The organism is Veillonella rogosae JCM 15642 (assembly GCF_002959775.1).
In the GTDB taxonomy this organism is placed as follows: Bacteria; Bacillota; Negativicutes; order Veillonellales; family Veillonellaceae; genus Veillonella; species Veillonella rogosae.
In genome coordinates this window covers 1-101,566 of the sequence record NZ_PPCX01000015.1, presented here as the reverse complement: position 1 = coordinate 101,566, position 101,566 = coordinate 1, and the positions used below count along the sequence as shown (strand labels likewise).

The 101,566-nt window shown below is 36.4% G+C and carries 85 protein-coding genes, 1 pseudogene and 1 riboswitch; of the genes and pseudogenes, 68 read left to right on the top strand and 18 right to left on the bottom strand.

The window, feature by feature from the left end; translation table 11 throughout:
- Positions 1–455 (top strand): IS200/IS605 family transposase (gene tnpA / locus VRHSUH09_RS10340; RefSeq protein ID WP_105082127.1); only part of this gene is annotated, 455 nt, incomplete at its 5' end.
- Positions 456–606: 151 nt separating this feature from the next.
- Here the strand turns inward: tnpA and VRHSUH09_RS10335 are convergent.
- Positions 607–2,100, bottom strand: coding sequence for a DASS family sodium-coupled anion symporter (locus tag VRHSUH09_RS10335; RefSeq protein WP_105082124.1), 1,494 nt, complete (start codon positions 2,098–2,100; stop codon positions 607–609).
- 486 nt (positions 2,101–2,586) lie between these two features.
- Here VRHSUH09_RS10335 and infC point away from each other — a divergent pair, with 486 nt between their 5' ends.
- From infC to VRHSUH09_RS10310, 5 genes are all read left to right on the top strand, one after another.
- Positions 2,587–3,105, top strand: coding sequence for a translation initiation factor IF-3 (gene infC / locus VRHSUH09_RS10330; protein ID WP_005386139.1), 519 nt, complete (start codon positions 2,587–2,589; stop codon positions 3,103–3,105).
- A 21-nt stretch (positions 3,106–3,126) separates the two neighbouring features.
- Positions 3,127–3,324 carry a 50S ribosomal protein L35 gene (gene rpmI / locus VRHSUH09_RS10325; RefSeq protein ID WP_004696338.1) on the top strand — a complete coding sequence of 66 codons (198 nt, stop codon included), beginning with the start codon at positions 3,127–3,129 and terminating at the stop codon, positions 3,322–3,324.
- Between the two features lie 46 nt (positions 3,325–3,370).
- Positions 3,371–3,721, top strand: coding sequence for a 50S ribosomal protein L20 (gene rplT, locus VRHSUH09_RS10320; RefSeq protein ID WP_004696335.1), 351 nt, complete (start codon positions 3,371–3,373; stop codon positions 3,719–3,721).
- Between the two features lie 60 nt (positions 3,722–3,781).
- A complete protein-coding gene (locus VRHSUH09_RS10315) occupies positions 3,782–4,270 on the top strand; it encodes a hypothetical protein (RefSeq protein WP_105082126.1) in 489 nt (162 codons plus the stop codon).
- 147 nt (positions 4,271–4,417) lie between these two features.
- Positions 4,418–5,059, top strand: coding sequence for a polysaccharide deacetylase family protein (locus tag VRHSUH09_RS10310; protein ID WP_054748384.1), 642 nt, complete (start codon positions 4,418–4,420; stop codon positions 5,057–5,059).
- A 122-nt stretch (positions 5,060–5,181) separates the two neighbouring features.
- Here the strand turns inward: VRHSUH09_RS10310 and VRHSUH09_RS10450 are convergent, their stop codons facing one another.
- Positions 5,182–5,418: a hypothetical protein gene (locus tag VRHSUH09_RS10450; RefSeq protein WP_155810143.1), complete on the bottom strand. Its 237-nt coding sequence runs from the start codon at positions 5,416–5,418 to the stop codon at positions 5,182–5,184.
- 111 nt (positions 5,419–5,529) lie between these two features.
- Between VRHSUH09_RS10450 and VRHSUH09_RS10300 the strand changes: the two genes are divergently transcribed.
- The 6 genes from VRHSUH09_RS10300 to VRHSUH09_RS10275 all read left to right on the top strand — a co-directional run bounded on the left by VRHSUH09_RS10300 (position 5,530) and on the right by VRHSUH09_RS10275 (position 15,440).
- On the top strand, positions 5,530–6,867 hold the full coding sequence (locus tag VRHSUH09_RS10300; protein ID WP_105082122.1) for a hypothetical protein: 1,338 nt from the start codon (positions 5,530–5,532) through the stop codon (positions 6,865–6,867).
- A 245-nt stretch (positions 6,868–7,112) separates the two neighbouring features.
- Positions 7,113–7,955, top strand: a complete 843-nt coding sequence (locus VRHSUH09_RS10295) for a BRO family protein (protein WP_054748383.1) — start codon at positions 7,113–7,115, stop codon at positions 7,953–7,955.
- 369 nt (positions 7,956–8,324) lie between these two features.
- Entirely contained in the window at positions 8,325–10,226 is a 1,902-nt protein-coding gene (locus tag VRHSUH09_RS10290; protein WP_105082121.1) for an Eco57I restriction-modification methylase domain-containing protein, read from the top strand.
- Positions 10,226–13,489 carry a DEAD/DEAH box helicase family protein gene (locus tag VRHSUH09_RS10285; RefSeq protein ID WP_105082120.1) on the top strand — a complete coding sequence of 1,088 codons (3,264 nt, stop codon included), beginning with the start codon at positions 10,226–10,228 and terminating at the stop codon, positions 13,487–13,489. The genes VRHSUH09_RS10290 and VRHSUH09_RS10285 overlap by 1 nt, the downstream gene beginning before the upstream one ends.
- Before the next feature lie 253 nt (positions 13,490–13,742).
- On the top strand, positions 13,743–14,936 hold the full coding sequence (locus VRHSUH09_RS10280) for a hypothetical protein (RefSeq protein WP_105082119.1): 1,194 nt from the start codon (positions 13,743–13,745) through the stop codon (positions 14,934–14,936).
- A gap of 57 nt (positions 14,937–14,993) precedes the next feature.
- Complete coding sequence (locus VRHSUH09_RS10275) at positions 14,994–15,440, top strand: hypothetical protein (RefSeq protein ID WP_054748377.1); 447 nt, start codon at positions 14,994–14,996, stop codon at positions 15,438–15,440.
- Between the two features lie 430 nt (positions 15,441–15,870).
- Here the strand turns inward: VRHSUH09_RS10275 and VRHSUH09_RS10715 are convergent, their stop codons facing one another.
- Entirely contained in the window at positions 15,871–15,921 is a 51-nt protein-coding gene (locus VRHSUH09_RS10715; RefSeq protein WP_353511575.1) for a hypothetical protein, read from the bottom strand.
- A gap of 307 nt (positions 15,922–16,228) precedes the next feature.
- Between VRHSUH09_RS10715 and VRHSUH09_RS10270 the strand changes: the two genes are divergently transcribed.
- The 3 genes and pseudogenes from VRHSUH09_RS10270 to VRHSUH09_RS10260 form a co-directional block, all read left to right on the top strand.
- The gene (locus tag VRHSUH09_RS10270) at positions 16,229–18,094 is read left to right on the top strand and encodes an AAA family ATPase (protein WP_105082118.1); all 1,866 of its coding nucleotides are present in this window, start codon (positions 16,229–16,231) and stop codon (positions 18,092–18,094) included.
- A gap of 1 nt (position 18,095) precedes the next feature.
- On the top strand, positions 18,096–19,358 hold the full coding sequence (locus tag VRHSUH09_RS10265) for an LlaJI family restriction endonuclease (RefSeq protein ID WP_054748373.1): 1,263 nt from the start codon (positions 18,096–18,098) through the stop codon (positions 19,356–19,358).
- Between the two features lie 66 nt (positions 19,359–19,424).
- Positions 19,425–20,294, top strand: a pseudogene (locus VRHSUH09_RS10260) (IS30 family transposase); the annotation flags it as partial.
- 270 nt (positions 20,295–20,564) lie between these two features.
- Here VRHSUH09_RS10260 and VRHSUH09_RS10710 read toward each other — a convergent pair.
- Positions 20,565–20,615 (bottom strand): hypothetical protein, encoded by a 51-nt coding sequence (locus VRHSUH09_RS10710; RefSeq protein WP_353511575.1) that lies wholly within the window; start codon positions 20,613–20,615, stop codon positions 20,565–20,567.
- Between the two features lie 249 nt (positions 20,616–20,864).
- Between VRHSUH09_RS10710 and VRHSUH09_RS10255 the strand changes: the two genes are divergently transcribed.
- Positions 20,865–22,082, top strand: coding sequence for a hypothetical protein (locus VRHSUH09_RS10255; protein ID WP_105082117.1), 1,218 nt, complete (start codon positions 20,865–20,867; stop codon positions 22,080–22,082).
- A 197-nt stretch (positions 22,083–22,279) separates the two neighbouring features.
- On the opposite strand, the gene VRHSUH09_RS10725 is transcribed toward VRHSUH09_RS10255, so the two are convergent.
- From VRHSUH09_RS10725 to VRHSUH09_RS10720, 3 genes are all read right to left on the bottom strand, one after another.
- The gene (locus tag VRHSUH09_RS10725; protein WP_276329525.1) at positions 22,280–22,414 is read right to left on the bottom strand and encodes a hypothetical protein; all 135 of its coding nucleotides are present in this window, start codon (positions 22,412–22,414) and stop codon (positions 22,280–22,282) included.
- A gap of 120 nt (positions 22,415–22,534) precedes the next feature.
- Positions 22,535–23,755: an L-lactate MFS transporter gene (locus VRHSUH09_RS10250; RefSeq protein ID WP_105082116.1), complete on the bottom strand. Its 1,221-nt coding sequence runs from the start codon at positions 23,753–23,755 to the stop codon at positions 22,535–22,537.
- Positions 23,756–23,842: 87 nt separating this feature from the next.
- Positions 23,843–23,930, bottom strand: a riboswitch (ZMP/ZTP riboswitch).
- Between the two features lie 259 nt (positions 23,931–24,189).
- A complete protein-coding gene (locus VRHSUH09_RS10720) occupies positions 24,190–24,324 on the bottom strand; it encodes a hypothetical protein (RefSeq protein WP_009351704.1) in 135 nt (44 codons plus the stop codon).
- 168 nt (positions 24,325–24,492) lie between these two features.
- On the opposite strand from VRHSUH09_RS10720, the gene VRHSUH09_RS10245 reads away from it, so the two are divergent.
- A complete protein-coding gene (locus VRHSUH09_RS10245) occupies positions 24,493–25,782 on the top strand; it encodes a hypothetical protein (RefSeq protein WP_105082115.1) in 1,290 nt (429 codons plus the stop codon).
- Between the two features lie 242 nt (positions 25,783–26,024).
- Here the strand turns inward: VRHSUH09_RS10245 and VRHSUH09_RS10695 are convergent, their stop codons facing one another.
- Positions 26,025–26,075: a hypothetical protein gene (locus tag VRHSUH09_RS10695; protein WP_353511575.1), complete on the bottom strand. Its 51-nt coding sequence runs from the start codon at positions 26,073–26,075 to the stop codon at positions 26,025–26,027.
- 252 nt (positions 26,076–26,327) lie between these two features.
- On the opposite strand from VRHSUH09_RS10695, the gene VRHSUH09_RS10240 reads away from it, so the two are divergent.
- Positions 26,328–26,924 carry a hypothetical protein gene (locus VRHSUH09_RS10240; protein ID WP_105082114.1) on the top strand — a complete coding sequence of 199 codons (597 nt, stop codon included), beginning with the start codon at positions 26,328–26,330 and terminating at the stop codon, positions 26,922–26,924.
- A 120-nt stretch (positions 26,925–27,044) separates the two neighbouring features.
- Here the strand turns inward: VRHSUH09_RS10240 and VRHSUH09_RS10235 are convergent, their stop codons facing one another.
- The 4 genes from VRHSUH09_RS10235 to VRHSUH09_RS10220 form a co-directional block, all read right to left on the bottom strand.
- Positions 27,045–28,277 (bottom strand): threonine/serine exporter family protein, encoded by a 1,233-nt coding sequence (locus VRHSUH09_RS10235; RefSeq protein WP_105082113.1) that lies wholly within the window; start codon positions 28,275–28,277, stop codon positions 27,045–27,047.
- A gap of 14 nt (positions 28,278–28,291) precedes the next feature.
- The gene (locus tag VRHSUH09_RS10230) at positions 28,292–29,695 is read right to left on the bottom strand and encodes a YkvI family membrane protein (RefSeq protein ID WP_105082112.1); all 1,404 of its coding nucleotides are present in this window, start codon (positions 29,693–29,695) and stop codon (positions 28,292–28,294) included.
- Positions 29,696–29,942: 247 nt separating this feature from the next.
- A complete protein-coding gene (locus VRHSUH09_RS10225; RefSeq protein ID WP_105082111.1) occupies positions 29,943–30,554 on the bottom strand; it encodes an acetate uptake transporter in 612 nt (203 codons plus the stop codon).
- A 341-nt stretch (positions 30,555–30,895) separates the two neighbouring features.
- Entirely contained in the window at positions 30,896–31,555 is a 660-nt protein-coding gene (locus VRHSUH09_RS10220; RefSeq protein WP_105082110.1) for an HAD family hydrolase, read from the bottom strand.
- A 135-nt stretch (positions 31,556–31,690) separates the two neighbouring features.
- On the opposite strand from VRHSUH09_RS10220, the gene VRHSUH09_RS10215 reads away from it, so the two are divergent.
- The gene (locus VRHSUH09_RS10215) at positions 31,691–32,521 is read left to right on the top strand and encodes a hypothetical protein (protein WP_105082109.1); all 831 of its coding nucleotides are present in this window, start codon (positions 31,691–31,693) and stop codon (positions 32,519–32,521) included.
- Positions 32,522–32,570: 49 nt separating this feature from the next.
- Here the strand turns inward: VRHSUH09_RS10215 and VRHSUH09_RS10210 are convergent, their stop codons facing one another.
- A complete protein-coding gene (locus tag VRHSUH09_RS10210) occupies positions 32,571–33,302 on the bottom strand; it encodes a gamma-glutamyl-gamma-aminobutyrate hydrolase family protein (protein WP_009351763.1) in 732 nt (243 codons plus the stop codon).
- A 255-nt stretch (positions 33,303–33,557) separates the two neighbouring features.
- Here VRHSUH09_RS10210 and VRHSUH09_RS10205 point away from each other — a divergent pair, with 255 nt between their 5' ends.
- Positions 33,558–34,595, top strand: a complete 1,038-nt coding sequence (locus VRHSUH09_RS10205) for an AEC family transporter (RefSeq protein WP_105082108.1) — start codon at positions 33,558–33,560, stop codon at positions 34,593–34,595.
- A 176-nt stretch (positions 34,596–34,771) separates the two neighbouring features.
- Here the strand turns inward: VRHSUH09_RS10205 and VRHSUH09_RS10200 are convergent, their stop codons facing one another.
- From VRHSUH09_RS10200 to VRHSUH09_RS10190, 3 genes are all read right to left on the bottom strand, one after another.
- Positions 34,772–36,328 carry a putative polysaccharide biosynthesis protein gene (locus tag VRHSUH09_RS10200; protein ID WP_009351762.1) on the bottom strand — a complete coding sequence of 519 codons (1,557 nt, stop codon included), beginning with the start codon at positions 36,326–36,328 and terminating at the stop codon, positions 34,772–34,774.
- A 3-nt stretch (positions 36,329–36,331) separates the two neighbouring features.
- Complete coding sequence (gene fba / locus VRHSUH09_RS10195; protein WP_009351719.1) at positions 36,332–37,261, bottom strand: class II fructose-1,6-bisphosphate aldolase; 930 nt, start codon at positions 37,259–37,261, stop codon at positions 36,332–36,334.
- Positions 37,262–37,501: 240 nt separating this feature from the next.
- Entirely contained in the window at positions 37,502–38,458 is a 957-nt protein-coding gene (locus VRHSUH09_RS10190) for an RluA family pseudouridine synthase (protein WP_105082107.1), read from the bottom strand.
- A 174-nt stretch (positions 38,459–38,632) separates the two neighbouring features.
- On the opposite strand from VRHSUH09_RS10190, the gene VRHSUH09_RS10185 reads away from it, so the two are divergent.
- From VRHSUH09_RS10185 to VRHSUH09_RS10125, 13 genes are all read left to right on the top strand, one after another.
- Complete coding sequence (locus tag VRHSUH09_RS10185; protein ID WP_105082106.1) at positions 38,633–40,234, top strand: WG repeat-containing protein; 1,602 nt, start codon at positions 38,633–38,635, stop codon at positions 40,232–40,234.
- Positions 40,235–40,391: 157 nt separating this feature from the next.
- Positions 40,392–41,108 (top strand): hypothetical protein, encoded by a 717-nt coding sequence (locus VRHSUH09_RS10180; protein ID WP_060924179.1) that lies wholly within the window; start codon positions 40,392–40,394, stop codon positions 41,106–41,108.
- A gap of 314 nt (positions 41,109–41,422) precedes the next feature.
- Complete coding sequence (locus tag VRHSUH09_RS10175; RefSeq protein WP_004696277.1) at positions 41,423–41,917, top strand: YajQ family cyclic di-GMP-binding protein; 495 nt, start codon at positions 41,423–41,425, stop codon at positions 41,915–41,917.
- Positions 41,918–41,988: 71 nt separating this feature from the next.
- Positions 41,989–43,107, top strand: a complete 1,119-nt coding sequence (gene cbiD / locus VRHSUH09_RS10170) for a cobalt-precorrin-5B (C(1))-methyltransferase CbiD (RefSeq protein WP_054748362.1) — start codon at positions 41,989–41,991, stop codon at positions 43,105–43,107.
- Complete coding sequence (gene cbiE / locus VRHSUH09_RS10165; RefSeq protein ID WP_054748360.1) at positions 43,083–43,709, top strand: precorrin-6y C5,15-methyltransferase (decarboxylating) subunit CbiE; 627 nt, start codon at positions 43,083–43,085, stop codon at positions 43,707–43,709. The genes cbiD and cbiE overlap by 25 nt, the downstream gene beginning before the upstream one ends.
- Positions 43,706–44,293 (top strand): precorrin-6Y C5,15-methyltransferase (decarboxylating) subunit CbiT, encoded by a 588-nt coding sequence (cbiT, locus tag VRHSUH09_RS10160; RefSeq protein WP_054748358.1) that lies wholly within the window; start codon positions 43,706–43,708, stop codon positions 44,291–44,293. Before cbiE ends, cbiT begins: the two co-directional genes overlap by 4 nt.
- A 1-nt stretch (position 44,294) precedes the next feature.
- Entirely contained in the window at positions 44,295–45,056 is a 762-nt protein-coding gene (gene cobM, locus VRHSUH09_RS10155) for a precorrin-4 C(11)-methyltransferase (protein ID WP_105082105.1), read from the top strand.
- Positions 45,057–45,060: 4 nt separating this feature from the next.
- Positions 45,061–46,206: a cobalt-precorrin 5A hydrolase gene (locus VRHSUH09_RS10150; protein ID WP_167386495.1), complete on the top strand. Its 1,146-nt coding sequence runs from the start codon at positions 45,061–45,063 to the stop codon at positions 46,204–46,206.
- Between the two features lie 29 nt (positions 46,207–46,235).
- The gene (gene cobJ / locus VRHSUH09_RS10145) at positions 46,236–46,925 is read left to right on the top strand and encodes a precorrin-3B C(17)-methyltransferase (RefSeq protein ID WP_054748354.1); all 690 of its coding nucleotides are present in this window, start codon (positions 46,236–46,238) and stop codon (positions 46,923–46,925) included.
- Entirely contained in the window at positions 46,922–47,710 is a 789-nt protein-coding gene (gene cobK, locus VRHSUH09_RS10140) for a precorrin-6A reductase (RefSeq protein WP_105082103.1), read from the top strand. Before cobJ ends, cobK begins: the two co-directional genes overlap by 4 nt.
- The gene (locus VRHSUH09_RS10135; RefSeq protein WP_105082102.1) at positions 47,697–48,362 is read left to right on the top strand and encodes a precorrin-8X methylmutase; all 666 of its coding nucleotides are present in this window, start codon (positions 47,697–47,699) and stop codon (positions 48,360–48,362) included. The genes cobK and VRHSUH09_RS10135 overlap by 14 nt, the downstream gene beginning before the upstream one ends.
- 239 nt (positions 48,363–48,601) lie before the next feature.
- Entirely contained in the window at positions 48,602–49,597 is a 996-nt protein-coding gene (locus tag VRHSUH09_RS10130; protein WP_009351759.1) for a FecCD family ABC transporter permease, read from the top strand.
- On the top strand, positions 49,597–50,379 hold the full coding sequence (locus VRHSUH09_RS10125) for an ABC transporter ATP-binding protein (protein ID WP_054748350.1): 783 nt from the start codon (positions 49,597–49,599) through the stop codon (positions 50,377–50,379). The genes VRHSUH09_RS10130 and VRHSUH09_RS10125 overlap by 1 nt, the downstream gene beginning before the upstream one ends.
- A 68-nt stretch (positions 50,380–50,447) precedes the next feature.
- Here the strand turns inward: VRHSUH09_RS10125 and VRHSUH09_RS10120 are convergent, their stop codons facing one another.
- A complete protein-coding gene (locus VRHSUH09_RS10120) occupies positions 50,448–51,389 on the bottom strand; it encodes an ABC transporter substrate-binding protein (RefSeq protein WP_054748348.1) in 942 nt (313 codons plus the stop codon).
- Between the two features lie 50 nt (positions 51,390–51,439).
- Positions 51,440–52,429: a sirohydrochlorin cobaltochelatase gene (locus VRHSUH09_RS10115; protein WP_009351724.1), complete on the bottom strand. Its 990-nt coding sequence runs from the start codon at positions 52,427–52,429 to the stop codon at positions 51,440–51,442.
- Positions 52,430–53,019: 590 nt separating this feature from the next.
- Between VRHSUH09_RS10115 and VRHSUH09_RS10110 the strand changes: the two genes are divergently transcribed.
- The 35 genes from VRHSUH09_RS10110 to VRHSUH09_RS09940 form a co-directional block, all read left to right on the top strand.
- Positions 53,020–54,885: a ShlB/FhaC/HecB family hemolysin secretion/activation protein gene (locus tag VRHSUH09_RS10110; protein ID WP_105082101.1), complete on the top strand. Its 1,866-nt coding sequence runs from the start codon at positions 53,020–53,022 to the stop codon at positions 54,883–54,885.
- A gap of 36 nt (positions 54,886–54,921) precedes the next feature.
- The gene (locus VRHSUH09_RS10580) at positions 54,922–55,164 is read left to right on the top strand and encodes a hypothetical protein (RefSeq protein ID WP_245876024.1); all 243 of its coding nucleotides are present in this window, start codon (positions 54,922–54,924) and stop codon (positions 55,162–55,164) included.
- A 9-nt stretch (positions 55,165–55,173) separates the two neighbouring features.
- Entirely contained in the window at positions 55,174–62,010 is a 6,837-nt protein-coding gene (locus tag VRHSUH09_RS10105; protein WP_276329526.1) for a hemagglutinin repeat-containing protein, read from the top strand.
- A complete protein-coding gene (locus VRHSUH09_RS10100) occupies positions 61,922–62,941 on the top strand; it encodes a DUF805 domain-containing protein (RefSeq protein WP_105082100.1) in 1,020 nt (339 codons plus the stop codon). The genes VRHSUH09_RS10105 and VRHSUH09_RS10100 overlap by 89 nt, the downstream gene beginning before the upstream one ends.
- Before the next feature lie 69 nt (positions 62,942–63,010).
- Positions 63,011–63,433 carry a DUF805 domain-containing protein gene (locus VRHSUH09_RS10095; RefSeq protein WP_245876022.1) on the top strand — a complete coding sequence of 141 codons (423 nt, stop codon included), beginning with the start codon at positions 63,011–63,013 and terminating at the stop codon, positions 63,431–63,433.
- Between the two features lie 595 nt (positions 63,434–64,028).
- Complete coding sequence (locus tag VRHSUH09_RS10085) at positions 64,029–64,910, top strand: sirohydrochlorin cobaltochelatase (RefSeq protein ID WP_105082099.1); 882 nt, start codon at positions 64,029–64,031, stop codon at positions 64,908–64,910.
- A 204-nt stretch (positions 64,911–65,114) separates the two neighbouring features.
- Positions 65,115–65,969 (top strand): sirohydrochlorin cobaltochelatase, encoded by an 855-nt coding sequence (locus VRHSUH09_RS10080; RefSeq protein WP_105082098.1) that lies wholly within the window; start codon positions 65,115–65,117, stop codon positions 65,967–65,969.
- Between the two features lie 86 nt (positions 65,970–66,055).
- Complete coding sequence (cobI, locus tag VRHSUH09_RS10075; protein WP_054748673.1) at positions 66,056–66,763, top strand: precorrin-2 C(20)-methyltransferase; 708 nt, start codon at positions 66,056–66,058, stop codon at positions 66,761–66,763.
- A gap of 29 nt (positions 66,764–66,792) precedes the next feature.
- Positions 66,793–68,172 (top strand): cobyrinic acid a,c-diamide synthase CobB, encoded by a 1,380-nt coding sequence (locus VRHSUH09_RS10070; RefSeq protein ID WP_105082097.1) that lies wholly within the window; start codon positions 66,793–66,795, stop codon positions 68,170–68,172.
- Between the two features lie 2 nt (positions 68,173–68,174).
- A complete protein-coding gene (gene cobO, locus VRHSUH09_RS10065) occupies positions 68,175–68,717 on the top strand; it encodes a cob(I)yrinic acid a,c-diamide adenosyltransferase (RefSeq protein ID WP_054748675.1) in 543 nt (180 codons plus the stop codon).
- A 222-nt stretch (positions 68,718–68,939) separates the two neighbouring features.
- On the top strand, positions 68,940–69,329 hold the full coding sequence (locus VRHSUH09_RS10060; protein ID WP_054748677.1) for a class II SORL domain-containing protein: 390 nt from the start codon (positions 68,940–68,942) through the stop codon (positions 69,327–69,329).
- 190 nt (positions 69,330–69,519) lie between these two features.
- Positions 69,520–70,749, top strand: a complete 1,230-nt coding sequence (locus VRHSUH09_RS10055) for an aspartate kinase (protein ID WP_105082096.1) — start codon at positions 69,520–69,522, stop codon at positions 70,747–70,749.
- Between the two features lie 7 nt (positions 70,750–70,756).
- Positions 70,757–71,074: a hypothetical protein gene (locus VRHSUH09_RS10050; RefSeq protein ID WP_054748679.1), complete on the top strand. Its 318-nt coding sequence runs from the start codon at positions 70,757–70,759 to the stop codon at positions 71,072–71,074.
- 138 nt (positions 71,075–71,212) lie between these two features.
- Positions 71,213–74,122 carry an insulinase family protein gene (locus VRHSUH09_RS10045; protein WP_105082095.1) on the top strand — a complete coding sequence of 970 codons (2,910 nt, stop codon included), beginning with the start codon at positions 71,213–71,215 and terminating at the stop codon, positions 74,120–74,122.
- A gap of 79 nt (positions 74,123–74,201) precedes the next feature.
- The gene (gene gluQRS, locus VRHSUH09_RS10040; protein WP_105082094.1) at positions 74,202–75,170 is read left to right on the top strand and encodes a tRNA glutamyl-Q(34) synthetase GluQRS; all 969 of its coding nucleotides are present in this window, start codon (positions 74,202–74,204) and stop codon (positions 75,168–75,170) included.
- Between the two features lie 138 nt (positions 75,171–75,308).
- Positions 75,309–75,683 (top strand): CoA-binding protein, encoded by a 375-nt coding sequence (locus VRHSUH09_RS10035; protein WP_054748681.1) that lies wholly within the window; start codon positions 75,309–75,311, stop codon positions 75,681–75,683.
- Positions 75,684–75,692: 9 nt separating this feature from the next.
- Positions 75,693–76,013: a thioredoxin gene (trxA, locus tag VRHSUH09_RS10030; protein WP_009351711.1), complete on the top strand. Its 321-nt coding sequence runs from the start codon at positions 75,693–75,695 to the stop codon at positions 76,011–76,013.
- A 373-nt stretch (positions 76,014–76,386) separates the two neighbouring features.
- Positions 76,387–84,813 (top strand): ESPR-type extended signal peptide-containing protein, encoded by an 8,427-nt coding sequence (locus tag VRHSUH09_RS10025; protein ID WP_105082093.1) that lies wholly within the window; start codon positions 76,387–76,389, stop codon positions 84,811–84,813.
- Positions 84,814–85,197: 384 nt separating this feature from the next.
- Positions 85,198–85,629 carry a division/cell wall cluster transcriptional repressor MraZ gene (gene mraZ / locus VRHSUH09_RS10020; RefSeq protein WP_009351750.1) on the top strand — a complete coding sequence of 144 codons (432 nt, stop codon included), beginning with the start codon at positions 85,198–85,200 and terminating at the stop codon, positions 85,627–85,629.
- A 9-nt stretch (positions 85,630–85,638) separates the two neighbouring features.
- The gene (rsmH, locus tag VRHSUH09_RS10015) at positions 85,639–86,571 is read left to right on the top strand and encodes a 16S rRNA (cytosine(1402)-N(4))-methyltransferase RsmH (protein ID WP_105082092.1); all 933 of its coding nucleotides are present in this window, start codon (positions 85,639–85,641) and stop codon (positions 86,569–86,571) included.
- Between the two features lie 21 nt (positions 86,572–86,592).
- On the top strand, positions 86,593–86,997 hold the full coding sequence (ftsL, locus tag VRHSUH09_RS10010) for a cell division protein FtsL (RefSeq protein ID WP_054748650.1): 405 nt from the start codon (positions 86,593–86,595) through the stop codon (positions 86,995–86,997).
- 55 nt (positions 86,998–87,052) lie between these two features.
- Positions 87,053–88,537 carry a UDP-N-acetylmuramoyl-L-alanyl-D-glutamate--2,6-diaminopimelate ligase gene (locus tag VRHSUH09_RS10005; RefSeq protein WP_105082091.1) on the top strand — a complete coding sequence of 495 codons (1,485 nt, stop codon included), beginning with the start codon at positions 87,053–87,055 and terminating at the stop codon, positions 88,535–88,537.
- Position 88,538: 1 nt separating this feature from the next.
- Positions 88,539–89,897 (top strand): UDP-N-acetylmuramoyl-tripeptide--D-alanyl-D-alanine ligase, encoded by a 1,359-nt coding sequence (locus VRHSUH09_RS10000; protein WP_105082090.1) that lies wholly within the window; start codon positions 88,539–88,541, stop codon positions 89,895–89,897.
- Positions 89,898–89,955: 58 nt separating this feature from the next.
- Entirely contained in the window at positions 89,956–90,942 is a 987-nt protein-coding gene (gene mraY / locus VRHSUH09_RS09995) for a phospho-N-acetylmuramoyl-pentapeptide-transferase (protein WP_105082089.1), read from the top strand.
- 83 nt (positions 90,943–91,025) lie between these two features.
- On the top strand, positions 91,026–92,396 hold the full coding sequence (murD, locus tag VRHSUH09_RS09990) for a UDP-N-acetylmuramoyl-L-alanine--D-glutamate ligase (RefSeq protein WP_105082088.1): 1,371 nt from the start codon (positions 91,026–91,028) through the stop codon (positions 92,394–92,396).
- On the top strand, positions 92,396–93,505 hold the full coding sequence (gene murG / locus VRHSUH09_RS09985; protein WP_105082087.1) for an undecaprenyldiphospho-muramoylpentapeptide beta-N-acetylglucosaminyltransferase: 1,110 nt from the start codon (positions 92,396–92,398) through the stop codon (positions 93,503–93,505). Before murD ends, murG begins: the two co-directional genes overlap by 1 nt.
- A gap of 14 nt (positions 93,506–93,519) precedes the next feature.
- Complete coding sequence (gene murC / locus VRHSUH09_RS09980; RefSeq protein WP_105082086.1) at positions 93,520–94,902, top strand: UDP-N-acetylmuramate--L-alanine ligase; 1,383 nt, start codon at positions 93,520–93,522, stop codon at positions 94,900–94,902.
- A complete protein-coding gene (locus tag VRHSUH09_RS09975; protein ID WP_009351744.1) occupies positions 94,899–95,831 on the top strand; it encodes a D-alanine--D-alanine ligase family protein in 933 nt (310 codons plus the stop codon). Before murC ends, VRHSUH09_RS09975 begins: the two co-directional genes overlap by 4 nt.
- Before the next feature lie 28 nt (positions 95,832–95,859).
- Entirely contained in the window at positions 95,860–96,741 is an 882-nt protein-coding gene (locus tag VRHSUH09_RS09970) for a cell division protein FtsQ/DivIB (protein WP_105082085.1), read from the top strand.
- The gene (locus VRHSUH09_RS09965) at positions 96,742–97,437 is read left to right on the top strand and encodes a DUF881 domain-containing protein (RefSeq protein ID WP_105082084.1); all 696 of its coding nucleotides are present in this window, start codon (positions 96,742–96,744) and stop codon (positions 97,435–97,437) included.
- Positions 97,434–97,778, top strand: a complete 345-nt coding sequence (locus VRHSUH09_RS09960) for a small basic family protein (RefSeq protein WP_105082083.1) — start codon at positions 97,434–97,436, stop codon at positions 97,776–97,778. Before VRHSUH09_RS09965 ends, VRHSUH09_RS09960 begins: the two co-directional genes overlap by 4 nt.
- 138 nt (positions 97,779–97,916) lie before the next feature.
- Positions 97,917–98,957 (top strand): cell division protein FtsZ, encoded by a 1,041-nt coding sequence (ftsZ, locus tag VRHSUH09_RS09955; RefSeq protein ID WP_054748656.1) that lies wholly within the window; start codon positions 97,917–97,919, stop codon positions 98,955–98,957.
- A gap of 80 nt (positions 98,958–99,037) precedes the next feature.
- Positions 99,038–99,607: a porin family protein gene (locus VRHSUH09_RS09950; RefSeq protein ID WP_054748658.1), complete on the top strand. Its 570-nt coding sequence runs from the start codon at positions 99,038–99,040 to the stop codon at positions 99,605–99,607.
- Between the two features lie 253 nt (positions 99,608–99,860).
- Positions 99,861–101,108, top strand: coding sequence for an aminotransferase class I/II-fold pyridoxal phosphate-dependent enzyme (locus VRHSUH09_RS09945; RefSeq protein WP_105082082.1), 1,248 nt, complete (start codon positions 99,861–99,863; stop codon positions 101,106–101,108).
- A 270-nt stretch (positions 101,109–101,378) separates the two neighbouring features.
- The coding region (locus VRHSUH09_RS09940) for a transposase-like zinc-binding domain-containing protein (protein ID WP_420856582.1) at positions 101,379–101,566 on the top strand (188 nt) is incomplete at its 3' end.

Sequence of the window (101,566 nt, the reverse complement as noted above, 5' to 3'; positions counted from 1 at the left end):
CAAAGACACAGAGCCTTGCGCACACAAAATGGTTATGCAAATACCACATAGTATTTACACCTAAGTATAGACGTAAAGTTATATATAATCAATACAGAAATAGTTTACGTGAAATACTGAGACGTTTATGTGAATATAAGGGCGTCAAGATTATAGAGGGGGAGCTTATGGCAGATCATGTGCATATGCTAGTGTTAATTCCACCTAAAATATCAGTTTCATCTTTTATGGGATATCTAAAGGGTAAAAGTGCGCTAATGATGTTCGATAAATACGCAAACTTAAAGTATAAATTTGGAAATAGACACTTTTGGTCCGAGGGATATTATGTAAGTACAGTAGGATTAAATGAAGCTACCGTAAAAAAATATATACGTGAGCAAGAGTTACATGACCAAATGAAAGATAAACTTAGTGTAAAAGAATATGAGGACCCTTTTAAGGGTAGCAAGTAATACATATCCCCTTTAAGGGGAGCGTTACGAGTCAATGGCTATGCGGCTTGAACGTAGTGAAAGCCAGCGCCTTTAGACGCTGGCCTAGTACTACGGGCTTATAGCCCGTGAGCAAACCACCCGTTTTACGGGTGGTTCTGATTTATTGATGTTAAGCAATTCCAATCCAGTGCCAGTATGTTAGGGCAAATACGAGCATCATAACATAGCCAATAATAGTCAATGGAATGCCTGTAGTCATAAATGTTTTTACGTCGAATGTGTCTGTACCGTAAGCCACCATACCTTGTGGTGAGTTTACTGGTAATACAAGACCGAAGCAGATCGCATATTGCATAAGCATGGTTACGCCGATTGGGTTAAGACCTTCTGCGTTATGTCCTACTACGATGGATATAACGATAGGAATCATAGCAGAGGAGAGGGCTGTAGCAGATGCAAATCCTAGGTGAATGACAATGAGGAAGGCCGCCATTACAGCAATTAAGATAAATACACTAGCACTTTCAAGTGAGAATGCATTTACGAATACTTGAGCAAGCCAAGTGGCTGCCTTTGTTTTCAGTAATACAGAGCCAAGGCCGATACCAGCACCAAACATAACGATGGAACCCCAGTCGATGTTTGGCTGTGCAAATTTCCAGTCCATAATACCAATTTTAGGGAAGAAGAACAATGCGATAGCCACGATTGTTGTAGTTGTTGTGTCGATAGAATGGAGCTTACCACCGGTAGCCCACAATGCAAGTAGTCCAATCGAGATACATAATAGTTTCTTTTCATCAGTGCTCATAGGACCGATTTCTTGGCGCATTTTAGTGAGTTGTACATCACCACCTACAAGTTCTTTGAACTCCGGCTTAATTAATGCTTGAGTTAAGAAGTAGGCAATGATAACCATAACAATAGAGAATGGAGCCGCTGCGGTAAGCCAATCTATCCAGCTAATAGATGTATTCATCTGAGTTTGTATAAAGCCTACAGCCACAAGATTTTGTGCGGCCGCCGTTTGAATCATAATATTCCAGAACGTATCGGCCTGTACGGCGCCTACCATGAGTAGAGCTGCTACACGGCTTTTACGTTCAATACCCAAATTTTCAACAATACCGATGATAATCGGTGCTAAGCAAGCAATACGAGCCGTTGCACTTGGTACGAAGAAGGCGAGGATAAGTCCTGTAATAATAACACCTAAATAAATACGGCTTACCTTAGTACCAACGCTAGACAATACTAACATGGCAATACGACGATCGAGACCTGTTTTGCGCATAGCTACAGAGATAAACATGGCAGCGCCTACAAGAATCATAGCCGGTGAAGAGTAACCAGAAATGATAAGCTTTAATGCATTAGCGGTACCCATAGCCTTGGCAGGTGCTTCGGGATTCGGTGAAAACCCTAACAGTAGCGCCGTAAGTGCTGTAATCATAGTAGCACTCACTGGATAGGAAACGGCTGAGGTCATCCATAAGATGATGGCAAAAGCGAGCACACCGATCATACGATGACCACCGGTAGATAATGTTTCCGGTGTAGGCAATAATAAAATACCACCTAGAACAATGAAGGATAAAATAAGTCCAATATTTTGAGCAGTTGTACGCGCCTTTTGTGGAGGGGCAGTAGTTGTTACACTCATAATAAAACTCCTTTCAATTTGTGTAATACCTATTACTGTATAATAATAAATAAGGTGAACTATATAAGCTAAACTATCCTATAAAGTATACTATTCTATAAAGTACACTATCCTATAATATACGCTATTCTATAAAGTACACTATATAAGATAGATTATTCTATAACTATTATTGTATCGTATTTTCTATAGAATTAGCTGTATAATTTATAAGAATATTGTATACATAAAGAGCGAGAGGTGTCAGTAAGTATACCTATATACAGAACTTATAATGTCTGTTATACTATAAGAGTTGTAATAGTAAATTCATTGTTAAAAGCTCAATATTTTTTATTGACTTTCACCATTCGATTTGTTATTATAATTAAGTAATTTATGAAGCAGAGGCCATCCGCCACTCACCTAATACCAAGAAGTATGAGGTTAATATAGAGAACTCTATTCGGATGGTGTTTGCCGTCCGTTTTTTTTATTCTCTTGGAGGTGAACGCTATTAGCAAGGATACACCACGCATTAATGAAGAGATTCGTGCTCGTGAACTTCGTGTCGTAGGTCCTGAAAACGAACAAATCGGCATTATGTCTGGCCGTGAGGCGTTGGCATTGGCTGAAGAAAAGCATCTTGATCTTGTGGAAATTGCACCTAACGCTAAACCACCAGTAGCTCGCATTATGAACTATGGTAAATATCGTTATGAACAACAAAAACGCGAGAAAGAAGCGAAGAAGAAACAAAAAATCGTAACTTTAAAAGAAGTTAAGTTACGTCCACATATTGAAGACCATGACTTTTACGTAAAAATGAAAAACGCATCCAAATTCTTGGGTGAAGGTAACAAAGTAAAAGTAACTATCATGTTCCGCGGTCGTGAACTTTCACATCCAGAACTAGGCATGGCAGTGTTGACACGTTTCGCTGAAGAACTCAAAGAAACAGCGTCTATTGAAAAAGCAGCTAAATTAGAAGGTCGTAACATGACCATGATTTTAGTAAGTAAATAATGTTTTGGGAGGATTATAATTATGCCAAAAATTAAAACTCGTCGTGCAGCGGCTAAACGTTTCGCAGTAACTGGTACTGGTGAATTCAAGCGTGCAAAAGCTTTCAAAAGCCACATTCTTGAGAAAAAATCTCCAGCTCGTAAACGTAATTTGCGTAAAGCTACATTGGTTGCAAAAGCTGACCACAAACGCGTAGCTAAATGCTTACCATACGCTTAATCGTTAACTATTAGATCGATACATCGTAATTTAGGAGGAATATACAATGGCAAGAGTGAAAAAAGGCGTTACAGCTCATGCACGTCATAAAAAGATTTTAAAATTAGCTAAAGGTTACCGCGGCACACGTTCCCGTTTGTTCAAAAAAGCTAATGAAACAGTAATGAAAGCGTTGTACTACGCTCGTCGTGACCGTCGTGCGAAAAAACGCGAATTCCGTCAATTGTGGATCGCTCGTATCAACGCAGCGGCTCGCATCAATGGCACAACTTACAGCCGTTTCATCGCTGGTCTAGCTAAAGCAGGCGTTGAAGTTAACCGTAAAATGTTGGCTGACTTGGCAGTTAACGATGCAGCAGCATTCGCTAAACTTGTTGAAGTAGCTAAAAACGCTTAATAGCATAACAATACAGACTAAGGACTCTCTTTGGAGGGTCCTTTTTTGTATGGTGAAAGTATGAAATACACGATTCGCTTTGGTAGCGCCAAGATGCTCTATGAAATGCCCTATGTAAATAAAGAAGGCACTTTTACGTTAGAGCGAGCAGGTACTTATGGCCTATGGCTTAGTGGAAAAATGTTTACAAAGGCGCCTATTGGCGAATTTGGTTTTAACTTAGTTGATGAAAAAACGGGAAGTACAATTCCTTTATTTCTATCTATTATGCGCGCCCGAGTTAATGGCATTACTCACTCTAGAATGGAATTATATACCTTTGATGCGGGTCCAGGTACCTATAAATTATCTATCACAAAAGATCCCTTTGTATTAGATGTAGTTATGAAAAAAGTAGGGGATAAGGTGATTAAAGATGCTATTGATTATAATCAATTTACTATACAAATCTATACACATATTTCCTTTGTTTTAAGGTTTATATCAATTTGGATGATTGCACTTGGACTTATTATTGCTGTATTAGGCGGAGTTCTTCCTAACATTTAGTGTGAAATAGTAGATAGTTTTGGCTATTTTATATAATGAATAAATTATGAGAAAAGTGAAATAGTAAAAGAGGAGTTTTATCGTAGCTTGTAGAACTAACACAGTAATAAACCTATTTAAAGGTGTTAGTTAAAAGGAGACAGTATTATGGGAATCTTTAAAAAGCTATGTATGACCTCTATGTTAGGTGTTATGTTAACTGTACCAACGTATGCAACTGTTGTTACAGGTAGTCAATCAGACGCAAATTTAGATTTAAAGTATCCTTTAGTTTATACAGACCATGCTTATGCTCAAAGAGTCATTAATACCGATATTGCCAATTATGTACTCAAAGCAAAGGATATGTATTACAACCAACATATTTATCAAGTTTCTCAAAACTATAAGGTTACCTATGAGGATAGTCAAGTTGTTTCAATCCTACTAACGACCTATTATTACTACGCCGGAGCTGCTCATGGTATGTATAATACAAGAGGTCTTGTATATAATAAAGTAACAGGTCAACGCATCCCATTATATAACTATGTAAAAATAGCGAATGCAGCACAATTAGATAATGGCTTACGAGCCCATGTATTAAGCTATTATACAGGTAATCACACAAAGAGCTATATTCCAAGTGGATGGAGTGTAAAATATGTAACCGATAACTATTGCTTACGCGGTAAGGGGAACATTGATCTAGTTTACCAACCATATGAATTAGGACCATATGCAGCCGGTAATACCTATATTGGTTTTACACCAAAGGCCATTGAATACTTTAACAGAATGAACTCCTGATAAATGCATGTTGCCATATTGAGCCTAACTGTATTTTGATGAATTAAATAGTGTTCTTGTAATATACGACAAAAGCCTATAGTACATGTTTAGTACTATAGGCTTTTAGTATACTTACTAAATTATCTTCTATATCCGCCGCATCCTCTAAAATTTGAGTTTGGACCACAATAATTTTGGTTGTTATTGTTGGATGTTGCATAGTTAGTATTGTTCGTATTGTTATCGGAGTTGTATTGTGTGTTAGTGTTGCAATTGTACTGAGAGTTATTGCATACATAATCGTAAGCAAATCCAGTAGATACAACAGCGGTTACGGCTAAAGCAGTCATGATGAGTATACGTTTTGTAAATTTCATAGTAATTACCTCCTTGTTCCTATATTTATATTATACTACTATGAGTCAAATGAAATATGATATTCTATATATATAATATTGGGGAGACATTATGTGAAAGGATGAGAGTTTATGATGAAACGTGCGTTAATGGCTGCACTATGTTTTAGTTTTGTGACATTAGGTAGCCAAGCAATTGATATTAATATACCAGGTGCAGATCCGACGGTATCTAAGGATTCGTATCAGAACTATCGTAAGACTGATGCAGATGCACGGCAGATGGAACGGAATGTTGAAACGGATATAAAAACATATATGCCAAAACAAGTAGTAGGTAATGGTGAATTAGATTTAAATGATGTCATTTATTCTAATCGTGAGTTGAACCATGCATTGGATTTTTCTTCATCTGTATTTATTTTGAAAGAGGATGGGGCCAATATAAAATTCACTATGCCCTACTCGAGTCGATATGGCAATACTGAAAAAATTGAAGATGGTACATCTATTTTCAGAAATGCAATGATTATGAGCCCTAATGGCGTAATTGGTTATGAGTTGCGTCATCAACCAGCAGGAAATAATTGGGAAGATAGTAAGATTCCTTATAGCAAGCTGACTATTGATGATATGAAAGCTATTGCAGAGAAAACAGCCGGCGTATTTCGTGGTGATGATCATTCATTATATGCTGGTAAATTTACGTATCCTACGGTTGAAAAAGCAACATGGGATGTAACGTATGCTAAGGATGTACCAATGGTAGGAAGCCTTAATTTTACGATGAAAAATACACCGACAATTTCGTATCATGTGGGTTATAATTTTATGCCTAGAAAACAGTTTAGTGTGTTAAAAGCACAAGGTGTTGATAAGGCTCAAGATATGATAATGTCACCGTTGGTAAATTATGTATTACCATCCATTGAACCAGCGAAGGATATTCTTTCAAAAAGTAAAGCTTTAAAAATTAATGATTTTACATTCTTAACGCTAAAAACAAGTAAAATGATTCGGGAGGATAAAAATAATTCGTATATGTATGTATACGATAGCGATCAGTATAGAGAAGGTATCATGGTGATGCCTGTTGAGGATGAAGATATACAACATCCAGAGAAGATTTTCCCGAAAGCCGTACGCAGTATTATCTTAAATGACAAGTACTCGAAACGACAACCGATCCAATTTGCTACCGTTTGGAATGATGCCATGCCATCCGTATATATGCAAATTAAGCGTCCTAAAACAACAATATATATGTTAATATCACATGATAAACAATACGTATACAATCACTTTATTATGACCTATAATACTAGCTCTTTGGTCGAAAAAGATTTGCGAGATATTGTGCAATATATAGATACTAATAACAATAAGGACTACTATAACACATTCCAAAGTGGGCTTGGGGCTAAGATGCCAAACGATATGGCGACGGTTGATATTAAGAATACGAAATAATAGACAATGTAAGGAAAGCTAAAAATACCCTGTGAAGTAACTCGCACAATAGGTTAGCTTTTCATGTAACTATAGGCTCTCTGTTGCAAGGTATATGCCTTACGATAGAGGGCTTTTTGTGTGTGGTAAAGGTTATAACAAACTATATATTTTTAGAAAATATCTTTATTTCTTATGGTAAAAGTCGTATACTATAGATAATAATATAGAACATATATTTGTATTTAAAGAGAGGAGGAAGATGTATGAGTGATGATATAAAGATGTTTGAAGGTAGTCAAATTCGTTCGGTTTGGGATAACGAAAGAGAGGAGTGGTATTTTAGTGTAGTCGATGTTATAGGTTCTCTGACTGAAAGCAATAATCCACGTGATTATTGGTATCGAGTGAAAAAACGTATGTCAGAAGAAGAACGAAGTGAGTTGTCGACATTTTGTCGACAACTGAAACTTAAGTCGACAGATGGTAAGTCATATAAGACTGATGTAGCTGATATGCAAGGTATTTTTCGTATCATACAATCTGTTCCATCGCCTAAGGCAGAACCTTTTAAAATGTGGTTAGCAGAGGTTGGTAAAGAACGTATTGATGAAATCATTGATCCGGAACTCACGATTGATAGAGCTTTAGAATCATATGCTCGTAAGGGATATAGCCGAGAATGGATTAACCAACGATTACAGGCTATTCAAGTGCGTAAAGAACTTACAGATACATGGCAAGATCATGGTGTTAAGGGTAGCAATGAATATGCTATCTTAACCAATGAAATTTCAAAAGCTTGGTCCGGAATGACTACTCGAGAGTATAAGGATTTTAAAGGCCTTAAAAAGGAAAACCTGAGAGATAATATGTCTACTACGGAGCTTATTTTAAATATGTTGGCAGAAACAGCAACTAAAGATATTGCAGAAGCTAAAAATCCACAAGGATTAGAGGAAAATAAACAGGTTGCTCAAGATGGCGGTTCTATCGCTGGTGATGCGCGTAAATCTATTGAATCTAGAACAGGTAAACCTGTTATTACATCTAAAAATGCTATTGATTTAGGACGATTAATTACTGACGTGGTGAAACCTGATAGATGAACGACTTGAACGAATGAAATGAAAACGTAATTGTAGGGTATCTAAAGGTAATTTGAAAATATCTATTCAAAATGTTTTATATGCTTTAGAGCAATATGGATTTCCGAAATTGAAGAATCCGAAAAGTAGTATTACATTTAATATATATTGATAGAGTAGATTGTAAAAAATCAATGCCACATCATATCGAGGTGTTTTTGTCTCATATGATGTGGTATTTTATTTATATAATACATATGATGTTGTATGTGATGATTATTATTACTTATTTAGTGCATTATAATTCTATAAAGTAGGGTGTACTTTAAAATTTAGATGAATAATTATATAATGATTACAAATGTATTATTAATTTGAAATGAGGCTTATATGCAATTATTAACAGTGGATATTAGTGAAGAAGGGATTGCTAATGATTCTGGAACGCTGTTGACAATTTTACTAAAAGATCGAACAACAAATAAAAATATTGTATGGGCTTCTCCTTCTTATGAAGGTATGGGGAAGCCTTTTTGTGCTGACCAGCCTATTAAAAAAAATCTAATTATAGGTTCTTATGATTCCATTATTCAACCACGTGTTGAAAAGAATAAACGAAATCAAGAATTACGTACTCGTAAACGTGGTGAAGTATTTACCCCACCTTGGCTTGTTGATAAGCAGGTATCTATTGTAATGAATGAAATCGGGGATATTTCTTTTGAAAGCTTTATTGCTTTACGTTGGTTAGAGCTTGCCTGCGGTGAGTCACCATATATTGTAACTCGTTATGATTCTGTTTCTGGTGATATTATTCCTGTTGATAAGCGTGCTGGTTTTTTAGACCGGAAATTGCAAAGAATAGCGGAAGAAGGAACTACGGAGAAAGAGTTTATTAAATGGTCTAAAATAGCTTATGAATCAAGTTATGGCTATGAGTTGCAAGGTGATTCATTACTATTAGCTCGTGAAAACCTATTATTATCATTCTGTGAACATTATGATTATAAATTTGGTAAATTACCAACTATGAAGGTAATTAAACAAATAGCAACTATTATCTCTTATAATATATTCCAAATGAATGGTTTAACTAAACAAACTCCATATTCGGATAACTTAACGGAAAGTGTTCAGCTTAATTTATTTGATGAAGTAAACAATCAAGAGGAGAAGGGGGATAAGTTTACATTAGTCAAGGATTGGCAAAATAAAGTGTTAGTATCTATGGATGCAATTTCCAAGGGAGATGAAATTATGAAATTTGATGTTGTAATTGGGAATCCGCCGTATCAAGAAGAGGCACAAGGTACAAGTACAAAAGATATGCCCATTTATCATAAATTTATTGATTCTGCAATTGAAGTGGGGGAGAAAGCTTGTTTAATTACTCCTGCAAGATTTTTATTTAATGCAGGAGGGACACCTAAAAAATGGAATAGAGAGATTCTTAAAAATCCACATGTTAAAGTTCCTTATTATGAACAAAATAGTGATAAGGTATTTCCTAATACAGATATAAAAGGTGGAATAGCCATAACCATATTTGATAAACATAAAGATTATGGTGCAATAGAAACATTTACATCGTTTGAAGAGTTAAATTCTATTATGAAGAAGGTTAATGTAGCGTCAGAACTATCATTAGCTGAAATTGTAACGAATCGTGGCGCATATAGGTATTCAGATTTAATTTATAATGATTATCCTGATGCTATGAAACGAGTTTCAGATAGACGTTTGGCCTCCAATGCGTTTATAAAATTACGAGAGCTATTTTATAATCATATACCTAATGATGGTAATGAATATATTAAGATATTAGGTAGATTTGATAATGAACGAGTATATAAATGGTTCCGTAAAGACTATATAAATAATCCTATTAATTTAGAGAAGTATAAGATAATTATACCTAAGGCGAATGGTAGTGGTGCCATAGGTGAAGTTTTATCTACGCCCCTAATTGGGGAACCTTTAATCGGGGAACCTCTGATTGGGTATACAGAAACATTTATTGCTATTGGGGCTTTTATAACAGAATTTGAAGCTAAAGCTTGTTTAAAGTATATTAAAGGTAAATTTTCACGTGCGATGTTAGGAATTTTAAAAATTACACAAGATAATACTAAAGAGACATGGCGTAAAGTTCCAATTCAAGATTTTACACCTAGTTCAGATATTGATTGGTCTGAGTCCATTGAAGATATAGATCAACAGTTGTACAAGAAATATAATCTTTCACAAGATGAAATAGATTTTATTGAATCCAAAGTGAGGGCTATGGACTAATGGGGACAGAGATAAAAACAGGGAAGGTTATTGAACCTAAAATCTATGCATATACTACACCGCAAGTTACCACTAATGATGGATGGATTAAGATTGGGTACACGGAACGGGATGTGGAGACTCGAATTCGTGAGCAAACTCATACGGCAGCAATTGAAACAGAACTTTTATGGAATTATTTAGCTGAATATGTAGAAGGACCAGATAAAGGTCTAAATTTTAAAGATCATGATTTTCATAGCTTCTTAAAGTTCCATGATATCGAACGTAGACCGAAAACGGAGTGGTTTTATTTTAATGGTACGCCGGAGAAATCAGAAGGTTTATTTAACAAGTTTATTCATCATGATGTATCAGGTTATCAATCAGGAAAAAGTAATGAATACACATTACGTCAGGAGCAAGACGAAGCTGTTACAAAAACATTGGCTTATTTCAATAGTCATGAAAACAGTGAATTCCTATGGAACGCAAAACCTCGGTTTGGTAAAACATTATCAGCCTATGATTTACTTAAACGATTAGGTGTAACAAATGTTTTAGTGCTTACTAATCGTCCAGCTGTTGCTAATTCATGGTATGACGATTTTGATCAATTTATTGCGGGAACTACAGAATATAAATTTGTTAGCAGTACCGATTCTTTAAAAGACAGACCATCTATGAGCCGAGAACAATTTATTGAATATCTTAGTGAACATGATGAGGCAAAACAAATTGCTTTTATTAGCTTACAAGATTTAAAAGGGTCTAAATATTTTGGTGGCGAATACGATAAGTTAAAATGGGTGGCCGATTTACATTGGGATTTAGTTATCATAGATGAAGCTCACGAAGCGGTGGATACACGTAAATCCGATTTTGCATTTAGCAATATACATAGACGTTGGACCCTTTATTTGTCGGGTACACCATTTAAATCAATCGCCAAAGGTCAATTTAGTGATGAACAGATTTATAATTGGTCATATGCAGATGAACAACAAGCCAAGAAAAATTGGGATAGCACGTGTGAAAGTGAGAATCCATACGAAGTATTACCTCAATTAAATATGTTTACCTATCAAATGTCTAAGATGGTTTTAGATGTCATTAATGATGGTGTAACTGTTGATGGTGAAAACTATGACTATGCATTTGATTTGAATGAGTTCTTTGCTACTAATGAGAGTGGTGAATTTGTTCATAAAGAAGCAGTTGTTGCGTGGCTTGATACTTTAACACATAATGAAAAATATCCATTCTCTACAAAAGATTTACGCAATGAATTAAAGCATACATTTTGGATTTTAGATCGTGTAAGTTCAGCTAAAGCTCTTAAGAAATTATTAGAAAATCATCCTACATTTGAAAATTATGGGATTGTATTGGCTGTAGGCTCAGGAAATGCTTATGAATCAGGAGATGAAGGAACAGAAAACCTTAGATCTTTAGCTGCGGTTCGGAAGGCTATTGCTGAGAATGAAAAAACGATTACACTTTCTGTTGGTCAATTGACTACAGGTGTAACTGTTCCTGAGTGGACTGGTGTTATTATGCTATGTAATATGAAGTCACCAGCCCAGTATATGCAGGCTGCTTTTAGGGCACAAAATCCATATTCATGGACAGAAAAAGGTAAACACTATAGAAAAGAACGGGCTTATGTATTTGATTTTGCACCAGAACGTACACTGATTATTTATGATAAGTTTGCTAATGATTTATCTATGGCGACTGCTAATGGCCATGGTACGACTGATGAAAGAAAAGAGAATATCGGTGAATTATTAAACTTCTTCCCTGTTATAGCTGAGGACTCATCAGGTCGAATGGTAGAGATTGATGCGGCTCAGGTAATGACAATTCCGAAACAAATTAAAGCTCAAGAAGTTGTTAAACGTGGTTTTATGTCAAATCTTTTATTCGATAATATTGCTGGTATTTTTAGAGCAACTCAAACTGTTTTAGACATTCTAAGTGAGTTGCCTGAAGCATCTCAAGGTAAAGTTGTTATGGGAAATGATGACATAGATATTGTTGATGTTGATTTAGACGATGATGATAATCCAATTGTTCCAGACGAAATCGTTATTAATAAACAAGAGGCTTTATTTGGAGATAAATTAAGAAGTTCAATTATAAATATTGAAAATACGATACGTAATGAAGATTTAAAACCGACATTGGAGGATATGCTAGCTCGTGTGACTGCACCTGTTATTACACCAATTGTTCAGGAAATGCAAGAAACGTATGGTCTTAAAAATCGAGCAGCACAACGAATTGAAAAAGATATTAAAGATGCAATTAAGACGGTAGCTGAAGAAAATGATAAGGCACAAAATGTAGCCATAGCCCATAAAGAAGCTGAATATAAAGAAAAAATTGAAGCTGCTAAATCAGAAGAGGAAAAGCTAGCTATTGAAACCGAACGAGAAGAAGTAATTAGTGCCGTAAAAGTAGAATATAAAGATAAGTTTACAAAAGATATTAGTACAACATTACAGGAATTGCCAAAACAGCTTATTAAACAGCAGGAAGTAGAAGCTCTACAAAACCGAATGAATAGTGATGAAGAAAAAATTCGTGGTCATCTACGGGGCTTTGCTAGAACAATCCCGAGTTTCCTTATGGCCTATGGTGATGAGCAGCTTACACTAGATAATTTTGATACCTATGTAGATGAAGATGTCTTCCATGAAGTTACTGGAATCACTTTAGATCAATTTAGATATCTACGTGATGGTGGAGATGGTTTTAATGGCCATTTATTTGATGCGCCGACATTTAATGAAGCGATACTTGAATTTTTACGTAAAAAAACAGAACTTGCTAATTACTTTGAAGATAATAAAGAAGATATCTTTGACTACATTCCACCACAACAAACAAATCAAATTTTTACACCTAAAAAAGTAGTAAAACGGATGGTTGATGAATTAGAAAAAGAAAATCCTAATATTTTTGATGATCCAACTAAAACCTATATTGATTTATATATGAAGTCTGGATTGTATATCGCGGAATTAGTTAAACGATTATATAACAATGAATCTATGAGAAAACAATTCCCAGATGATGCGGCAAGGCTGAAGCATATTCTTGAAAACCAAGTTTATGGATTTGCACCATCTGCTATTATCTATCGTATTGCTACAAACTTTATCTTTGGACCAATTGGGGATAATGTAAGTACAAAGAATTTTGTGCAAGAAGATACAACACCTTATGCTAAAGTGGGGAAGATGCAGGCGTTGATTGATAGTTACTTTGATAAGTGATGTAATAAAAAAATATATTGATTAAGTAAGTATAAAATTTACTCTATCAGTCTAGTTTTTATATAATATGAATTTATTAATTCCTAAATTGAAATATGTAAAGTATCTTTTGTATAAGGAAAAGAAGAATATCTAAAGTATTTTTATAAAAAGAGAGCTTAGTTTTCTATAAATATTAATATGTTAATTAAATAAATTATATTAAAGTCATTATTATATCGTTTGTGTTGTTAGTAAATAAAAGGAGAATATTATGTCTTGGGATGATGAAAATTATGAAATTGATACTTCGGAAGCGGATAGAATATTAGATTGGGAGGAAGAGGAACGTGAGAAAAAGCAAGTTTATTATGGAGGGGTAGCGGTTTTAGAGAAAATTTTTTCTATTAACGATATCAAGATTCAGTCATTAGATAAGAATCTTAATAAATTGTTTTCAGCTCACCATCTTAATAGTAATAAGATTATAGAATCTATAATTGAAAGGTATCGAACAAAAATTTCAGTTATATTAACAGATTTTCTTGATACAAAAATTCAGGTTTTCCCTGATAAAGAACACTTATTATATCCTAAAACTTTATTTAGTATATGTATGGATGAATACCAAAGTAAAGGGTATGATGGATCTAAAGTTTTATTTCAGAATCTAATAGAATTTTCTCGTTTATATATGGTGCATTTTAAACGACAATATAGTGTTATCCAAAGTATGATTAGTGAAATCATATTAGATTCTAATTCTCCATTTTATAAATCTGATTCATATCGCTCTCCTACTCTACAAAAAATTTTTAAGTTAAATATTTGCTATTGTATATATAAAATTCTTATAGCTGTTTCTACTATTACATCCCCATTGAGTGAGAACACTCTAAAATATTGTCATACAGACGAATATTACTATATGGATATTCCAGTTAACCTTGATTTCAGGAATGTACCTTTTAATAATAATAAACGAATTCGATTAAGTTTTATTGGCAAAAATCGACGATTTCGTATTTCCCAAACAGAATATAAAACTGAGAAAAAAATTAGATATAAAAATGTCGTAGAATATGAAGCAAGCACCATTACGGAGGCATTTAAAATCTATTTTACTGATCAGCATCTTGATTTGGAGAAACAGATTGTTCTTCCAATGATAGAATTAATTGAAAATGATAATAAAAATATATTTAGCATGATGAGAAATTTACAAGGTAAAGTGAAAACTGATTATAATCAAGACTTCATATTAAATCCTTTATTTTTGCCATTAAGTATAAGTTTTACTAGAGCAATTTGGACTAGATTTGTAACTGAATATAGGAATAATTTATATACTAATATAGATAGTAATATCAACATAAATATTACTACATCACTTAGTGGGAGAAGCATACTTTATAATGATGATTTAAGAACTCTACTATGTACGAATAAGTATACTTTGAGTCTTTAATAGTCATATAAAAGTATAGTGTTGTATTTAGTAGGGATTTATTTAGGAGATAATCTTATGATAGGATTTATAATTTTTATCATACTCATATATTTCGGTTATAGATTTATAAGTAATTGTTTTAAAACAGTTCAAAATAATAGTAATGATATATATGAAATAAATAATGAAGGAGAGTCATCATCAAATGATGATTCTACGATTCCAAAGAATCAAGAAGCTATTTCTTTAAAAGATTCCAATTACAATGATTGCTGTCTAGGTATTGGGATAGATTATAGAGAGCGATTCCAAAAGTATTTTGATGAATATCAAGATGACTTAAATGAAAATATAGATATTTCTACATTATCTGTATATAGTTACTATGAGGATTACATAGATATTCAACAGGGAATGGAGGAAGCAATTAAAGCTGAAGAAGATTATCAAAATAAATATAATTTATATAAAGAGTTAAGTAGTGATTTTATAATTGATGAAGCTGATGATATGACATATTAGAATTTTCAATAAGACTTAGTTCGAAGCTTTATAATAGTAGATATAGTTGATATTATAAAAATCTCTTCTGTCAATTTTTACTTATTTAATTTGAATATGTAGATTATATGTAGTTTGTAATCACTTAGATTTAATATCTACTTAATATGGGATAAGTATAAATGTTATTTATTACTGTTAATCAGGAAAAGATTAGCCTTTAATAATTTATTAGGTATGAATTATTTTTCATTATACGCAGAATTGGGAAAGAAGACTTATGTGATTCCTTTCCCTATTTAGATATGATATAATTTATATCATAGTGAGGCATAAATGGTTTCGACGCCAGACTTCGCTTCTAAAGTAAATATTTGAAGAAATGGTCTGACTTCTATGTCGGGCCTTTTTTCATGCCACGATTAGAAAGCTAGCTTTTGCTAGATGTCAATCACTTTGCTGCCATGATAATGGTCGCTACAAGTATGCCAAAGGAAATCATGAGCGATAACACTTTGAATGTACTCATATTGATCACCGCCAATCTCTAGAAGATTAGTAAAGGTTGGAGTAATTTAGTGGGATTAAGCTCAATATAGTGTTAGTAATAATAAAAGTAAAAATATGAAAGGTTCCTAATTGTCATTAATTTGTCTATTAGGACCTTTTCTATTTTCAGTGCTAGATAGTTACATTTTTGTAATTCATGAAATGTTCATAATTTAATTTATCTATGATAAAATATAAGTAATATAGCTAGATTATGAGATTTGGTATACTTCTTTTATTGGAAAAATGTGGGGGATAATATGGGGTATATTGATAATTTAACAACAGAGGAAAGAGTTTCTTATTTAATAAAACCTATTTTAGAGGTACTTAGTCAATCGAGTAGTTCATTAACGACAGCAGAATTACGCTCTCAAATAATTAAGATGGATCCATATATTGCTGAATATGCTGAAGCTGTATATACTTCAGAGAAAACAGGAATCCCTTATAAGGATTTTACTAAAAGATTTAGTCTTGCAATTAAAGAGCTAGAAGTTTTAGGTATTTTAAGTCGTGAGGGTAAAGGTCAAAATAGTAGTATTTTATTAACACCAAAAGGTCAAGAGCTAGATATATCAACATTAAATGTGGAAAAAGAAATTAGGGCTAAAGCGCAAGTTTATTGGAAAGCGAGACGAAAAAAGATGACTAAGAAAAAAACAAAGTCAGCTAATGTAGCAAAAAATGAAAAGAGATTGTTATGGAGAGCAACTGCAAACTTTAAAGAATCTGGTTTCTCTTGGTATCAACTTGAAGTTGGTGATATTGTTACATACAACTATGCAACTGAAAAGAACATAGAAATTGGAAGATTTGGCTTAGGATATAATAAAGATTCTGGAGAGGGATCTAATAAACCTGCGGGTTCCATAGTTTGTGTTTTTCAAATTGTTGATTATTTGATGTTACCTGATTCACAAACTAATAAAGCTGTGTTACGTTGTGTTCATAAATTTGATAACCCAATAAGTCTTTCTGAGATTAATAGTTGGTTTAATGATGGAAGTTCATTAAATCTTCAAGGTGGGCTTGCCTCAATTTCAGATACTCAAGCAGATATTATTATTAATAAATTTGAAAGTATTATACCTAAATTATCACCCTTTATAAAAAGTAGTAAAATATTTTTACCAATAGATCAAAGAGAACACCCACTAGAAAGAGAACACCCACTAGAAAGAGAACACCCACTACAAAGAGAACACCCACTACAGATAATGTTGTATGGTGCACCTGGTACTGGCAAAAGTTATAGGATAAGCTCTTTAATAAGAGAAAGTTATCCTAGCTACAATGAATATGATGATAACCCTTATGTTTTCCGTACTACTATTTATCGTGATTACTCTTACTTTGATTTTGTAGGTAATATTATGCCTGTAACAAAAGATGGGAAAATATCTTATGAATTTGTACCAGGAATTTTTACAACTGCTCTATTTGCTGCGTTAAGAAATCAAGATAGTGGTATAGATGTATATCTTATTTTAGAGGAAATGTCTCGTGGGGATATTGCTAGTATTTTTGGTGATATATTCCAGCTATTGGATCGGGATGATACTGGTAAAAGCATGTATGGTATTAACAATAAGTCTATTTATGAATACCTTATTTTGAATGGTGTTTTAAAGGCTGGATATAAGATTATTATTCCATCGAATTTACATATTATCGGTACAGTTAATACAAGTGATCAAAATGTTAATGTTATTGATACTGCGTTTAAACGAAGATTCGACTTTGAATATGTCGGAGTTGAACCTATTAAGTCAAATAATGGGTATGTCAATAATTTTAGTATTAATTTTACAAGTGACAATCAGTATGAGTGGGTAAAACTATATCAAGCAATCAATCATGTTATCATAAATGATTTAGGATTAGCAGAAGACAAACAGCTCGGTCCTTTCTTCTTAAAGGATAAAGATAATGATAACTTAAATAGAAAGCAAGTTGCCAATAAATTATTACATTATTTATGGCAGGATGTAGAGCGTGTTTCGTATACTAGTGGAAGCCTTTTTGCTGATGGTATAACATCTTTTAGTCAATTATATTATGCATTTGAAAAGCAAGAGAATATTTTAAGTAAATCTGTAATCGAGCAATACGGGAAGTTATGATATGGAAAAGGATGTATTGGACTATCACTTTGAAATTATTAATGATGGTGATAATTTGACAGAGTCTTTTTGTAATGATTGGGATATTTATTCATATTGTGATCGATATAATGAGAGGTTGACCTGCTCGTTTGTAGGGATGGTAGTGAAAGAAGGTAATATTCTACTATCCTTTCCTAAGCACTATAATGTTGGTAAAGTCACTTCACGAGATGAGAAGTTATGGATATTACAATCGATGAAAGACATATTACATATTATAGAGCAAGATAGACAATTGTATGGAGTTGAGCCTGGACAATTAACTGACACGATTCCTGTAGATTCATATCATCATATTCTTAGATATTATTTAGAGCTTGGATTATATCATCGTCAAATAAGGGATACCTCTAAAGGTTATAAAGGGCACATCAATTGGAATCAAACAATTAATTCAATTCGTCCTTTATTAAGTGATGGAAATTTTATATATTCTCAATTTATAGTTAACTGTGAATATGATGAGGCAATTTTTATTACTGAATGTATGGATTATGTGTTATATGACTTTTATAATTCCTTTCAATCTTTATTAGATGATATTCATCCTTATAAGCGTCAATTTTATAATCCTATTTTTGACGAGTACCATTTTTGTATCTCTAAATTACAAACATTAGTTGGTCGTTTTTTCAAGGATCATGAACGATTGTTATTGAATTCCTTGATAACATACTTTCAATGGAAAAGTAATCGTAGTAAGTCCTCTAAGTTTTTAACTCTGTATTTTGAATGGTTCTGGGAGCGTATGGTAAACGCCTATCTATCTAGTCATCTCCAAATTATGGGACATGATTATAAAATTACTAAGGAGCTACAACCTACCAAGCTAAATATAATAAAACCAGATAACATGGATATCGAGCAACGTAAAAAAGGTGAACGTAGTCGATTTTCAATACAGTTTGATCATTACTTAAACATCATAACTAATAGAAGACAACAATTAATCTTATTATTCGATTCTAAGTATTTTTCAAATGATGTGAATGCATTTAATTATAAGCAAGCATTTTATTACTATTACTTGCGTGGTAAATATAAAGATGCCATTATTAGAAATGCTTTAATCATACCTACATCCGGTGAAAGTGAAACTGTAGTACACGTTGATAGACAACACATTGATGGTCTATATATTCGTGAGGAATATATAAATCTTAAGGATGTAATTGACTATTATAATTCGATGCTTAATTGTAGAATGAAATTGAATACATAAAAAATCCATAGTGAACCTTGTGTTATGATTTAGGTGTCTAATCAAAATATAACCGAGGTAATCACTATGGACTACAATAATCATAACACGACATTACGCATAAACAAACACTTAAACTTCGAAGAACGATTTTATTTAGAAAAGAGAATCGTTCTAGGAGATAGTATTGCTGCAATTTCACATTCACTGGGCCGTTCTAGAACAACTATTTATACAGAATTAAAACGTGGTACTGTAATTCAAATTCGACAAGGTAAATCTCAACTTGTATATTTAGCTGATTCTGGACAAGCAACATACGAAAGACAACGTGTTGGCTCCTTTAATACCATGAGAATTGGTGCTATAGAATCTTTTATAAATTGGATTGAAAGCAAGACTCTAGCTGATCATTGGTCATTTGATGCTGCTGTTGGATATGCTAAACATAAGGGTTTATTTATGCGTAATGAAATGGTTTGTACTAAAATTTTATATAACTATCTTCACAAAGGTGTATTAGGTATAAAAGCAATTGATTTACCATTGGTAGTACGGCGTTCCCAACGAAAATCTATTTCTAGAAAACATAAGCGAGAACTTGGTAAATCCATAGAACTTCGCGATCCTAATATTGAAACGCGCGAGGAATTCGGACATTGGGAATTAGACACCGTCCGTGGAACAAAAGATAAGACAGACCATGTTTTAGTCTCTTTACTTGAGCGTAAAAGCAGATTGTATGTGGCTTTACGGTGTCCCTCAGCACGAGCTACTGATGTAAAAGAAACACTGCATGCATGGTTAAATACGTTTAAAGATGTTAATCTAGCTTGCTTATGTAAAACAATAACTGCAGATAACGGTTTAGAGTTTTCAGAGATATCTAATTTAGAAAATGAAACCTTGTCTATTTATTTTGCTCGACCTTATTCTGCTTGGGAACGTGGATCAAGCTTCTAAATTATAGAACGCCCTTGGAAGTCTTTCTTGAAGAAGTAGAATTAGATTAAATCGGTATTTATTACTTACAAACTAAAACAAGGAAAGAAACCATTAGATTTCTTTCCTTGTTTTAATATGATATAATTTATATCAAAGTGAGGCATAAATGGTTTCGACGCCAGACTTCGCTTCTAAAGTAAAAATTTGAAGAAACGGTCTGACTTCTATGTCTGACCTTTTTTCATGCCCCAATTAGAAAGCTAGCTTTTAGCTAGAGGTCAATCATTTTGCTGCCATGATAATGGTTGCTACAAGTATGCCAAAGGAAATCATTAACGATAACACTTTGAATGTACTCATATTCATCACCGCCAATCCTCGAGTTGATTAGCAAAGGCTGGACCCATTTAGAGGCCTCAAGTTTAATATAGTGTTGTCAATAATAAAAGTAAATAGATTAGAGGTTCCTAATAGTCACCTAGGTGAGCAATAGGAACCTTTTTCGTTTTGTAATCGTATTCATAATTGTGTTCTTATTATGTTACAATACAGTTAAAATTACTATTTTGTGGAGAGAGGTATATGTTAAAACGATTATTATTAAGTGCTATTGTATTGAGCGCTATTAGTGTTTCTAGTTATGCTGTTGATGTGAATATTCCCGGTGCAGATCCGAGTATTTCGCGTGATGCATATGTACAGGCGGTATATACGACTGATAAAATTGAGTCTACATATGATGAGAGATTAAAAAAGAAGGCAGATTCATTTTCCGCTTATTCTAAAGAGCGTTTTAATCAAGAGTTTGGTGTTGTTGTAGATGACGATGCAGTAGAAGCCTTAAAGAATGAGATTTATACTATTGAACGCCGTAAGTTTGATGGTAACACAGTAGTGAATTTACATAATAAAAAGGGTGGTCTATCAGTAACATTACCATTTAGTGCAGTACAAAAAGAGGCATTAAGTGATTTTCCGGATGCAACGGCAGGTTATTTATTTCAGTCCCCAATGATTGTTACTGCTATTATTGAAAATAAAATGCCATATTCTCCTGATAAAACAGATATGGTTTTTAAATATGATGGTCTTAGTAAAAGTTACTGGAGAAAAATAACTCTTACTGGTGCTGTAGATATGGACATTACTGCTTTAAATTTTGAGTTGAGTAAGCATCCTAAGCAAGCATATAATGTTATTCTGTATCCTCGTGTAACGGAGAGTGTCACATCAAATGATATTAATACAATAATGGCTAATTATGTATTGCCTTCAATTCATTCTCTTCGAGATTTAGATGACTATAGCAGAGTAGAAAACTATAAGAAATATTCTTTTAGAGTTCCTAAAACAGCCGTTGAAGAAAATAACCCTAATGTTAAAATAGATGGTGTAACTTTCACAGTTGATAAAGATATAAGGCAACAAATTTTGATTGACCCTGCAAATAATTTGGGAAAGGGTATATTTAGTTCATTTGACGAAATTGATCTGTTACATAAACTAGATAATAAGACTGCTGAGTTCTTTGGATTTCCTGGATCCCAAAAGATTACCAAAGGTAGTCATTCCTTTGTTTGGAATGATGGTATGCCAGGTTTATTACTAGATCTTGAATTAGATAATCGACAGGGTATATTGATGTTTACTACTTATGATGACAGTTTTAAGTACCAAAATTCAATCCAATATCCCTTAGATAATAGTACATATACTAAGGCGCAGTTACGAAAATTAATTACAGATGCAACATTATCTGACACTGGTAATATGTATCAAGAGGATATTTGGTTTATCTAATCCTTATTTTTTATAAATAAAATAGGGAAAGAAATCATACGATTTCTTTCCCTGTTTAGATATGATATAATTTATATCATAGTGAGGCATAAATGGTTTCGACGCCAGACTTCGCTTCTAGAATTTAATGTTGAAGAAACGGTCTGACTTCTATGTCGGGCCTTTTTTCATGCCCCAATTAGAAAGCTAGCTTTCAGCTAGAGGTCAATCACTTTGCTGCCATGATAATGGTCGCCACAAGTATGCCAAAGGAAATCATCAGCGATAACACTTTGAATGTACTCATATTGATCACCGCCAATCTCTAGAAGATTAGCAAAGGCTGGACCCATTTAGAGGCCTCAAGTTCAATATAATGTTATGAATAATAAAAGTAAATGGATTAGAGGTTCCTAATAGTCACCTAGGTGACCAATAGGAACCTTTTTCGTTTTGTAATTAGTTCGGGGGCTTTAACAGTATCTTTTATGCAGACCTCGTTTGCCGTATATTTTTAAGATTATAGCAATAATTGTATTTAATACAAATAGAAGAGCAAAGCATACTAAGGCTGTAGTATAGCCATATCCTGCTTCGTGAAAGTATGACACGAGCATAGGACCAACTATACCAGCTAATCCCCAAGCCGTCAGAATGCGGCCATGAATAGTGGAGAGTTGGCGTATTCCATAGAGGTCTGCAAGATATGCTGGCATACAGGCGAATCCGCCGCCATAGCAGGTGATAATGAGAAGAATTAAAACTTGGAATGTTAGAGCATTATTGGTTTCGGCAAGTACGTAGAATGCGATGATTTGTAGAATAAAGAATAGTATGTAAGTTTGTGCTCGGCCAATGTAGTCGGAGATAGTAGACCACGCAATGCGACCTCCACCATTGAAGATACCGATGATACCAACTAGTGATGCAGCTGCTGCAGGTGTCATACCAATAGTTTCTTGTGCCATAGGGGACGCTAAGGATAGAAGACCTATACCACAAGTAATATTAATAAAGAAAATCCACCAAAGGGCACCAAATTGCCAAGTTTTCATAGCATCATTGGCTAGCATACCATGGTTGTGAACGTACATAGTGGATTTATCTTTCGTAGTTCGTGGTGGTTGTTTTGGTTGAGGTGCTTTCAAATAGAGCGAAGAGGCACCCATAATCACTAGATAGATTACTCCGAGGATAATGAAGTTATTTACTAATCCAACTTGAGCTACGAGGAATTGCATAAGCGGGCCCGCAATGAGTGAAGCAAATCCAAAACCCATAATGGCTAATCCGGTGGCAAATCCTGGGCGATTTGGAAAGTATTTTACGAGCGTAGACACTGGTGTTATATAACCAATACCTAGTCCAATACCACCGATGATACCATAGAAGAGATAGAGTAAGGTGAGATTATGTATGCTAAGTGCATAGGCTGTACCTAGTAGGCCTGCCACCCAGAATAACATTGAAAGAAGTCCGCTTTTCTTGGGACCTATTTTTTCTGCAAAAGATCCTAAAAAGCCTGCAGATAATCCAAGCATCAGGATAGCTAAGGAGAAGGTCCATGTTGTTTGAGACATAGTAAATCCCATATCTGCCATAATAGGTCGTGTGAGCACGCTCCATGCGTACACGCTACCGATAGATATATGTAGACCAATGGCTGCTAGAGCAATAAGCCAGCGATTTCTCATAAGAAAACTCCTTTCATATAGGTGAGATGATTAAAACTTTGTACAGTATTATTTGCTACAAGAAAATAAAAAAAGACCGCCTGAACAAAAGCTTGCCCAGACGGTCGGCGATCACACGATGTGTGCTACTGTGCATGTAGTCAATTCTACGTATCCGTCAGCCCAGTAGTGATATATTAATAATATATCACTTGATACTATATCTTGTCGATGATATAAGTCACTCTGTTATAACAACTGTAAGGTTTATAAACTAAATAGGGAAGGAAATTGTCTAATTCCCTTCCCTATTTAGATATGATATAATTTATATCAAAGTGAGGCATAAATGGTTTGGTCGCCAGACTTCGCTTCTAAAGTTTTAAAATTGAAGAAACGGTCTGACTTCTATGTCGGGCCTTTTTTCATACCACGATTAGAAAGCTAACTTTTAGCTAGAGGTCAATCACTTTGCTGCCATGATAATGGTCGCTACAAGTATGCCAAAGGAAATCATCAATGATAATACTTTGAATGTACTCATATTGATCACCGCCAATCTCTAGAAGATTAGCAAAGGCTGGACCCATTTAGAGGCCTCAACTTCAATATAGATGTGTAAATAATAAAAGTAAATAGATGAGAGGTTCCTAATAGTCACCTATGTGACCAATAGGAACCTTTTTTGTTATTATTTTATTACTATATGAGTATGTTACAATATACAAAATATAGTTAGTGCTTATTGAGGAGAAATTATGTTTAGAAAATCTTTGTTATTGGGCTTTTTAATTGCTGTCCTGTGTTTGAGTGGGTGTGGTAATGCCCAAGAGTTACCAGGCTATAATCCGAAAGTTGTGGGCAATGAAATGTATAAGAATGATTTAATGGATAAGATTCTTAACGAAAGAATCTATAAGGCTATAAGTGCTGGTGGTGATCGTGAAGAAGCGGAGATACTCTTTCGTCTTAATGAAATGACTGCTGACCAACGTAGAAATCTAAATTATTCTATATCGAGGGCTCAATATAATGCTGTAACAGAGGTACATATGCATACTGCAGAAGGGGGGCTGTCTTATACGTTGCCATTTACAGCTTTTAGAGGTGGCACGCAAATGGTTCCACTTCCTGGCATAGCTGGAACTGATGGCTCTCTCTATAGATTTAACCATCCTTTTATTTATACAAGTTTATCTATGGAATCTCGTCCCTATGAAGAAAGTGCACAGTATTTGGGCAAGCCTTATAATACATTGACGCAAAATGATGTACGCTCTGCGTTGAAAGAAAAATGGACAAATATGCAGCAAGATCAATATGATGTATCCAGTATTGATGGTAGTACTTTCAAAAGAGACAATATTATAAATGGACGTTGGAGTACTATGAAAACAAAGGAGACACCTAGTTTTGTGGCCAATGACATTTCTTTTGCTTTGCCGAACGAACCTAATACACAATATGTTATTACTTTATTGGTTAGAGAAGATGGTGAACGGGGAATTGGTAAGCGAGGCATTGAGGATATTATAGCCAATTATCTTGTGCCAACCATTTCTCCATTAGCTCGTTTAAATGAGTCTAGTCATTTTGAAAGTTATAATGACTATTCGTATAGGGTTTTGAATAATGCAGTAGAGGAGAGCACCGGTTCGGATAATATAAAGGTGTATAAAACATCAGGTGGTATTACACAGACTATTAGCGTGCACCCATACGAACATAAAGGTCCGATTTGGGCCAATATGGCAGATATTCTAAGGATTACACAAGCACAGTTAAGACTGAAGCCCAATATGCGTCATGGCAGCCATAAGTATATATGGAATGATGGTGCTCCTGGTGTGTTCATAGTGTTTGAGTATGAAGATGGCACTGGTGAATTACATTTTAGTACTCAAGATGCTCATAATCTGTATATTCATACAATTGATTATAATCGTGCTACAAGTGATTATAATATTGGTTTACTTCATACCATTATTTCCGATGCTAAAATTGCAAATTTAGGAAATACTTATAAAGGTGAAGTGGATTATTTATAATAAAATAGAAGAGTCTAATGAGAATATATATACCTAATCGGCGTAGAATGATAACAGGGAAAGAAATCCTTGGATTCCTTTCCCTGTTTAGATATGATATAATTTATATCAAAGTGAGGCATAAATGGTTTCGGCGCCAGACTTCGCTTCTAGTAATTTAAAATTGAAGAAACGGTCTGACTCTCAATGTCGGGCCTTTTTTCATGCCACGATTAGAAAGCTAGCCTTCAGCTAGAGGTCAATCACTTTGCTGCCATGATAATGGTCGCTACAAGTATCCCAAAGGAGATCATTAACGATAACACTTTAAATGTACTCATATTGATCACCGCCAATCTCTAGAAGATTAGCAAAGGCTGGACCCATTTAGAGGCCTCAATTTCAATATAGTGCCGTTAATTATAAAAGTAAATAGATTAGAGGTTCCTAATAGTCACCTAGGTGACCAATAGGAACCTCTTTCGTTTTGTAACTATTATAATGGAATAGATTAATTATGTTACAATACAAATAAGATAATAGTTTTTAGGGAGAGGGAGCCTCATATGAAACGTTGTATCACATTACTAAGCTTAGGTTTGTGTTTAGCCGTACCGATGCTTTCACAAGCTAGCGATATAAAACCTGTTATGCATGTTACGAATGTACATAATGGTCAGTATGATGCGGCATTAGATGCTATTACAGATACAAAGTTTTATGGGCCGTATCAATTCCGAGTATTAAAGGATGCTATCGAAACGCAGGGTGAAACAAAGGACATTGATGGTAGGGTGTTTAGAACCTCTGATGGGGTATTTATGCATGTAAAGGCTAGATTGATTGATAATGGTAGTGTATCCTTAGATAAAAAGGTTAAAAGAATTGTTGAAGATAGAACGATTCCAGAACCTACCGTAAAGATGGTATTGCCTATTAAGCATGATGTAATAGAGGTCAATAATGATGGTGTGCGTAGTTTGCTAGCCGAATTTATGTATGGCTGGCCATTACATAATAGGACGGATATGGTATTAGTTACAGATTATGAAGATACTCGTTACTATTATAATTTGCAGTTTTATAGAGACAAGCTACCTGAAGGTGTTCGCATTGAGCAGTTGCGCCAAATGATTATGGATGCGCAGTTCAGTTATAAATAAGTGATATCTAATTAGCACAATATAGTTATAAATAAAAGAGGTTCCTAATAGTCATAGTAGTGACTTATAGGAACCTCTTTTATAATGCTTTAATTTACATGAATTTGATATAAGGTTATATTACTTATAAGTATATTTTTTGATTTGTGGTGGTTTTATATGTTTTACAATTACGATAGATATAGCAATTGTAAAAGCTATCAAAAAGGATTCTTTTGCGAAGCTAATGGCAATAGTTTCTTGTCCCATTAGCATATAATAAATGGATCGATAAAAGCTGAGCCCTGGTAGTAAAGGGAATAAGCTAGTCATTAGGAAAACTATAGCAGGGCATTTCCGTTTAACAGCCAATATTCTTGATGCTATGGCGATGATAAAACCACTGATGAATATGGAGAGCATAACATTAGACTGTAGTGAAGATAATGTTAAGAACAAGAACCATGAGATGAATCCTAATATTGTACAATCGATAAAATGTTGTTTAGCTACACGGAATAAGATTGCAAATGCTGTCGTACCAATACCAGCCATTATACTACGCATAAACATAGAGGTTAAGGAATTAGTATCTAAATTAGAGGTATAAAGAGGAATCATTTGTGTGTTGAAGAGTAGTGATTGTACTACTGCGACCCCTACAGCCATGGAAATACAGGTAAGTAACGCACCCATCATAAGGGTTATTCCTGTATTATAGTTATTCTGGCTATACTCTCTAATAGCATTGACGAAAGGAACTCCGGGAACAATGTCAATCATGGCTCCTAGTAATATAACTGATAGGTTGGAGCCTAATTCAAAGTGGATAAAGAGATTACCCAATAAGGCTATTAGAATACTACCTAAAATGGTGATTAATACATCTGAGTTAAGTATTCTTTTAATCGTGCACATATAGACGCCTAATATTAAGCCTATAATACCGGCAATTATAGAGTCTGTTATAGAACTACCAATTGCATAGCTAAAGCCCGAAGCTCCTAACGTATAAGCTACTAATCTCCAAAAAAAAGAATAGTCTGGCATGGTATCAATTTGATTAAGTTCACTTTCAATCTCCTCAATAGTAATATTTTTTTGTGTGACACGTCGGGAGAGAGCATTAACAGATTCAATTTTACTGAGGTTAATATCGACTTCAGGAACGTTACAAATACGAGTAATTTCAGTTCCATCAGCTTTCTTAGCAGTTGCAAAAATACCTCTATTGGATACGTAAGCTTCTAAATCTTTAAAATTCATAGCTCGTGCTATGTAGTTCATAGTATCCTCTGTACGACTGATTTCAGCACCACTACTAAGAAGTATTTTTCCAGCTTTTAATATAATTTCTAATTCTACACTGGTCATTATTTCCTCGTTATTCATTTTACTTTATTGTTATTTATATGAGACTTTTTGATAGGTCTACCTTTAGAAGATTCAGTTGATTTTGATTCTTCCTGTTGTTCTTGTAGAATATTGATATTTTGATGTATAACTTCTTCGTCTACTGAGAGATGCTCTTCCACATAGTCTTTTAAGTCTTGAACTGTTTCCGTATTTGAAAGTATCTCTTTTGCTACATCATGAATATCTTCTTTTAGAGCTTTTGTATCTGCTTGACTAATATCACCTAATGTGTGGAATAGTTCACGTTCTTCTTCTGATAGTATTTTGTGAGGACTATGTTTTTTTAGTGATAAATGGATCATCTTTCTTCGGAAGAGTTTTTCCATAATGATATCTTTACGATCGCGGAGCCAGCCATAAATAAGAATAATTAGGAGTAATAGTCCCATATAACCGAGAATTGGGTAGAGGATACTAATCAAATCTTTAAAACCAAAGAAACTACATATATATCCTATGATTACTACAGAAATAATAACAATTCTCATTCTTTTCGTACTGCCGTTGGCAAAACGTCTAGCAATAGAATAAAAAAGAGAGAATGCTGTATTAAAAATAAGTGAAAAGACTGTGATTGCATATATATATGCTAGCCAAGGATGAATTTGATTGGCAATAGCAAGAATCGGCAAATCTGCATCTTTTACTGTATCTAGATTTGCATAAATAGAGATAGCTGCTATAAAAACAACTAATCCGACTAATAGGCCGCCACGAGTGCCACCTTTTTCAGCTATACCAATACGAACAACAGAACCACCTAAAATAAAGGCCATAGAAACAGCTGTCATAGCACATAGAGAATAATAATTAATGACAGAAAACCATACATTGCTTGTGGCTGGTTTGATTGTGTGGGCTATAGTATCTAACGCAGCCCAATCATGACTTTTACCAATAAAAGAGTAACCTGTAATGATGAATATCATTACAATCATGATAGGTGTAAAAACACCTAGAACACTGGTAATTTTATCAAAGTCCATAAATGATACGGTTATGATTAAAAGTGAGCAAATTAATCCGCCAACCCAAAAAGGAAGTCCAAATTGTTGTTCTAAGTTTGATCCTGCACCGGCTATCATAACGAAGCCCATAATAAAGCTACCAGCGATTAGTACAAAATCAAGTATTCTTGTAATAATAGGATGGGAAATCTGTGTAAAAACTTCTTCATGATTGTCTGCACGATAGTAGCTCCCCAAAGAAAGCATGATTTTACCAAATGCGGCATTTAATAGACCTAGTAATAGAACACCAATAAGACCTATTTGGCCAAAACTTATAAAATATTGTAGAAGATCTTGTCCACTCGAGAGTCCTGCACCTACAATAACACCTATGTAGGCAAATGCAATTTTCCATGATTGTTGCATTACATATTTCTCCTTCCAAATACATAACTTAATAATCTAATATTATATCATACTAATGATTCAATTGATGGAAATCTTACTGCCAATCTCTATAAAGTTAGCTAAGAATGGAGCCATTTATAGGCCTCAATTTTAATATAGCGATGTGGAACGTAAAAGTAAATAATTTAGAGGTCCCTAATAGTCACCTAGGTGACCAATAGGAACCTCTTTTATCGTGCAAGTCATTTATATGGTTATTGAACTATTATAGAATGCTTTTACCCATAGGGAATACAGTTTTACCAAATACTTTGTTAACAAGAACGGCACCGGAACCGTAGAAGCCCAATAGGGAGATGAATAATTCAGACCATGCTGCAAGAGCGAAGAAGCCTGTTTTGCCGCCTAGGAAGAGGTCTGTTGCTAGACCTAAGAATAGGAAGCAGATTAAGAACATGATAGCAAATACAACTTTGTTTGTTTTTAAAGATGCAATTGTACCAAAGATAGAGAAGATTAAGAAGCCTACAAAAGCGAATGCCAATTGTGTTACATCAAAACCTTTTTGAATTTCAGGACCGAAGGAGCCCATTTGGATCAACCAAACGCCAGCCATAGCAGACCAGAACAAACCGTAAGCACCGAATACAACAGAGCCGAATGGATTGTTTTTCTTGAAATCAAAATAACTTGCCATTAATTGGGCGATAGAACCTAATAAAACTGCCCAAGGGATAATAACAGATGTTGTAGGACCAGACCAGCCTACGCGGGACGTGGATACTACAAAACATACTACAGCGAGACCAAGTAGACCAAGACCGGTAGGATCAGCTACATTTTCGCTCATTTCAACTTTTCTTACTTCGTTTTCCATTTGTTCCTCATTTCTCCGTGGGGGACAACTAACTACAACTATACAGTAAAATAGTCACATGATTTTATGCTGTCATCTCCTGTTCAATACACTAACTATTGAATTGACGGCGTGTCCATGTGAAAGTACTGCCTCATAAATGTAACATATATCACATTTTTAAGGCAATAGATAGAAGCTAGTAACCATGCGTAAATAGTATAACGTGAAAAATGAAATAAAATAGAGAAAATAAAAGGAAAATCCCGATAAATAGGAAATGATATAAATTAATTCCCATATTATTACGGTTTTACGTTATAAATGCTTTAATTCATATGAATTTGTTATAGGTTGACGTACTATTTGTTTAACTCTTCAATAATAGTAATAATATCTTCTGCTTTACGGGCGATGTGTTTAACACCAAGCTCATGAAGTAAGGATTCCTCTCTAAAGCCCCATGTAACACCAATGCAAAGTAAGCCAGAGTTTTCTGCTGTTGCTACGTCTACTTCAGAATCACCTATATAGATGGATTCTTCAGGAGTAGAGTTTAACTCTTTTAATGCTTGGAGTACCATATCTGGAGCAGGTTTACGTTGTAAGCCCGGTCTTTCACCGATAGCAACAGGTAAGCGATCGCCAAAGTATTCTTTATTTAGGGGCGTAACACCTTCTTGTATTTTATTGGACACAATAGCTATTTTATATCCTTTTTCACGTAATAGGTCTAGCATGTCTAGAATACCATCATAGGGTGCAGTTGTATCTTTTAAATGCTCTCCATAGTAGGCTTTAAACTCATCGATATATGATTCTAAATCGCTATCTGCCACAGTACTTGGTAAGCAATGACGCATTAAATAAGCTACTGCATTGCCGAGTTTTGCTTTCACCTCAGCCATAGAGCGCTCAGGGAAATTATGTTTACGCAGTACATAGTTCACGGAATTATATAAATCTGTAGATGTATCGAGCAATGTGCCGTCACAATCGAAAACGATGGTTGTATATTTCATGGTAACCTCCAATTGGAATCTATATGTATTTAATTATATGATGAACAGCTAGAAAAACAAAGGATAAAGCTTATTATATGATGGATTTGTGATACAATAATAACAGTAACTATTACCATACATAGGAGGCGTAGTATGACTGAAATACAAGCTCTTTTATTGATAAAATCTATTCTTGAATCCGCAGATATTCACGGCATTGAAAATATTCTAGCCGAAGATTGCGAATACATGTCCACTGGTCGGGGCATTATTGGTCGCAATCGCAATGAAACGATTGAATTCTTGTCATCTATGGCTGAGTCCATCAAGGCAGACAATGTGCCTGTTACGTGCAAGGTCATGTATATTACCGATGTGTACGAGGAGGATGCGCTATTCCATGAGGGGCGTCATGGTTTGACTGTTTCTTATGAAAGCGGCGATAATTACGTGTACATGATTTTCGTAGATGTCAACGATGAGGGCCTAGTAGACCGCATCGTTTCTAGTCAGGAAAATTATAGTATTGAGTATGATGATCTTCGCTTTGGCGCTGATGAAAGTGAGTATGCTTTTATTACGCCGCCAACGACTGTGAAAGATTGGCTTGCAGCCTTAAGTATGTGGCTTGAAACGGCGAATGTAGATGTAGATGATTTCTATCAATATATCGATGAAGATACTCGTGTAGTATTCCAAAAGGGCGATGCTGAATCTATAACCCTTGAAAGTGGCCTCGATGTAGAGGATTATTTTGATCAGCTTATGAACCAACACTTTGATGCGGTGCCTCATATCATCCGTGATGAAGAGGATGGACTCATTTTGACATATGGTCCAATGAGCCTCATAGCTACACTTAATGAAGAGGGAGCGCTAGCTCTTATCAGTATCTATATTGATACACGAGATGAAGACGAAGCTTCCGATGATGTAGGCTATATTGAAGAAGACCTTTCTGAGGATTATAACGAAGAGATATAACACAACAAAAGCTCCACGCCTAAGGTGTGGAGCTTTGCTATTATTTTCTTTAGTTTTTTTGAGCCGCTGCAATGAATGCATCAAATAAACGTGTTGCACTTTGATCTTTTGGTGTCATCATTTCAGGGTGGAACTGAGTAGCTACCATCCAAGGGTAGGAGGAATCTTCTAAGCCCTCTACAGTGCCGTCTTTAGCGCGAGCTACAACTTGTAAGCCCTTACCAACTGTTTTTACACTTTGATGGTGGTGAGAGTTTGTAACCCAAGTAGAACGACCAATTGCACTAGCAAGATTGGTTTCGAATTCAATATCAACTGTATGCGTACCTAATTCAGGCGTTTGATTTTGAGCATGTTTTATTGTACAAGTTTCGTCGTAGCTTAAATCTTGATACAAGGAGCCGCCACGGTATACATTTAATACTTGCATGCCGCGACAAATACCAAAGATAGGAATTTGTCTTTCTTCAGCAGCTTTCAACAAAGCAAAATCAAAATGATCACGTTCAGGCCATACTTCGCCCAATTTTTGTAATGGTTCTTCACCATAGTGTAGTGGGTACACATCATGACCGCCAGATAATAGTAGACCATCGAGATGAGCTACTGTATCTTGAATAATTTCAAGATTTGTTGTGAAAGGAATAATAATAGGAATGCCACCAGCTTCTTCAATAGAGCGAGTGTAATCAAGGTTTACATAGGAGCGTGGAAGGTCTACATCAGAACCAGCGCTACCTAGTAAGATACTACCAGAGATACCGATATATGGTTTTTTCATACTATCACCTCATGTACGAACTATATTGTATATTTACTCTTTAAGTATAAATGATTTTTTGAATAATTTATACTATTAATTTATTGAATTATAAAGATTTTATGGTTAATACTATGTACCGTTATTATAGGGTAGTTATTCTGTATGGATATACAATAAGTGAATAGCAAGGTGAGTCTATTATTAGAACGGTTTTCTAAAATCGATGAAAACATGTTATGATAGACTACGAATCAACTGTTCGGGAGGTTTATTATGGTTTTTCTCACATCCTTGCAGAGTATCATACCGATAGTGCTACTCATTTCGTTAGGATATTTCTTAAAAGGGCGGGGCATGTTTAACCCGACCTTCAGTAGTAATTTATCGCGCTTTATCATGTCCGTCATTTTGCCGGCTGGCGTCTTTGTTTCTGTATTACATCACCTACATATGTCTGACCTATGGGATTTACGATATGGCATGTTAGTAGTTATGCTAACCTATGTAATTGCCTATATCGTTGCTTTCATCATGATGAAACTGTTGAAAGTACCTAAAGGGCGGCGCGGTATTTTTATCAATATGGTGGTGAATGATAACTGCTTATTTATAGGTTTACCTGTGCAGATAGCACTCTTTGGACCTGAAGCGTTACCCTATTTCTTACTCTATTATATTGGTAATACCATATCTGTATGGCTCGTAGGGGTATTTTTAATTGAATTAGATCCGCTGCCAACTGTGGAAAATGGCTTAGCTAATGATGAGTGGCATCAAGTTGGGAGTAGCTCCTCAGTTCAGTCCACTACAGCTCAAAAGCCTAAGTTTGATTGGAAGAAGTTATTACCACCGCCATTATTAGGTTTCTTTACAGCCTTAATCTTTTTATTCTTTGAAATTCCGTTGGCCCCAATTTTACATAATACACTGAATTATTTAGGTGATATGGTAACCCCATTATCTTTGATTTATATTGGTATTGTCCTTCATGATGCAGGCTTAAAGAGCATGAGCCTCAATAAAGATTCTATCGGTGGTATCGTAGGTCGTTTTGTGATTTCACCCATCATTATGTTCTGTGTGATTATGGCCTTACAATATGGAGCAGGTATAGTACTAGAGCCAATTGCTATTATTACATTTGTAGTGCAATCGGCTGGTCCCGTCATTGCGGTATTGCCAATCGTAGCTAACGAAGCAAAATCCGATTTGCCCTTTGCTACAGGCCTTGTCATGATTAGTACCATATTATTTGTGGTAGTAATACCAATTATTATGGAAATCCTTACTATGTTAGGAATAACGGCATAAAATAAGGAGAAGGTTAATTTCCTTCTCCTTATTTTTATGGTACAATGTATCCATAAGCAGGGCATAAATGGTTGGTAGCCAGCTCTCGCTTCTCGAAAATGTATTTAAAAAATAGGTTCCTAATAGTCACATGGGTGACTATTAGGAACCTATTTCATTTTGTAAGTATATACAGCTTATCTAAAGAATCTACCCACAAGTGGCATGCTAGCACCGTCGTTTTTATCAAGGCCTTTTAGGAGAACCATAATAATTACGTACAATACTAAGCCTTCGATACCTGTAAGTAAGAAGTTAGCCCACATAGGTAGTGTAGTAGAGAGAGCTTGGTAGCTCATATAGATGAGCACGCCCATGATACCTGCACTAACCACGTTTTTCCAAAGGATGGAGAAGTCGAGGAAGTAGCCTGTATATTTTTTGATATAAATCAAGTTGAGTAAGGCTGCAAAGCCGATATCTGCTACAGTTGCCCACGCAGCACCACCGATGCCAAGTTCTGGAATTGCCGTTAAGTTCCAGTTTAAGATTACCTTGATAATGATGGCAATGGCCATGTTTACCACTGGAATTCTAGGTTTTCCTAGGCCTTGTAAGATGCCAGTCGTTACTTGATGAATGCCGAGGAAGAAGATGGCAAAGGCCACGATTTGTGTTGCCATTTCAGCCTTAGGCGCATTATAGATCAAGGTAACTGTTGGCGCTGCCAATACATAGAGCATAACCGTGAACGGTACAGTACCCATAAAGGATAGGCGCATAGCACCGGCCGTACGGTCGTAGATACCTTCATGATCACGCTTAGCGAAGGCATGAGAGATAGATGGTACAATGCTTGTTGCAAGGGCTGCCGTAATAATGGTAGCCAAGTTAATAAGCGGTACCGCCATACCTGTTAAGTAACCAAATAGTTCCGTTGCTTCATTGAGTGAGAAGCCTGCCACCAATAAACGACGTGGTACGATGATCAAATCAAGGTTAGCCGTCAATGGCAACATAATACTTGCTAAGGAGATTGGTAAGGCAAGCCAGATGAGGCGCGATAAAACCTCTTTAGTAGATTCTCGTTCACCTTCAAAGCTTTCACCTGTAGTAGGCGCCTTAGGCAATTTATAGTAATAATATAACAAGACTAGGAAGGCACCAAAGGCACCGATACCTGCACCTAAACTCGCACCGCCGGCTGCCTCAGGCAAACCGTATGGTAACAAGATAGCTGCCGCACCTAGCATCACCACAACCCGTAATATTTGCTCTACAATTTGGCTCATCGCCGTTGGTGTCATCATTTCGTAACCTTGGATGTAACCGCGGAAGCAGGATATCCAAGTAACAAAGAAGATGGCTGGAGCTAGCGCAATAAGGGAGTAGTAGGCACGACTTTCCTGAATGATACCACTTGAGATGAGCCAATCGGCGCCAAAGAACATGGCAAGACTGGCTATTAGACCTGTAATGGTGAGCATTGTAAAGGAAATGTTAAATACTCGTTTAGCCCCCGTGTAGTCGTTGAGAGCTAACCGCTCTGCCGTCAAAATAGAGATGGCAATTGGCACACCTGCGCTTGAAACTTGTAATAGCAATAAATAAATTGGGAAGGCCATCTGATAGATACCGATACCTTCACCGCCTAAAATACGGGATAGTAGAATCCAGTTAATACTACCGATGGCTTTCACCACAAAGCCGGCTATGGTGAGGATTAATGTTCCTTTTAAAAATCCGCTAGCCATAGATTATAGAGTGTTGGAAGAACCTAACACGTTTTTAATTTTGTGAGCTACCATGCCTTTAATAGCATCACGAGCAGGTCCTAAGTATTTACGAGGGTCAAACTCAGATGGGTTTTGAGCCAAGTATTCACGTACAGATGCAGTCATAGCAAGACGAAGGTCTGTATCGATGTTGATTTTACATACGGACATTTGAGCTGCTTGACGAAGCATTGCTTCAGGTACACCTTGTGCACCAGGGATGTTGCCACCGAATTCGTTACATTTAGCTACGAATTCAGGCAATACGGAGGAAGCGCCGTGCAATACGATTGGGAAGTTAGGCAATAATTCGCCCACTTTTTTCAAACGATCGAAGTCAAGGTAAGGGTCGCCTTTGAATTTGTAAGCGCCGTGGCTAGTACCGATAGCGATTGCTAAGGAGTCTACGCCTGTAAGGTGAACGAATTCAGCAGCTTGTTCTGGATCAGTGAAGCGTGCATCCGCATCAGATACATTTACATCGTCTTCAACACCAGCCAAACGGCCCAATTCTGCTTCTACTACTACGCCGTGAGCGTGTGCATATTCAACAACTTGTTTTGTAATGCGTACGTTTTCGTCGAAGTCATGGTGAGAAGCGTCGATCATTACGGAAGTGAAACCGCCGTCTACGCAGTCTTTACAAATTTCGAAGGAATCGCCGTGGTCAAGGTGAAGCGCGATTGGTAAATTGCTGTCTTCAAGAGCTGCTTCCACAAGTTTAACAAGGTAAATATGTTTCGCATATTTACGAGCGCCCGCAGATACTTGCAAGATAAGAGGGGATTGTTCCTCTTTAGCAGCGTCTACGATACCTTGTACGATTTCCATGTTGTTTACGTTGAAAGCGCCGATAGCGTAGCCACCTTCGTAGGCTTTTTTAAACATTTCTGTAGTAGTAACTAATGGCATGTTGTCCTCCTTGGCCCTTAGGCCTGTCATATCTGTTATTAATACTGTGACTGCAGTATTTTGAGCAACTAAAAACTAGATGAAATACTAGTGTTATTGCAATCATATATCAATCAAATTAAGTATATCAAGAAACACTATAAAGGGCCAATATTTTTTGTATAACTTATGCATAAAAAAAGCCTCTGTTTAATGACCCACGTGGGTAAATTTTGAGTGATTGGTTGATTGTTTTATGAATTACTGTATTAGATCTTTCATATCCTGTGGCATGTCCGCACTTAGCTCGAGCCATTTATTTGTCATTGGATGGTGAAAGCTAACTCGCGCTGCGTGTAGTGCTTGGCGCTGGATATAATCTAAATGGCCCCCATATAAGTCATCGCCCGCAAGGGGATAGCCCAATTGAGATACATGAACTCGAATCTGATGGGTGCGCCCTGTGTGTAATAAGCATTGCAGGTGAGTGAAGTGCGTCTCACAATTCCTATCAGCCATATTGTTACTACCGATAATAGTATTACTATCGATAATAGGACTTTTATCAACTATAGGTCTAGTATTATGGCTAATAACGGTTATATCGGTGCGAGCAGGCTTTCCTTCATTAGTACAATAGCGCTCAATGATACTACCTGGTTTACGCCCTATAGGCCAATTAATGGTTAAAGGTACAGCGGGAAGTTTTCCCTCAACGATAGCATCGTAAGATTTATGGAAGTGTGTATGCTTTTTATCAAATGCATGTTGCACTACTGAAGTCTTAGCGATGATGACAATACCAGATGTATCTTTATCTAATCGGTGTACCGGATGGAAATCATAATGCTGATGAGTTTCTTGATAGTAATATAGCACTCCGTTAGCTAGTGTATGATCTCGCACGGTCGAGGTGGGATGCATAAGAACACCAGCCGCTTTGTTAATGACCAAGATGTGCTCGTCTTCATAGACGATATCTAAATCCATAGGACTGAGGCTGAATTCCTGTTCTGGCGTTAACTTCATGACAAGATGATCTCCACCGTGAACTAGAGTATTCCAAGTGGCGGGCTCATCATTAACGATTATGATGCCCTCGTTTCGTAGACGCCGCCTCATGCGCTGAGAAATATGTTGTTGTTTTATAATATGATTCATAGACTGTGTATGTACATCAGAATCTACAATCAAGTCGATTATCGTTGCTGTTTTCATAGCTTTTATTATATCAAATAAATGGTAAATGAAGAATTTTTCATCCTTTGTTGTCTTTTGGAAGGTCTGTATAGTATAATTTATGTTAATAAATTTTATATATTTTTTAATATATGGCTTTGGTATAGTTATTATTGTTTTGTACCTGAGTTTAATTTGTAAAAGGAGAGGTTTATGAATCTTAACAAGAAATCCTTATTAGTCGCTTGTGTGTTGGCGGCTATGTCTACAACAGCTTTTGCAGCCACAGAATCTACAAGTAGTACTACCGTAACAAACCATGATACACCAACATCTACTAGTACTCGAGTTACACGTGAACAACATTCCACATCTACGTCTTCTGCAACGGTTTCTAGTACGGAAAAAACTTCTACTAAATCTAGCGGTGCATCTGTATCTGTAGGCCTTGGGCGGTTAGGTGATTATGTAGCGGCACCGATTATTAGTCCTCAGCAAAAAGCTCCAGAAGCTATCAAAGCATTACAAAATGTAGTAGCAAATGATGGTTATATTAAGCTTGGCCAATTGGCTATGGTTAAACAAAGTGGTAAATGGGGGTTAGTTGGTACTGATGGTAAAGTATTACTTGAGGCACAATTTAAAGAAATGGAATCTAGCATTTCCGCGGACGGTACATTCTTTGTAAGAAGAAAAAAAGAATTAGAACATATTAAAGGTGATGGTACAGCGGTAGCGGCGAATAGTGAAGAAGCGTATCAACACTATAAGACTGATAAATATACACGTAAAGCTATAGCTGATGCTGCTCTTGATGGCAATGTTCAAAAGGATAATACTGAGTATGCAAGTAGCTCCTATACTTCTTTCTCTGTAAAAAGCAAATGGGGCTTTAATGATGCGTCTGGGAAAACTGTAATCGAACCTCAATTTAAAGAGGTTTATACTGGATTTAGCGAAGATCGTGCATTTGTTAAAAATGCAAAAGGTAAAACAGTTGCTATTGATGGTAGTGGTAATACAGTTTTCGAAGCACCTACAAATGATATCGATCCATATAAGAACGGTTTAGCAGAATATAGACGCCATATTAGTAAGTTTAACTTCGGTGGTTTACTTGGCTTGGCAGTCGGTATTGGTTTAAGTAATCATGGTGGGTTTTACTATGGTGATGCATGGAATCCAGTTTACGATGGTGTAAAACGTGGTTATCTTGACCGTAATGGCAACATTGTAATTGACAGTAAAAATGATGCGGTATGGCCAATGACAGAGCATGGTACTTTAGTTAAAAATGAAGGCAAACTTGGCTTCATGAATCGTCAAGGCCAATACGTGATTCAGCCTGGTAACTATGATGCTGGTATAATGGATTATTCCAGCAGCTTAATTGTGCTAAAAAACAAAGATAATGAAAAGTCTGGTGTCTTTAATGTGGTAACAGGAAAACAAGTCGTTCCATTTGTATTTGATTCTATTGATTTTGTTAGTCCTACACGTATGTCTGTTGTAAAAGGTGAAAATAGACAGTTAATTGATATGAATAGTGGACAAGTTGTATTCACTACATTAAAAGATATGTCTATTGATGTCTTTGGTGGTCAATATGCATGGGTACATAAAGGTTCTGCTGAATATCAATTAATCGATGAAACTGGTAAGGTTTTATTCCGTGATAAGGATAAAACTATCAGTCAAGCAGCTATGTTTAGACATGGTTATGCACCAGTAAAATCTAAAGGTAAATGGGGCGTAATGAATACAAATGGTGAATGGATTGTTCAACCAATCTATGATGAAGTTAATGTGCTGTAAATGTTATTTATTTAATATTTTTTATAAAATATACATTAATCTCTATAATTTTAAGACTTGTATTTTGCTGTAACAAGAAGTTCATTAAAAATTCATAATGTGCTATACTAAACACGTAATGTATAGTTATATGTTTTTATTTGTTTTGGGGGTACATATGAAATCTTCTAAAGCTCTTTTGAAACTTCTTGCTGTAGGCTGTATTAGTTTAGGCTGCTTAATGCCGACTGTTGTTCATGGAGAAAGTGTAGTAGAACAACCTAAGACTGATAGTGCTCTTGTAAAAACGGAAATGCCATCTGGTGTTAATCGAATTCAACTTTTAAAAAGTGATGAAATGTCTACAAGTGTACGTACAAGCTCAATTGCTAATGGTCATGCTTATATTCCTAAGGATACTAAGATTGAATTAGAATTAATTACTCCAATTAGCTCTAGAAGAAGTAAAGAAGGAAATACATTTAGATTAAAAACACTGGAAAATCTTCTTATCAATGATGTTGTGGTAATACCAGTTAATCAAGAAGTATTAGGTACGATTACTAAATCTAGAAAAAATGGTATGTTTGGACGTAAGGGACGATTAGAATTTAGCATTAATGAAATTAAGACTATTAATGGTGTATCTGTTCCTCTAGATGCTCAAATAAAAGGTAAAGGTCATTCTGACAATGGTGCAGTTGCGGTTGCTGCGGCTGTTAGCTTAGTAGGTGGTCTCTTCATGAAGGGGACTAATATTTACTATGAACCAGGTCAAAAATTTGTTGCTGTTGTAGCGGCTGATACAGATCTAAATACAACTGTTGAAGATTTGCCAAATGCAATGAATCCAAGTAAACCATCTGGTCAAAATATTGTGTTACCTACACGATAATCTGTAATTTTTATAATTACTATATTTATTAATAAATACCCAGTAGTGATATATGATATATATTGCTGCTGGGTATATTCTTTTATATTAGCTTATTAAGACTTTTAAATATCATTAGTTTTGTCGTAATTTTATTGTACTAATAGTTATAATTGAAAATATCGATTTACCTAGAAAATAAGCCTGTTATAAGGTATAATTATAGAGATATATTCCGATTTGGTGTAGTTTTACACTTTCACTTGGAATATGAGGATGATGAAAGTAATGCTATGAACCCCATGCCCAACGGGTTCAGGTGTAGGAGGTATAAAATGGCTAAAGATTGTTCCTTTGACGTTGTGTCCGAAGTGGATATGCAGGAAGTAGATAATGCGGTAAACCAAGCGAAAAAAGAGATTGGTACGCGCTATGATTTCCGTGGCTCCAAAGCAGAAATCAGTCTTGAAGGCGACACTATCAAAATCATCGGTGATGATGAATATAAATTGAATGCCATTATCGATGTTTTAAAAGGCAAAATGGTTAAACGTAACGTAGCGATTAAAAATCTTGACTATGGCAAAGTTGAACCAGCTGCTGGTGCTACAGTTCGCCAAATCATTACTATTAAAAAAGGCATTACAAAAGAAAATGCTAAAGAAGTAGTAAAAGCAATTAAAAACATGAAAATTAAGGTACAAGCATCTATCCAAGAGGATCAAGTGCGTGTATCTGGTAAGGATAAAGATGATTTGCAAGCAGTAATCCAAATGTTAAAACAATTGGATATCCCTGTAGAATTGCAATTCGTTAACTTCCGTTCCTAATAACATATGTCCATAAGATAGAGTTAGTTTGATTCATGGGAGTTGCTAACCCTATCGGTGTAGGAGGCCTTATGAAAGTAGAGGACATGAAGGGTGGCTATACCACAGGTTCATGTGCTACGGCAGGTATGAAAGCTGGTTTATTGGCCCTCTTAGATAAGAACATCGTGGATCAAGTGGTCATTGAAAATCCTCAAGGTCAGTATATTGAGGTACCTATCAAACAGGTAGAGGTCATATCCGATACAGAGGCTAAGGTGACCGTTATGAAAGACGGCGGCGACGATCCTGATGTAACCCATGGCAATGATGTGGAAACGACGGTGACTCTTGATGATACTGGTGAACTACGATTCCGAGCGGGCTTTGGCGTTGGGACGGTAACGAAACCGGGCCTTGCGATGCCGCCAGGAGAACCGGCTATCAATCCAGGGCCTAGGGCGATGATGAACATCGTCTTTGAAGAGTATTGTGTACATGGCCAAGGTGTAACAGTAACGGTGAGCGTACCAAATGGTATGGTATTAGCCAAGAAAACGTTAAATCATACCCTGGGTATCGAAGGTGGTATTTCCATTATCGGTACTACGGGTATCGTTAAACCTATGAGTGAAGAAGGGTTCAAGAACTCGTTAGTACCTCAGCTAAAGGTTATGAAAGCTAATGGTTGTGAAACGGCTGTTCTCGTGCCAGGCCGTATCGGTCAGGATCTGGCGGAACAAGTACTTGGTATACATAAGAACCAAATGGCAGAAACGAGCAACTTTATTGGCTTTATGCTTGAAAAGGCAGTACAAATTGGCTTCAAGCGTATTTTGATTATCGGTCATATTGGTAAGCTAATAAAACTTGCTAGTGGTAGTTTCCATACCCACAATCGCATGAGTGATGGTCGCATGGAAAGTATCGTAGCCTATGCCGCTTTAGAAGGGGCATCCCAAGCGGTGTGTGAAGAGCTATTTAATTGCCAAACAACAGAGTCTACGTTCCCTATTTTGGAACGCGAAGGACTGACTGGGGTGTACCAACGTGTGGTAGATCGTGCATCGTTACGTAGTGAGCGATACATTGCTAATGAAGCAGAGGTAGGTATCATTATTACCACCTTAAAGGGCGAGATTTTGGCAATGGATAAGCATGCTAAAGAGATAGGAGAGCTTGAACAATGGCACATACCTTGTATATCGTAGGCATTGGTCCGGGTAATCCTGATTATGTGGTGCCTAGAGGCCTTAATTTAATTAAACATGCCACAGTATTGGTAGGTAGTGAACGTTCTTTAGAGGACTTTCAAGAGCCTGGCCAAATTACATATCCTGTAACGGGTAAGCTTAGCTTACTGGCTGAGCAAATTGAGCATGAACTCAATAGCCATGATGTTGTAGTTATGGTAAGCGGTGATACAGGCTACTACAGCTTGTTACCGTATTTGAAAAAGAAATTTACTGCTAACCCTATTGAGGTTGTGCCTGGCATTAGTTCTATGACCTTTGCTTTCGCACGACTTAATGAGGTCTGGCATGATGCGGATTTAATGAGCTTTCACGGTCGCCAACCGGCACCGGAGAAACTCGTATATGAAGCAGGTAAAAAGATGGGGTTCTTGACGGATCCAGAATATAATCCAGCGCATATTGCGCGTATTTTAATAGATGCAGGCTGGCCAAAAGAAACGAGAGCAGCAGCCCTTGAACGCTTGAGCTATGATGATGAAAAAATCGTAGACTCTACGTTAGAGGTATTAACTGAGCTTGAAGGCTTTGGTCATTCTGTAATGGTGGTACTAGGATGAGACATTTTTTCGGAATTCCTGATGAGGAATTTATCCGCGGTGACGTGCCGATGACGAAATGCGAGATTCGCAAAGCCGTTATGAACGAGGCACGCATCGAGGAGGATAGCATCGTTCTTGACGTAGGTGCTGGTACGGGCTCTATCTCCATTGAAGCAGCCTTGGCAGCTCCTAAAGGTCATGTATATGCGATTGAGCGCTTTGATAAAGGCATCGACCTTATCAATGAAAATATGAAGAAATTCAATGTAAATAATATGACTGTTATCAAGTCCAAAGCTCCTGAAGGCATGGAAGAATTGCCTGAGCTTGATGCGGTTATCATCGGCGGTAGTGCTGGTGGTATGACAGGCATCATGGATGAGGCACAACGTCTATTAAAAATTGGTGGCCGTCTAGTTGTAACTGCTGTAACAATGGAAACTGGCTACACAATTCTTAAAGAGTTGAAAGGTCGTCCTTTCACCTATGAAGGTTACCAAATGTCTATCAGCCGTTACCGCAAGGCTGGTCCATATCATTTGTTAGATCCTTTGAGCCCAATTTTCATTGTATCTGCAACGCGTATCGCAGAAGGAGAGTAATATGGTTGATGTACATATCGTAGGCGCAGGCCCTGGGGATCCTGAGTTAATCACTCGCAAAGGGTATCGTTTAGTGCAAGAGGCAGACGTTGTTATATACGCTGGCTCCTTGGTAAACCCTGCTATTTTAGAGGCTTGTAAACCAGGCTGTGAAATCTATAACAGTGCTACCATGAACCTTGATGAGGTATTGGCTGTTATGAAAGCTTCTGTTGAGGCTGGTAAAAGTGTAGTTCGCCTTCATACAGGTGACCCTGCTATTTACGGTGCTATTCAAGAGCAAATGGATGCACTAGCTGGCATGGGCATTTCTTATGAAGTTGTGCCAGGTGTAAGCTCTTTCCTTGCTACAGCAGCGGCATTAAAACAAGAATACACATTACCTAATGTGTCCCAAACAGTTATCATTACACGCATGGAAGGCCGTACACCGATGCCTCCAAAGGAAAAATTGCGCATGTTAGCAGCTCATGAAGCAACAATGTGTATTTTCCTTAGCGTTCAAATGTTAGATAAGGTTGTAGCTGAACTCATCGAGGGAGGTTATGACAAAACGACTCCAGTGGCAATCGTGGTAAAAGCTTCTTGGCCAGACCAACGCATTATCCGTGGCACATTGGAAACCATTGCGGATATCGTAGCGAAAGAAGGCGTATTGCGCCAAGCTATGATTGTAGTAAGCCATGTATTAGATAGCGAATACGAATTATCTAAACTCTACGACAAAGGCTTTGCTCATATGTACCGCAGTGCTAAGGACTAGTATGATGAAAGAACTAGAAACTGTTGCATCTACGACTGGAGCTAAGAAGAATAGAACGGCTATTCTCTCTGTATCTGAACGAGGTGCAAAGCTAGGTCAACGCATCAAGTCTTTGGTGGCACCCCATGCGGATTGCTTTGAAAAGGAAAACCGTCCCTCTGGTGGTGAGGCTATTTATTTTGATTCCCTGAAAAACCATATTGGACAGGTTTTCAAGGATTACGACCAAGTACTTTGTATTATGGCACTCGGTATCGTAGTGCGTATGATTGCACCGTATATTGAGCATAAATCCAAAGATCCTGCTGTAGTCGTAATGGACGAAGTAGGACACCATGTGATTAGCTTATTGTCTGGGCACCTTGGGGGCGCCAACGAATGGACGCAGTCCATTTCGCTGGCCATCGATGCGGACCCCGTCATTACAACCGCAACGGATGTAAACGGATTGCCAGCGCCTGACGTGTTGGCGCGCCACGAGCATCTGTTGGTCGACGATTTTCAAACCTTAATCAATGTGAACTCTGCCATCGTTGGAGGAGAGCGAGTTGATTATTATATCGATGCTAGCTTACCGAATGCAGAGCATTTAGAACAAGCTGCGAAAGCTCATATTGGTGAGCATGGTATGGTTCATGTTGTTTCTCTAGAGGAACTTGCCTCCATTCCATGTAAAAATGAAAGCACTGAAGAAGGTTCTTCTCGCGTAGTTATTACAGACAAAGTAATTGCGGAGTATGGTCATCAATTGATTTTGCGCCCTCGTACCTATACGATGGGCATTGGCTGTCGTCGAGATACGCCAAAGGAATTAATTCTTGATGCTATACAACAGTCGCTAGCAACACATAAGCTTTCACCAAAGAGCCTTGTAACGGCAGCATCGGTCATCGTTAAACAAGATGAGGTAGGCCTCTTAGAGGCGATGCAAATTATGGGGTGGCCTATCGTGTTCTATACACAGGACGAGATGGCACCACTCATTGAAAAAGAAGAATTAAAAGAATCTAATTTTGTAAAAGGAACTATAGGAGTAGGAAACGTATGCGAGACAACGGCATTACTAGCGGCCAAGAGCCGAACATTAATACAGCACAAAACAATTTATCCCAAAACAACGGTAGCCATTGCACAGGTAACATCAAAGTAATCGGCATCGGCCCTGGCGATGAAGAGTTTATGACGCCTCAAGCGCGCGAAGCTATCTTAGCGGCTGACCGTGTTGTAGGTTATTTGACATACCTCGACTTGATTAAAGACCTTATCGAAGGTAAAGAAACTGTAGGTACTGCGATGATGCAAGAAGTAGATCGTTGCCAACAAGCCGTTGATTTAGCCGTAGAAGGTCATCAAGTGGTAGTAGTATCCTCTGGTGACTCCGGCGTATACGGAATGGCAGGTCTTGTGTTGGAACTTGCTAATAAAGTGCCAGCTGAAAAACGTCCTTCCGTAGACATCGTACCTGGTCTTAGTGCTGTAAACGTAGCAGCATCTGTATTGGGTGCACCTTTGATGCATGACTTTGCAGTCATTTCCTTGAGTGACTTGATGACTCCATGGGATCTTATTAAAAAACGTGCTGACCTTTGTGCACAAGGCGACATGGTTATCTCTCTGTACAACCCACGCAGTAAAAAACGTGTTACTCACTTAGATGAAGTTCGCGAAATCGTTCTTCAATACCGCGACCCTAAAACACCTGTTGGTATCGTGCAAAAAGCAGGTCGTCCAGGTCAACAAATGGTAATTTCTGACCTTGAAAACTTCACAAAAGAAGAAGTAGATATGCAAACACTTGTTATCATCGGTAACAGCCAAACCTATGTTGAAAATGGTCGCATGATTACTCCTCGAGGCTACAAATTATGATTTGGGTCATTGCCGGTACCTTGGATGGTCGCACCTTAGCGGTAGATATTCAAGAACGGACAGGTGAAGATGTGCTTGTTACGGTTGTTAGTCAATATGGTGCAGAGCTTGCTGCCCATAAAGGCATTACTGTACATACGGGTCGTCTTGATCAACAGGCTATGCAGAACTTGATTAAGGAGCACAATGTACGCCTATTAATCGATGCAAGCCATCCGTACGCCGCAGTTGTGACCGCAACGGCACAAGAGGCAGCCAAGGCAGTAGGTATTCCATTCGTTCGTTTTGAACGTAAAGAGGTACCATTGCCAGAGTATGATAAATTACATATCGTAGTGGATGAAGTTGAAGCAGCGAATTTGGCAGGCAAGTTAGCAAAAGAAAATAATAACCATGTGTATTTGACTACTGGTAGTAAGACAATGCACATCTTTGCTAAATCTGAAGCCTTGCAAGATTGCGAAGTATGGACACGTATTTTGCCAACTGCAGAGGTGTTACAAATGATGGAAGACCTCAATGTAAGTCCTAAACGCATTGTTGCTGTACAAGGTCCATTTTCTTACGATATGAACCGCATCATGTTCCACGATACAAAGGCTAGCGTTGTAGTTATGAAAAACTCTGGTCTTGTAGGTGGTGCTGATACAAAATTACAAGCAGCTATGGATCTTGGTATCCATGTTATTGTTATTGATAGACCCCGTGTTAAACTTGAAAGCCACGTGGTATCAACGAATGATGAATTTTTCAAATTATGGGAGGACACTAATGGATTACGTTAAAAATCCTAAAGAGATTGAAGATAAAAGTATGCAAATCATTTACGATTATGTAAAAGATTTAGGTTTAACAGATGATGAAGTACGCGTAGTATCCCGTACTGTACATGCTTCTGGTGACGTTGAATACGCACAACTCGTAAAAATGAGCCCTGATGCTGTTCAAAAAGGTATTGAAGCATTGGAAAACGGTGCTAACATTTACACTGACGTAGAAATGGTGCGCACAGGTATTTCCAAACCAGCTCTTAAAATTCGTGGTAACGAAGTGCACTGCTTGATCAAAGATGAAAACGTAGCTAAAATGGCTAAAGAATTGGGTGTAACTCGTTCCATCGCGGCTATGCGTACATTTGGCAAACAATTAGAAGGCCAAATCGTAGCTATTGGCAATGCTCCTACTGCATTGTACGAAGTATTGCGCTTAGCTCTTGAAGAAGGTATTAAACCAGCTCTTATCATTGGTATCCCTGTAGGCTTCGTAGGCGCTGCAGAATCCAAAGATTATTTGATGGAAGTATCCCCAGTTCCTTACATCACTGTAAAAGGTAACAAAGGTGGTAGCCCAATCGCTGCTTCCGTATGTAATGCATTGCTTTACACAGATGTAAAACGCAATGACATGCTTTTTGTAGAAGGTAAAGAATCTAAATAATACAAAACCCGAATCGTATTTTTTGTAGTTCTGCGATTCGGGTTTTACTGTATATTTTAGATACTACCAGTTAAAAGTAATATTTTTTCTAGCAATAGTGTGCTCTTTTCTTAGATACTACCAGTTAAAAATAAATATTTTTAATTGGTAGTATCTCTAAAATCGCTGTTACTAGGTCTAAAATATAGAATTTTCAAAATGACTTATTTTGTATATGAAGATATGGAGAGGGGGTTCGTATGGAGTCTATTAATGAACGAAAGGCCTTTCGTTTATCTGTTATCATTGTTTTACTTATTGCAGTGATAGCTTGTATGATTATATCTCTTATCTGGGGTTCTACACCTGTATCGCTAGCAGAGATATGGAGAACGTTATGGTCTGATGAATTAACAGATACGGCTTCACAGATTATTTGGAATATTCGTTTGCCCCGTAATATTGTGGCTGCTTTGGTAGGGGCCTGTCTTGCAGTATCGGGGGCTATATTACAAGCAGTTATGAAAAACCCACTGGCGGATCCACAAATTGTAGGGGTATCCTCTGGTGCAGGACTAGCTGGTGTTATCATATTTATTTTATTTCCTGGGTATGATCATATAGTTCCTTTAGTGGCCTTTTTAGGTGCTATGGCTGCAGCACTCATGGTGTATGCATTAGCATGGAAAAATGGAGTGCGACCTAGTCGTATTATCTTAGCTGGTGTTGCGGTCGCAGCCTTTTTAGGCTCAGGTATTTCAGCACTACTTGTATTCTTCGGTGATCGTGTACAAGGGGCATTGCTTTGGATGGTAGGGGGACTCGCTGCACGCAGTTGGCCTCAGGTAGAAGTGCTGTTTCCATATGCTATAATTGGTCTTATTTTTGCCTGTTTAGGAGCTAAACGACTTACCATTTTGAGTTTAGGTGATGAAACTGCAAAGGGATTAGGCCTTAAGGTAGAACAAACACGGTTTATTATGACTGCAGTGGCTGCTCTTTTGGCGGCTGGTGCTGTAAGTATAGCTGGGCTTATAGGATTTGTAGGTTTGGTTATTCCCCATATGTTACGTCTTATAATCGGTAACGACTATGCATATTTACTGCCTGGATCCGCATTATTAGGCGCACTAGTTCTTGTTGTTAGTGATACAATAGGACGTGTTATGTGGAGCCCTATAGAGGTACCAGTGGGCATTATTATGGCATTTTTTGGAGCGCCGTTCTTTTTGTATCTGTTGAGGAGGGATAACTAATGAATACCGCTATTGATGTAAAACAGTTATCCGTAACTCTTGGTAATCGTCATATTCTACATGACATTAATGTATCGGTTCCTATTGGTAAAATTACGACATTAATAGGGCCTAATGGTTGTGGTAAAAGTACGCTTTTACGATCTATGATCGGATATATTTATAGTCCTCATGAATGTATTACCATTTTTGATAAACCGTTACAATCATATTCTCAAAATCATCTGGCACGGCAAATGGCATTTTTGCCACAAGTACCGAATATGCCAAAGGATATGACCGTAGAGGAGCTTGTGTACTGTGGTCGTTATCCGTACCAAACGTGGTGGAAGAATACGGCGAAAGAGGATAGAGAAATCGTAGACTATGCATTGTCTATTACGAAAACAGATCATCTTCGTCATCAGCTCATACCATCTCTATCTGGTGGCGAACGGCAACGGGTTTGGATTGCTATGGCGCTAGCACAGCAACCAAAATTATTAGTATTAGACGAACCAACAACATATTTAGATATTAATCACCAATTAGAAATTATGGAGTTATTGAAACGCTTAAATAAGGAACAAAATTTAACCGTTCTCATGGTACTTCACGAACTAACACAGGCGGTTCAATATTCACATTATATGGCTGTTATAAAAGAAGGCTATTTAGTAACGTCAGGAGAAACAAATAAAATAATATCAGATGAGTTGTTTAGAGATGTTTTCTCTGTAGATGTACAACTTGATACATTTGATAATAAAAAATATGTGCGTGTAAAAGGATTAGTTGAGTAGCTTGATACTAATAGAAAAAGAGGGCATTCCCTATTTGGGGGATGCCCTCTTTAGCATGATGCAATATGTTAGAATGTAACATTAATACCGTATGCTTCTTTAACTAAACGTGCCATAGCTTCAGGTGTTTGTAGACCTGGGTTTAATAGGAATAGTTTAGATGGTAAATATATTACGCGGTTATTTTGTACAGCTTTTAAATTAGCCCATGCAGGATTATCTGTCATAGCTTGTTTCATGGCTTTTGTAATTTCTTCTTCTTTGCCCATTGTAACAACAAAGATAATATCAGGATTATCTGCCGTCAATGTTTCAAGAGAGTAAGGGACAGTTTTATCCTTGGTTGTACCCTCTAGGTGGGAGGCAACAACATTTGTCATACCTAGTTCTTTTACCATAGATGCAGTCACTGCTTCATCAGTTTCGGCAGTTACACCTTTCCCTGTGGCACGTAACACGGCAACACGTGCAGGCTGTTGATTTTTAACTGCATCTTTTACCTTGGTGATATTGCTTTCATAGGTAGTAATAACAGATTTAGCCTTGTCTTGATGATTGGTTAACTCGCCAAGGAATGTTAACATTGGTACATTATCTTTAATACCATCGTAATCAAAAAGTACGATTGGAATATTATTAGCTTGTAATTGGGATTCATATTTTTTATGTTGATTTACTAAACCCAATACCACATCTGGCTTCAAGCCTAATAGTTGTTCCATGTTGATATTTGCAGTTTGACCAAGAGCGGGTAGAGCTTCTAATTCTGGGGCTAATTTATCCGTTGTATTGGCACGGCTAATGGCTTTGCCATCGACAGCATAAAGCATAGATAAAACAGAATTAGATAATACAGCAATTTTTTGTGGATCTTTTGGTACAGTATAGGTTTGACCATTAAAGGTCAATTCCTTCGTAGTAGCAGAAGAGCTGGATGTGGTTTTACCACACCCAGCTAGTGCTAGTACAATCATTACCAAAGCGATACTACCGAGTAGTAGTTTTCTCATGATGTACTCCTATGTACGTTATAGATTGATAACGATACTAGTTAAATGGATTATTTTTGTAATGCGTCCCAAGATTCGTTTGCACGTTCAACAAACAAGTTACGGATATTTTGGTTTTCACCTAAACCATGAAGGTAAGTATCTACTTTGAAGCCGTCTTTTTCAAGGATGGATTTATGGGAATCTGGTTCATCACCAGCCATGTCATTGTTAGCATGGTCGCCTGCAACCATCATGAATGGCATCAATGTAACGTGCTTAATACCATGTAATTTTAATTGAGGGATAACTTGTTCAAGATTTGGAGTACCTTCTACAGTGTAGATGAATGTATTTTTCAAGCCAAGAGTATGGATGCGGTCTTGAATTACAGAATAGTAAGCATTTGCAGGATCTGGAGTACCGTGAGCCATGATAAGAACAGCATCTTCTTTGCCTAATTTAGGGAATTGAGATTGTACAGCCTTAATTGTTTGAATAACTTCATCAGTTTGGCCTTCTTGACCCATCCAGTACATAAGTGGAGTACCTAATGTCATTTTTTTGAAGTTGTTTTTGTAAAGGTTATAAACAGCTACATCGTAGTTATATTCCATACCAGGAATAACATCTAATGATGTAAGAGCAACGCGTGTATAACCTTCAGCTTTCAATTGGTCTAAAGCTTCTTCTGGTGTAGGGTATGTAATGCCTTCTTTTTGTTGGATACGATCACGAATGATATGGCTTGTGAAAGCAGTTACTACTTTAGTGTTAGGGTGAGCTGCTTGAATAGCTGCTACAGTAGCATCAATAGTTTTTGCGCGAGTTTCTTTATAAGTTGTACCAAAGCTCATAACTACGATAGCATCTTTGTTTTGAAGATTTTGAAGCTCTTTTGTTTCATGTGTGCGAACACCAATAGTGGATGCCTCTTTTAATGCAGGTGTAGGATTTTTTACTTCTTCATTTAATTGGTATGCTGCATGAGATACAACAGGTGCGCCAACAGATACGGCAAGACCTAGAATAGCGGATGCTAATGCTAATTGTTTTTTCATTTCTATACTCCTATCCAAAACTAAAACTACAGGGGTATGCAATTATTTACATAATTTTGCTATATCGAAAAATGTAGATTTATTGCATATATATAACCTTAAGCCAATCGTAACAAAGGGTAAAAGAGGTGTCAATAAACCCCATACCCCTAGAAGTATAGGAAAAATAAGGAGTTTTTAAGAAATTAATGTGATGAATATAGTATAGTATTAGCTTTTATAATTATATTCTTTTTGGTTATATGGATATGAATATGTGAATACATAAGTGATTTTATTTTCTTGATATCTAGAATACTTTGATGGGGCCCCATAACATTACTACAAATATATTAAAAATGATGCCCTATACTTCTTTTCTCTAAAGTGTACTGAATTCATTAATGTTGAAAATGTTTTATAGTTGATAATACTAAGAAATTATTATAATAAATGTTATTTGGATAAAAAATAAATATTTTTGTTTATAAAAATATAATAATTATATACAGAGATAATACATCTTCATATTACTTACATTGACTTCCTAAAAAAAAAACAAAATATAATAAATTAGGAGTTTATTTATTATTTGTCTAAAGAGAGGATATATGAAGAAAAGAAAGCTATTTTTCTGTCTAAGTTTAGCTTGTATGCTACCAATACATATATATGGTGCTAAACCAATTGATACACAAGCACAACTAGATAGAGCAAGAGAACAGCAATTAGCGAGAGAGGCACGGCTTGGAGAGGGACGAATTACAGTACAAACAGGTGGAATAGATATTACATCTGGATCTTTATCATCACAAGGTGGTTATACAGTACCGGCACAACAGCCAGCACATGTAGGACCATCTTTTTTTGTATCTCAAATACGTATTGTTGAAGAGCCTATTAGTCAATCTACACAATTAACATATGATGATATGACAAATTCAACTATGGATCAGACTACATTTGTAGATAATAGTTCTGCAGCAAGTGCACGCTTGATTAAAGGTCCATTGTATTATGCGGCACAGAAAAAGAAGCTCCAATTAGATGTACCTAAAGAATTTGGTTTTCTACAAAAAACAATTAAACCATTTATGAATCGTAAACTTACAGTTGAAGATGTAAATAACTTATCTACTAGATTAAATAGTGCACTTATTGAGCGTGGTTATGTTACTTCTAGAATAGGCATTCCATCTCAATCCTTAGCTTCAGGTAGTTTACAATTCAATTTACAACTAGGTCGAGTTGAGTCTGTATTATATAAAACGTATGTACAACCATTGCCATGGGAAAATGCATTTCCTATTCGCGAAGGGGATATCTTAAATATTCGTAATATAGAGCAAGGTATAGAGCAAATGAAGCGTCTAGGCTCTCAAAATGTTTCTGTTGAGCTTGAACCTGGTTCTAAACCATTGGCTACTAATATTGTGCTTGAAACGACTAAAAAGCCACCTATTCATGGAATGGTATCCATAGATGATTCTGGACTAAAAGAAACTGGAAAACTACAGTGGACTGCAGCAGTTGGTATTGATCGAGTCTTTAATGCTAACGATGCTTTAAATTTAAGTGTTAATCGAGATGCAGTTCAAGACGGTGAGCATAAAGGTACCAGAAATCATACTATTTCGTATTCCATACCTAGAGGGAAGGATACTTTTAGTATCTCCTATAGTGATATGAAATATCACCAAACGATTAATTCTATGGCTACTCCATTTATTAGTTCTAGTCATGCTAAGACAGTTAGAGGCTCCTGGAATCATGTATTTCATCGAGATCGAACGACTAAACGTAGTTGGGATATTATTATTAGCAAGCGTAATGCGAAAAATTATATCAATGATGTGGAGGTTGCTGTACAACGCGCTAATACAGCTTCTGTAGAATTCGGTTTATCAGAACGAAGATATATTAAGCAAAATACATTATATTCTAGAGCGGCTATTAAACAAGGCGTTGGCTGGTTTGGTTCACAACCTGAATATGGTAATGGAGCACCAAGTACTCGATTTACACAACTTTTAGTAGATGTGGATTATCAAATACCTCGTACATGGGGGCATAGACCAGCAAGTATTACTACATCATTCCATGGACAATGGACATTAGGGGATAAACGTTTATTCTCTAGAGATATGATTAGCCTTGGTAATCGATATACAGTACAAGGGTTTGATGGTGAGAATACATTAATGGCTGAAAGCGGTTGGTATATGCGTAATGAAGTTGCTAGCTATATTCCTAAATGGCGATCAAGTGTTTATGCTAATGTAGATTTTGGCGCTGTATATGGTCCAAGTACAGATATATTAACAGGTAAATTTATCGCTGGTACTAGTTTAGGGATGAAAGGGCAGTTTAAATCTGGATTGTTCTATGATGTATTTGTTGGCGTTCCATTATATAAACCGAGTGGTTATAGGACAGACTCTGTCACTACAGGTTTCCAAGCTGGTATACGATTCTAAATAGTTTGAGTATATGTATTAATAGAGAGAGTAATTATGAAAGAAAAACGATTACAATATAAAATTGCCATATGGCTTACTATGGGTTTAATGATTGTAGACCCATTAGTAGTACCATTTGCCTATGCAGCAAACCCTATCGAGGTTGACACAAATGCACCACATGAAAGACAAGCTACGGTTGGACAAGCTGGTAATGGTATTACATTAGTAAATGTTGCAGGACCTTCTGTTGGTGGAGTATCTAGAAATGATTACACTAATTTTAATGTACCGTAAAATGGTGTAATTCTTAACAACTCCTACCAAATGGGTAATACAAAATTAGGTGGATATGTACCTGGTAATCCTAATATGATGCGCGGTTCGGCCAATGTTATTGTTAACGAGGTTACATCACATAATCCAACTGAGATGAAAGGGTTTATTGAGGTAGCAGGTCGTAAAGCTTCAGTAGTTGTAGCCAATCCAAATGGTATTACTGTAGACGGCGGTGGCTTTATCAATACAGATCGGGCAGTATTAACTACAGGTAAAACAGAATATGATTCAAAGGGAAATTTAAACTCCTATCGCGTAGAGCAAGGACGTATTTCTATTAATGGAAATGGTCTTAATGCTAAAGATGCTAACTCGCTACAAATTTTAACAGAAGCAACTAATGTAAATGCCGGAGTGTGGGCTAACACAATTGAAACACGTACTGGCAAGAATAGAGTAGATGCTAATACATTAGACACTCAAAAGATTGGTGATTCTAGCAATGTTGGTTTAGATGTCTCTGCTATTGGTGGTATGTATGCTAATTCTATTACCATGAAAGGTACCAATACTGGTCTTGGTGTAAATATTAAAGGTGTAGTCAGCTCTACACAAGCATCTAGTATTACTAGTGATGGCAAAATTATAGTTGACGGTGGTGTTACGAGTAATGGCAACACTACGTTAGCTGGACAAAGCATTGCCATTCACAATAGTGGTGTGGTTCAAGGTGATGTATCTACGACTGTAAATAGCCAAGAAATACTAAATAATAGTGGTCTTATTAACTCTGGAAAGACTACGACCATAAAAGCTAAATCCGTAGATAATCATGAAGGTGGACGCATTTATGGTGATACTGTAGCTATTGATGCAAAGACAGTTATTAACCATACAAATTCTGAAATAGAACAGAGTTACCATAAAGCTGGTAAAGATTTAGAAAAGGCTAAACATGATCTTGATGCTGAATGGAATGCTGATATCACAAAATATAAAACTAAAACAGAGTTAGAAGCACATCGTCAACGTATTAAAGAGTTAACAAAGACTTATGATGAAGCACAGGAGAAAGTTACTGCCATAAAAAAAGAATTAGATACTCATAAGTCTGGTGTCATTGCAGGCCGTAATCACGTTGATATAAATACCGATACAATCAATAATACGGGTAAAGGTTTCATCTATAGTGGTGGTACTATGGACCTTACAGCTAAAGAGGGGATCCATAATACAGGGGCTACAATTAAATCTGAAAAAGCTATAAAAATAGATGCTCCCATTGTAGAAAATAACAATGTTGCATTAGGTGCAAAGCGTGTTTCAGATGGCATTACTAAAAATTCTGATAAAATTAAAGTTACTCATCGACATCATAAATTAGAAGGACAGGTATTTGATAAGTCAGAATTCCCTTATGCTGATGATAAAAGTGGTTATGGTACACCACATGTAAAACCTGTTAAAACTACTGAAGACGAAGCTTATAACAAAGAGATGGATAAGCGTGAAAATCGTGTTAATGAATTTACTATTATCCGTACCGAAACAGAGAGTACACATAAAGAAATAACTCATGATGACCCAGGTGTTATTAGTAGTGGCGGTGATGTTGTAATAACAGGTATTCTCCATAATGAAAATAGTAAGGTGATTTCTGGGGGGACGGTTCAAACTAAGGGACGAATAGAAAATATATCTGACTCTATGAGTGATAAGACCTTTATAACAGGTACTACACAAGAAAGTTATACAAAAGATGTTCCTAAAAGTCACCATTTGGGCGGAAAAAAGAAACGTAGACGATGGAAACAAGAAGTCTATATGACTCCAACTATTACTGAAGCAAATGTGAAGCCAATAGGAGCTATTAAAGAGCATGCTGAAGATAATTTGTCTAAAGCTACTATTGCTAAGGTTAATGATAGTTTAGATCCCTATGGTTTAGGTGGTGGAAAAGGTAAAGAAAGTCATACTATAGATGGTTTATCCTTACCAACAGAGGCACTATATCAGATTCATCCAGATATTACAGCTAATGCTTTGATAGAAACGGACTCCGCTTTTACAAATCGTAAGAATTTTTTATCTTCTCAATATATGATTGATGCCTTAGCAAATGATCCAGAAAGAAGATTAAAACGTTTAGGTGATGGATTCTATGAGCAGCAGCTTATAAATGAGCAAATTGTATCAGCTACAGGCAAACAATATTTAGAAGGGTATACAGATAATGAGGCTGAATACAAAGCGTTATTAGAGGCCGGCATAGCCTTTGGTAAAGCTTTTAAATTAGCTCCAGGAATTGCCTTATCCAAAGAACAAATGGAAGCTATAACAACTGATATGGTATGGTTAGAAACTAAAACGGTTGTAGTAGATGGAAAAGCTCAACAAGTTCTATACCCTAAAGTATATTTAGCGAAACAACCTGCAAAATCAATGGATGCAATGGGTGGTATTATTAGTGGTAAGGCTATTGTTAGTCATACTAACACTGATATGTTAAATCAAGGCATTATGACTGCAGATACAATTGTATTAGGAGCTAATGCTGTACAAAATACAGGCCGTATAGATGGACGTAATGTTACTATTAAAACATCTAAAGATGTAATTAATACAGGTAATATTCATGGTAATAAACAGGTTACTATTAATGCCGGTCGTGATATAAATGTAGGTACCCATGTAGATAAATTAGAACACCACGATATTGTTGGTAGCCAAGGTACTATAGGTGTAGGCGAAAAAGGTGATTTGCTTTTATCTGCTAAACGAGATGTTAACCTTAAAGGTGCCATTGTTCATGCTGGGGAAAATTCTAAAGCAACGATTGAGGCTGGTCAGAATATTAATCTAACAACTGAGGCATTATCTGCTAAAAAGGATATGACTGTTAATAGTGATAATTATAATCGTACTGTCCGCCGTACAGAATTAGGTACAGCTATTTTAAGTGATAGCAATGTTACTTTACGTGCGGGAAATGATGTAAATATCCGCAATGGTATTGTTAATAGTGAACATGGCTTAACATCTGTTGAAGCAGGAAATGATGTTACTATCACTAATGGAAAAAGCTATAGTCGTGATGAATATGGTCTAAAGTATAAAGAAAAAAGTTTACTATCTCGTAAAACTAATATCATACGTACAGATCACGAGCACACAGGTGTTTTATCTTCTACGATTGGTGGCGATATGATTAATGTGAAAGCTAATCGTAATGTTTCGGTAACAGGCTCTAATATTTTAGGAACAAAAGATGTATCAGTATCCGCGGGTAATGATGTACGTACAGATTCAGGTGAAGAAACACAACGTGATGATGTATATCAATATAGTAAAAAATCTGGCTTAATGGGCGCTGGTATAGGATTTACTATTGGCAGTAAAAAAGTGACTGATACATTAGATGAAAATTCTAAAACTAATGTAAATACATTAATTGGTTCTGCTAATGGAAAGATTAGTATTGATGCTAATAATAAGGCACATCTAACTAGTACTGACTTAATTGGTAAAGATGATATTGAAGTTAGTGCTTCAGATATAACACTTGATGGTAAACATGATACTATGGCGTCGAAACAGGTGCATGAAGAGAAACAGTCTGGTTTAACTGTTAGCTTAGGTGGCTCTATTGCATCAGCATTGACTACTGCACGTGGATTACAACGTAAAGCCAATAGTCGTGATGATAAACGATTAGGCACTTTAGAATCTCTTGAAGCTGGTAAAGAACTTAAAAAAGGTTATAGTAAGATTCAAGAGTATAAAAACTTTACTCCTGATTTTGTACGAGAAGAAGCACAAAAATTAATAGCGTCTGGAATACTTAAAGAACAAAAAGTAAAAGAAATTGATAGTCTTCTACAAAATAATAATTTAAGTGATAAAACTAGAAATGAATTAGTAAAAGAAAGAAATAGACTATCTAAAGAAGCAAAATATGAACAGGAAAAAGGCAATAATGACTTAAACGACATAAATAAAGATCAAAAGCAATACAAAGAAAATAAACGGGCAAAAAAAGATGGATTAGCAAATATTCATGTAAGTATTGGCTCCAGTAAAAGTAGAAGTGAATCAAGATTGGATAGTAGTAAATATGCAGGAGGGCATATAGTATCTGATAATGGAATTAAATTAGTTACAAAACCAACTACAGCTGATTCAGGAGATATAGTGGCTATAGGGGAAACCATTCGAGGAAAATCTGTTGAATTAGATGCAAGTAGAAATCTCTCCCTACAAGCTGGAATAAATACAACTACAATAACTAATAAATATGATAGTAAGGGCTGGTCAATCGGGGCTAACCTTAGTGTTAATGGTGGTGGCTTACTAGGTATTGATGCTAATTATAATAACGCAAATGAAAATGGTACTACAGTTAAAACAACTCATTTAGGGACGGTTGTTCAAGGCAATAAAGTAATTACAAACTCTGGTGCTGATACTAATATTGTGGGATCAAAAGTATATGGTGACTCTATTCAATCTCAAATAGGTGGTAATTTAACAATTAAAAGCTTGCAAGATAGTGAAACCTATAGAGGTGAAAAGAAAAATGTTGGATTTAGCATTTCTACAAATGGTACACAATTAAGTGGGGTATCTGCAGAATATTCAAAAGGTAAAATGTCTAGTGATTATGCTAGTATTACTGAGCAAGCTGGATTATATGCTGGTTCCGAAGGATTTGATATCACAACTAAAGGAAATACTACATTAGAAGGTGCTGTTATTGATAGTAAGGCAAAAGCAGACAAGAATAAATTATCAACGAATTCCTTAACAGTTAAAGATATTAAAAATAAAGCTGAATATAAATCTAGTAATACAGGTTTAAGTTATACATCTGTGTCTGGATTTAAAAATTTAAGTCAAGCAGGTAAGGATGCTGTATATAACTCTCTAGGCTTATTACCAAAATTATTGCCAGATTCCGAAAAATCAGTTGAAAGTACTACTAAATCTGTTATTGCTAATGGTACAATAACAACAGAATCATCTAATATTGATATTAATAAGATCTCCAAAGATACTAAAAATAGTCTAAATAAACTTGATACTATTTTTGATAAGAAAAAGGTTGAAGAACGGCAAGAATTAGCACGATTATTTGCTAAAGATGCTTTTGAGCAACTCCATTATTGGGAGCCTAAAACAAAAGAAGGAAAAGCTGCAAAGGTATTAGCGCATGCAGTAGTTGCTGAAACATCTGCACGTATAGCTGGAAATCCTACTGGTAGTGGCTTCTATGCTGGTGCAACAAATGAAGCGTTGATTGGTGAAATTCAAAAAATTGCTAAATCTAATCCAGCTGTAGCACAATGGCTAAGTGCAAGTTTAGGGGCTTTAGTAAATCATGGGATCGGTAAATCTCCAATTACTGGTGCTACAGAGGCTCAATATGGAACTAAATATAATGGTTTTTATAAAAAAAGTGCAATAATTCCTGTTGCTGGATATATTAAAAAGAAAGATAAAGAAACACTTAACAGGTATGGTTTAGGAATAAGAAAATCACATAATGGTATAAGTGAAAATGTTAGTACAGATAGTGAAGAAGATGAAATCTATGTTGGAGCTCCTTATATTGTTTCAACTTGGGCTGATTCAGACACTGGAATGGCATATCATACTCTTTCAGATGGTACAGTTCAACCTATGAATAAAACTTGGGGCAAGGTTTTAGAGGGGCGTGGATACCCAACTGTAGTTGGAAATGATGGTGCATTCTATACTGGTAATGATGAAGTTGGTTTGTATTATAATCCTGATCCAAGTGAAGAATCTAGAAAGAGAGTTGTTGCTACAGGTTATCAAGATTCGGATGGACAATTAATCCAATATCATGCGGATAAAACTATAACACGTACAGGGGATTTTTTAGGCAATAAATATCTAAGAGAAGGTTATAAGCCAGAATGGGTTGGATCTGAGTCTAATGGATATTGGACTGCTAATAATTGGTATGTCAATCTTGATAGTGAGGCTAGAAAAATTATAAGTGAGTCTATTAGTGGCGGTGTAGGTAATAGTAATAAGGTAGCTCTTGATGCCTTTAAATGGAGCACTAGCAAAGTAGGCCGGGATTTAAGTCTCTTATCTACTGGTAAAGAAGAAAGTGCATCTGTATTTTTTGTAGGAGCTGCAACACGTAGGGGGAATAGTCCTAATAGTATAATATATACTGATAAAATTAGTTTGGGCTATAATTTGACAGATTTTTTGAAAAAACTTGATTTTATAGCACCTCCTAAAATTGTATATAATAATGATCCTGCCGATTTTACAATAGATAGTTCTTATGGTGGATACAGTAAAAAGAGTGTGCCTTCTGATAATAGTGATGTTGATTTAAAACATCCTCATTTTAAATTATCCCATACAGATCTTGAAATTAGAGGGGTTGATAATTTCAAGTTTAAACAAAATAATACTATTGATGGTAAAATAAGTTTGTTGGATTTTTACCAAAAATTAAAAAGTGGAAATTTACTTTCTATAAAGAGCCCTACATACGATTCAAGTAATAGTAATTTTGTTAGTCTTCCGTTAGAATTGAATGCTGAAGTTTATTCTTCTAGAGAGGAAGAAGGTCCCATTGATAGTGAATCGTTAGGTTTAGTAAATAAAGTATACTCTGGTTTACCAATTGAAACTATTCGTGCAGAGGGTTATTTAACTACTCATCCAGATACCAATGCTACACAATGGACCAATAAAGGTAATGGGAGAGATTATATTGTAGAAGAGGAGAATGGAAAATATAAAATTTTATTTGATCAAGGGTGGAAGGATATTACAAAATATGATCTTGAAAGATATTATAAGCGCAAAAGCAATTAAGGACGAGTTGTTTTTGTTAAGAACTAACGTTAAATCTTTAATGTTATCATGGCGTATTACTCGTACTCCTTACTTACTTTCTATAATATTAGTATATTTTTCTTATATTGCTATGCCAGGACTAACATTTAATTCCTTACCAAAGTATGAAGAGAGTATAGTGTCTTTAATTGGATATGCTAATTTAGGAATATCGTTAGTAATTTTTTCTTTACTAGCAATTAGACGAGTTCTAGATGTTAATCAAAAATGGATTTCAGGATTTGTAATAGTAGCCGGTATATATACGTTGTACACTAATTATTTAAATTATTTACCACCTATATTAGAGGTAACATATACAGAGGATTCCTTGATTACAAATATGTCAGTTAATTTAAACATTTTGGTAGTAGGGTTATTAATATTATCTTTGTTTCCTAGTAATGAATATAATAATGACTATGGCTTATCAAATTGTATTGAAAAGGTGGGGTCTAGCTTTATAAGAATTGACTATGGCGGGTTTGAACAATTTTTAGATGAATTTTCCTTATATAAAATCTTACCGATTTTAAAAAAAAGCTTATCGCTGGAGTTATTTAACTGGAAGGGCCGTATCTCAAGAGGTGAATTGATATATTATTATATAGTATATCAATTCATGGTTCTATTACTTGTAATATTAATTTATTCAATAGGGACTATTTTACCTACAATATTATTAAAAAATATATTTTTATCATCTATTGTAGCTATTTTTTTGATTTGGTGTTTTATATACTTATTAAAAGTACTAATTCAGAGGTTACATGATTCTTATAGTAGTGCTTTTTGGTTATTTGGGGTGTTCATACCTTATGTAAATGTATATGTACTATATCTAATATTATTTAAAGGTTCATGGCGGTACATTGATGCCAGTGTAATTAGTGATAATATCTCTCATTGACTTTCTAGTTCAATCATGTATTATTGACACATAGTAGTTGATAACAATTTTCCGTTGTAAAAGTGTATCATGTATGAGCAAGAGACAAAAATCACTTTATGTAATGAAAAAGGAATTTTAGAATATTTGAGAGATATTTATTTATATCGCTCATTTAGATTAACTGGACGCGCTAAGCTTATTGAGGCTGGCATAGGTGTAGGTTCACTAGGCACAATAATGGGCTTAAATGTAAATATTTTGGCGTTGCTTCTCATGATAAAAAGTGAAATGGGAATAGCTATTTTAGAGCCTATATCATGGGCGATCTTTTATATACTTTATGTCTATACACTGTTCTCTGTATTTACTTTACTCATCCGACGTCTTCATGATAGTTTGTATAGCGGATTATGGATTTTGTTATTAGTAGTTCCTTTTGCCAATGTCTTTGTCTTTTATAGACTCTTTATAAAAGGTAGTTGGGACGTTAATAGTATAAAAGAAATTTAATATACAAAATGGTGTTGGACTCCTTTGAGTTCAACACCATTTTGTGTATCTTGAAGTTATAGTGTAATGTATATATTAAATAGATTAGAGTACTATGGTTTTAAATTAGTAGGGTAGATATGTTTGCGAATATTGTAATTGGTCTCTTTGGCTTATTAATGGTGAATTATCTCGTCATTATAGCTAGGCAACGAATAGTTAAAATTGTAATTGGTATCTTAGGGAATTGTTTCTTTGGACTTTCATTGTTTAGTGATTATATTGCTTTACCAAGTTCTATGATTGATTTGAAGTATATTTTAATTATTATTCTTTGTATTGCTTGTGTCTTTAATCTATGGCGTCATAATCGCTCTGGCAAAATCACAGCTAGCGACAAGAGAAGGTATGATACCTTTACAGGTCGAATTAAGTTTATTGTTATATTTTTTCTTCTTTTATGTGGTGTTGCATCGGTTATACATTATTTTGGTTGATTTTGATATTTTTTCTCATTGACTTCTATACATTAATCTTGTACTATTATTACAGAGTAGTTGATAACAATTTTCAGTTGTGAGAATTGTTACATGTATGAGCAATATGGAGGTCACATATGAAAGGCATAATCATTGCATCCTTTGGATCAATTTACCAAGATGCTGTGGAGAAATCCATTGGCAGTATAGAGAAAAAAGTACGTTCCATGTATAGCGATATGGAGGTACGCCGTGTATTCTTATCTGATGCATTAGTAGAGAAATGGAACGAGAAGTACGATGATAAGATTTCTTCTTTCACAGAGGCTATGCAAGATTTCGCTCGCAAGGGCGTTGATGAAGTATACATTCAACCAGTTACATTGGTAGCAGATCAGTGTTACCAACAAATGCGTAAACAAGCATTAAAGTTTTTACATAATAATGAATATGGTTTTAGCCAAGTGAACATTGGTAAGCCATTACTCACGTCTCTAGGTGTAAAGAATTATGCTGACGATTATGAAGCTACATTAGAAAGTATTGTTCGCCACGTTAATACAAAAGCACTTAATAAGTCTGTAGTGCTTATGGCGAATGGTCAAAATCAATTGGAATTTAGTACATTACAATTGAAAGCTATGTACGGTGCGGCACCAAATGTTGTGGTATTTACTACAAATGGGTTCCCTACTTTTAAACAAGCTCTTACCTTGTTAGATCGAATGGGGCATAAAGATTTATTAGTAGTACCGTTGGCTCTTATTGGTTCTACACATTTAATGGACTATCTTGGCGGTGAGCGTTCTGACTCCATTTATGCATTGCTCGCTGAAGAGGGTTACAATGTAGATATTTGGAATGAAGGTCTTGGTGAAAATCCTTATGTACAAGATTTATTCTTGAAGCATTTAGGCCAAGCTATCCGGATGTCTGATCGGAAGCGTCCCATGCCTCGTGAATCTGTAAAACCTGTAATGACAAATTCTCGTATAGAAGTACAAGGTATGATTTCTTAATACTTACTATTACATAATTAGACATATCACTCCACTCCTTTCCATAAGCAAAACTCCTCCTTGTTGGATATCCAATGGGGAGGAGTTTTACTTTTACTATGAAAGATAAGAATAATTTCCAATTTATACGTACCACGGTATGCCCTGAAAAGATTCTCTATGGTATGATTAAGATACATTATTAATTAATATAAGGAGACTTTCATGAAACAAGCTATTTTAGTTGTTGCCTTTGGGTCCACTGTTGACAGTGCTCGTGAACATAATATTGATTCCGTAGTAGAACATATTCGTAAAGCGTATCCGGACTATACTGTGGAATTAGCTTTTTCCTCTCGTATCATCGTTAAGCGTTTACGTGAACGCGGTGTTGAGGTACCTACTGAACAAGGGGCGTTAGAAAAACTCATCCAAGAAGGGTATACACATGTGTATGTACAACCACTTCATTTCACTGGCGGTGAAGAGTTTGATAAATTGAAAAATAATATCCTTGCTCATGAAGGGGAAGGACAGCTAGAAGTATTGCGCGTAGGTAGACCTCTCGTATATTACATGGGCCAAGAAGAGCATCCAGATGATTACCAAATCTTAATTGACCGTTTCATTAAATCTCTTAATATTTCTAAAGAAGACGGGTTACTATTGGTTGGTCATGGTGGCCTCGGTTCTGGTAATTCATCATATGGCAACCTACAATTTAAACTAATTCGTGATGGCCTTACAAATGTACGTGTCGCCGTTTTAGAGAATGCTCCTTATGTGGCTGATGTAGCTATGCCATGGGAATGGCTTGATGGGAAGCGTCCAAATACAATTCACCTACATCCATTATTATTAGTATTAGGGGATCATGCCCAAAATGATCTCTTCGGAGATGAAGAGGATAGTGTAGTAAATGAATTGACTGAGGCTGGTTATGAGGTTAAACCTATTAATGCTGGTCTAGGTGAGTATGAAGTTATCCAAGATATCTTCCGTCAACATTTACAAGACTGCATCGATGATTTGTATGGCAAACGTAGCCCACATCGCCCTGCAATTCCAAATATTAAATAGTGCCTTTGTATATCTTGCATAAATTGGTTATAATAATAGATATTGCAATTATAAATAAACTGTAACTATAAGAATAGGAGATACCCATGAAAGGTAAATTATATGGCATTGGCGTAGGCCCTGGTGATTCTGAATTAATGACTGTGAAAGCTGCTCGCATCGTAGGTGAAGCAGATATTATTATCACACCTAAAACAGAGAAGAAAGATGGCTCTGTAGCCCTTGATATTGCATCCCCATATATCCAAGAACATACAGAAATCGTTCCTGTAGTATTCCCAATGGTATTAGATGATGCTACACAAGAGGAAGGCTGGCAAGAAGCAAAACGCATTATCTTGTCTTACTTAGATGAAGGTAAAAGTGTTGTATTCTTAACATTAGGTGATCCTATGTTCTACAGCACATATATGTATGTATACCGCTTGATTGAAAATACTGGTCATGAAATCGAAACAATTCCAGGTGTAACTGCGTTCTGTGCTATTGGTTCCCACCTTGGCTATCCAATCGTAGAGAAGGAAGAAGTATTAGCTATCGTTCCTGCTACAGCACCTAAAGAAAAAATTGATGCTGTATTGGCTGTTGCCGATGATGCGGTAATCATGAAAGTGTACAAAAACTTTGATGAAGTACAAGAAACATTGATTAAACACAATATGGCAGATGATGCGGTTATGATCAGCCGTGTAGGTTTGCCAGATGAGCAAGTATTCGTAGGCCTTGATAACATGCCAAAAGATACTAAACTCAACTACTTATCTACAATCCTTGCAAAACGTAAGGACCGTTAACAAATACGTCGTATTACGAGGTAATATCTATGAACACAGTACAGATTCCACGTGTTGTCATTGCTGGCACTAACTCTGGTGTAGGTAAAACAACTATCGTAGCGGGCTTATTGTCTGCTTATGCAAATGGTGGACGTACGGTGCAATCCTTTAAAGTGGGCCCGGATTATATTGATCCGGGCTTTCATAAAATTGCATCCGGCCGTGACAGCTATAATTTAGATACGTGGCTTGTGCCACCTCACAAATTAAATCCTTTCTTTGCTACTATGGCGCATGGAGTAGACCTTGCTATTATTGAAGGTGTTATGGGCCTTTATGATGGTGGTCGAGAAGGTGTTAGTTCTACAGCTCAAATTGCTAAACAATTGAATGCACCGGTGGTGCTTGTTATCGATTGCAAGGCCATGGGTGAAAGTGCGGCAGCTATTGCTAAAGGTTTCCGTGATTATGATCCTGAGGTAAACTTTGGCGGCGTCATCTTGAATCGCTTAGGTTCTGCCAACCATGAGCGCATGGTTCGTGAAGGCATGGATAAGATAGGTGTACCTGTTATTGGTGCTATTTATCGAGATGACCGTATGCACTCTCCTGAGCGCCATTTAGGACTCACACCGGTTACTGAAATTGACCCAACAGAGGCTATCAACACGATTCGCGAAGCTGTTGAGAAAATGGTAAATCTAGATCAATTGTTGGATATTGCATCTAGTGCACCTGCTATTGAGTTACCAGAGGCTGTAGATGCTAAATCCGTTGAAAAGCGAGTTAAAATTGGTGTAGCCTATGATGAGGCGTTTTCTTTCTATTATCCAGCAAGTTTAGCTGCCTTAGAAGAGAAGGGGGCCGAGCTCGTTTATTTTAGCCCTCTTAATGACTTTGAAGTTCCAGATGTAGATGGCCTAGTATTTGGTGGTGGTTTTCCTGAAATGTTCTTGTTCCAGCTTTCTAGTAACGAGTCAATGAAGGAATCTATCCGTGAAGCTAATGAAAAAGGTATGCCTATTTATGCAGAATGTGGTGGCCTCATGTATTTATGTGAAAGTATCCACGATTTTGAGGGCGCCGTATATAATACAGTAGGTATTGTACCTGCTAATTGCATTATGCAACAAAAGCTACAAAAAGTAGGGTATGTTACGGCTACAGCTAAGCGAGATACCTTATTAGGTGCTGCAGATACATCTCTTCGTGGGCATGAGTTCCATTTCTCTACGATGGAGCCCACAGTAGAAGACTTCCCGTGGGCATTCCATTTAGAAGGAGGCCGTAAGCCTCAATCTTATGATGGCGGCTATGCTACTAATAATGTATTAGCATCCTATTTACATTTGAACTTTGCTGGTTCTGATGAAGGGGCGCAACACTTTGTAGATATATGTGCTACGTATAAAGCTAAAAGGAGCTAATTATGAGTGAACGAGGCTTAATTTTAGTCAACACAGGCAATGGTAAAGGTAAAACTACGGCCGCTTTAGGTGTTGCATTGCGTGCTGTAGGTCAAGGCTTTAAGGTTCTCATACTACAATTTATTAAAAGTGGTAATGGCTATGGTGAATTAGCAGGTCTCGCTAAATTAGGTGACCAAGTAGAAATACGCTCCATGGGTAAAGGCTTTATTTACTATAAACGTGATGAAGTAGGAGAGGTAGAGCTCGCAAGACACAAAGAGGCGGCTCAAACTGCTTGGCATACTTTGGTAGAGGAGGTTAACTCTGATACATGGGATCTTATCATAATGGATGAAATCAATAATGCCATTAATTACGAGCTTATTGATGTAAACTCTGTAGTAGATATGCTAAAGAATAAGCCAGAACGACTTCATGTAATTTTGACGGGCCGCTATGCTAAACCAGAAATTATCGAAATAGCAGATACGGTAACAGAAATGAATGTAGTAAAGCATGCCTATGAGAAGGGCATTAAGGCTGCTAAAGGTATTGAGTTTTAAGTATAGGTACTTAAATCTTAAGGATACTGCTAAAGGCATGTATAGTAGCACATTTAGCAACTAATGTTTTGTATTTATGAGTATTAACTATAATTAAATCTAAAAGTTTCGAAAAAGTCCTTGCTAAAACTATATCGAAAATGTATAATATAGTCATAAGCACAGTAGTGCTCAATATTCTTGACATTAAGTATGTATATAACAATAACCAGGAGGTTAACTATGGCTGTACATGATTACATTAAATCTGGCGATTTCGCTACTGAAAAACACGTTCCTGTTATCGAAACAGTTGACACTGTAAAAGCAGGTGAAACTTTCCACGTAACTTTGTCCGTAGGTAAAGACATTGCACATCCTAACACTGTAGAACATCACATTGATTGGATTAAATTGTACTTCGTAGCTGAAGGTACTCAATTACCATACGAAGTTGGTACTATCGCATTCAACGTTCATGGTGACGGTGCGACTGCTAACGAAGGCCCTGTAGTAGCAATTTCTGAAGGTACTTTAGCAGTATCTTTGAAAAAATCCGGTAAATTGATTGCTGTATCTTACTGCAATCTTCACGGTTTGTGGGAATCTGAAAAAGAAATTACAGTTGCTTAATTAACTAAAACAACTAATAAAGACCAGCCTTAGGGCTGGTCTTTTTGCATATATCTTAATGTCCGCAGAAAAAGGATTTTTGTATTAGTCCAGTGGAATGATTGCTGTACATCCCTTTACAGTGCTATTTGTTTGTGGTAAAGTATATTCATATTGATATTTAGTAAATATAGTTAAATGAGGGATTATTGTGGCCTTAATCGTTAAAAAATTTGGTGGTAGTTCCGTAGCTACACCAGAAAAAATATTTAATATTGTTGATCGCGTCCTTCGTGAGAAGCAAGTAGACGATAAAATCGTTATTGTTGTATCCGCAATGGGTGATACAACGGATGACTTGGTAGCATTGGCTAAACAAGTAACATCCAAGCCTTATGGTCGTGAGATGGACCGCCTGTTATCCACAGGTGAACAAGTAACGATTGCATTGATGGCAATGGCTTTTAACGAACGTGGTCATAAATCTGTATCCTTAACAGGTGACCAAGCAGGTATCACAACTAGTGATAGTTTCAATAAAGGCCGTATTTTGGGCGTTGATCCAAATCGCGTGTTTGAAGCGTTGGATGCAGGCAACATCGTAGTTGTTGCTGGTTTCCAAGGTATTACTGAATACGGTGACATGGTTACATTAGGTCGTGGTGGCTCTGATACAACAGCAGTTGCATTGGCAGGCGCTATGAAGGCAGATGTATGTGAAATCTTCACAGATGTAGACGGCGTATATTCTACAGACCCTCGCGTAGCGAAGGAAGCTTTCAAATTAGAAGAAGTAACGTATGGCGAAATGCTCGAAATGGCGCGCCTTGGTGCCGGTGTAATGCAACCACGTGCCGTAGAAATGGGCTTCCGTTATGGCGTGCCTATTCATGTACGTTCTACATTTAATGATAAACCAGGTACTATTATTCGGGAGGATTATACTGTGGAAGCAAATAAACGCGTAATTACTGGCGTAGCTGATGATAAAAATACTGCAAAAGTAGCCCTTGTAGGGGTTGAAAATAAACCAGGTGTGGCAGCAACTGTATTCAAAGCATTGGCTGCGAAAAACGTAGACGTAGATATGATTGTTCAATCTATCCGCTCCGTTGGTGAACCAAAAACTGACCTTATCTTTACAGTAGCTATGGATGACGTAGTTTTGGCGCGCGAAGTATTGGAAGAATTGCAAGAAACGGTTGATATTGAAGCTGTAAATATTGACGAACGCATGGCAAAAGTTTCTATTATCGGTGCTGGTATGCTAGGTCAACCTGGCGTGGCAGCTCAAATGTTTGATATTTTGAGCCAAGAAGGCATCAATATTGAAATCATTTCTACTTCTGAAATTAGTATTTCCTGCCTTGTTGCTGAAGACCGTGTTAAAGATGCTGTTCGCGTAATTCACAACGGCTTATTGTTAGACCAAAGAGGTTAATCTATTTATGGATAGTCTACGTAGTTTTATGGATGAAATGCTCAATGACCAAGGTCGTAAGGAAGGTTTCATTAGCGATCTACTAGGAAATCTAAAAAATCAGCCTATTCCAACATTGGAGCAAGCTCAAACTGGTTACACTACGGTAAGTAATTTACATGGTATCTTCTACGATTATGATAAAGCAGAGGTTACTATTTCTTACAAGGTAGTACCGGATATGTATGAACCCTATACATTGAGCTTTATACAGTTTCAAGCTGTACTAGAAGGCTTATTAACCTTGCGCCGCAATCAAAAGTGGCAAATGCAACATACTAAATAATATAAACCCCATAGGCCTATGCCTATGGGGTTTTGTGTTTCGATAATTATTCTTAACATCTATATATAAAGTCATCGATATGGTATAATTAATTGTTAAGAAAGAAATCATTTTATTTATATAGAAAGAAGGGACAGCATGGAAATAAATAAGGTTTATTCTGGCTTTCGCCTTGACCGCATTGAGCGCATTGATGAGATCAATGGTACCGCTTATGAAATGAAGCACGAAAAGTCTGGTGCCCGATTAATTTATATCGATTCACCAGATTCTAATAAAGTATTCAATATTGCTTTTAGAACAACACCTCACAACAGTACTGGTGTAGCTCATATTATGGAGCACTCCGTATTATGTGGTTCTCGCAAGTTTCCTTTGAAAGAGCCTTTTGTAGAGCTCGTGAAAGGTTCTTTGAATACGTTCTTAAACGCAATGACATACCCTGATAAGACGATGTATCCTGTGGCGAGTAAGAACGATAAAGACTTCCGCAACTTAATGGACGTGTATCTTGATGCTGTATTGTATCCTCGCGTACGTGACGATGCAGAAATCGTAATGCAAGAAGGTTGGCATTATGAGCTAGATCATGCCGATGATGAGCTTACCTATAAAGGCGTTGTATTTAATGAGATGAAGGGTGTGTACTCTTCTCCAGATTCTGTATTAGAGCGTCAAATGATGCGCGAACTTTTCCCAGATACTACTTATGGTGTTGATTCTGGTGGGGATCCTGATCATATTACAGATTTAACATATGAAGAATTCCAAGAGTTCTATCGCGTTCACTATCATCCATCCAATAGTTATATTTTCCTGTATGGGGCTATGAATATTGAAGAACAATTAGCATTTTTGAATGATGAATACTTAAGTCACTTTGATGCTATTGAGGTTCATACTGAGGTAGGTTTACAAGCTCCATTTACAGAAGGTAAAGTAGTGAGCTATCCGTATAGTGTAGGTTCTGAGGAACCAACAGAGAATCGTACTTTGCATTCCTTTGCCTATGTATTACCTAGTGTGACTCCTGAGCATAGCTTGGCTTTTGAGGTTTTAACACATGCTTTATTAACGTCCCCAGCGGCGCCTTTAAAACAGGCTTTAGTAAAAGCAGGTATCGGCTCTGATGTGAGTGGCTATTATTTAGATAGCATTCGCCAACCTATGTGGACTGTACAAGCAACTGGCTCTAATCTAGATAAACAAGCTGACCTGCAACGCATTGTAGAATCTACATTGCAAGAGCTTTGTGATAAAGGTTTAGATAAAGAATTATTAGAAGCTTCCTTGAATAGCATTGAGTTTGCTCTTCGTGAAAGCGACTTTGGTGGTCGTCCAATCGGTCTTGCCTATGTCATCCGTATGATGGATAACTGGTTATATGATAATGATCCGCTTGAGCTCTTACACTACGAAGAAGCGCTAGTGAATATTCGAAAAGGCTTATCTGGTACGTACTTTGAAGATTTGATTCGTCAATCTATTTTAAATAACAATCACAAAGTACTCGTATCTATCTATCCTGAACGTGGACTTCAAGAGCGCAAAGATGCAGAGGTTAAAGAACATTTAGCTGCTGTAAAAGCAAATATGACAAAAGAGGAGATTGACTCGATTGTAGAGCAAACTAAACGCCTTAAAATCCGTCAAGAAACTCCAGATAGTGAAGAAGCATTGGCATCGATTCCATTGCTTGAGTTATCTGATTTAAATCCTAATATTGAAGCTGTAGAACGCCGTGAAAGCAAGATTGGTAATACGAAAGTGCACTTTGTGCCTACTTTCACAAAAGGCATTAACTATGTAGGTTTATACTTTAACTTGAGTTGCCTCACAGAAGATGAGCTGTTCTACGCAGATATTTTAAGTGATATACTTGGTCGCATTGATACATCTGAACGCGGCTATGAAGCATTGGCTAAAGATATTAATATGAATCTTGGTGGTTTAAGCTCTGATGTTACAGCAATCAGCAAAGATGGTAAGCGCGATGAATTTACACCACTTATGATTGTACGTGCTAAAGCATTGCATTCTAAATTACCTGATTTGTGTCGCTTGATAAATGAAGTAGTACAAAAAGCAGATTATAGTGATGATCGTCGTTTGACTGAGCTTGTTCAAGAAAGCAAAGCTATTTGGGATAACGAAGCATTCCGTCGCGGTAACTCCATTGTAAGCCAACGCGTTATGGCACAAGTATCTGCGGTTGGTAAATTTAGAGACAATGGGAACTTTGGTTACTATCAGAAGATTAGCGAATTAGCTTCTAACCCCGCAGCATTACCATTACTGCCAGAAAAATTAGCCGACGTAGCTCGTAAGATTTTCCGTGCTAACAACGTAGATATTATGTTTGTTGGTGAAGAAGGCGAATTAGAGGCTTTTGAAAACTTAATGAAACCATTGGTTGAAACTTGGGATACTACTGAGTTAAGCAATGATGTATTACAAATTACTCAACTTTCCGGTAATGACGGTATCGTTACAGCTGGTAAGGTGCAATACGTAGCGCAAGGTGGTAACTTTGTCGATCATGGGTATAAACATATTGGTCCTATGAGTGTACTAGAAACGATTTTGCGGTATGAGTACCTTTGGATTCGTATTCGTGTTCAAGGTGGTGCTTACGGTGCTTTTGCTAATTTCTATGACGATGGCAATATGATTTTCTGTAGCTATCGCGATCCAAATTTGGTAGAAACATTGAATGTGTACAAAGAGTTACCTCAATACCTTCGTGAGTTTACTTTGACTGACCGTGAAATGCGTAAATATATTATTGGTACGATGAGCTCTTTAGACTTGCCTATGACTCCAGCGTTGCGTGGTCCACGTGCAATGGGCATGTACTTTAGCGGTGCTAAACTAGAGGATAAGGTAGAGTTCCGTAAACAAGTTATCGCTTGTAAGCCAGAGAATATTGTTGCTTTAGCAGATGTGGTTGAACCTGTATTAAAGGATAATCATATTTGTACAATGGGTAACGAACAAAAAATTAAAGACGCTGGTGATGTATTCGATAATATCATTTCTTTAGGCTAATTATTTAATATAATATAGTGGCATATTCTGTTTGATTGTACAGAGTATGCCACTTGTTTTGTAATGTAGGAGGGCTAATATGAAAGGCCGGTTTGCACCAAGCCCAACAGGATATATCCATCTTGGCAATGTGTGGATTGCTTTATTATCATATATTTCTACGCGACAACAAAAGGGAACTTATGTAGTTCGAATGGAGGATATAGATCTTCAACGTTCTAAACGGGAATTAGGGGACGCACTCTTAGATGATTTAGAGTGGCTTGGCTTTGAATGGGATGAAGGTCCGCGTATTGGCGGACCAGAATCAACATATTGGCAAAGTGAACGACAAGAATACTATGCTAATATCTTAGAAAGTCTTGCATTAGAAAAACTAATTTATCCATGCTTTTGTAATCGTGCTAGATTACAGTCTATTGCTTCAGCCCCTCATGTGGGAGAGGTAGTTCATCGATATGATGGACATTGTCGCCATATAGATGAGGAAAAGGTGAAAACCTTTTCTGCTGAAAAGGATCCTTCGTTGCGCTTATCCATAGATTCTTGTGATATAGAATTTACAGATCGCTGGCAAGGTGTTCAACATATTCATTTAGAAGGTGAGCTAGATGATTATGTATTACGTCGTGGTGATGGTATGTATGCCTATAATTTAGCCGTTGTCCTAGACGATATTGCAATGGGAATCACGGAGGTCATTCGTGGAGATGATTTGCTAGATACTACAGGACAGCAAATATATTTATATAAAACATTACAACAGTGTTTACACTCTAAACATATAAAAGTACCATCGTATGGTCATGCACCGCTCTTAATTGATTCTGAAGGGCATAGATTGTCTAAACGACAGAAGAGTATTACTATTCGGGAATTGCGTGATAATCAATGGTCTGCTAATAGAATCGTCGGTGAATTAGCTATCGCAGGCGGGTTAGTTAAAGCCAATGCATTAAATAATCGGGAAATAAGTATTTCTGAATTAATTAAGATTGATTTAAATTTACCTTGTCTTAGTCAGAAAACGATTGAGATAAAAATATAGATAAAGAGCATAAAACGGCTATTGCTTTATGTTATAGGATGTTTGCTAAAAGAGAATAATTCTTTGGTTATAAAATTCGATATATTATATTGACAATATTCGATATTCATTTATAATAGAATATAAGAGGTGGTCAAAATGACAATTCAACAAGCTTTAGATCAAAAAGTGTGGGCCGTTATTGGAGCCACTCATAAAACCGAAAAGTTCGGCTATAAGATTTATAAATGTCTTAAAGATCACGGATATGAAGTATATCCAGTTAATCCTAATATTGCAGAAATAGATGGAGACAAATGTTACTCTAGTCTTTCTGCACTTCCTGTTGTACCAGCTGTTGTGGATTTTGTTGTACCAGAAGCAGCGGGCATGGCTGCATTAGATGAATGTAAAGAACTTGGCATTTCTACTGTGTGGTTGCAACCAGGAGCGGATAAACCATCTGTTGTTGAAAAAGCACATGCTTTAAACCTGCATGTCATTCAAGATTGTGTATTAGTTCAATTACCGTAGGAGGGTACAATGAGCGAATTAAAAGAATTAAAAACTGCTGAATATCAAGATTTAGTAAATCAAGGTGGCGTTACTGTTATTGATTTCTGGGCTCCATGGTGCGGTTATTGCGTACGTATGATGCCAATCATCGAAGAAATCGCAGGTGAGCTTGAAGGTAAAGCTAACTTTGTAAAAGTAAATGCTGATGAAGAACCAGAATTAGCACGTAATATGCAAGTAGAAGTATTACCTACATTCGTTATCTTGAAAGATGGCGAAGTTGTAGATCGTAAAATTGGTTTCTTGCCAAAAGGCGACCTTCAAGGTGCTATCGAATCTAAATTCTAATATTATAGATAAAACTATATAGAGTAAAAAAGACCTCATCAATGTATAAGTGATACATTGATGAGGTTTTTTTCATATTTTGAATACTTAGGAATAAAATGAAAGCTGTAAAAGTAAATTTAGTTTAAAATTTAAAATTTCATTTTATACGATGCACTAAATATTAAGTTCCAGTATTTATCTGTATTGTTGTTAGATTTTTGATGAGTGAAAAATGAAACATAAGTTTAACTTATTAATTTTTTTATGGAAGTTTAAAATATTATATGGTAATATTATGTTAAATATTGTGAATGTTTAGTGAAAAGAGTGCAATATTTGATTTATTTCTTCATTGTGGGGTGAGAGCCACAAATGTTGGGAGGGAACTTATATGAATAAGGTATTCAAAGTTGTTTGGAGTGCAACTAAGCACGCTTACGTAGTAACGTCTGAGTTGGCTAAGTCACATCAAAAATCCGCCACTACAATCGTAGCAGCGGTTATTTTGGCGGCTAGCTTTTCTGGAGGTGTTGCTAATGCATCCAGCCCTGAGGATTGGGCTAGAGCTGATCTTATTGGTAGCCAAAGATGGATAACACCTGAGCAAAATGCTTGGGGTCATAACCAATATCAACATCCAATTGATCCACAAGCGCAAAGTCAGCAAGAACAGCAACAACAGCAACAGCAGCAACAGCAGCAACAACAACAGCAGCAACAGCAACAACAACAGCAGCAACAACAACAGCAGCAATGGCAACAACAAGTGCCACAGCAACAACAACAGCAGCAATGGCAACAACAAGTGCCACAGCAACAACAGCAGCAACAAAGACGTCCACGTCCACAAGTGCCGCAACAACAACAGCAACAACAACAGCAGCAACAATGGCAACAACAAGTGCCACAACAACAGCAACAACAAGAACCTAAAAAAGGTGGTTCTAACGGAGTTACTATTGTTAATAACTACTATAAAGTTATAACTACTGATGTTGAAAATGTTAAGAAAAACACAGCCAACATTAATATTCTTAACCAAAAAGTAGAAAATAATACTACTAATATTACGAATATTAACAACCAAGTTGGTAATGTTAAAACTGACATTACAGGCATTAAAACTGATATTACTAATATCAATGCTAAAGTTAATCAAAATAGTAAAGATATTGAAGGCCTAAAAGGTAAAGTTGGCACTCAAATTTCTAATATTCAACAAGATATTACTAATATTAACAATAATATCGATGCTAGATTTACTGAAATTAACAACAACATCGATACAAGAATCAATAAACAAGTTACTAATATCACGAACAATGTTGTTAATAATGTAAACACTAATATCGATGCAAGTGTTAGAAAACACATTGAAGCTAATAATACTAATATTATTAACCAAGTAAATCAAAATATTAAAAATGAAATACAAAACAATAACACTACAATTCTTAATCAAGTAGATCAAAAAATTGAAAATAATAACACTACTATTATTAACAATGTGAACAAAGATGTAGATGTTAAGATTAATGATATTAAAACAAATATCAACAATGTGAAGACTGAGCTAAATAACAACATTACTAATGTTAAGACTGAGTTGAATAATAACATTAACAATGTTGATGTTAAAGTTAACGACAACACACAAGCAATTAATAATTTAACTGTTAACGTTAATAATAATAGCAAAGCTATTACTGATTTGACTGCTAAAGTTGAAGAAAACACCAACAACATTACTTTCAACAATACTATTGCGATGGAAAACCGCAAAGGTATTATTGATAACAAAAAAGCTATCGGTGAAAATAAAAAAGCCATCGAAGACTTAAAAGGTAAAGTTGGTACAACAATCAATAATATTAACACAACTATTGATAATAAGATTAGTGAAAACAACACTAAGATTATCAACGAAGTTAATCACAATGTAGATATTAAAATTAACGATAGCAAAACAAATATCATTAATGAAGTTAACAAAAATATTAATTCTTCAATTGAAGCTAACAACACAACTATTATTAATCAAGTAAACACTAACGTTGATAATAAAATTAATGCTGTTAAAGCTGATATTACTAAGATTAATAATTCTGTAACTGATTTAAGTGCTAAAGTAGATGCTAATACAACAAACATCACTAACAACACTACAAATATCAATAAAAATGCGACTGCAATCACTGAATTAAACACTAAAGTTGATAAAAATCATACTGACTTGATGAAGCGATTCGACTATCACAATGAAGCGTTAAGCAATCATGAAGGTCGTATGCAACAACTTGAACAAGATAATAAAACAATTAAAACTGACGTAGCTAATACTCAAAATCAAGTTAATATCAATACTAAAGATATTGCTGACTTGAAAGGCAAAGTTGGTCAAAACATCGGCAATGTTCAAGTAGATATTAAAGATATTAAAAACAATATCACTAATATCAATAGCAAAGTGGAAGCGAATGCAACTGCAATTAATAATGTTAATGTAAAAGTTGACGGTGTTAAAGGTGACTTGAATGGTCTTAAAGATCGTGTAGATCGCCATGATCAACGTTTAGACTTCTTACAAGATAACCTTGCAGATAACTCTACACGCATCTCCATTGTTGAAGATGGTGTAAAAGCCAACCAAAAAGCTATCGATGAATTAAAAGGTCATGTTGGCACACAAATTACAAATGTTGAAACTACAATCAACAATAAAATTGAAGCTAACAATACTACAATCATCAATAAAGTAGATAAAAATATTGATGCGAAGATTACTGAAAATAATAAAGTAATCAACAATAATATCAACAATGTAAACGTTAAAGTTGATGGTATTAAAGGTGACTTGGATGGTCTTACTAAACGTGTAGATAAAGCGGAAAAAGATATCAATGTAGCTGGTACAATTGCTATTGAAAACCGCAAATTCATTGGTGATAACAAAAAAGCTATCGATGAATTAAAAGGTCATGTTGGCACACAAATCACAAATATCGAAAATACAATTACTAATAAAATTAACGCAAATAATACAGTAATTAACAAAAATATCGATACTAAGATTGAAGCTAACAATACTACAATTCTTAACAAAGTAAATAATAATATCGATGTTAAGATTAATTCCAATAACATCAAAATTGATCAAAAAATTGATGGTGTTAAAGGTAACTTAAAAGATCTTGAAGCTCAAGTTAACAAAAACACACAAGACATCAACGTAGCTGGTACAATTGCTATTGAAAACCGTAAATTCATCGGCGACAATAAAAAAGCTATTGATGAATTAAAAGGTCATGTTGGCAATCAAATCACAAATATCGAAAATACAATTACTAATAAAATCAACGAAAACAATACAGTAATTAATAAAACTATCGATAATAAGATTGAAGCTAACAATACTACTATTATCAATAAAGTAGATAACAATATTGATGCTAAGATTAATGCTAACAATACAACAATCATTAACAAAGTTGATAAAAACATTGATGTGAAAATCAACGAAAATAACACACAAATTAACAATACAATCAACAAAAAAATTGGTGATGTGAATGTTAAGATTGATGGTGTTAAAGGTGATTTGGATGGCCTTAAAGGTCGTGTAGATCGTCATGATGAACGTTTAGACTACTTACAAGGTAATATTGTAGATAACTCTACACGTATTTCTGTAGTAGAAGATGGTGTTAAAGCTAATGCAAAAGACATCAATGTAGTTGGCAATATTGCTTTAGAAAATCGTCAATTCATCGGCAATAATAAAGCTGCTATTGATAAAAACACTAAAGCAATTGACGAATTAAAAGGTCAAGTTGGCACTACAATTAAAAATATCGAAACTACAATTAATAACAAGATTACTGAAAACAATGTAACTATTAATAAAAATATCGATACTAAGATTGAGGCTAACAACACTGTTATCAACCAAAACATTGATAATAAAATTAACAGCAACAATACAACAATCATTAATAAAGTAGATCAAAATATTGATGCAAAAATCAATGCTAATAACACAACAATCATTAACAAAGTTGATAAAAACATCGATGTAAAAATCAATGAAAACAACAAACAAATCAACAACACAATCAATACTAAGATTGGTGATGTAAATGTTAAGATTGATGGCGTTAAAGGTGACTTGAACGGTCTTAAGGGTGATTTAGATGGCCTTAAAGGTCGTGTAGATCGTCATGATGAACGTTTAGATTACTTACAAGGTAATATTGTAGATAACTCCACACGTATCTCTATAGTTGAAGATGGTGTGAAAGCTAATGCAAAAGATATTAATGTAGTTGGTACAATTGCAATGGAAAACCGTCAATTCATTGGTGATAATAAAGTTGCTATTGCAAACAATACTAAAAATATCAATATCAATGCTAAAGCTATCGATGAGTTAAAAGGTCAAGTAGGTCAATCCTCTACAGTTATCAACGATATTAAGAAACAAATTACTAATATCAGAGGTAAAGTAGAAAACAACACTACAAATATTGCTAATAACACAACTAATATTGCTAAAAATACTACAGCAATTAACAACGTGAACGTTAAAGTTGATGCTAATGCAAAGGCTATCGTAGATAATAGCAAACGTATCGATGCAACTAATGTAAAAGTAGATGCTAACACTACTAACATTGCTAACAATGCTACTGCAATCAACAACGTAAACGTTAAAGTTGATGCTAATGCAAAGGCTATTGTAGATAATAGCAAACGTATTGATGCAACTAATGTGAAAGTAGATGCTAACACTACTAACATTGCTAACAATACAACTGCGATCAACAATGTAAATGTTAAAGTTGACGGTGTTAAAGGTGATCTAGCTGGTCTTACTAAACGTGTAGAACAAAACGAAAAAGACATCAACGTAGCTGGCACAATTGCAATTGAAAACCGTAAATTCATTGGCGATAACAAAGCTGCTATTGCAAATAACAAAGTTGCTATTGCAAATAACACTACAAATATCAATGTTAATGCAAAAGCTATTGATGAATTAAAAGGTCAAGTAGGTAAATCTTCTACAGTAATCAATGATATTAAAAATCAAATTACTAATATCAATGGTAAAGTAGAAAATAACACTACTAACATTGCTAACAATGCTACAAACATTCAAGCTAATGTAGTAGCAATTGCTGATAATAGCAAACGTATCACTGAAAATACTACAAACATCGCAAACAACACTACAAACATCGCTAATAACACTACAGCTATTAACAATGTAAATGTAAAAGTTGACGGTGTTCAAGGTGATTTGAATGGTTTAACTAAACGTGTTGACCAAAATGAAAAAGATATCAATGTAGCTGGTACAATTGCTATCGAAAACCGTAAATTCATTGGCGATAACAAAAAAGCTATTGATGAATTAAAAGGTCAAGTTGGTAAAACAGTTCAAAATATCGAAACTACTATTAATAACAAAATTACTGAAAACAATGTAGTTATTAATAAAAATATCGATACTAAGATTGAAGCTAATAATACTGTTATTAACCAAAATATTGATAAAAAAATCAATAATAATAACACAACAATCATTAATAAAGTAGACCAAAACATTGATGCTAAGATTACTGAAAATAATAAAGTAATCAATAATAATATCAACAATGTAAATGTTAAAGTTGACGGCATTAAAGGTGACTTGAATGGTCTTACTAAGCGTGTTGACCAAAATGAAAAAGATATCAATGTAGCTGGTACAATTGCTATCGAAAACCGTAAATTCATTGGTGATAATAAAGCTGCTATTGACAAGAATACAAAAGCTATCGAAGCATTGAACGGCAAAGTTGGTACTACTATCACTAACATTGAATCTACTATCAATAACAAGATTGAAGCTAACAATACTACAATTCTTAACAAAGTAGATCAAAATATCGATGCTAAGATTACTGCTAATAACACAACAATCATTAACAAAGTTGATAAAAACATCGATGTAAAAATCAATGAAATCAACAAACAAATCAACAATACAATCAATACTAAGATTGGTGATGTAAATGTTAAGATTGATGGCGTTAAAGGTGATTTGGATGGCCTTAAAGGTCGTGTAGATCGTCATGATGAACGTTTAGACTACTTACAAGGTAATATTGTAGATAACTCTACACGTATCAGTGCTAATGAAGATGCTATTAAAGCATTAAAAGGCCAAGTTGGTACAACAGTTACTAATGTTGAAAACACAATCAACGCTAAGATTGAAGCTAACAACACAGTAATTAGAAACGATATCAGCACTGCAATTAATAATAACAACACTATTATTAATAAAAATATTGCAAATGCTATTAGCGAAAACAACACAACAATCATTAACAAAGTTGACCAAAATATTGATGCTAAGATTGCTAATAACAACACAGAAATCAATAAAACTATCAACAGTAAAGTTAATGAAGTAAATGTTAAAGTTGATGCTAACGCAAAAGCAATCGTTGATAATAGTAAAGCTATTACTGACATTAAAGCTAATGTGACAAACATCAGCAATAAAGTAGATGTTAACACTGCAGATATCAAAGCTATTCGCACAGATGTAACTAACAACACTACAAATATTGCTAATAACACTGCAGCTATTGCTAATGTAAGTAAACAAGTTACAAATAATACAACTAACATTTCTAACAATGCAACAGCTATTGCTAATGTAAGTAAACAAGTTACAAATAACACAACTAACATTTCTAACAATGCAACAGCTATTGCAAACATTAGTAAACAAGTTGCTGGTAACACAGCTAACATTACTGATGTAACAGCTAAAGTAAATGCTAATACTGGTCGTATTGAATCTAATACAACTGCTATTAACAACTTAAGCGGTAAAGTTGATGCTAATGCTCAAGCTATTGAGTCCTTAAAAGGTCAAGTTGGTAAAGGTAATACTACAATCGTTAATGTAGCTCAAAAAGTAGAAAATATCACTCAAAACATTAACGCTCAAAACAGCAACATCCAAGCTAATACTGTAAACATTCAAAATAACACTTCCAATATTAATAACATTAAAGCTAATGTTGTTAACGTTGAAAAGAATGTAAACAATATTAAAGCTGATGTGACAGTAGTTAAAGCTGATATCACAAACATCAATGCTAAAGTTGATCAAAAAATCAATATTGTAAATAACAATATCAACAATATTAGTGCTAAAGTTGATAAACAACTTAATATTGTAAACAACAATATTACTAATGTTCAAAATGATGTTAAGAATATTGATGCAAAAGTTACAAACATTGATAATAAAGTAACTAATATTGATGCTAAAGTAACAAATGTTGATGCAAAAGTTACAAACATCGATAATAAAGTGACTAACATCGATAACAAAGTAACTAATATTGACAACAAAGTGACTGATATTGATGTAAGAGTAAATAATCAAAATACTGTAATCAACAATATCAAAACTGATGTATCTGGCTTGAAAGACCAAGTTGGCAAAAACACTGAAGCAATCAAAAACTTACAAAACGTAGGTGCTGATGTAAACAAAGTGAAAGAACAAGTTAATGCTAATACTCAAAAAGCAAATGCTAACGAAGAACGCATTAAAACTGTTCAAAGCCAAGTTTCTGTTAATACTGAAGCAATCAAACATAACACTGAAAACATCAATATTAACAAAGCAGCGATCAAGCAAAATGTTGAAGCAATTCAAAATACTAATGTAACTGTACAAAAAGTAATCAACAAAGTTGATGAACATAGTAAAGTTATTAACGATGTATCTAAACAAGTTAATACTAATACAACTAATATTGCTAATATTAATAATGTTGTTAACCAAAATACAACTAATATAACAAATGTAACTAACCAAGTTAATGCAAATACAAGCAATATTAGCAAAGTATCTAGCCAAGTTAATACAAATACTACAAACATCAACACTCTAAATGCTAAAGTAGATACTAATGTTACAAATATCACTAAGGTAGATAACCGTGTAACTGCAGTAGCTAACCAAGTTAATGAAAATGCACAATTAACTAAAGCTGTTGGTACTCTAGCACTAGAAAATCATGAAAAAGTTAGTGTATTAGGTTTACAGGTAAACAAAAATACAGAAGACATTTCTAACAATGCAACAGCAATTGCAAATGTAAATACTAAAGTTGATGAAAACGTTAAATTGACTAAAGCAGTAGGTACATTGGCATTAGAAAACAATGAAAAAGTTAATGTATTAGGCTTACAAGTAAACAAAAATACTCAAGATATCAGTACATTAGCAGAGGCTGCAAACTACAGCTTGAAAGCTTCCAACATTGCATTACAAGATCATGCAACACTTGTTCAACACGATGCACAAATCGCAGAAAACTCTCGCCGCATTAGCAGCGTAGAACGTGATGTGAAAGCAGTTGGTGCTTCTGCAGCAGCATTGGCAGCATTGAAACCTATCGAATACCACGAAGGTCAAAAAGCTCAAATTATGGCAGCTGTTGGTACTTACAAAGGTAAAACATCTACTGCATTGGGTGTAGCTCATTATGCAAATCCTGATTTGTTAATCCATGCTGGCGCAGCTTATGGTGGTGACCATAGCGTAATGGCAAATGCTGGTGTAACAATCGGTATCGGTAATGCTCCTACAGCTCCTAAAGCATCCCCAGCAACTGTAAAAGTTCTTGAGGATAAAGTGGCTGATTTACAAGCTCAAAATAAAGAAATCCGTGATCTTCTTGATAAAGTGCTTGCACAACAACCACAACAAGCCCCACAAGCAGCTGTAAAAACAACTAAATAATTAGCCTCCCAATTGATAGATTAATTCTTTAATCTATCGCAGGTATAGAAACCGCGTAGCAGAAATGTTACGCGGTTTTCTTTTTTTGTGGGGACTCTACCCATTATGAAATGTAGTGAGGATGTTATCTGTTAAGAACTGGTCTCACTCTACTCTGTTAAGTCGTTGATTTTTTACTGTAGTGGTAGATAGTGGTTTTTAACAGCTAGTTTTGGCTTTATAGTCGAACATATGTATTGTAGAAAAAAGGAGAAAAATAGAGGTTGAATAAGAAAAATATAAAAAAGTGGGTTAAAAATGGAAAATTTGTTGTTAAAGGTGGTGAATTGTGGTAGAATTTACCATATAGTGGTGGATAAGGAATAGTAAAGGGCGGTGATACGTATGTTCATGGGAGAATATAATCACACCATTGATACAAAAGGGCGGATGATTATACCTGCCAAAATACGTGAACAACTAGGTGATTTGTGCATTGTCACAAAGGGCTTAGATGACTGCTTAGCTATTTACACCCAAGAGGCGTGGAAGAAAATTTCTGATGCCTTACAATCACAATCCTCCACTAAAGCTAGCGTACGTGCCTTAAAACGTTTTGTTTTCGGTAGTGCTGCTGAGCTTGAATATGATAAACAAGGTCGTGTCCTCATTCCTGTACCACTACGTGAATATGCAAGCCTTGATAAACAGGCCGTTATAGTCGGTGCTGGGGATCACGTTGAAATTTGGAGCCGCGAAAAATACGATTACTATGATGATCAAGTGGCTGAAAGTATGGAAGAATTAGTCGAAGGGCTTGAAGGGATTATGTTATAGGAGGCTATGATGGAATTTAATCATACTAGCGTACTTTTACGTGAAACGGTGGACTCTGTCGTAACTAATCCAAAAGGCATTTATGTGGACTGTACCCTTGGTGGGGCAGGACATGCTCACGCAGTGGGCGAAATGCTTGACCCAGAAGGCATGATAATAGGTTTAGATCAAGATGAAGACGCATTGAGCGTAGCTCGACAGCGATTGTCTGATTTAAATTGTCAGGTATTAACAATACCAACAAACTTTTCTAATTTAAAAGAAGCCCTGCAGAATGCGGGCATCTATGAAGTAGATGGTTTTATATTTGATCTTGGCGTATCAAGTTATCAGCTAGACACCCCAGAACGTGGCTTTTCATATATGAATGATGGACCACTCGATATGCGTATGGATAAAGATGCACCACTTACAGCAGAGGAAATTGTCAATGAGTACGATGCTGAACAATTGCTGCAAATCATTCGCGATTATGGGGAAGAACGATGGGCTAAGCGCATTGTTGAATTTATCGTTAATGCGCGTCAAGAAAATCGAATTACCACTACTGGTGAGTTAGTTAGAATTATTAAGCAAGCAATACCTGCGAAGGCGCGTCAAGATGGACCACATCCGGCGAAACGGACGTTCCAAGCCATTCGCATTGAAGTAAATAGAGAATTAGCTATCTTGCATGATAGTTTTGTAGATGCTGTATCTATGTTGAAACCAAAGGGGAAAATTGGGGTTATCACATTCCACTCATTGGAAGATCGAATTACGAAACAAACTTTCAAAGAGTTAAGTACAGCGTGTATATGTCCTCCAGAATTGCCGATGTGTGTATGTAACCATAAAGCAGTTGTGAAGGCAAAGAATAAGGCTATAGAGCCAAGTGCAGGGGAGATTGAGGTTAATCCGAGGGCTAGAAGCGCGAAGTTGCGTGTAGCCGTCAAGTTGTAGAATTGGAAGGGGTTAGTGTTTATGTTAGCGAGAAAGGCTGTTGTGGGCCAAGTAAAAGGCGATATGTTGGTCGCTACACAAGGGAGAAAACGTAGTGCAAATGTGGCTTTAGATTTGAGCCCTATGATGTGGCAAGTTGTATATGGTATTGCCGCATTAGTTGCATTTTTGCTTATCATGATGGTTATGAATGCATACAGCACAAAATTAGGCTACGAGGTAGTTAAAACACAGCAAGCTGTAGTACAATTAACAAAAGATAACGATGCATTGGATGTAGAGGTAGCTTCCTTGAAGTCTCCTGTTCGTATCCAACAGATCGCAGAAGAACAACTAGGGATGGTTTTGCCTGATTCTTTTGTTTATAGCACAAAAAGCGCTGTTACTGAACGTAATGTGCAAGAGAAACAGCAAATTATAGACTAACAGGCAAAGCAGCTCGTATTGGGCTGCTTTCCTTTGCGTGTAAAGGAGATTGTATATGAAACAATTACAAGATATAGTGAAAACCTTGCAAGCGCCGCAAGTAACAGGTAATACAGCTGTTGAAATTTTAGATATTACAGCGGACTCTCGTGCTGTTAAAGCCGGTAGTTTATTTATTGCTTTAGATGGTGCCACTGTAGATGGCCATAATTATGTAAATAAAGCCGTAGAATCTGGTGCAGTAGCTGTACTTGTGTCTAAACCAGTAGAGGTAAGTGGTGATGTTTGTATTATCACTGTAGAGGACACTCGAAAAGCTATGATGGCATGCGTGCCGTATTTCTTTGATTATCCAGCAAATTCCATGCGTATGATTGGCGTTACTGGTACGAATGGTAAAACGACTACGACTCATATGATTCGTCATATCTTGAAAGCTCAAGGCCATAAAGTAGGTGTAATTGGTACTGTTCATATTATGATCGGCGATACAACATATCCAATTCATAATACGACACCTGATGTAGTGGATTTACAACATATTCTTCATCAAATGGTAGAGGAAGGCGTTACCCATTGTGTAATGGAAGTATCTTCACATGCCTTAGCATTAGGCCGAGTTTCTGGTGTTGAATATGATACAGCAGTATTCACGAACTTAACACAAGACCATTTGGACTTTCACAAGACCTTTGAAAATTATTTGGCGGCTAAGTGTAAATTGTTTGAACAAGTTAGCGCACCGAACCAAACTAAATCTGGTAAGGGCGCTATTATCAATATCGATGACGCCTATGGTCATCGGGTTGTTGAAAAAACTAAAGCACCTATCATTACCTATAGTATTGATGGGAACGGCACATTGAATGCTCACGATGTTGATATGACTCCTAAATCTAGCCGTTATACTGTATCTTATGATGGTCATGACTATACGGTGACTATGAATACGACAGGTCTATTTAATGTGTATAACACATTAGCAGCTATCGGTGCTTGTTTGTTAGAAGGTATCTCAATGGAAGATATCGATAAAGCATTAAAAACATTTAGTGCTGTACCTGGTCGCTTTGAGTTAATCGAAGAAGGTCAACCATTTGCAGTTGTTGTAGACTATGCACATACACCAGATGGTTTAGAAAATATTTTACAAACTGCAAAAGCTATTCAAGAAAATCGCATTATCGTAGTCTTTGGCTGTGGTGGTGACCGAGACGCTACTAAACGTCCTATTATGGGCCGCATTGCTGCACAATATGGTGATGTTGTGTATGTAACGTCTGACAATCCACGTACAGAGGATCCTGTACAAATTGTAAAAGATGTTGAAGCAGGCGTTAAAGAAGGCCTTCGTGAAGGCTCTCATTATGAAGTTATTGTTGATCGTCGGGAAGCGATTCAACATGCAATACAAAATGCAAAACCTGGGGATATTGTACTGATTGCAGGTAAGGGGCATGAGGATTACCAAATCTTAAAGGATAAAACGATTCATTTTGATGATCGTGAAGAGGCGCGAGCAGCCCTCAAGGAGATCTAATATGGCAGAATTTACATTGTCTCAAGTGGTTGAAGCCACTGCGGGGACGAGTGCACATACCGACAATATTAAGTTTTTAGATGTGTCTACTGATACAAGAACTATTGAATCAGGATTTTTATTTGTAGCCTTAAAAGGCGATACCTTTGACGGTCATGATTTTATCAATACGGCCATTGAAAAGGGGGCTACAGGTGCTATTGTAGAAAAAGGTCGTGCCGTAGAAGGTATTGTTTGTATTGAGGTAGAAAATACCTTGGTAGCATACCAAAACTTGGCACGTTATCATCGTCGCCGTTTCGATATTCCTGTAGTAGCTATTACAGGTTCCTCTGGTAAAACTACGACAAAGGAAATGGTAGCAGCTGTACTAGGTACAGAATTTAACGTTTTAAAAACAGAGAAAAACTTTAATAATGAAATTGGCTTGCCAAAAACATTGTTGCGTTTAACTGCAGAACATGAAGCTTGTGTAGTAGAAATGGGGATGCGTGGTCTTGGTCAAATTGAAGAGCTCGCATTAATCGCTGAACCAACTATGGGTATTATTACGAATGTTGGTACGAGCCATATCGAGCTATTGGGCTCTCGTGAAGCCATTGCAGAAGCAAAAGGTGAGTTAATTCGTTGTTTGCCAGAAAATAGTGTGGCGATTCTCAATGAAGATGATCCATATGTTAAGGCTATGGATACCCTGGCTAAAGGTAAGACTATTACGTATGGTATCGAACGTAATGCTACATGTATTGGCAGTCATTTGCGTTATAAAAAAGACGGTATCAAGTTTACTTGCAAATGTTATGACGAAGTCTTTGATATTTTCTTGCCTATGATTGGTGAACACAATGTTTATGATGCATTGGCGGCCATCGTAGCAGGCCGTGTGTTGGGGATTAAATCCAATACAATTCGTAAAGGCTTAAGCGAGTTTACAGGCACTCCTATGCGCCAAGAAATCGTACCATTTGAAGATATCGTTATCTTGAATGACGCATATAATGCAAATCCTTCCTCTATGGCTGAAGCAATTAAAGCTTTGGGGCAATTAGAAGGAAAACGTAAGATTGCCATGCTCGGAGATATGCTTGAACTTGGCGATTTCTCTGAGGATGCACATCGTGAAATCGGTCAACTATTGGCTGAAGAGGGTTATAGTGTAGTATTCACCTTCGGTGATGCAGCTGCTTTTATAGCTAAAGAAGCAAAAAAAGCAGGATTAACTACATTCCGTTGTAATAGCCATTTAGAAATGGCCAATGCCTATAGCGATATTCGTGAAAAAGGGGATGTTATCCTTGTAAAAGGTTCCCGTGGTTTGCGAATGGAGCGCGTTGTTGAAGAATTAAAAGATCGAGAATAAAAGATAACGGCTAGTTGTATCTAGCCGTCATCTGTTTATTAATAAGTAGAGGATTCATATGATATATCATATTCTGTTAGCCTTTGTAGTGACCTTTATCATTACAGTCGTGCTTGGTAAAATCGGTATTCCTATGTTGCGTTCTTTGCACGCACAACAAAGTATTCGTGAAGAAGGTCCTGAAAGCCATCAAGCAAAAGCTGGTACACCGACAATGGGTGGTGCTTTCATGATGATTGCTCTCGTTCTTGGTGTCGCTATTTTTGCACCTTGGAATGTAGGCACAGGGATGTTATTATTCCTAACATTAGGTCATAGTTTATTAGGTTTCTTTGACGATTTTGTAAAAGCCGTTAAAAAACGTAATCTTGGTTTAACAGCTAAGCAAAAATTATTGGGCCAATTTATTTTGGCAGCTGTATTCTGTTACTGCATTACTGAAATTATGGTTGTTCCTACTACATTGTGGATTCCTGTAGCAGATGTACAACTTCAATTAGGTTGGGGTTATTATGTATTGGCGTTCTTAATTATCGTAGGTGCTACAAATGCTGTAAATCTTACCGATGGCCTTGATGGTCTTGCAAGCGGTACATCCGCAGTGGCGGCGATTGCCTTCTCCGTTATTGGTCTTATGGCTGCATCTATGACGAACTCTATTGGTGCTGAAAGCGTTGCTTACTTTGGTGCTATTGTAGCTGCTGTATGCCTTGGCTTCTTGGTATATAATGTAAATCCAGCTAAAGTATTCATGGGTGATACAGGCTCTTTGGCTTTAGGTGGTGCCTTTGCAGCCATGGCTATTTTAACTAAAACAGAATTGTTACTTGTAGTGATCGGTGGCATTTTTGTTATGGAAGCATTATCTGTTATTATCCAAGTTATTTCCTTTAAGACACGCGGTGTACGTGTATTTAAAATGAGCCCTATTCATCATCATTTCGAATTGTCTGGATGGGCAGAACAAACCGTAGTTAACCGCTTCTGGTTTGCTGGTGCTGTATTAGCCGTTATTGGTGTAGTATTAGCGACCATAACTTTATAAGATAATACTTAACGGAACCCGTAAATAATGGTATGCTTATAGGATAGGAATACATTATTTTGTAGATAATTTAGGTGATACAGATGGAATACGGAGATAAACATATACTTGTACTTGGCGCTGGTGCCAGCGGTATAGGCGCATCCTGGGTATTAGCCCAAGTGGGTGCTCATGTTGTGTTAAATGATTATAAGCCTGTAACGTTGCCTGCTACGGAGGAAGGACGTTTAGTTTCTGCTGGGGTAGAAATTATTACAGGTCGTCAAGATGAATCCTTGCTAGATGGCGTGGATCGCATTGTTATTTCTCCAGGTATTTCTTTAGATATTCCCATTGTAAAAGCAGCTCAAGCTCGCGGCATTGATGTGGTTAGCGAAGTAGAGTTAGCTTACGAAGTATCTAAATCACCTATCGTAGCTGTTACGGGTACAAATGGTAAGACTACGACTACAACCTTATTAACTAAAGTGTTAGAAGGTTCCGGGAAGCCAGTTCGCGTTGGTGGGAACATTGGCGACTCTCTTAGTGAAGTGGCCTATTCGATGCCAGTAGGCGGTTTTTTAGTAGCCGAGCTATCTAGCTATCAATTAGAGACAATTAAGCATTTTAGACCTATTGGGGCTATTATGCTCAATATTACGCCAGATCATTTAGCGCGTCATAAGACGATGGAAAACTATATTGCAGCTAAGGAACGGATCTTTGAAAACCAATTGAAATCCGATTACTTAGTTCTCAACATTGATGATTCTGTAGTGGCTGATATGGAGCATCGTGCGCCTAGTCACATTCTACAAATTAGTCAAAAACAAATTGTCGAGAATGGAGCATATTATGCTAATGGTCAGTGTTATGTAGTAAAGAACGGCGTAGCGACAGCTGTTATTGGCGATGAAGATATTCATATTCCAGGTAGTCATAATATCGAAAATATCTTAACGGTTATTGCTTTAACCTATGCGTTAGGTGTACCTGTAGTGGAAATCCATCGCATTATTAGCGAATTTCACGGTGTAGAACATCGGTTGGAACGGGTTAAAACAATCGATGGGATTACATTCTATAATGACTCTAAGGCGACCAATGTTGATTCTGTAGTTAAAGCTTTGGAATCTTTTGATAAACCAGTTATTCTGCTGGCTGGTGGTCATGATAAAATGACACCTTTAGAAGAGTTTATGCAGCTTGTTAAAGAAAATACAAAAGCTGTCATTTTCATGGGGGAAGCAGCAGAACGATTTGAAGCGGCTGCAAAAGAGGCTGGTGTAGAACCTATTTACCGCGCTTTATCTATGAAAGACGCTGTAGAACAAGGTTATAAATTAGCTGAGTCTGGTGATATTGTATTACTATCTCCAGCTTGTGCAAGTTTTGACTGGTACAGTTGTTTCGAAGAACGCGGTGACGACTTTAAAGCTTGTGTTCAGATGTTGCAAGAAGGGGGACACCATTAATGAAAAAAATCATTATTTCTGGTGGTGGCACTGGTGGACATATATATCCAGCAATAACTATATATAAGGAAATCATGAAACAACACCCTGATGCAAAGGTTTTATATGTAGGGACAAAGCAAGGCTTAGAAGCTACATTAGTTCCTAAAGAGGGGATTGAGTTTACTACGATTCCCGTACAAGGTTTGCAACGTCAATTATCATTGGGTACATTAGTCACATTAGGTAAAACTGCGTTAGGCATAGTTAAAGCTAATGCTATTATTTGTAAATTTAGACCTGATGTGGTAATTGGTACGGGTGGTTATGTATGTGGTCCTATTCTCATGGCCGCTGCATTACATAACATTCCAACCTTAATTCAAGAGCAGAATGTCATTGCAGGCATTACTAATAAAATTTTGAGCCGTTTTGTTGATGTTGTAGCGATGGGCTATAAGGATGCAGCAGCATCTTTTTCTAAAGCAAAACGCGTAGTGTATACTGGTAATCCAGTTCGTCCTGAGGTGTTAGTTGACTCAAGAACAGCGGGGCGCCATTATTTCAACTTAAGTGATGATACGTTCACAGTCCTCATAGCAGGTGGTTCTCGGGGGGCGCGAACCATCAATAATGCCATGATTGATGTACATAAGCATTTCCAAGGCAAAGAAGGGATTAAATTAATCCATATTACAGGCAGTGGAGAGTATGAATCTGTACTCTCTCAATTGGGTATTACCGATGGGGAAGGCTTGGGTCAATCATCTTTAATTTTGCCGTATTTACATGATATGCCGAAGGCTTTAGCTGCCGCTGATTTAGCTGTGTTTAGATCTGGTGCTATAGGTCTTGCTGAATTAGCAGTTCGTGGTATTCCATCTGTATTGGTGCCGTATCCATATGCAGCGGAAGACCATCAAACCTATAATGCGCGTATCTTTGTGCAAGAAGGGGCGGCTCACATGATCGTTGATAAAATGTTGAGTGCTCATGACTTAATAGGTGAAATTGAGATGTTTATGGACAACCGTGATTTGTTGGCACAAATGGGAGAACGAGCATTGCAGTTGGGCAAACCAAATGCAGCTCATGATATTGCAAAATTTGCATTATCTATTGCAAAGTAACAAGGAGAGGTTTTATGTTAGACGGTATTCACAAGATTCACCTCATTGGTATCGGTGGATCTGGCATGCGTGCTATAGCGAATATTTTAATTCAAAAAGGTTATGACGTATCTGGTTCAGATGTAGCTGAATCTGCAGTTATTTCTAAGTTTAGAGAAATGGGTGCTACGGTTCATATTGGTCATAATAAAGAATATGTAAATGGTGTAGATGCTGTAGTTCGTTCTACAGCGATTCGTGAGGATAATCCTGAAATCGTTGCTGCGAAAGAACAAGGAATTACCATTTTGCATCGCTCTGATATTGTAAAAGCAGTGCTTGATGTAACGGATGGCATCGCAGTAGCAGGGGCACATGGTAAGACTTCTACTACATCTATGATTGGCCAAATCTTAGTAGAAGCCGATGCAGATCCTACGGTAATTATCGGTGGTGAAGTAGATTACCTTAAAGGCAGCAGCTGTCTTGGTAAAGGCCACTTCTCCGTTGTAGAGGCGGATGAAAGTGACGGGTCTTTCTTGAAGTTGCGTCCACATACTATCGTTATTACTAATATTGAAGATGATCATATGGATCACTACAAAACGATGGATAATTTGCTTAATGCATTCTGTGAGTTTGTAGAAACACTTCCAGAAAATGGCAAAGCCATCGTATGTGGTGATAATGAAAGTATTCACTATGTTATGAATCGCGTAAAACGCAACTTTATTACTTATGGCTTAGATGATAGTAATGATTATGTAGCTAAAAATATTCACTATGTAGATTCTACGTTGGTATACGATATATATCATAAAGGTGTTAATATTGAGCGCGTTCGTTTGCGTGTACCTGGTGACCACAACGTATTGAATTCTTTAGCGGCATTTATTGTGGCTCATGATTGTTGTGGCGTCGAAGCACGTGTTATTACTAAAGGCTTAGGTAAATTTATAGGCGCAAAACGCCGTTTTGAAACGAAAGGCCATGTTGCTGGCGTGTGGGTTGTAGATGATTATGCTCATCATCCTACAGAAATTAAAGCTACTTTGAAAGCAGCAAAAGAACTTGAGAAACATCGTGTCATCTGTGTATTCCAACCACATCGATTCTCACGGACAAGCTTGTTGAAGGATGAGTTTGCTACTGCTTTCACAAGCGCTGACGAAGTGTACATGACAGACATTTATAGTTCTGGTGAAGATCCGATCCCTGGTATTGATGGGACTACGATTCCAAATGCCATCAAAGAGGCTACCGGTCAAGACGTAAATTATGTACCATCTGTTGATGATTTACCTGAAGTATTGGCAAAAGTAGTAAGACCAAATGACTTGGTTATTACAATGGGCGCTGGTTCTATCAATCAATATGGCCCAAAATTATTAGCGATATTGGAGGAAGGCTTACAATGAAAGATAAACAAATAATCGTATTGATGGGTGGTCCTTCCGAAGAAGCTGAAGTATCTCGTCGCACAGGCGCTGCTATTGCAGAAGCACTTGTGAGCAAAGGGTATAAGGCTCAAACATTAGAACTTAATCCTCGCACAGTATTGAAAGATATCGATTCCTTAGGCGGCGAAGTCGTATTTAATGCTATTCATGGTCGCTATGGTGAAGATGGTGCTTTGCAAGGGCTTTTAGAAATGGCAGAAATCCCATATACTGGCTCTGGCATCATGGCTCATGCTGTGGGAATGAATAAGAAGGTAAGTAAAGACGTATTTAAAGGCGCTAATATTCCAACTGCAAGATCTGAATCCTATAATGGTAATCTTGAATCTGCAGAGGCAATTATCGATCATATTCGTAAAGAATTTACTATTCCTGTAGTTGTTAAGTCTGCTACGCAAGGCTCTAGCATTGGCGTTACAATCGTTCGTGAGGAATCACAATTAGAAGCAGCAGTAACAGAGGCTCTTAAATATGATCCAATTCTCGTAGTAGAACAATTCCTTGATGGTCGCGAGTTTACGGTGGCTGTTTTGGATGGTAAAGCATTGTCAGTCATTGAAATTCGTCCACATTCTGGCGAATATGACTACAAGAGCAAATACACTGTAGGTGCTACAGAATACTTGGTACCAGCACCTATTAGCGACGAAATGACTGCTGAAATGCAACGTATTGGGGAGCTTGTGTATCGCGAGGTGCAAGGCAGTGGGGTTATTCGTGTAGATATTATGACAGATCATGCAGATAAAATGTATGTTCTTGAGTACAATACTGTTCCTGGTATGACGGCAACGTCTTTAGTACCAAAAGCAGCTAATGAAATGGGAATCGATTTCCCTACATTATGTGAAAAAATTCTATTAACAGCTAGTATAGGGAAATTTTAAAGGCTAAATAGAACAGAAGGAGTTATCTATGGATGATAAGCAAAACCATCCATCCAGCTCTGGGGAGATGCAGTCTTCTACACCTGTTCAAGACGAACGGGCTGTATTTAGAAAACGAGTGTTAAAAATCGGTGGTGCAGTTACTCTCGTGTTGGTGGGGTTGTTTACACTACCTATTCCTTTTGGATCCTTAAAGATTACGGGTTCGGATAAGGTAACTGTACAAGATGTAATGGTGGCAGGTGATATACATGAACCTGTCAATATTTTGCAAATTAGTACAGAAAAATTAAAATCTAGATTGGCAAAGGATTTGCGGGTTGAAGAGGCCCAAATACGATATCAATTGCCACTGACTATGGAGGTTCACATTGTAGAACGTAAGGCCGTTGCTGTAGTACCGGCCCAGTTCGGATACTTAACTATTGATAGTAAAGGTCAAGTTATTGCATCAGAACCAGCTATACAAGATACATCTGTACCAATGATCTCTGGTGTGAAAGCTGGAAATATTTTATTAGGCGATACAGTTGTAGATAAGCCGATTCTAGCGGCTCTTGAGTATTTGAATTCTCTTGATGAAAATACGTTCAAGAATATTGCAGAGGTCAATATTGGTGATCCTGATGCGATTATGGCTTATACCGTATCTGGTGTACAGATTCGCTTAGGTGATGGTAAAGACTTACCTAAAAAGGCAGAGCTAACACAGTCGATGTTACAAGATATTAAGAAAACTCATGGTAATGTACAGTATATAGATGTTAATATTTCATCACCGTACATTAAGACTGATGTAATTCCTGAAGGAAAGAAACATCAAAATGGGGCACCGACTACGGAAACTTCATCTACTAAGAAAGATGATACAAAACAAGATAAACAAGGTCATGTTGAAGATAAAAGGTAGATGATTGTCGTGAGACACGAACGGTGGGCAATAGCCTTAGTCAGTTGTATATTAGGGTTTATGGTTGTAACTCAATATAAAATGACACAAGATAATATAGAAGAAAACATTCGCTTGCAACGGGCTGGTGATTTAGCCGTTCAACTACGTGAAGCCCAAAGCGAGCGGGATGCTTTATTGAAGCAAATAGAAACGCTTAAACAAAATGGTACTACTACAGACGTTAAAGCTGATGAACAGCTCATGATGAGAGCGGCCTTAACAAATGTTAAAGGTTCTGGAGTTAGCGTGTTGATCGAAGATAGTTTAAAACCAATTCAAAGTGGTGAAAATCCTAACTTGTTTGTAATTCATGATGAAGATATTTTACGTATCGTTAATGAGTTACGCGCTGGTGGGGCTGAGGCGATAGCTATCAATGATCAACGGTTGATAGGTACATCAGAAATACGTTGTTCCGGTCCTACTATTACAGTTAATGGGAAAGTCTTTGGGGCTCCCTTCGTTGTAAAAGCTATTGGTGATCCTAAAACGTTAAACTCTGCGCTTACTATGCGTGGTGGCGTAGTAGATTCGCTTAAACATTGGGGGATTAAAGTAACTATCAAGGAAGAGAATGAGATAGCTATTCCAGCTTTTACAGGAACCTTCCGAGAAGAACATATGAAGCCTAATGAGTTAGGAGGTAAAGAATGAATATTTATATCTTTGCCATCGCTGGGCTCATTGTAGGGGCTACATTAGGTTGGATAGCACCATTTCATATTCCTATCAGTTATGCGAACTATACATCTGTAGCGGTTCTGGCCGCGTTGGATGCAGTGTTTGGCGGTAGTCGAGCTGCCTTGGAACGAATTTTTGATCTTAGTAATTTTGTGATTGGGTTCTTTTCAAATGTAGTTTTAGCTGTTATTCTTGTATATGTAGGCGACCTAATTGGTATTAATCTATATTATGTAGCTCTCATTGGGTTTGGGTTGCGAGTATTTATTAATGTAGGTGCTATACGCAAGATTATTATGACTAAGCGGTTCTAATAAATCACATTCTATATAGTGGAAAGTTTTCAAATTTTAGTGTAAAATAAATGTAATTGTTATAAGATAGTCAGTATATAAATCGATACATTGGGACGTATATTGATACGATAAATAACGATAAGAGGAGGAAGTTCAATGTCTGATTTTGCAAATATTAAAGTTATCGGTGTTGGTGGCGGTGGTAACAACGCTGTTAATCGCATGGTAGATAACCAAATTAAAGGTGTTCAATTCTTAGCAGTTAATACGGAAAACCAAGTGCTTGAATTGTCTAAAGCAGATGTAACAATTCAAATTGGTGAAAAAGTAACTAAAGGTCTTGGCGCGGGTGCTAATCCACAAGTTGGTGAAGAAGCTGCTCAAGAAAGTCGCGAAGAAATCATCAAAGCTCTTGAAGGTGCTGACATGGTATTCGTAACTGCAGGTATGGGTGGTGGTACTGGTACTGGTGCTGCTCCAATCGTTGCAGAATGTGCTAAAGAAGTTGGTGCGTTAACTGTAGGCGTAGTAACTAAACCTTTCGCGTTCGAAGGTAAACGCCGTCGTGCTGCAGCAGAAAAAGGTATTGAGTTCTTGACTCAAAAAGTTGATACAATTATCGTTATCCCTAATGACAAATTATTACAAGTTGTTGATAAAAAATGTACTATTACTGATGCATTCAGTAAAGCCGATGATGTTCTTCGCCAAGGTATCAAAGGTATTTCCGACTTGATTCAAATTCCTGGTTTGATTAACCTTGACTTTGCTGACGTTAAAACTATCATGACAGAACAAGGCGAAGCTTTGATGGGGATTGGTGTTGGCGAAGGTGAAAACCGCGCTGCTGACGCTGCAAAAATGGCTATTAACAGCCCGTTGTTGGAAACTTCTATCGATGGTGCAAAAGGCATCTTGCTTAATATTTCTGGTAGCTCTGATTTGAGCATCTTTGAAGTTAATGAAGCAGCTGAAATTATTTCTGATGCAGCAGATCCTGATGCTAATATTATCTTCGGTTCTGTTATCGATGAAAGCTTGGGCGATAAAGTACAAATTACAGTTGTTGCTACTGGCTTCAATTCTAGTGCAAAAAGTGTACCAGAATTCGGTAAAACAACGACTACATCTCGTCCAGCATCCACTACAAATTCTAACAGTGGTATCCCTGATATCCCTGTATTCATGAAACGCTAATTTATAGAGTGTATAACTATAACATCTGTAAATAGTAACTTAGTAAGACATACAAATAGGTATGTGTATAGGAGGTACAAATGAAGAAATTAGTATTATTAACTCTAGCAGCAACAGTTGTAGCAGGTAGTGCATTTGCTGCAGCACCTGTAACAAAAATTAGCGATGGTTCCACTAAGGTACAAGCTGATTATGCATTTAAACAACATGTATCCAAAGGTGGCGGTAATAGCAACGATGGTTTCGGTGTTTCTTTGCAACACGATCTTTCCGATAAAACGGCAGTACAATATTCTTACGATAAAGTAAATGCAAAAAATGGTGATATCAAAGATCATCAATTAGCATTAGTTTACAAAGTGCATCCAAACGTAAACGTTTATGGTGCAGGTACTGCAATTCGTACAAATGACACTGAACTAGGCTTCCAAGCTGGTGTTATCGGTCATGTACCTTTGACAGACAAAGTAAACGGCTTTGCTAAAGCTGGTTGGGGTAACGATATTAAGCAAACTTACCAAGTAGGTGCTCAATACGAAGTACGCCCTGATATCGATTTAAATCTATACTATGGCTATGATAAATATAGCGTAGATAGCAATGATAAAACTGCAAAAGGTTTACACGCTGGTGTAGGCTACTCCTTCTAAGGAACTGGGGGACCACTCATAAGAGTGGTCCTTTTTTGTTATAAATTTACTGTTTTTTGTATATTATTAATTTTGAATCCTTTGTATAGGATATTTGATATATTCTATACAAAGCTAGATTAATGATTAAATTGAATGTGATTAGTAAAATTTCTTATGTATACAATATATTTTCTGAATACACATTGTATAATTAAATAAGTTTAGGTATTATAAATGTGTAATATTCATTTTAGATAGGATGGTGTAAGTTATGACAAGTGTAGCTGCAAAGCATGCAAAAGGGAAAAAATTAAAAGACGTGATCTTCGTTACTGCTGGACAAGCATTAGCTGATGCTAAAGAAAATGGTCGCGAGAACGTTGTAAATGGTACTTTAGGTGCTATTCACGATGAAGATGGCAAATTAGTTTTCCTCAAAACCGTTAAAGAAGAATATTTGGGTCTTTCTGACACTGAACATATTGGCTATGCTCCAATTGCAGGTGTTCCAGAGTTTTTAGCAGCTGCTGAGAAAGAATGTTTTGGTAATTCTCGTCCTGAAGGTCACATCCGTAGCATCGCTACAGCTGGTGGCACTGGCGGTATCCATCACTTAATTCATAACTATACTGAGCCTGGTGATGAAGTGTTAACTGCTGACTGGTACTGGGGTGCTTATAAAGTAATTTGTAGCGACATTGGTCGTACACTTGTAACGTACTCTTTATTTGATGAGCAAAATAACTTTAATCATGAAGCATTCAAAAATCGTGTAAACGAATTAGCAGCAAGACAAACAAATGTAGTAATCCTATTTAATACACCTGGTAATAACCCAACTGGTTACTCTATTGAAGATAAAGATTGGGACTCCATCCTTAATTTCTTGAAAGAACTTGTTGCGATTGGTCGTAATAATGTCATCATTGGTATTGATGTGGCGTATCTTGACTTCTCTGGTGATAGAGAGGAAGTACGTGGATTCTTTAGCAAATTTGGGCACTTGCCAAAAGCTATCCTTACATGTGTGTGCTATAGCTTGTCTAAAGGCTTTACTATGTACGGTCAACGTGTAGGTGCTATGATTGGTATTTCTGATGACGAAGAAATCGCTGATGAATTCTTAGAAATCAACAAAAATACTAGCCGTGCAACATGGTCTAATATTTGTCGTCCTGCAATGCGTACAATGGCAAATATTGTGGCAGATCCTGTTAAATTTAAAACCTATGAAGAGGAGCGTAATAGCTATTACCAATTGATTCGCGATCGTGCTGACATCTTCAAACAAGAAGCCGCACAAGTAGGCCTTCCTATGTTGCCTTACCGCGGTGGTTTCTTCATTACAATTCCTACAGATTCTGCTAATGCTATCTGCGAAGAATTGAAGAAAGAACATGTTTATGTTATTGCTTTAGCTAAGGGTATTCGTGTGGCTGCCTGTGGTATTCCTAAATTCCAAATGACAGGACTAGCTGAAAAAATTTATAATGTTATGAAACGCCTCGGTAAATTATAATACATAAGTTTCACTAATACTAAAGTCCGCTTGGTATATCAAGCGGACTTTTTGTGGTTAATAGAAAAATGTAGGCTTATAGGACAAAAAGTGTGTGTAAAAACCCTTATAACACTAGATATTTACTAGTGTTATAAGGGTTTAATCTTTTTTTGGAGAAGTTTGAGGGTGGACAAAAAGTGTGGGTGAAAACATCAATTAACCCTTGTAATTACTGACTAAAATGAGGTTATATCTTCCTATATATAAACAAATATGGAGGAAGAGTTTATGCGACAAATAAAATGTCCTGATTGTAATGAAACATGCATTAAACACGGTGTTTTAAAATCTGGTTCTCAGCGTTGGTTTTGCAAACATTGTAAGGTGGCATTTACCGTTAAAATTAATAATTTAAGTAAAGAGTTAAGCCTATTCTTGAATTGGTTATTCAGCACCAATATTCAAGCTGATATGCC

Excerpts from the sequence above, each read along its gene's own strand:
- cobI (WP_054748673.1), top strand. The coding sequence starts at position 66,056 with ATGAAAGGTAAATTATATGGCATTGGCGTAGGCCCTGGTGATTCTGAA.
- VRHSUH09_RS10185 (WP_105082106.1), top strand. The coding sequence starts at position 38,633 with ATGAATCTTAACAAGAAATCCTTATTAGTCGCTTGTGTGTTGGCGGCT.
- VRHSUH09_RS10720 (WP_009351704.1), bottom strand. The coding sequence starts at position 24,324 with ATGGGTCCAGCCTTTGCTAATCTTCTAGAGATTGGCGGTGATCAATAT.
- gluQRS (WP_105082094.1), top strand. The coding sequence starts at position 74,202 with ATGAAAGGCCGGTTTGCACCAAGCCCAACAGGATATATCCATCTTGGC.
- VRHSUH09_RS10240 (WP_105082114.1), top strand. The coding sequence starts at position 26,328 with ATGAAACGTTGTATCACATTACTAAGCTTAGGTTTGTGTTTAGCCGTA.
- trxA (WP_009351711.1), top strand. The coding sequence starts at position 75,693 with ATGAGCGAATTAAAAGAATTAAAAACTGCTGAATATCAAGATTTAGTA.
- murG (WP_105082087.1), top strand. The coding sequence starts at position 92,396 with ATGAAAAAAATCATTATTTCTGGTGGTGGCACTGGTGGACATATATAT.
- VRHSUH09_RS10135 (WP_105082102.1), top strand. The coding sequence starts at position 47,697 with ATGGATTACGTTAAAAATCCTAAAGAGATTGAAGATAAAAGTATGCAA.
- VRHSUH09_RS10250 (WP_105082116.1), bottom strand. The coding sequence starts at position 23,755 with ATGAGAAATCGCTGGCTTATTGCTCTAGCAGCCATTGGTCTACATATA.
- VRHSUH09_RS10225 (WP_105082111.1), bottom strand. The coding sequence starts at position 30,554 with ATGGAAAACGAAGTAAGAAAAGTTGAAATGAGCGAAAATGTAGCTGAT.
- VRHSUH09_RS10045 (WP_105082095.1), top strand. The coding sequence starts at position 71,213 with ATGGAAATAAATAAGGTTTATTCTGGCTTTCGCCTTGACCGCATTGAG.
- VRHSUH09_RS10050 (WP_054748679.1), top strand. The coding sequence starts at position 70,757 with ATGGATAGTCTACGTAGTTTTATGGATGAAATGCTCAATGACCAAGGT.
- VRHSUH09_RS10450 (WP_155810143.1), bottom strand. The coding sequence starts at position 5,418 with ATGAAATTTACAAAACGTATACTCATCATGACTGCTTTAGCCGTAACC.
- VRHSUH09_RS10725 (WP_276329525.1), bottom strand. The coding sequence starts at position 22,414 with ATGGGTCCAGCCTTTGCTAATCTTCTAGAGATTGGCGGTGATCAATAT.
- VRHSUH09_RS10085 (WP_105082099.1), top strand. The coding sequence starts at position 64,029 with ATGAAAGGCATAATCATTGCATCCTTTGGATCAATTTACCAAGATGCT.
- VRHSUH09_RS10235 (WP_105082113.1), bottom strand. The coding sequence starts at position 28,277 with ATGACCAGTGTAGAATTAGAAATTATATTAAAAGCTGGAAAAATACTT.
- VRHSUH09_RS10100 (WP_105082100.1), top strand. The coding sequence starts at position 61,922 with ATGGAAAATATAAAATTTTATTTGATCAAGGGTGGAAGGATATTACAA.
- VRHSUH09_RS10095 (WP_245876022.1), top strand. The coding sequence starts at position 63,011 with ATGTATGAGCAAGAGACAAAAATCACTTTATGTAATGAAAAAGGAATT.
- rpmI (WP_004696338.1), top strand. The coding sequence starts at position 3,127 with ATGCCAAAAATTAAAACTCGTCGTGCAGCGGCTAAACGTTTCGCAGTA.
- cobJ (WP_054748354.1), top strand. The coding sequence starts at position 46,236 with ATGACGCCTCAAGCGCGCGAAGCTATCTTAGCGGCTGACCGTGTTGTA.
- VRHSUH09_RS10285 (WP_105082120.1), top strand. The coding sequence starts at position 10,226 with ATGGGGACAGAGATAAAAACAGGGAAGGTTATTGAACCTAAAATCTAT.
- VRHSUH09_RS10025 (WP_105082093.1), top strand. The coding sequence starts at position 76,387 with ATGAATAAGGTATTCAAAGTTGTTTGGAGTGCAACTAAGCACGCTTAC.
- cbiD (WP_054748362.1), top strand. The coding sequence starts at position 41,989 with ATGAAAGTAGAGGACATGAAGGGTGGCTATACCACAGGTTCATGTGCT.
- cbiE (WP_054748360.1), top strand. The coding sequence starts at position 43,083 with ATGGCACATACCTTGTATATCGTAGGCATTGGTCCGGGTAATCCTGAT.
- VRHSUH09_RS10215 (WP_105082109.1), top strand. The coding sequence starts at position 31,691 with ATGACTGAAATACAAGCTCTTTTATTGATAAAATCTATTCTTGAATCC.
- VRHSUH09_RS10270 (WP_105082118.1), top strand. The coding sequence starts at position 16,229 with ATGGGGTATATTGATAATTTAACAACAGAGGAAAGAGTTTCTTATTTA.
- VRHSUH09_RS09960 (WP_105082083.1), top strand. The coding sequence starts at position 97,434 with ATGAATATTTATATCTTTGCCATCGCTGGGCTCATTGTAGGGGCTACA.
- VRHSUH09_RS10070 (WP_105082097.1), top strand. The coding sequence starts at position 66,793 with ATGAACACAGTACAGATTCCACGTGTTGTCATTGCTGGCACTAACTCT.
- VRHSUH09_RS10295 (WP_054748383.1), top strand. The coding sequence starts at position 7,113 with ATGAGTGATGATATAAAGATGTTTGAAGGTAGTCAAATTCGTTCGGTT.
- VRHSUH09_RS09950 (WP_054748658.1), top strand. The coding sequence starts at position 99,038 with ATGAAGAAATTAGTATTATTAACTCTAGCAGCAACAGTTGTAGCAGGT.
- VRHSUH09_RS10310 (WP_054748384.1), top strand. The coding sequence starts at position 4,418 with ATGGGAATCTTTAAAAAGCTATGTATGACCTCTATGTTAGGTGTTATG.
- murD (WP_105082088.1), top strand. The coding sequence starts at position 91,026 with ATGGAATACGGAGATAAACATATACTTGTACTTGGCGCTGGTGCCAGC.
- rplT (WP_004696335.1), top strand. The coding sequence starts at position 3,371 with ATGGCAAGAGTGAAAAAAGGCGTTACAGCTCATGCACGTCATAAAAAG.
- VRHSUH09_RS10175 (WP_004696277.1), top strand. The coding sequence starts at position 41,423 with ATGGCTAAAGATTGTTCCTTTGACGTTGTGTCCGAAGTGGATATGCAG.
- cobO (WP_054748675.1), top strand. The coding sequence starts at position 68,175 with ATGAGTGAACGAGGCTTAATTTTAGTCAACACAGGCAATGGTAAAGGT.
- VRHSUH09_RS10190 (WP_105082107.1), bottom strand. The coding sequence starts at position 38,458 with ATGAAAACAGCAACGATAATCGACTTGATTGTAGATTCTGATGTACAT.
- VRHSUH09_RS10180 (WP_060924179.1), top strand. The coding sequence starts at position 40,392 with ATGAAATCTTCTAAAGCTCTTTTGAAACTTCTTGCTGTAGGCTGTATT.
- cbiT (WP_054748358.1), top strand. The coding sequence starts at position 43,706 with ATGAGACATTTTTTCGGAATTCCTGATGAGGAATTTATCCGCGGTGAC.
- VRHSUH09_RS10125 (WP_054748350.1), top strand. The coding sequence starts at position 49,597 with ATGAATACCGCTATTGATGTAAAACAGTTATCCGTAACTCTTGGTAAT.
- VRHSUH09_RS10120 (WP_054748348.1), bottom strand. The coding sequence starts at position 51,389 with ATGAGAAAACTACTACTCGGTAGTATCGCTTTGGTAATGATTGTACTA.
- cobM (WP_105082105.1), top strand. The coding sequence starts at position 44,295 with ATGGTTGATGTACATATCGTAGGCGCAGGCCCTGGGGATCCTGAGTTA.
- murC (WP_105082086.1), top strand. The coding sequence starts at position 93,520 with ATGTTAGACGGTATTCACAAGATTCACCTCATTGGTATCGGTGGATCT.
- VRHSUH09_RS10580 (WP_245876024.1), top strand. The coding sequence starts at position 54,922 with ATGAAAGAAAAACGATTACAATATAAAATTGCCATATGGCTTACTATG.
- VRHSUH09_RS10200 (WP_009351762.1), bottom strand. The coding sequence starts at position 36,328 with ATGGCTAGCGGATTTTTAAAAGGAACATTAATCCTCACCATAGCCGGC.
- VRHSUH09_RS09945 (WP_105082082.1), top strand. The coding sequence starts at position 99,861 with ATGACAAGTGTAGCTGCAAAGCATGCAAAAGGGAAAAAATTAAAAGAC.
- VRHSUH09_RS10265 (WP_054748373.1), top strand. The coding sequence starts at position 18,096 with ATGGAAAAGGATGTATTGGACTATCACTTTGAAATTATTAATGATGGT.
- VRHSUH09_RS09975 (WP_009351744.1), top strand. The coding sequence starts at position 94,899 with ATGAAAGATAAACAAATAATCGTATTGATGGGTGGTCCTTCCGAAGAA.
- VRHSUH09_RS10245 (WP_105082115.1), top strand. The coding sequence starts at position 24,493 with ATGTTTAGAAAATCTTTGTTATTGGGCTTTTTAATTGCTGTCCTGTGT.
- rsmH (WP_105082092.1), top strand. The coding sequence starts at position 85,639 with ATGGAATTTAATCATACTAGCGTACTTTTACGTGAAACGGTGGACTCT.
- VRHSUH09_RS10280 (WP_105082119.1), top strand. The coding sequence starts at position 13,743 with ATGTCTTGGGATGATGAAAATTATGAAATTGATACTTCGGAAGCGGAT.
- VRHSUH09_RS10230 (WP_105082112.1), bottom strand. The coding sequence starts at position 29,695 with ATGCAACAATCATGGAAAATTGCATTTGCCTACATAGGTGTTATTGTA.
- VRHSUH09_RS10115 (WP_009351724.1), bottom strand. The coding sequence starts at position 52,429 with ATGAAAAAACAATTAGCATTAGCATCCGCTATTCTAGGTCTTGCCGTA.
- cobK (WP_105082103.1), top strand. The coding sequence starts at position 46,922 with ATGATTTGGGTCATTGCCGGTACCTTGGATGGTCGCACCTTAGCGGTA.
- VRHSUH09_RS10210 (WP_009351763.1), bottom strand. The coding sequence starts at position 33,302 with ATGAAAAAACCATATATCGGTATCTCTGGTAGTATCTTACTAGGTAGC.
- VRHSUH09_RS10035 (WP_054748681.1), top strand. The coding sequence starts at position 75,309 with ATGACAATTCAACAAGCTTTAGATCAAAAAGTGTGGGCCGTTATTGGA.
- mraY (WP_105082089.1), top strand. The coding sequence starts at position 89,956 with ATGATATATCATATTCTGTTAGCCTTTGTAGTGACCTTTATCATTACA.
- fba (WP_009351719.1), bottom strand. The coding sequence starts at position 37,261 with ATGCCATTAGTTACTACTACAGAAATGTTTAAAAAAGCCTACGAAGGT.
- VRHSUH09_RS10335 (WP_105082124.1), bottom strand. The coding sequence starts at position 2,100 with ATGAGTGTAACAACTACTGCCCCTCCACAAAAGGCGCGTACAACTGCT.
- VRHSUH09_RS10205 (WP_105082108.1), top strand. The coding sequence starts at position 33,558 with ATGGTTTTTCTCACATCCTTGCAGAGTATCATACCGATAGTGCTACTC.
- VRHSUH09_RS10315 (WP_105082126.1), top strand. The coding sequence starts at position 3,782 with ATGAAATACACGATTCGCTTTGGTAGCGCCAAGATGCTCTATGAAATG.
- VRHSUH09_RS10150 (WP_167386495.1), top strand. The coding sequence starts at position 45,061 with ATGAAAGAACTAGAAACTGTTGCATCTACGACTGGAGCTAAGAAGAAT.
- VRHSUH09_RS10060 (WP_054748677.1), top strand. The coding sequence starts at position 68,940 with ATGGCTGTACATGATTACATTAAATCTGGCGATTTCGCTACTGAAAAA.
- VRHSUH09_RS10110 (WP_105082101.1), top strand. The coding sequence starts at position 53,020 with ATGAAGAAAAGAAAGCTATTTTTCTGTCTAAGTTTAGCTTGTATGCTA.
- VRHSUH09_RS10000 (WP_105082090.1), top strand. The coding sequence starts at position 88,539 with ATGGCAGAATTTACATTGTCTCAAGTGGTTGAAGCCACTGCGGGGACG.
- VRHSUH09_RS10275 (WP_054748377.1), top strand. The coding sequence starts at position 14,994 with ATGATAGGATTTATAATTTTTATCATACTCATATATTTCGGTTATAGA.
- VRHSUH09_RS10220 (WP_105082110.1), bottom strand. The coding sequence starts at position 31,555 with ATGAAATATACAACCATCGTTTTCGATTGTGACGGCACATTGCTCGAT.
- ftsZ (WP_054748656.1), top strand. The coding sequence starts at position 97,917 with ATGTCTGATTTTGCAAATATTAAAGTTATCGGTGTTGGTGGCGGTGGT.
- VRHSUH09_RS09970 (WP_105082085.1), top strand. The coding sequence starts at position 95,860 with ATGGATGATAAGCAAAACCATCCATCCAGCTCTGGGGAGATGCAGTCT.
- VRHSUH09_RS10080 (WP_105082098.1), top strand. The coding sequence starts at position 65,115 with ATGAAACAAGCTATTTTAGTTGTTGCCTTTGGGTCCACTGTTGACAGT.
- VRHSUH09_RS10130 (WP_009351759.1), top strand. The coding sequence starts at position 48,602 with ATGGAGTCTATTAATGAACGAAAGGCCTTTCGTTTATCTGTTATCATT.
- mraZ (WP_009351750.1), top strand. The coding sequence starts at position 85,198 with ATGTTCATGGGAGAATATAATCACACCATTGATACAAAAGGGCGGATG.
- VRHSUH09_RS10290 (WP_105082121.1), top strand. The coding sequence starts at position 8,325 with ATGCAATTATTAACAGTGGATATTAGTGAAGAAGGGATTGCTAATGAT.
- VRHSUH09_RS10300 (WP_105082122.1), top strand. The coding sequence starts at position 5,530 with ATGATGAAACGTGCGTTAATGGCTGCACTATGTTTTAGTTTTGTGACA.
- ftsL (WP_054748650.1), top strand. The coding sequence starts at position 86,593 with ATGTTAGCGAGAAAGGCTGTTGTGGGCCAAGTAAAAGGCGATATGTTG.
- VRHSUH09_RS10005 (WP_105082091.1), top strand. The coding sequence starts at position 87,053 with ATGAAACAATTACAAGATATAGTGAAAACCTTGCAAGCGCCGCAAGTA.
- VRHSUH09_RS09965 (WP_105082084.1), top strand. The coding sequence starts at position 96,742 with ATGATTGTCGTGAGACACGAACGGTGGGCAATAGCCTTAGTCAGTTGT.
- VRHSUH09_RS10255 (WP_105082117.1), top strand. The coding sequence starts at position 20,865 with ATGTTAAAACGATTATTATTAAGTGCTATTGTATTGAGCGCTATTAGT.